General features: G+C 63.8%; 84 protein-coding genes and 1 pseudogene (1 of these 85 cut by a window edge). 48 read left to right on the top strand and 37 right to left on the bottom strand.

Annotation, left to right across the window (positions count from 1 at the left end):
• From FHW92_RS22010 to FHW92_RS22000, 3 genes and pseudogenes are all read left to right on the top strand, one after another.
• A pseudogene (locus FHW92_RS22010) lies at positions 1-261 on the top strand (mannitol dehydrogenase family protein); the annotation flags it as partial.
• A complete protein-coding gene (locus FHW92_RS22005; protein ID WP_168605433.1) occupies positions 258-1,280 on the top strand; it encodes a sugar kinase in 1,023 nt (340 codons plus the stop codon). The pseudogene FHW92_RS22010 and the gene FHW92_RS22005, both read left to right, overlap by 4 nt.
• A gap of 29 nt (positions 1,281-1,309) precedes the next feature.
• Positions 1,310-2,764, top strand: a complete 1,455-nt coding sequence (locus FHW92_RS22000; RefSeq protein WP_168605432.1) for a carboxylesterase family protein — start codon at positions 1,310-1,312, stop codon at positions 2,762-2,764.
• Here FHW92_RS22000 and FHW92_RS21995 read toward each other — a convergent pair.
• The gene (locus tag FHW92_RS21995; RefSeq protein WP_168605431.1) at positions 2,761-3,951 is read right to left on the bottom strand and encodes an enolase C-terminal domain-like protein; all 1,191 of its coding nucleotides are present in this window, start codon (positions 3,949-3,951) and stop codon (positions 2,761-2,763) included. The genes FHW92_RS22000 and FHW92_RS21995 overlap by 4 nt on opposite strands.
• Before the next feature lie 204 nt (positions 3,952-4,155).
• Here FHW92_RS21995 and FHW92_RS21990 point away from each other — a divergent pair, with 204 nt between their 5' ends.
• A complete protein-coding gene (locus tag FHW92_RS21990) occupies positions 4,156-5,187 on the top strand; it encodes an MBL fold metallo-hydrolase (RefSeq protein ID WP_168605430.1) in 1,032 nt (343 codons plus the stop codon).
• A gap of 56 nt (positions 5,188-5,243) precedes the next feature.
• Here the strand turns inward: FHW92_RS21990 and FHW92_RS21985 are convergent, their stop codons facing one another.
• Positions 5,244-8,150 (bottom strand): TonB-dependent receptor, encoded by a 2,907-nt coding sequence (locus FHW92_RS21985; protein WP_168605429.1) that lies wholly within the window; start codon positions 8,148-8,150, stop codon positions 5,244-5,246.
• Between the two features lie 400 nt (positions 8,151-8,550).
• On the opposite strand from FHW92_RS21985, the gene kdgD reads away from it, so the two are divergent.
• Both kdgD and FHW92_RS21975 read left to right on the top strand, forming a co-directional pair.
• The gene (kdgD, locus tag FHW92_RS21980; RefSeq protein WP_168605446.1) at positions 8,551-9,465 is read left to right on the top strand and encodes a 5-dehydro-4-deoxyglucarate dehydratase; all 915 of its coding nucleotides are present in this window, start codon (positions 8,551-8,553) and stop codon (positions 9,463-9,465) included.
• Positions 9,465-10,793 (top strand): enolase C-terminal domain-like protein, encoded by a 1,329-nt coding sequence (locus tag FHW92_RS21975; protein WP_168605428.1) that lies wholly within the window; start codon positions 9,465-9,467, stop codon positions 10,791-10,793. The genes kdgD and FHW92_RS21975 overlap by 1 nt, the downstream gene beginning before the upstream one ends.
• A gap of 85 nt (positions 10,794-10,878) precedes the next feature.
• Here the strand turns inward: FHW92_RS21975 and FHW92_RS21970 are convergent, their stop codons facing one another.
• From FHW92_RS21970 to FHW92_RS21960, 3 genes are all read right to left on the bottom strand, one after another.
• Entirely contained in the window at positions 10,879-11,991 is a 1,113-nt protein-coding gene (locus tag FHW92_RS21970; protein WP_168605427.1) for a mannonate dehydratase, read from the bottom strand.
• A gap of 93 nt (positions 11,992-12,084) precedes the next feature.
• The gene (locus FHW92_RS21965) at positions 12,085-12,972 is read right to left on the bottom strand and encodes a LysR family transcriptional regulator (protein ID WP_168605426.1); all 888 of its coding nucleotides are present in this window, start codon (positions 12,970-12,972) and stop codon (positions 12,085-12,087) included.
• A gap of 49 nt (positions 12,973-13,021) precedes the next feature.
• Positions 13,022-14,290 (bottom strand): glucarate dehydratase family protein, encoded by a 1,269-nt coding sequence (locus tag FHW92_RS21960; RefSeq protein ID WP_168605425.1) that lies wholly within the window; start codon positions 14,288-14,290, stop codon positions 13,022-13,024.
• A 157-nt stretch (positions 14,291-14,447) separates the two neighbouring features.
• Between FHW92_RS21960 and FHW92_RS21955 the strand changes: the two genes are divergently transcribed.
• Entirely contained in the window at positions 14,448-15,599 is a 1,152-nt protein-coding gene (locus tag FHW92_RS21955; protein ID WP_282599815.1) for a mandelate racemase/muconate lactonizing enzyme family protein, read from the top strand.
• Positions 15,599-16,921: an MFS transporter gene (locus tag FHW92_RS21950; protein ID WP_168605423.1), complete on the top strand. Its 1,323-nt coding sequence runs from the start codon at positions 15,599-15,601 to the stop codon at positions 16,919-16,921. Before FHW92_RS21955 ends, FHW92_RS21950 begins: the two co-directional genes overlap by 1 nt.
• Before the next feature lie 51 nt (positions 16,922-16,972).
• Here FHW92_RS21950 and FHW92_RS21945 read toward each other — a convergent pair whose 3' ends face one another.
• Positions 16,973-18,010, bottom strand: coding sequence for an MBL fold metallo-hydrolase (locus FHW92_RS21945; RefSeq protein WP_168605422.1), 1,038 nt, complete (start codon positions 18,008-18,010; stop codon positions 16,973-16,975).
• A gap of 264 nt (positions 18,011-18,274) precedes the next feature.
• On the opposite strand from FHW92_RS21945, the gene FHW92_RS21940 reads away from it, so the two are divergent.
• Positions 18,275-19,024 (top strand): dienelactone hydrolase family protein, encoded by a 750-nt coding sequence (locus FHW92_RS21940; protein WP_168605421.1) that lies wholly within the window; start codon positions 18,275-18,277, stop codon positions 19,022-19,024.
• Between the two features lie 36 nt (positions 19,025-19,060).
• Here the strand turns inward: FHW92_RS21940 and FHW92_RS21935 are convergent, their stop codons facing one another.
• From FHW92_RS21935 to FHW92_RS21925, 3 genes are read right to left on the bottom strand one after another with little or no spacing between them, the layout of a single operon-like run.
• Positions 19,061-20,407 (bottom strand): TolC family protein, encoded by a 1,347-nt coding sequence (locus FHW92_RS21935; protein ID WP_168605420.1) that lies wholly within the window; start codon positions 20,405-20,407, stop codon positions 19,061-19,063.
• Positions 20,400-23,534 (bottom strand): multidrug efflux RND transporter permease subunit, encoded by a 3,135-nt coding sequence (locus FHW92_RS21930; RefSeq protein ID WP_210428644.1) that lies wholly within the window; start codon positions 23,532-23,534, stop codon positions 20,400-20,402. Before FHW92_RS21930 ends, FHW92_RS21935 begins: the two co-directional genes overlap by 8 nt.
• Positions 23,535-23,547: 13 nt before the next feature.
• On the bottom strand, positions 23,548-24,672 hold the full coding sequence (locus FHW92_RS21925; RefSeq protein WP_168605419.1) for an efflux RND transporter periplasmic adaptor subunit: 1,125 nt from the start codon (positions 24,670-24,672) through the stop codon (positions 23,548-23,550).
• 102 nt (positions 24,673-24,774) lie between these two features.
• Here FHW92_RS21925 and FHW92_RS21920 point away from each other — a divergent pair, with 102 nt between their 5' ends.
• The 7 genes from FHW92_RS21920 to FHW92_RS21890 all read left to right on the top strand — a co-directional run bounded on the left by FHW92_RS21920 (position 24,775) and on the right by FHW92_RS21890 (position 33,451).
• Positions 24,775-25,452: a response regulator gene (locus FHW92_RS21920; RefSeq protein ID WP_168605418.1), complete on the top strand. Its 678-nt coding sequence runs from the start codon at positions 24,775-24,777 to the stop codon at positions 25,450-25,452.
• Complete coding sequence (locus FHW92_RS21915; protein ID WP_168605417.1) at positions 25,449-26,507, top strand: ATP-binding protein; 1,059 nt, start codon at positions 25,449-25,451, stop codon at positions 26,505-26,507. Before FHW92_RS21920 ends, FHW92_RS21915 begins: the two co-directional genes overlap by 4 nt.
• Before the next feature lie 116 nt (positions 26,508-26,623).
• Entirely contained in the window at positions 26,624-27,220 is a 597-nt protein-coding gene (locus tag FHW92_RS21910; RefSeq protein WP_349237734.1) for a sigma-70 family RNA polymerase sigma factor, read from the top strand.
• The gene (locus FHW92_RS21905; protein ID WP_168605416.1) at positions 27,217-28,164 is read left to right on the top strand and encodes a FecR domain-containing protein; all 948 of its coding nucleotides are present in this window, start codon (positions 27,217-27,219) and stop codon (positions 28,162-28,164) included. The genes FHW92_RS21910 and FHW92_RS21905 overlap by 4 nt, the downstream gene beginning before the upstream one ends.
• A 103-nt stretch (positions 28,165-28,267) precedes the next feature.
• Positions 28,268-31,306: a TonB-dependent receptor gene (locus tag FHW92_RS21900; RefSeq protein ID WP_168605415.1), complete on the top strand. Its 3,039-nt coding sequence runs from the start codon at positions 28,268-28,270 to the stop codon at positions 31,304-31,306.
• A gap of 115 nt (positions 31,307-31,421) precedes the next feature.
• Entirely contained in the window at positions 31,422-32,354 is a 933-nt protein-coding gene (locus FHW92_RS21895) for an alpha/beta hydrolase (protein WP_246870351.1), read from the top strand.
• Positions 32,355-32,365: 11 nt separating this feature from the next.
• A complete protein-coding gene (locus tag FHW92_RS21890; protein WP_168605413.1) occupies positions 32,366-33,451 on the top strand; it encodes a pectinesterase family protein in 1,086 nt (361 codons plus the stop codon).
• Here FHW92_RS21890 and FHW92_RS21885 read toward each other — a convergent pair.
• Positions 33,438-35,183 (bottom strand): tannase/feruloyl esterase family alpha/beta hydrolase, encoded by a 1,746-nt coding sequence (locus FHW92_RS21885; RefSeq protein WP_168605412.1) that lies wholly within the window; start codon positions 35,181-35,183, stop codon positions 33,438-33,440. The two genes, FHW92_RS21890 and FHW92_RS21885, sit on opposite strands and share 14 nt — an antisense overlap.
• Positions 35,184-35,300: 117 nt before the next feature.
• Here FHW92_RS21885 and FHW92_RS21880 point away from each other — a divergent pair, with 117 nt between their 5' ends.
• Positions 35,301-35,717 (top strand): MarR family transcriptional regulator, encoded by a 417-nt coding sequence (locus FHW92_RS21880; RefSeq protein ID WP_168605411.1) that lies wholly within the window; start codon positions 35,301-35,303, stop codon positions 35,715-35,717.
• Between the two features lie 42 nt (positions 35,718-35,759).
• Here FHW92_RS21880 and FHW92_RS21875 read toward each other — a convergent pair whose 3' ends face one another.
• Entirely contained in the window at positions 35,760-37,994 is a 2,235-nt protein-coding gene (locus FHW92_RS21875) for a TonB-dependent receptor (RefSeq protein WP_168605410.1), read from the bottom strand.
• Between the two features lie 193 nt (positions 37,995-38,187).
• Between FHW92_RS21875 and FHW92_RS21870 the strand changes: the two genes are divergently transcribed.
• The 7 genes from FHW92_RS21870 (at position 38,188) to FHW92_RS21840 (ending at position 47,652) form a co-directional block, all read left to right on the top strand.
• The gene (locus FHW92_RS21870) at positions 38,188-39,105 is read left to right on the top strand and encodes a LysR family transcriptional regulator (protein WP_168605409.1); all 918 of its coding nucleotides are present in this window, start codon (positions 38,188-38,190) and stop codon (positions 39,103-39,105) included.
• A gap of 73 nt (positions 39,106-39,178) precedes the next feature.
• A complete protein-coding gene (locus tag FHW92_RS21865) occupies positions 39,179-40,450 on the top strand; it encodes a citrate:proton symporter (RefSeq protein ID WP_168605408.1) in 1,272 nt (423 codons plus the stop codon).
• Positions 40,447-41,784, top strand: coding sequence for an acyclic terpene utilization AtuA family protein (locus FHW92_RS21860; RefSeq protein ID WP_210428643.1), 1,338 nt, complete (start codon positions 40,447-40,449; stop codon positions 41,782-41,784). The genes FHW92_RS21865 and FHW92_RS21860 overlap by 4 nt, the downstream gene beginning before the upstream one ends.
• Before the next feature lies 1 nt (position 41,785).
• Positions 41,786-42,100, top strand: coding sequence for a hypothetical protein (locus FHW92_RS21855; protein WP_168605406.1), 315 nt, complete (start codon positions 41,786-41,788; stop codon positions 42,098-42,100).
• Positions 42,101-42,104: 4 nt separating this feature from the next.
• Positions 42,105-44,108: an alpha/beta hydrolase domain-containing protein gene (locus FHW92_RS21850; RefSeq protein WP_168605405.1), complete on the top strand. Its 2,004-nt coding sequence runs from the start codon at positions 42,105-42,107 to the stop codon at positions 44,106-44,108.
• A gap of 295 nt (positions 44,109-44,403) precedes the next feature.
• Positions 44,404-47,139 (top strand): TonB-dependent receptor, encoded by a 2,736-nt coding sequence (locus FHW92_RS21845; protein WP_168605404.1) that lies wholly within the window; start codon positions 44,404-44,406, stop codon positions 47,137-47,139.
• A 108-nt stretch (positions 47,140-47,247) separates the two neighbouring features.
• Positions 47,248-47,652: a heme-binding protein gene (locus tag FHW92_RS21840; RefSeq protein ID WP_168605403.1), complete on the top strand. Its 405-nt coding sequence runs from the start codon at positions 47,248-47,250 to the stop codon at positions 47,650-47,652.
• 20 nt (positions 47,653-47,672) lie between these two features.
• On the opposite strand, the gene FHW92_RS21835 is transcribed toward FHW92_RS21840, so the two are convergent.
• On the bottom strand, positions 47,673-48,548 hold the full coding sequence (locus tag FHW92_RS21835; RefSeq protein ID WP_168605402.1) for an ADP-polyphosphate phosphotransferase: 876 nt from the start codon (positions 48,546-48,548) through the stop codon (positions 47,673-47,675).
• Positions 48,549-48,615: 67 nt separating this feature from the next.
• Positions 48,616-52,119: a bifunctional proline dehydrogenase/L-glutamate gamma-semialdehyde dehydrogenase PutA gene (gene putA, locus FHW92_RS21830; RefSeq protein WP_168605401.1), complete on the bottom strand. Its 3,504-nt coding sequence runs from the start codon at positions 52,117-52,119 to the stop codon at positions 48,616-48,618.
• A gap of 135 nt (positions 52,120-52,254) precedes the next feature.
• Between putA and FHW92_RS21825 the strand changes: the two genes are divergently transcribed.
• Positions 52,255-52,713: an Lrp/AsnC ligand binding domain-containing protein gene (locus FHW92_RS21825; protein ID WP_168605400.1), complete on the top strand. Its 459-nt coding sequence runs from the start codon at positions 52,255-52,257 to the stop codon at positions 52,711-52,713.
• 29 nt (positions 52,714-52,742) lie between these two features.
• On the opposite strand, the gene mgtA is transcribed toward FHW92_RS21825, so the two are convergent.
• Both mgtA and FHW92_RS21815 read right to left on the bottom strand, forming a co-directional pair.
• Entirely contained in the window at positions 52,743-55,301 is a 2,559-nt protein-coding gene (gene mgtA, locus FHW92_RS21820) for a magnesium-translocating P-type ATPase (RefSeq protein ID WP_168605399.1), read from the bottom strand.
• Between the two features lie 77 nt (positions 55,302-55,378).
• The gene (locus FHW92_RS21815) at positions 55,379-55,885 is read right to left on the bottom strand and encodes an SRPBCC family protein (protein WP_168605398.1); all 507 of its coding nucleotides are present in this window, start codon (positions 55,883-55,885) and stop codon (positions 55,379-55,381) included.
• A gap of 161 nt (positions 55,886-56,046) precedes the next feature.
• On the opposite strand from FHW92_RS21815, the gene chrA reads away from it, so the two are divergent.
• Positions 56,047-57,351, top strand: a complete 1,305-nt coding sequence (gene chrA, locus FHW92_RS21810; protein ID WP_168605397.1) for a chromate efflux transporter — start codon at positions 56,047-56,049, stop codon at positions 57,349-57,351.
• A gap of 13 nt (positions 57,352-57,364) precedes the next feature.
• A complete protein-coding gene (locus FHW92_RS21805; protein WP_246870350.1) occupies positions 57,365-58,075 on the top strand; it encodes a Fe-Mn family superoxide dismutase in 711 nt (236 codons plus the stop codon).
• A 29-nt stretch (positions 58,076-58,104) separates the two neighbouring features.
• On the opposite strand, the gene FHW92_RS21800 is transcribed toward FHW92_RS21805, so the two are convergent.
• Complete coding sequence (locus tag FHW92_RS21800) at positions 58,105-59,238, bottom strand: hypothetical protein (RefSeq protein WP_246870349.1); 1,134 nt, start codon at positions 59,236-59,238, stop codon at positions 58,105-58,107.
• A 177-nt stretch (positions 59,239-59,415) separates the two neighbouring features.
• Between FHW92_RS21800 and FHW92_RS21795 the strand changes: the two genes are divergently transcribed.
• Complete coding sequence (locus FHW92_RS21795) at positions 59,416-62,334, top strand: TonB-dependent receptor (protein ID WP_349237733.1); 2,919 nt, start codon at positions 59,416-59,418, stop codon at positions 62,332-62,334.
• Positions 62,335-62,379: 45 nt separating this feature from the next.
• Here FHW92_RS21795 and FHW92_RS21790 read toward each other — a convergent pair whose 3' ends face one another.
• The 7 genes from FHW92_RS21790 to FHW92_RS21760 all read right to left on the bottom strand — a co-directional run bounded on the left by FHW92_RS21790 (position 62,380) and on the right by FHW92_RS21760 (position 69,608).
• Positions 62,380-63,573: a multidrug effflux MFS transporter gene (locus tag FHW92_RS21790; protein WP_168605394.1), complete on the bottom strand. Its 1,194-nt coding sequence runs from the start codon at positions 63,571-63,573 to the stop codon at positions 62,380-62,382.
• A 90-nt stretch (positions 63,574-63,663) separates the two neighbouring features.
• Positions 63,664-64,638 carry a TIM barrel protein gene (locus FHW92_RS21785; RefSeq protein WP_168605393.1) on the bottom strand — a complete coding sequence of 325 codons (975 nt, stop codon included), beginning with the start codon at positions 64,636-64,638 and terminating at the stop codon, positions 63,664-63,666.
• A 27-nt stretch (positions 64,639-64,665) separates the two neighbouring features.
• Positions 64,666-65,577 carry a D-ribose ABC transporter substrate-binding protein gene (locus tag FHW92_RS21780; protein ID WP_168605392.1) on the bottom strand — a complete coding sequence of 304 codons (912 nt, stop codon included), beginning with the start codon at positions 65,575-65,577 and terminating at the stop codon, positions 64,666-64,668.
• Between the two features lie 35 nt (positions 65,578-65,612).
• Positions 65,613-66,464: a DeoR/GlpR family DNA-binding transcription regulator gene (locus FHW92_RS21775; protein WP_168605391.1), complete on the bottom strand. Its 852-nt coding sequence runs from the start codon at positions 66,462-66,464 to the stop codon at positions 65,613-65,615.
• Positions 66,465-66,469: 5 nt separating this feature from the next.
• The gene (locus FHW92_RS21770) at positions 66,470-67,447 is read right to left on the bottom strand and encodes a ribose ABC transporter permease (RefSeq protein WP_210428642.1); all 978 of its coding nucleotides are present in this window, start codon (positions 67,445-67,447) and stop codon (positions 66,470-66,472) included.
• 59 nt (positions 67,448-67,506) lie between these two features.
• Complete coding sequence (locus FHW92_RS21765; protein WP_168605389.1) at positions 67,507-69,009, bottom strand: sugar ABC transporter ATP-binding protein; 1,503 nt, start codon at positions 69,007-69,009, stop codon at positions 67,507-67,509.
• Entirely contained in the window at positions 69,009-69,608 is a 600-nt protein-coding gene (locus FHW92_RS21760; protein WP_168605388.1) for a DUF2291 family protein, read from the bottom strand. The genes FHW92_RS21765 and FHW92_RS21760 overlap by 1 nt, the downstream gene beginning before the upstream one ends.
• Positions 69,609-69,784: 176 nt before the next feature.
• On the opposite strand from FHW92_RS21760, the gene FHW92_RS21755 reads away from it, so the two are divergent.
• The 4 genes from FHW92_RS21755 to FHW92_RS21740 all read left to right on the top strand — a co-directional run bounded on the left by FHW92_RS21755 (position 69,785) and on the right by FHW92_RS21740 (position 74,967).
• A complete protein-coding gene (locus tag FHW92_RS21755) occupies positions 69,785-70,633 on the top strand; it encodes a transketolase (protein WP_168605387.1) in 849 nt (282 codons plus the stop codon).
• The gene (locus tag FHW92_RS21750) at positions 70,630-71,583 is read left to right on the top strand and encodes a transketolase C-terminal domain-containing protein (RefSeq protein WP_168605386.1); all 954 of its coding nucleotides are present in this window, start codon (positions 70,630-70,632) and stop codon (positions 71,581-71,583) included. The genes FHW92_RS21755 and FHW92_RS21750 overlap by 4 nt, the downstream gene beginning before the upstream one ends.
• 7 nt (positions 71,584-71,590) lie before the next feature.
• The gene (locus FHW92_RS26280) at positions 71,591-73,039 is read left to right on the top strand and encodes an FGGY family carbohydrate kinase (protein ID WP_168605385.1); all 1,449 of its coding nucleotides are present in this window, start codon (positions 71,591-71,593) and stop codon (positions 73,037-73,039) included.
• A gap of 311 nt (positions 73,040-73,350) precedes the next feature.
• Complete coding sequence (locus FHW92_RS21740) at positions 73,351-74,967, top strand: DUF1593 domain-containing protein (protein WP_210428641.1); 1,617 nt, start codon at positions 73,351-73,353, stop codon at positions 74,965-74,967.
• A gap of 74 nt (positions 74,968-75,041) precedes the next feature.
• On the opposite strand, the gene FHW92_RS21735 is transcribed toward FHW92_RS21740, so the two are convergent.
• Positions 75,042-76,637, bottom strand: a complete 1,596-nt coding sequence (locus tag FHW92_RS21735; RefSeq protein WP_168605384.1) for a carboxylesterase/lipase family protein — start codon at positions 76,635-76,637, stop codon at positions 75,042-75,044.
• A 195-nt stretch (positions 76,638-76,832) separates the two neighbouring features.
• Between FHW92_RS21735 and FHW92_RS21730 the strand changes: the two genes are divergently transcribed.
• On the top strand, positions 76,833-79,466 hold the full coding sequence (locus tag FHW92_RS21730) for a TonB-dependent receptor (protein ID WP_168605383.1): 2,634 nt from the start codon (positions 76,833-76,835) through the stop codon (positions 79,464-79,466).
• Between the two features lie 48 nt (positions 79,467-79,514).
• On the opposite strand, the gene FHW92_RS21725 is transcribed toward FHW92_RS21730, so the two are convergent.
• The 4 genes from FHW92_RS21725 to FHW92_RS21710 all read right to left on the bottom strand — a co-directional run bounded on the left by FHW92_RS21725 (position 79,515) and on the right by FHW92_RS21710 (position 83,753).
• Complete coding sequence (locus FHW92_RS21725) at positions 79,515-80,783, bottom strand: serine hydrolase (protein ID WP_168605382.1); 1,269 nt, start codon at positions 80,781-80,783, stop codon at positions 79,515-79,517.
• A 74-nt stretch (positions 80,784-80,857) separates the two neighbouring features.
• Positions 80,858-81,982 (bottom strand): LuxR family transcriptional regulator, encoded by a 1,125-nt coding sequence (locus FHW92_RS21720; protein ID WP_168605381.1) that lies wholly within the window; start codon positions 81,980-81,982, stop codon positions 80,858-80,860.
• A gap of 89 nt (positions 81,983-82,071) precedes the next feature.
• On the bottom strand, positions 82,072-82,764 hold the full coding sequence (locus FHW92_RS21715) for a hypothetical protein (RefSeq protein ID WP_349237732.1): 693 nt from the start codon (positions 82,762-82,764) through the stop codon (positions 82,072-82,074).
• Entirely contained in the window at positions 82,761-83,753 is a 993-nt protein-coding gene (locus tag FHW92_RS21710; protein ID WP_168605380.1) for a sterol desaturase family protein, read from the bottom strand. Before FHW92_RS21710 ends, FHW92_RS21715 begins: the two co-directional genes overlap by 4 nt.
• Positions 83,754-83,928: 175 nt before the next feature.
• Between FHW92_RS21710 and FHW92_RS21705 the strand changes: the two genes are divergently transcribed.
• From FHW92_RS21705 to FHW92_RS21695, 3 genes are all read left to right on the top strand, one after another.
• Positions 83,929-85,494 carry a sulfotransferase gene (locus FHW92_RS21705; protein WP_168605379.1) on the top strand — a complete coding sequence of 522 codons (1,566 nt, stop codon included), beginning with the start codon at positions 83,929-83,931 and terminating at the stop codon, positions 85,492-85,494.
• A gap of 21 nt (positions 85,495-85,515) precedes the next feature.
• Positions 85,516-85,911 carry a hypothetical protein gene (locus tag FHW92_RS21700; RefSeq protein WP_246870348.1) on the top strand — a complete coding sequence of 132 codons (396 nt, stop codon included), beginning with the start codon at positions 85,516-85,518 and terminating at the stop codon, positions 85,909-85,911.
• Between the two features lie 86 nt (positions 85,912-85,997).
• Positions 85,998-86,339 carry a UrcA family protein gene (locus FHW92_RS21695; RefSeq protein WP_349237731.1) on the top strand — a complete coding sequence of 114 codons (342 nt, stop codon included), beginning with the start codon at positions 85,998-86,000 and terminating at the stop codon, positions 86,337-86,339.
• Positions 86,340-86,369: 30 nt separating this feature from the next.
• Here FHW92_RS21695 and FHW92_RS21690 read toward each other — a convergent pair whose 3' ends face one another.
• From FHW92_RS21690 to FHW92_RS21650, 9 genes are read right to left on the bottom strand one after another with little or no spacing between them, the layout of a single operon-like run.
• Positions 86,370-87,281, bottom strand: a complete 912-nt coding sequence (locus FHW92_RS21690; protein ID WP_168605377.1) for a YncE family protein — start codon at positions 87,279-87,281, stop codon at positions 86,370-86,372.
• Between the two features lie 12 nt (positions 87,282-87,293).
• A complete protein-coding gene (gene atzF / locus FHW92_RS21685; protein ID WP_168605376.1) occupies positions 87,294-89,054 on the bottom strand; it encodes an allophanate hydrolase in 1,761 nt (586 codons plus the stop codon).
• Positions 89,051-92,647 (bottom strand): urea carboxylase, encoded by a 3,597-nt coding sequence (gene uca, locus FHW92_RS21680; RefSeq protein ID WP_168605375.1) that lies wholly within the window; start codon positions 92,645-92,647, stop codon positions 89,051-89,053. The genes atzF and uca overlap by 4 nt, the downstream gene beginning before the upstream one ends.
• The gene (locus FHW92_RS21675; RefSeq protein WP_168605374.1) at positions 92,644-93,279 is read right to left on the bottom strand and encodes an urea amidolyase associated protein UAAP2; all 636 of its coding nucleotides are present in this window, start codon (positions 93,277-93,279) and stop codon (positions 92,644-92,646) included. Before FHW92_RS21675 ends, uca begins: the two co-directional genes overlap by 4 nt.
• 16 nt (positions 93,280-93,295) lie before the next feature.
• Complete coding sequence (locus FHW92_RS21670; protein ID WP_168605373.1) at positions 93,296-94,132, bottom strand: urea amidolyase associated protein UAAP1; 837 nt, start codon at positions 94,130-94,132, stop codon at positions 93,296-93,298.
• A complete protein-coding gene (locus FHW92_RS21665; protein WP_246870347.1) occupies positions 94,129-94,611 on the bottom strand; it encodes a CopG family ribbon-helix-helix protein in 483 nt (160 codons plus the stop codon). Before FHW92_RS21665 ends, FHW92_RS21670 begins: the two co-directional genes overlap by 4 nt.
• Positions 94,608-95,369, bottom strand: a complete 762-nt coding sequence (locus FHW92_RS21660) for an ATP-binding cassette domain-containing protein (RefSeq protein ID WP_168605371.1) — start codon at positions 95,367-95,369, stop codon at positions 94,608-94,610. The genes FHW92_RS21665 and FHW92_RS21660 overlap by 4 nt, the downstream gene beginning before the upstream one ends.
• The gene (locus FHW92_RS21655; RefSeq protein ID WP_168605370.1) at positions 95,366-96,181 is read right to left on the bottom strand and encodes an ABC transporter permease; all 816 of its coding nucleotides are present in this window, start codon (positions 96,179-96,181) and stop codon (positions 95,366-95,368) included. The genes FHW92_RS21660 and FHW92_RS21655 overlap by 4 nt, the downstream gene beginning before the upstream one ends.
• A 20-nt stretch (positions 96,182-96,201) precedes the next feature.
• Positions 96,202-97,287, bottom strand: a complete 1,086-nt coding sequence (locus FHW92_RS21650) for a putative urea ABC transporter substrate-binding protein (protein ID WP_168605369.1) — start codon at positions 97,285-97,287, stop codon at positions 96,202-96,204.
• 94 nt (positions 97,288-97,381) lie between these two features.
• Between FHW92_RS21650 and FHW92_RS21645 the strand changes: the two genes are divergently transcribed.
• From FHW92_RS21645 to FHW92_RS21590, 12 genes are all read left to right on the top strand, one after another.
• Positions 97,382-97,753, top strand: a complete 372-nt coding sequence (locus FHW92_RS21645) for a hypothetical protein (RefSeq protein ID WP_210428640.1) — start codon at positions 97,382-97,384, stop codon at positions 97,751-97,753.
• A gap of 96 nt (positions 97,754-97,849) precedes the next feature.
• Positions 97,850-100,273: a TonB-dependent receptor gene (locus FHW92_RS21640; RefSeq protein WP_310015414.1), complete on the top strand. Its 2,424-nt coding sequence runs from the start codon at positions 97,850-97,852 to the stop codon at positions 100,271-100,273.
• A gap of 66 nt (positions 100,274-100,339) precedes the next feature.
• Positions 100,340-101,209, top strand: coding sequence for a sterol desaturase family protein (locus FHW92_RS21635; protein ID WP_168605367.1), 870 nt, complete (start codon positions 100,340-100,342; stop codon positions 101,207-101,209).
• 5 nt (positions 101,210-101,214) lie between these two features.
• Positions 101,215-102,096 (top strand): MBL fold metallo-hydrolase, encoded by an 882-nt coding sequence (locus tag FHW92_RS21630; RefSeq protein ID WP_246870355.1) that lies wholly within the window; start codon positions 101,215-101,217, stop codon positions 102,094-102,096.
• A 102-nt stretch (positions 102,097-102,198) separates the two neighbouring features.
• Positions 102,199-103,359: an acyl-CoA dehydrogenase family protein gene (locus tag FHW92_RS21625; protein WP_168605365.1), complete on the top strand. Its 1,161-nt coding sequence runs from the start codon at positions 102,199-102,201 to the stop codon at positions 103,357-103,359.
• On the top strand, positions 103,356-104,948 hold the full coding sequence (locus FHW92_RS21620) for a carboxyl transferase domain-containing protein (RefSeq protein WP_168605364.1): 1,593 nt from the start codon (positions 103,356-103,358) through the stop codon (positions 104,946-104,948). The genes FHW92_RS21625 and FHW92_RS21620 overlap by 4 nt, the downstream gene beginning before the upstream one ends.
• 4 nt (positions 104,949-104,952) lie before the next feature.
• Positions 104,953-106,803 (top strand): biotin carboxylase N-terminal domain-containing protein, encoded by a 1,851-nt coding sequence (locus tag FHW92_RS21615; protein WP_168605363.1) that lies wholly within the window; start codon positions 104,953-104,955, stop codon positions 106,801-106,803.
• Complete coding sequence (locus FHW92_RS21610) at positions 106,800-107,252, top strand: MaoC family dehydratase (protein ID WP_168605362.1); 453 nt, start codon at positions 106,800-106,802, stop codon at positions 107,250-107,252. The genes FHW92_RS21615 and FHW92_RS21610 overlap by 4 nt, the downstream gene beginning before the upstream one ends.
• Entirely contained in the window at positions 107,249-108,097 is an 849-nt protein-coding gene (locus FHW92_RS21605) for a CoA ester lyase (RefSeq protein ID WP_168605361.1), read from the top strand. The genes FHW92_RS21610 and FHW92_RS21605 overlap by 4 nt, the downstream gene beginning before the upstream one ends.
• Positions 108,098-108,297: 200 nt before the next feature.
• On the top strand, positions 108,298-109,527 hold the full coding sequence (locus FHW92_RS21600; RefSeq protein WP_168605360.1) for a thiamine pyrophosphate-dependent enzyme: 1,230 nt from the start codon (positions 108,298-108,300) through the stop codon (positions 109,525-109,527).
• Positions 109,528-109,540: 13 nt separating this feature from the next.
• Positions 109,541-110,545, top strand: coding sequence for an alpha-ketoacid dehydrogenase subunit beta (locus tag FHW92_RS21595; RefSeq protein ID WP_210428650.1), 1,005 nt, complete (start codon positions 109,541-109,543; stop codon positions 110,543-110,545).
• Between the two features lie 3 nt (positions 110,546-110,548).
• Positions 110,549-111,356, top strand: partial view of a dihydrolipoamide acetyltransferase family protein gene (locus FHW92_RS21590; RefSeq protein ID WP_168605358.1) — the 5' portion only. It continues 365 nt past the right edge of the window; the window shows 808 of its 1,173 coding nt (coding positions 1-808); it begins with the start codon at positions 110,549-110,551; its stop codon lies off the right edge, out of view.

Here is a 111,356-nt window from a genome sequence, read left to right as displayed (position 1 = left end):
CAGCGCTGGCTCGCCACGCTGGCCGCCAATCAGGCGCAGGGCCGATCCTGCCCCGCGATCCTCTCGGCCATCGCCGCCTGGATCAAACACCTGCGTGGCCAAAACGGCCCCGTCGATGACCCAAGGGCTGCCGAATTGAGCGAAGTGGCGCAAAACGCAGAGCCGGTCCCCGGACTCTTCGGTCCCAATGGCCTGATCGAGAGCGATTGGGTGCCCAACTCGGCGGAAGTGGCGCTGATTATGGAAGGATTGGCGCGATGACCAAGGATCGTTCTGGCCCTGTCGTCTGTTTCGGCGAGGTGATGCTGCGTTTCGCCACGCCTGCGGGCCGGGTGATTGCCGATGCGCAGTCGCTTGACCTGACCATCGGCGGGGCGGAGGCCAATGTCGGCGTCGCGCTGGTGGCGATGGGGCATCAGGCGCGGTTCGTGTCCAAGGTTCCGGCCAATGCGCTGGGCGACAAGGCCCGCGCGGCGCTGGCGGGCGCAGGCGTCGATGTCGCACATTTCGTGCGCGGGGATGGCCGCATGGGCCTGTATTTCCTAGAAGTCGGCGGTTCGCTGCGGCCCAGCGCGATCACCTATGACCGCGCCGGTTCGGCCTTTGCCACTGCGCGGCCGGAGGAGTTTGACTTCGCCGCCGCGCTTGATGGCGCCTCGCTGTTCCACATTTCTGGCATCACCGCCGCGCTTGGCCCGGGCGGCGTTGACCTCGCCCGCGCCGGGATCAGGGCGGCGCGTGCGGCAGGTGTTCCGGTCAGCTTCGATTGCAATTTCCGCGAGAAACTCTGGGGCGCGTGGGACAGCAATCCGCGCGAGATCCTGCTGGAATTGCTGGCGGACGCGACGATCATGTTCGGCAACCACCGCGATATGACGCTGCTGCTGCAAAAGCCTTTCTCCGGCGATGGTGCCGAGCGGCGGCGCGAGGCGGTCGAGGCCGCCTTTGCCACGTTCCCGAACCTTCAGGTCATGGCCAGCACAGCGCGCCATCCGATCACCCAGACCCACCACCGCCTCTCGGCCCGCGTGGACCTGCGCGAGGATCGGTATCAGACGCCGGAAATCGAGATCACCGATATCATCGACCGTGTAGGATCGGGCGATGCCTTTGCGGCGGGGGTCCTGACGGGCTGGCTGGAAGGCGGCGACGCGCAGAAAATGGCGCAGCTTGGCCTCGCCATGAACGCCCTCAAACATTCCCTCCACGGCGATTGGCTCCGCCTGCCGCGCGCCGAAGTCGACAGCTTTACCGGCAATTCCGGCGATGTCCGGCGGTAAGATAAAATCATAATCGGGACAGGATAGACATGAAGCACCGCGCACTGGCCGCCCTTGCCGCCCTTATGGCGTTCCCCATCGCTGCTCAGGCCCAGCCCCGCGCGGTGGTGGAGCAGGGGGCACTGGTGGGGCAGGCGCAGGATGGCGTCACCTCGTTCAAGGGCATTCCCTTTGCCGCCCCGCCGGTGGGGGCGCTGCGCTGGCGGGCGCCGCAGCCCGCCGGGCCGTGGCAGGGCGACCGAGATGCGGCCAATTTCGGCCATGACTGCATGCAGGTCTATCAGGCCAACCCCTTGCCCCCCGGCTCGGAACATTCCGAGGACTGCCTCTATCTCAATATCTGGCGCCCGGCGGGGGAGGCGCGCAAATTGCCTGTTTTGGTGTGGATCTATGGCGGGGGCTTTGTGAACGGCTCGGCCTCGCGCTGGATCTATGCGGGCGACAGGCTGGCGCGGCGCGGGGTGATGCTGGTCAGCTTCAATTACCGCCTCGGCCGGTTCGGCACTTTTGCCCATCCCGCGCTGACCCGCGCCGATGAGGACAAGGGGCAGTTGGGCAATTATGGCTATATGGACCAGATTGCCGCGATGCGCTGGATCCGGCGCAATATTGCGGCTTTTGGCGGCGATCCGGCAAATATCACCATCATGGGCGAGAGCGCGGGCGGCATGTCGGTGCATAATCTGCTGACCTCGCCGCAGTCGCAGGGGCTGTTTGCCCGCGCGATCATCGCCTCGGGCGGGGATGGCCATTTCATCGGCGACCCCACGCTGGCCGGGGCCGAGGCGATCGGCAAGGCTTTTGGCGAGGAGCAGGGGATCGGCGCGCAGGATGCCGATGCTCTGGCGCGGCTGCGCGCGGTTCCGGCGGACAAGGTGCTGGGCGGGATCAAGATGTCGGCGGTGATGGGGCCGGGGCCGCGCAAGTTCAGCAGCCCCTTTCCCGATGGGCGAGTGACGGTCGATCCGCTGGCGGCCTATCGCGCGGGGGCGTTCAACCGCGTGCCGGTGATGGTGGGCGCGACCAGCGGCGATATGGGCGGGCGCGAGGGGATGATGGTCAAGGGCGCGCGCGAGATGGCTGATCTGTTCGCCGCCAAGGGGTTGCCGACCTATTATTACCGCTTTTCCTATGTGGCCGATGCCGCGCCCACGCCCAAGAGCGATGGGGCGATCCATGCCGATGATCTGCCTTATTATTTCGACACGGTGGATGTGAAATATGGCGACAGGACGCGCCCTGCCGACGCCGCGATGGGCCATATTATCGCTGATTATGTTGTCAATTTCGCCAAGACCGGCGTGCCTTTCGCGCCCGGCCAAGCCCCATGGCCGGCCTATCGTGCCAAGACCCGCGTGATGATGGATTTCAGCGCGGCGGGCCGGGCCACGCCGGGGCGCGATCCATGGGCGGATGGCGCGGCGGTGGCGGAAAAGTCCGGCCCGCGCCGCCTGTTCAACGATGATGGTAGTCCGATGCGTTAAAAGGCGCGGCCTTCGCTCGATCTGGTCAAAGGTTGATAGGGCCGCTTGGCCGCCACCGCCTCGTTCAGCACCGTGCCAAGGCCGGGGCGGTCGGACAATTCGCAAAAGCCGTTGACGATTTTTGGGGTCTGCCCCTCGTGCAGGTCCAGTTCGAATTGCGAGGTGTAGTCGCGCACTTCCTGCGCATAGAAGGCGGTGGTTGAGGCGTCGAAGTGGAAATTGGCCAGCGCGCCCGCCGTTTCATGCGGTCCGTGGGGGGCGATCTGGATGCGGTTGGCCTCGCACAGGGCGGCGATTTTGCGCGCTTCGGTGATGCCGCCGCATGCCGCCAGATCGGGCTGGGCAAAGTCGATCAGATGGCGATTGAGGTAAGGCGCGAAGCCCCATTTGGTCAGCACCCGCTCGCCGGTCGCGATGGCGGTGGTGGTATGGGCGCGCAGATGCGCCCAGTCTTCGATATCGTCCATCTGGATCGGTTCTTCGACCCAGAGCAGGTTCAGATCCTCGACCCCGTGGAGATATTGCAGCGCATCGCGCGTGGTCAGCGTGCCATCCATATGCACGGCAAGCTGATGATCCGGGCCAACAATCTCGCGCCAGCGGCGGGTGGTGGCGATCATCTGGGGGATGCTGCCCTTGGGCGCCTGAACGCGGGTGGCGGTGATGCCCTGCGCCTTTTGCGCCTCATAGATGGCGGGGGTCATGTCCATCGTGCTGCCGTAAATGCGCAGGCGAGTGGCGCCAGCCCCGCCCAGCAAAGTGTAGATCGGCGCGCCCAGCGCTTGCCCCAGAATGTCCCAAAGGGCGATGTCGAGCGCGCTGATCGCGGCCGTCAGCGGCCCGCCGCGCCAGCGTGGGGTTTGATAGAGTTCGTTCCACAGGCTCTCGATCTGGGTGGGATCGCGCCCAACAAGCACACGTTCGCATTCCATGATCGCGGCGGCGGTGGCCATTTCCTTGGATGTCTGGATCGCCACGCCCAGCCCGGTAAGGCCCTGATTGGTATGGACCTTCACAAAGATCGAGCGCGGGGCGACGAGGAAAGTCTTAAGCCCCGTGATCTTCAGCCCCAACGCGCCCGCCCGCGCCCGCGTTTCGGCCATCGCCATATCGCCGAGCCCCGCCAGCGGCAGTCCCGCCAGCATGGCCGTCATGCCGCCCAGCGCGGCGCGGCGAGTGATGGGCATCGTCTCTCTCCCTCTTGTCTTTGGCCGGGACAGTAACGCGGCGGATCGCGCCATCCCATTGCTGAAACAGGATGGATCAATCCGCATATGGCATGGGATGAAAGCGGTTGCGCATTGGAGGCCGGTGCTCAGGTGGCGCAACATGCCCGCGAGGCGGGGCAGGCCCGCCCGGCAAGGGAGAGAGCGATGCGGTCGAGATTGAGAATGGCGTTATTGTCGGCGCTGGCCATGGGCGGTGCGCTGCATGCGCAATCGCGCACACCGCCTGTGGCGACCTATCCGAAGATGGCCGAATTTCCCAAGGAGAACAAGGCGCTGGCGGCGGAGTATCTGGCCCGCGCTCGCGCCGCTGCGGGCGATGACCTGTTCGGCGATTTCGTCCACCGCTGCATTGCCGATCCGCGTTTCCGCCAGCGGGTCAATGCCTTGCAGATGAACGCCTTGCTGCCCCCGGCCAAGGTCTTCGACCAGCTCTATTTCGTGGGCCAGAATGCCGAATCCGCTTGGGCGCTCGATACGGCCGAGGGCATCGTGCTGTTCGATGCGTTGGAGAATGAGGAGCAGGCCCGCGAGATCATCCTTCCGGGGCTGAAGGCGGTGGGGCTGGACCCGGCGCGGCTGCGCTATATCCTTATCACTCATGCCCATGGCGATCATTACGGCGGGGCGGAATTCCTGCGCAATGCCTATGGCGCGCAGCTGATTTCCTCAGGCCCCGATTGGGTGGCGATGGACGCGATGCGCGCGCGGGGCAAGGCCGAAGGGCCGGAAGGCGCCCCGATGCCCCCAGCCCGCATCGAGGGCAAGGACCGGACCATTGCCGATGGCGAGGCGCTGAAACTGGGCGCAACCACGCTGCATTTCTATGTCACGCCCGGCCATACGGAGGGGACGGTTTCGACGATCTTTGACGTGACCGACCATGGCAAGCGCCATGTTGCGGCCTTCTTTGGCGGGTTTGGCGCGCCGCGTGATCCGCTGCAGCGCTATCCCCATATCGCCTCGATGCGTCGCTTTGCCGATCTGGCGGCGCGGGCCGGGGCCGATGTTATGCTGGCCAATCATCCGGTGCAGGATGGCGCGTTCGAAAAGCTCGAATTGCTGCGCTATCGCCGCGCGGGAGATGCCAATCCCTTTGTGATGGGGCCCGATAAATTGGCGCGCTATTACAAGGTTCAGGAAACCTGCAGCCAGCTTGGGCTGGTGCGCGCGGGATTGGACCCGGAAAAGCCATAAGAAAAGGCCCGCCCTCCGGCCAAGGAGGGCGGGCCTTAAAATCACCTCGCCAAGGATTACATCGCGACCCGCACGCCAAGGCGGAACATGCGGCCGATCGGATCATAGAGCACCGAGCCGCCAAAGGGCGGAGCGCGGTGGTTGAACACATTGTCGACCTTGAAATAGACCTGCGCGGATTTGCCCAGCTTGTAATTGCCGCCGATGTCGAGATAGGCGGCGCCGGGGATGTCGTTGAAATTATAGGTCGGGTTCTGCACCGTCGAGGCCGGGCAATTGCTCGAACAAACAATGGCATTGGGATCGATATAGCCCGCGCTGATGATGCGCTCGGTCAGCGTCAGCGAGACCGGGCCCTTTTCCCAATTTTGCTGCAGCATGATCTTCCACTTGGGCACGCCATTGCCATTGTCGGTGTTGTTGCCCGCCAGTTGCGCGATCTGTTGCCCCGCAATGCCGGTGTTGCTGACCATCGAGATCGCATGGGTGGCCAGAGCGCGCAGTGTCAACGTGCCTGCCTTGCCCAGATTGCGGCGATAGGCGGCTTCGATGTCAAAGCCGCGCATGTTGAGCGAGGCCAGATTGAAGGGCTGTGAGATCACATAGGGATAGTCGGATGTGCCGAGAACCCCGGTAAATTTCACGTTGGAACAATAGGTTGTATTGCCATTATAGCACAGGTCGATCACCTGCTGGTTGGTCAGGGTCGAGATCGCCTGATTGAGGCGGATGTCGTAATAGTCGAAGGAGATGCTCAGCCCCGGAATGAAATCGGGGCGATAGACCGCGCCCACGTCGATGGTCTTGGCGATTTCGGGCTTGAGCGCCGGATTGCCCAGCGTGGTCGAAACCACCTGCACCGTGCCGCCGGTGGCGCGGTTGATGACCGGCTGGTTGGCGGTTTGCGGCGCGGCGAAAAGTTCGGACAGGTTGGGCGCGCGCAGATCGCGCGACACCACCCCGCGCAGCTTCAGACCCGAGAGCGGCGTATCCCATGTCGCGCCCACTTTCCACGTATTGGCATTGCCCGCCGTGCTGTAATGCGCCGCGCGGCCTGAGAGGCTGAGGTCGATCTTGCCGATCTCCTTGCTGTTGAGCAGCGGCAGGCCGATCTCAAGGAAAGCCTCGCGCACGTTGAACGCGCCCGAGCCATTGTGGTAATTGCCCGCAAACCAGTTGTTGCCCCCGGTGGAGAGCAGGGGGTCGGCCGGATAGGCGGCGGTGTTGGGCGTGTCGGCGGTCACGCCATTGCCGTAAGGATCAGAAATCGTGTTGTAATATTCATTGCGCCATTCCGCGCCCAGCGCCACCGAAACGTCGCCTGCCCAGTTGTGGAAAGGCGTGGCGTTAAAGGCGATGCTGGCCGCGTCCTCCTTGAAGGTGCTGTATTGATACGGGCCTGTGCCCCCCGTCAGCCAGGCAAAGGCGGCATCGGAAATCTTGGCGCCCGAAAAGATGTTGATCGGAATACAGCCCCCCGCCCGCGCCGTGGCCGAGGAGCAGACGATATTGCCGCTGGAATCGCGCACCGCGTTGATGGCCGCATTATAGCGCCCGTTCAGCGTCATGTTGCGGATATCGACATGCACATTGTTGGTGCCATGCTGATAATAGGCGTCGAATTTGATCGGCGTCGAACCGATATTGAACGAACCCTCGGTGCCCAGCACGAAGCGATACTGGCGGCGGACCGAATAGATCGTTTCCTTGCCCGGCATGATGGCATTGGCCGTGCCATAGGAGAAGCTGGTGATGCCCTTGGACGCGCAGAGCGCCGGGATCGTGGTCGAGGCCAGATAGGCGTTCGAACATTGCATGGTCAGATTGCCCGGCTTGCGCGGATAGGCGATCGGCGTGTTGCTGGTGCGCACCTCGGACACATTGGCCGTGGCATAGATTTCGATATTGGGCGTCAGGTCAAAACCGATGCGGCCATAGCCGACCACGCGGTTGATCGGATTGTCGATCGTGTTGGTAGTGATGTAATTGTCCTGCTGGCCGCCAACACAGGTGCCCGAGACGCAGCCGGTGCCATATTGAAAGGCATAGGGATTGCCGCTGCTGTCAAAGGCTGTGCCCGCCAGCGGGCCTGCGGTGATCAGGCCCACGCTGCCCAGCGTGGTGGTCTGGGCATTATAGGGATAGGCGTAGAATTGCGGTGAGCCCGCCGGTTGCGCGCCCAGCGCATAGGAGGTCGTGCCCGAGCGATAGGCATCGGGGCGGCCATTGGGCTGCGCCCCGCCGACCTCGCCGCCCGGCACACCGCCGTTGCGGAAATATTCGCCCGCGATTTCAATATGCATCCGGTCGCCCATCAGGCCCCAGCCTGCGGCGGCCTGTGCCAGCACGCTCTGATCGTCGCCATAGGTCGATGTGCCGCCCGATAGGTTGGCCTTATAGCCCTTGAACGTCTTGTCGGTGACGAAATTGACCACGCCCGCCACCGCGTCCGAACCCCATGAGGCCGACGCGCCGCCCGTCACCACATCGACCCGCTTGATCAGCAGTTGCGGGAACTGGCTGACGTCGGCAATGCCGGTGATATAGGCGGGCACGACGCGCTGACCGTCGAGCAGGGTCAGCGTGCGGATCGAGCCGAGGCCGCGCAGGTTGAGCGCCGAAAGGCCGTTATTGCCGAAACTGGTGCCGCCGTTCTGGCGCGTGTTGGCGGTGCCCACGCTGCCCTGAAGGGCAGGCAATTGCGCGATGGAATCGAACAGGTTGGGCTGGGCCGCCTGCTGCAATTGCTCGATGGAAACCACGGTGGTGGGCGTGGGCGCGTTGAAACCGCTGGCCGTGATGCGCGATCCGGTAACGATGATCTCGGCCGCGCCCGGCACATTGGCAGGTGCAGGCGTCGTTTGCGCATGGACCGCAACGGGCAGGATAAGCGCGGCCAGGCTGCTGCCCAAAATCAGGCGGTTGCGATTGGCAATAAGGCGCATGGTGCGGGCATTTTTCATGATGGCATCCCCCATTCACAGCACCATCCCGCCGGGCGGCATGGCGCTGACATCCTCTGGCCTGAGGCTGTTGCCCCAGGTTCTTTCCCCCACGCGCCGCATCTTTGTCTCGGCGCTATGGCTTGTGGCCCTGTTATGCCGCGCCTTTTGCCTGCGACCATTCCCGGTTGGGCATGGAACAATGCCCAACCGGCACTGATGGCCGGGCGCCCCCGCCAAATCCGCTGTTTTATATTGCAATTTGGCGCTATTCTCGCGACCGGAATGGCGGATATGCAAAGGATTGGCCAAGCGATGCCGATCCAGCATGAATTGAACCAGGAATGGATATGGACGCATCGCGCCTTCTGGTCCTAGCCCAAAGGCAAGGATCAACCAGAACACAGGATGGCGAGAGATGATGGCCCCACAGGACATGGCAAAGGTAATTGGCTCGGGGTTGCTGTCCTTTCCGGTCACGCATTTCGATGCGGACCTGCGCTTTGATGAGGCGCCCTATCGGCAACATTGCGGATGGATGCTCGAACATGACGTGGCGGCGCTGTTTGCCGCCGGGGGCACGGGCGAGTTCTTCTCGCTGACGCCTGCCGAAACGGTGCAGGTGGTGCGTGCGGCGGTGGAGGAAACGGCTGGTCGCGTTCCGGTGATTTCGGGCTGCGGCTATGGCACGGCGATTGCGGTGGAAATCGCGCAAGGGGTGGAAAAGGCCGGGGCCGACGGCATCCTGCTGTTGCCGCAATATCTGGTGGGGGCGAAACAGGAGGGTCTTGCCGCCCATATTGAGGCGGTGTGCCGTTCGACCAATCTGGGCGTGATCGTCTATAACCGTGACAATGCGGTGGTGAACGAGGATACGCTGGCCCGCCTGTGCGAACGCAACCCGAACCTTGTGGGATACAAGGATGGGGTGGGCGACATCGAATTGATGATGCGCGTTTATTGCAAGCTGGGCGACCGGCTGACCTATATCGGCGGGTTGCCCACGGCGGAGACTTTTGCGCCCGCCTATCTGGAAATGGGCGTGACGACCTATTCCTCGGCCATCTATAATTTCATGCCGGAATGGGCAGTGGCCTTTTACAAGGCCGCCCGCGCGCGCGATCATGCCAAGGTGCATCAGATGCTGCGCGATTTCGTGCTGCCCTATATTGCGCTGCGCAATCGCGGGCGGGGCTATGCGGTGTCGATCGTGAAGGCGGGGATGAATGTCATCGGTCGCCCCGCTGGCCCGGTGCGCACGCCCTTGACGGATCTTTCGGCGGCGGAACATGAAGAACTGGCCGCGCTGGTGGCCAAGGCGAAGGCAAGCATCTGATGGGTTCGGCTCCGATTATTGCTGAAATGCGCGTTGTGCCGGTGGCGGGGCATGATGCGATGCTGCTCAACCTGTCGGGCGCGCATGCGCCTTTCTTCACCCGCAACATCGTCATCCTGACCGACAGTGATGGGCGTCAGGGCCTAGGCGAAGTGCCCGGCGGCGAGGCGATCCGGGAGACGCTGGAGGATGCGCGGGGGCTGGTCGTGGGCCGCCCCCTCGGCACTCATGCCAGTGTGGTGGCTCAGGTGGGCCGCGCCTTTGCCTCGCGCGATGCGGGCGGGCGGGGTTTGCAGACCTTTGACCTGCGCACCACGATCCACGCCCAGACCGCGATCGAGGCGGCGATGCTCGACCTGCTGGGCCAGCATGTCGGCGTGGCGGTCGCGGATCTGCTCGGCACCGGGCGGCATCGCGACCGGGTGGAGATGCTGGGCTATCTCTTCTATATCGCCGACCCCAAAAAGACCGATCTGCCCTATCGTGATGAGAGCGACAGTGCGGATGAATGGGAGCGGCTGCGTAACCGCGAGGCGCTGACGCCCGAAGCCGTGGTGGCCCTGGCCCGCGCGGCGCAGGCGCGATACGGTTTCCGCGATTTCAAGCTGAAGGGCGGCGCTCTGGCGGGCGATGAGGAAGTGCTGGCGGTGCGGGCCTTGAAGGAGGCTTTCCCGCAGGCGCGCATCACGCTTGACCCCAACGGCGCGTGGAGCCTGTCCGAGGCGGTCCGCCTGATGAAGCCGCTGGGCGAAGTGCTGGCCTATGCCGAGGATCCTTGCGGGGCCGAGAATGGCTTTTCCGGGCGCGAGGTGATGGCCGAATTCCGCCGCACCACCGGACTGCCCACCGCGACGAACATGATCGCCACCGACTGGCGCCAGATGGCCCATTCGCTCTCGCTGCAATCGGTGGACATCCCGCTGGCCGACCCGCATTTCTGGACGATGGAGGGCGCGGTGCGCGTGGCGCATCTGTGCGATGCTTTCGGCCTGACATGGGGCAGCCATTCGAACAACCATTTCGACATTTCGCTGGCCATGTTCACGCATTGCGCCGCCGCCGCGCCGGGCAAGGTCACCGCCATCGACACGCATTGGATCTGGCAGGACGGCGAATGTCTGACCAAGAACCCGCCGCGCATTGAGGACGGCCATGTTGCCATCAGCGACAAGCCGGGTCTGGGGATCGAGATCGACGAGGACGCGCTGATACGCGGGCATGAACTGTATCAGCAGCATGGGCTGGGTGCGCGCAATGACGCGATGGGGATGCAATATCTAATCCCCGGCTGGACCTTTGACAACAAGCGGCCCTGTCTGGTGCGCTAAGTTTTACGCCCCAGTTTTACGCCAAAGTGCGTTGAACAGGAGGGAGCCAACCACCCGGCTCTCTCCTGTTTTTTTGGCCTGCTTTTTACCCCGAATAATGCGCCGCTGCCTGCATCAGCCCGCGAATATGGCCATAGGCAAAGGCGAAACTCTCTGCCTCGGCTTCCGGGTGGCCGGGGATGATCGGCACATGGTCGGGCATCAACATCCCGTCATAGCCCACCTCGGCATAGGTCAGCAGCGCGCGATAGAGATCGACATCGCCCTCATCGGGGAACGCCTCGCGGAAATGGCCGCGCCCGCCCACGATGTTGCGGAAATGGACGTTGAATATCTTCTTGCGGCTGCCGAAATAGCGGATCACGTCGAAAATCTGCTCGGCGGGCTTGGGCAGATTTTCGCTCACCGTGCCCTGACAGAAATTGAAGCCGTGATAGGCGCTCTCGCGGATGGTGATGAAACGCTTCATGCCCTCGACGGTGCCCAGCACGCGGTGGATGCCCTGATAGCCCTGCGGCGGGGTGCCGGGGTCATGTGGGTGACAGGCGATGCGGATCTTATACTCATTGGCCACGGGCACGACATGGTCGAGGAACCATGTGATCCGCTCCCAAAACGCATCCTCGCTGACCGCGCCCGCGCGGGTGAGGGGCTTGGCCGGGTCCAGCCTGGCCGCGTCATATTCGGAAAACACCGCATCGCCGCGCGCCTGCACCCGCCCGGTGCGGATCACGCCCAGCAGGCTCATATTATACTTGATGCAGGGCACGCCCGCTGCCGCGCAGGCGCGGATCTGGTTCTGAAACGCTTCGACCTCGCGCTCGCGCTCCGGACTGGTGGCCAGCATGATGCCGGGGTTCTTTCCCCGGTCGATATGGGACGAGGGCAGCAGCAGCGGATCGAGGATCGCAAGCGTCAACTTATGCTTCTCGGCCAGATCGCGCAGGGACTTGACCTCGTCAGCGGTGGAATAGAGCGCGCCCTCGGCCGATTTAGCCCGCGCGGCCACATGGGTCACGCCATAGCGGGCGAGGAAGGCGAAATGATCGTCGGTCGCCGGGCCGCTCTGACACCCCAGCTTCATTTTTAGCGCCGGGCGCTTGGGGGCCGCAGATTTGCGCCCCGCCGCCTGCGCCATGGGCGCGGCGCCGGCCAGCGCTCCCGCCCCGATAGTGGTCAGAAAATCACGCCTTTCCATGGCACTCTCCCATTTATGGTTTTGGGGGAGCGTAACCTGTCCAAGGCGCGTTCGGCCAATCGCGTATGGCGATCAAGCGATGCTGCCCCAGTATTAATCGGACCCGCACAATTCCATCAAGCGCGGGATCAGCGCCAGCAGTGCCGGATTATCCGCATCGCGCCGCCATGTGGCCTGCAATTCGACAATCGGCTCGCCATCCTCCAGTTCGGAAAAGACCACGCCATCGGGGTGCAGCCGCCGCGAGCTTTCCGGCACCAGCGCATAGCCATGCCCGGCCCCCACCAGCATCAGCGCGGTGTGGATCTGGGCCAGATATTGCACAAAGCGGGGTTCGGCCCGCGCGCCTGCGAAAAGGCCCGCCAGCAGATCGTGGAAATAGCGAGCCTTATCCGGCGCATAGGTGATGAAGGGCAGGCGGTCGAAATTGGCCAGACGGCGCGGGCGTTCCTCCTCCGGCACGCTGGCCGGAGAGCAGATGATGAAACGTTCGCGTAGCACTTCCTGCGAGACCATCGCGGGATGCCGCACCGGCGGGCGCAGAAAGCCCAGATCGATCCGGCCCGAGAGCAGGCTCTCGACCTGCTCGTCGCTGACCATTTCTTTCAGCACAAAGCGCACATCGGGCAGGATTTTCTGCACATTGGCGATGAAGCGCGGCAGAAAGGAATAGCCCGAGGCGGCGGTAAAGCCCAGGCTGACCAGCCCATGCCGTCCCTCGGCCGCCGCGCGCGCGGTGGCCACGGCGCTGTCGGCCAGCTGCACCACACGCCGCGCCTCGACCAGAAAGGCCGAGCCCGCCGCCGTCAGCTTCACCGTCCGGCTGGAACGGTAGAACAGCGGCACCTTCATCACCCGTTCCAGCACCTGAATATGGCGCGAGAGCGGCGGCTGGGTCATGTTGAGGCGCCCCGCCGCGCGGCCAAAATGCAGCTCCTCGGCCACGGCCACAAAGCAGCGCAACTGGATCAGTTCAAACAAGGCCTCTTCCCCCCGTCATGCGACGGGCGGGGCCGGTCGCACGACATATTCAATATCTTGGCTTTTTCCCGGTGAAAGCCTTATCATATTTCCGCATCTGGCCCAAGTCGTCACGGGTGCGGATTGTTATGCGGTTGAACAGCGCATGGGCCCGCGCCAGCCTTTGCGCGTCCAGTTCGACGCCGATGCCGGGCGTGTCGGTGATGCGCACACAGCCGCCGGTGATGGGGATCTTGCCCCCCTCGATCACCTCATCCTCTTCCTCCACCCACGGATAATGCGTGTCGCAGGCATAGGTGAGATTGCGCGTGGTCGCGGCCAGATGGGTCATCGCCATCAGGCTGATGCCCAGATGCGAATTGGAGTGCATCGAGAGGCCCAGCCCGAAGGTGTCGCACATGGCGGCCAGATGCTGCGTCGCGCGCAATCCGCCCCAGTAATGATGGTCCGACAGCACGATCTGCACCGAATTTTTCGCCACGCTTTCCTTGAAGCCCGGAAAGTCGATGACGATCATATTGGTGGCCAGCGGCAATCCTGTTTTCCGGTGCAGTTCCGCCATATCGTCATGGCCCGCCACCGGGTCCTCGTAATATTCGATCAGCGGCCCCAGCTTTTCCGCCGCCTTCAACGCCGTTTCCATCGCCCAGGCCCCATTGGGATCAATCCGCAGCGGCAGGCCGGGAAAGGCGCGGGACAGGGCCTCGATGCTGGCCACCTCGATATCGGGGGGCAGGGTGCCCGCCTTCAGCTTGATCGAGCCGAAGCCGTGGAGGTCGATCATGCGCTGCGCCTGCGCGACGATGCCTTCGGGGGTGATCGCCTCGCCCCATTGGTCGGGGGCTTCCTCCGGCTCGATATGGCGGGCATATTTGAAGAAGAGATAGGCCGAAAAGGGCACCTCTTGCCGCACCGCACCGCCCAGCAATTCATGCAAAGGCACGCCCGCCGCCTTGGCCTGAAGATCGAGCAGCGCGACCTCGAAGGCGGAAAAGCAATTGCCCAGCAGGCGCGAGGGCTGCGATCCGGGCGCCAGTTCGGCCCCGGCCTGCGCGGCGGGCAGGCGGGCCAGCGCCGAGGCGAGCCGGTCATGCAGCCCATTGAGATCATAGATCGACAGACCCACCAGATCGGACGCGGCCTCCTGCAAGGCCGCCAGCACCGGCGCATCGCCATAGCTTTCGCCAAGGCCCGCGAAACCTCCCGCCTCGACCTCGATGATCGAGCGCAGCGCATAAGGCTCGTGGATCCCGGCGGCGTTGAGCAGCGGCGGATCCCGAAAGGCAATCGGCGTCACGCGCAGCGCGGTGATCTGCATCAGGCACTCTCCATTTTGTTCTTTCCACCCGCATGGCCCCATGCGCCCCCCAAGACCAATGCGAATTTCCTATCGACCGATGCCGCCTTGGCGATTGATTGCGCATCGATCCCCCGCGATCATGGCCTGCAATAGAAAAGGCCCGGAGAGGACATCCATGCCCACCGATACGATTTCCGCCATGACGCTCAGCCTCGCCTGGGTGCCTCTGGCCACGCCGATTTCCGATGCCAAGGTGTTTACCGGCCGCCAAAAGCCGCTGACCCGCGTGGCCATGCTGCTTGCCGAGATCGAAACGGCCGAGGGCCACACCGGCCTCGGCTTTTCCTATTCCAAGCGCGCGGGCGGGCCGGGCATGTATGCCCATGCGCGCGAGGTGGCCGACAGCCTGATCGGGGAAAATCCCGCCGATACTGGCCGCCTGTGGAACAAGCTGGTTTGGGCCGGGGCGTCGGTGGGGCGTTCGGGCCTTTCGACGCAGGCGATTGCCGCCATCGACATCGCCCTGTGGGATCTGAAGGCCAAGCGCGCGGGCCTGCCCTTGGGGCGACTGCTCGGTGCATGGCGCGATGGCGTGCCCAGCTATAACACATCGGGCGGCTTCCTCTCCTCGCCTCTGCCCGAAGTGCTGGACAATGTGGAGGCCTCTATCGCTAGCGGGATCGGTGGGATCAAGATCAAGGTCGGCCATCCCGACCCCAAGGTCGATCTCACCCGCCTTGAGGCCGTGGCCAAGCAGATCGACGGGCGCGTGGCGCTGATGGTGGACGCCAATCAGCAATGGGACCGCCCCACGGCTCTGCGCATGTGCCGCGCGATGGAGCAATATGGCCTCGTCTGGATCGAGGAGCCGCTCGACGCCTATGATATCGAGGGCCACGCGGCATTGGCCGCCGCCATCGACACGCCCATTGCCTCGGGCGAGATGCTGGTGAGCGCGGCCGAGCATTTTGCGATGATCGACGCGCGCGCGGTGGATTTCATCCAGCCCGATGCGGCCCGCGTGGGCGGCATCACGCAATTCCAGCGCGTAACCGCGCGGGCCGAGCAGGCAGGCCTGATGATGGCCCCCCATTTCGCGATGGAAATCCATGTCCATGTCTCCGCCGCCTATCCGCTGGGCACATGGGTCGAACATTTCGACTGGCTCGACCCTTTGTTCAACGAGCGCCAGATCCTTGAGGGCGGCAAGATGATGCTCTCGACCCGCCCCGGCCTTGGTGTCACCCTGTCGGATCAGGCGCGGGCGTGGACCGAGGCCAGTTGCCGCATCGACGCCAAAGGCTGCACCGATAAAGTCCACGGCTGATGGAGGCGCTGCACAAGATCGGGCGCCTGCGCTGGGCGGTGCTGGGGATGCTGTTTGGCGTCACCATCATCAACTATGCGGTGCGCGCGGCGCTCTCGCTGGCGGCCCCTTCGCTGTCCAAGGATCTGGGCATTGACCCGCTGCAACTGGGCATCGTCTTTTCCGCCTTTGGCTGGTCCTATGTCATCGCGCAGGTGCCGGGGGGCTGGCTGCTCGACCGGTTTGGCGCGCCGCGGGTCTATCTCTGGGTGATCGTTGCATGGTCGATCATCACAGTGGCCCATGGCACGGTGGTCTGGCTGAGCGGCACGGCGGCGGCGACGGCGCTGTTTGCCCTGCGCTTTCTGGTGGGGCTGGCCGAAGCGCCCAGTTTCCCCGCCAATGCCCGCGTGGTGGCCAGTTGGTTTCCTGCGCGCGAACGGGGTACGGCCTCGGCGGTGTTCAATGCGGCGCAATATTTCGCCACCGTGCTGTTTGCCCCGCTGATGGGGTGGATCGTGGCCGATTTCGGCTGGCCATGGGTGTTTGTGGCGATGGGCGGGCTGGGGCTGGTGGCCTCGCTGTTCTGGCCGCGGGTGGTGCGCGATCCGCGCGACCATCCGCGCCTCCGGGCGGGCGAACTGGGCCTGTTGGTCGAGGGCGGGGCGCTGGTTGATCCGGTGGCGCAGCCTTTGGTGGACCGCGCGGCGGCCAAGGCCGAAAACCGCCGCAAGATGCGCGTTTTGCTGACCACGCCCACGCTCTGGGGCCTCTATTCGGGCCAGTTCTTCATCAATACGCTGACCTATTTCTTCATCACCTGGTTCCCGGTCTATCTGGTTCAGGAGCGCGGGCTTTCGGTAATGAAGGCCGGGCTGTTCGCCACGATGCCTGCGGTCTGCGGCTTTATCGGCGGGGTGCTGGGCGGGATCTGGTCGGACTGGCTGCTGCGGCGCGGCGTGTCGCTGACATGGGCGCGCAAGGTGCCGGTGGTGGCGGGGATGCTGGGGGCGCTGACCATCCTTGGCTGCAATTTCGTCCATTCGAACACGCTGGTGCTGCTGTTCATGAGCCTTGCCTTCTTTGGCAAGGGCGTGGGCGCGCTGGGCTGGGCGGTGGTGGCCGATGTGGCGCCGCGCGACAGTGCGGGGCTTTCGGGCGGCATTTTCAATATGTTCGGCAATATTTCCTCGATCACCACGCCGATCCTGATCGGCTGGATCCTGAAGGAAACGGGTTCCTTCGATCTCGTGCTGATGCTGGTGGCGGGCAGCGCGCTGGCCGCCGCGCTCTCCTACCTCTTCCTTGTCGGCAAGATCGAGCGGATCGGCGCGCAGGCATAAAGAAACCCCCGCTTCCGGTCCTTCGGAAGCGGGGGTTTTCTTGTGCCCGGATTATTCGGCCGCTTCGCCCATCCGGGCCAGTTGCACCCGGCTGCAGGCGCTCATAATGCCCATATAGCGCTGATATTTGTCCACGCCGTAGATGAAGGGATTGTTGCCCCCGGTGGCGCCATAGCGGATCAGCGCCTCCTTCTCGGTCGCGGCCATATGCACCGGATGGTTGGTCACCAGCACATCGACACCCGCCGCTTTGGTGATCCCCTGCCAGCGGGTCAGCGAGGCGATCTGCTGGCGCGCGGCGTCGGCGGTGCTGCCCCCGCCGGTGCCGCCCATCAGGCCCGCATTGTGGCGCACACCTTTGTCGAACACCGGAAAGACGAGCGAGAGCGTGCCCGGCGTATGGCCCGGCGTGATATAGGTCTTCATCGTGAAATCGCCCAGCGTCACGCTGTCGCCATCCTTGACCTCGATGTCATGCTTTGGCGGCACCAGCGAAGCGAATGGCCCGCCCCCGCGCGACGGGCTTTCCATCATCCCCCAATCGGTGGCCGAGGCGACAACCCGCGCGCCATAGGTGTCCTGAAGGAATTTGGCCCCGCCCCAATGGTCGCCATGGCCATGGGTGATGACGACATATTTGATGCGCTTGGGGTCCAGCCCCAGTTTTTCCATATTGGGCACTAGGATGTCGCGGGCCTCGTCCGGGCTGTTGAGCGCGTCGATGACGATGATGCCCTGCGGCGTGTCGATGGCCCATGCCGAGACTGCGTTCTGGCCGATGGCGTAGAGATTGTCGAAAACGCGCGTGGCGGGCACCAACCCGTCATGCTGGACGCCAAAGACGAGGTTCTTGTCGAGTGGGCTGATGAGACAGCGCCAGTTGAAATCGGCCTCCAGATCGGCCCCGGCCAGCTTGCGCCCCTCGGCCAGATAGCGGCCCACCGCCTCGCGGTTCTCCTTGGGATAGGCCGCCTGCGCCGGATAGGCAGCAGGGCTGGCGGGATGGGGCGGCGGCATTTGCGCCATGGCCGCGCTGCCCGCGCATAGAGCGGCGAGCAGGGCGATGGAACGGCAGGTGGTCCTCTCCACAGGTGGTCCTTTCGTTGGCCGGATGGTGCGGCGTGGGACTTGGGATCACACCTGGGTATCGCGCGGGCCGGGGCGCAACCAATGTTTTGCCCGCATGATGCGATGTGCTTTCGGTATGGAGGGGCAATGTATGGGGGCGGAGCGGCTAAATGGCCGATTCCAAAGTTCGAAAATAGACTGGCAGCAAGGCGCTGCCTTATGCCATGGGCATCCGATGAACGGGCGGCGGGGCGTCGAAATTCCCCCTTGCACAAGGACGATGACATGATCCTGCGTAGCGATGAGAAAATGGACGTGCTGGTGCCCGGCGGGGGCACGATGCGGATGCATATGTTCCGGCCCGCGATCGAAGGCCGGTTTCCCGGCGTTCTGCTGTTCTCGGAGATCTATCAGGTCACCAATCCCATTCGCAGGCTGGCGGCCATTCTGGCGGGCCATGGCTATGTCGTTGCCGTGCCTGAGGTCTATCATGAGTTCGAGCCTGCCGGCACGGTTCTCGAATATGATCCGGTCGGAACGGATCGCGGCAATGAGCTGAAATATCTCAAACCGCTTGCGGGGTACGATGCCGACGCAAAGGCCGGGATCAGCGCTCTTATCGACCATCCCGCCTGCGACGGCCGGGTGGCGAGTTTTGGCGTATGCCTTGGGGGGCATCTGGCCTATCGGGCGGCGCTCGACCCGCGTGTGTCCGCGGCGGCCTGTTTCTATCCCACTGACATCCATTCCGGCAGTCTGGGCCTTGGCCGCGCGGATGACAGTCTGGCGCGCATGGCGGATCTGAAGGCCGAGACGATGTTCGTCTGGGGGCGGCAGGATCCCCATGTCCCCTACGCGGGGCGCATGGCCATCCGTGATCGTCTGGAAGCTGTCGGCGCGACTTATGAATGGCACGAGGTCAACGCGCAGCACGCGTTCCTGCGCGACGAAGGCCCCCGTTATGATCCCGCTCTGTTTTTCCAGGGGCTTGCGTGGACCTTGGCGCTCTATCACCGGGCCTTTGCGCGAAACTGATAAGGGGCGGGCGGCGCGCACCGCCCGCCATCGCCATCAGATCGAGCCCAGCGCCCGATACAATCCGATCATTCCCAGCAAGGCGCCCGCCCGCGTGGAGAGCAGGGTCTGGCGCGCGGAATAGGCGCTGCGCTGAGCGTCGAGCAGTTCGAGGCGGCTGTCCACCCCCGCCTGATAGCGCAGTTTCGACAGGTTGACGCGCCGGTCGGCGGCATCGGCGGCGGCATCCTGCGCCTTGATCTGCGGGCCATAGGTCTGCTGGGCCGAAATGCCGTCGGCCACTTCGGCAAAGGCGGTCTGGATCGCCTTTTCATAGGTGGCCACGGCAATCCCCTGCTGCGCCTTGGCTTGGCGCAGGGTGCCCCGCAGCGAGGTGTTGGGGAACAGCGGCAAGGAGACCGCAGGCGCATAATTCCACGCCTTGTTCGCGCCCGAAAACAGCCCCGACAGGCCCGGACTTACCGCCCCCAGCGCCCCGGTCAGCGACAGGCGGGGGAAGAAGGCGGCGCGCGCTGCATTCACATCGGCTTGCGCCGCGCGCAGATTATATTCCGCCTGCATGATGTCGGGCCGCCGGGTCAGCAGGTCCGAGGGCAGGCCTGCCCCCAGATGATCGGGCATCGAGGCCAGCATCAGCCCGATCGGCGCAGGCAGATCGTCCGGCAAGGGCGCGCCCACCGCCAGAGACAGCGCATGGGCGGCCGTTTCGCGCTCGCGCTGGCGCTGGGCCAGATCGGCCTCGGCCTGCCGCACCAGCCCTTCGGCCTGCGCCAGATCGCTGCCGCTGGCTTGGCCCGCATCATGGAGCCGCCGCGTGAGATCAAGCGAGACGCGCCAGTCGGCCAGCGTCGAGGAGGTCAGTTGCCATTGCTCCTGCGCCAGCCTTTCGGCCACATAGGCCTCGGCCACCGCCCCCACTACTGTCAGCTCGCTGGCCCGTCGTCCGGCCTCGCTGGCCAGATAGCGGTCGAAGGCGGCGCGGCTCTGCGCGCGAAGGCGCCCGAACAGGTCGATCTCGAAACTGGTCAGCGCGATCTGGCCGCTGAACTGATCGTAGCGAAAGCCGCCAAAACCGCCGCCTGCGGTCTGCGCCCCGGTAAAGCTGCCCTGCGCCTCCAGCGAGGGCAATTGCGCGCCGCGCGCCACCGACAAGGCCCCGCGCGCGGCCTGAGCGTTGAGCACGGCAATCCGCAAATCGCGGTTCTCGTTCAGGGCCAGCGCGATCAGCCTCTGCAGCCGCGCATCGGCAAAGAACTCCTGCCATGTCAGCGGGGTCAATGCCTCCGTCACCGCAAAACTCGCGGCCACCGGAGCCTTGGGCAGCGGCGCTTTCTCCGCCGCACATCCACCCAAGGCCAGCGCCAACATCAGAACCTTACGCATCGGCCTGCTCCTGCTTCTTCTTCTTGCGCAAGCCGCCAAAGCCCAGACGCTCACTTATTCCCATAGCCACCACAAAGAACACCGGCACAAAGAACACCGCCAGTACCGTGCCCGAAATCATGCCGCCAAACACGCCCGTGCCGATGGCCGCCTGCGTTTCGGCGCTGGCCCCGGTGGAAAGCATCAGCGGCACCACGCCCAGCGTAAAGGCCAGCGAGGTCATCACGATGGGGCGCAGGCGGACCTTGGCCGCCGCCATCGCGCTTTCCACCAGGCCCATGCCGGAGGCGCGGTAATGGCGGGCAAATTCGACGATCAGGATCGCATTCTTGGCCGACAGGCCGATGATGGTGATCAGGCCCACCTTGAAGAACACGTCATTGGCCATGCCGCGCAAGGAGACCGCCGTCACCGCGCCGATCAGCCCCAGCGGCACCACCAGCATCACCGCCAGCGGCACGGCGAAACTGTCATACATCGCCGCCAGCACCAGAAACACCGCCAGCATCGACAAGGCCAGCAGCATCGGGGCCTGCGCGCCCGATTGCTGTTCCTGATAGGAAAGGCCGGTCCATTCGATGGCGAAACCGGGCGGCAATTGCTTGGCCAGTTGCTCCATCTCGGCCATGGCATCGCCGCTTGATACACCCGGCGCGGCCATGCCCGACAGGCGCAGCGCCGGATAACCATTGTAACGCACCAATTGCAGCGGGGTCTGCTCCCAGTCCGCCTTGACCACTTCGGACAGGGGCACCATCGAGCCGGCATTGTTGCGCAGGTTCAAACGCATCATGTCGGGCAGGTTCATGCGATAGGCCGCATCGGCCTGCACGATCACCTGCTGCATCCGCCCGGCATTGGGGTAATCGCCGACATAGGCCGAACCCATCGCCGCCGAAAGCGTATCGCTGATCCGGTTGAAGGGCACGCCCAGCGCCTCGGCCTTTTGCCGGTCGATGGACAGGTGGATGCTGGTGCCCGCAGGCAGGCCGTCGGGATAGACGCCGACCACCTTCTTGCTCTGCCCCGCAAGGCCCAGCAATTGATATTGCGCGGCCACCAGCGCCTCATGCCCGCGCCCGGCGCGATCCTCCAGCCGCATGGCAAAGCCCGAGGAATTGCCCAGCTCGTCAATCGCGGGGGGCACAAGGCTCATGATGATGCCTTCCTTGATGACGCTCATCGCGGCCATCGTGCGGGCAACCTCATCCTTGACGGTGGCCCCGCCACGCTCGCCCCAGTCTTTCAGGACGGTGAACACAATCGCCGCATTGGGCCCTGCGCCCGAGAAGCCAAAGCCCAGGATCGCCTCATTGCCCTTGGTCGAAGGGCGCGTGGCGGTATGGCGCTCCAGTACCTGCACGGCTTCGCGGGTGCGCTCGGCGGTGGCGTCGGCGGGCAATTGGAAGGCGGTCATATAATAGCCCTGATCCTCCTCGGGCATAAAGGCCGTGGGTAGGCGCCAGAAGGCAAAGCCCAGCAGCGCCACCACCACGCCCAGCGCCACCATCGCCCGCCCGCCGCGCCGGATGATGCGCGCAACCCATCCGCCATAGCCGTGGGTCATGCGCTCAAACAGGCGGTCGAACGCGGCAAAGAAGCGCGGTTTTTGGGCATGGCCCGAAATGGGCTTCAACACCGTGGCGCAAAGGGCAGGCGTCAAAGAAAGCGCCAGCACCGCCGAGATCAGGATGCTGATCGCCATCGACATGGCAAACTGGCGATAGATCACGCCCACCGAGCCGCTGGCAAAAGCCATCGGGATGAACACCGAAACCAGCACCAGAGTAATGCCGATGACGGCCCCGGTGATTTCGCTCATCGCCTTTTTGGTGGCCTCGAACGGGGAGAGCCCTTCCTCGGCCATGATGCGTTCGACATTTTCAACCACGACGATGGCATCGTCCACGATGATGCCGATGGCCAGAACCATGCCAAACATGGTCAGCACATTGAGCGAATAGCCCGAAAGCGACATGACCGCGATCGTGCCCAGCAGCGCGATGGGCGCCACCACGGCGGGCACCAACGTATAGCGCATGTTCTGCAAAAACAGATACATGACGAGGAAGACGAGCACCATCGCCTCAAGCAGCGTATGCAGCACCTTCTCGATGGAGACGCGCACGAAAGGCGCGGTGTCGAAGGGCACCGTCCATTCCATGCCGCCCGGCATCGCGCGGCCAATCTCGGCCATGCGCGCACGCACCGCGTCCGACACCTGCACCGCATTGGCGCCCGGCGCCAGTTGCACCGCCGCCGAGGCCCCCGCGCGGCCATTCTCGCGGGTGGACATCATGTAATTCTGCTGGCCGATTTCGACCCGCGCCACATCGCCCAGCGTCACGGTGCCGCCATTGGTGTTGGCTTTCAGCACGATCTGTTCGAATTCCTGTGGGCTGGTCAATTGCCCGCTGGCCGTCAGCGGCACCAGCACGCGCTGGCCCGCCACGGCCGGCTCAGCACCCAGCGTGCCGGGCGCGATCTGGATATTCTGGGCGGCAATGGCCCCCGTCACATCGGCCATGGCCAGATCATAGGCGATCAGCTTGGCCGGATCGACCCAGACCCGCATCGCCTTTTCCGCCGAGAAGCTCTGGACGCGGCCAACGCCGGGAATACGCTTCAATTCATTGACGACATTGCGCGCCAGATAATCACCCAGCGAGGCCCCGTCATAACGCCCATCGGGTGAATTGAGGCCCACCAGCAGCAGGAACCCGCTGTTGGCCACTTCGACCGCCAGACCATATTGGCGCACGGTCTGGGGCAGGCGCGGCTCGATCAGCTTCAACCGGTTCTGCACATCCACCAGCGCCAGTTCGGGGTTCGTGCCGGGCTGGAACGTGGCGGTGATCGTGGCCGAACCCGAAGTATCGGTGCTGGACTCGAAATAGAGCAGGCGTTTGGCGCCTGACAATTCGCGCTCGATCAGTTCGACCACGCCGTCATTCATCGTTTGCGGCGTGGCGCCGGGATAGGTGGCCGTGATCGTCACCGATGGCGGCGCCACCGAGGGAAAACGCGCCACCGGAACCGAGGGCAGGGCGATCAGCCCCGCCAGCGCGATGGCAATCGCCACCACCCAGGCAAAGACCGGTCTCTGAATGAAAAATTGAGGGATCATGATTGGCGCTCCCTCAGCGTGTTGCAGGCTGGCGCCAAGGCAGTGCCTTGACCGGCGCGCCGGGCAGCACGCGGTCCATGCCGACCACAACCACCTTCTCGCCCGCCTTCAGGCCCTTGAGGATGATGGTCGTGCCATCGACTACATCGCCCGCTTCGATCTGGCGCTCCTCGATGGCGCGGCCGTTCCAGACATGGATGACCGCGCGGCCCGCCGCATCATGGCCCACCGCCTGTTGCGGCACGATGATCGCATGGGGCATCCGCAGACGCGGCAGGCGCGCCCGCACGAACATGCCCGGCAAGAGCCGGTTGCCCGGATTTTCGACCAGCACGCGCACCACCGCATTGCCGGTGCCCGGATCAACCGTGACATCGGAGAACAGCAACCGGCCCTTGACCGGATGGGGCTGGCCCGAGGCGGTGATGATCTCCACCGGGGCCGCGCCCGCACCCGCGCCCTCGGCCACCGCCGCGCGCAGCGCGTCGAGCCGGGCCGCAGGCTGGCGCACGTCGACGTAAACCTTGTCGATCTGCTGCACCGTGGCCATCGGATTGGTGTCGGTGGTGGCCACCAGCGCGCCCTCGGTCACGGTGGCCGCGCCGATCTGGCCCGCGATGGGCGAGGTGACGCGGGCAAAGCCCAGATCGAGACGACGCCGGTCGAGCGCGGCGCGCGCCTGCGCCACATCGGCGGCGGCCTGATCGCGCGCCACGGTGGCGTCGTCAAAGGTCTGGCGGCTGATCGCATCGACGCCCACCAGCGGTTTCAACCGATCCGCCTGCGTTTTCGCGCGGGCATAGGTGGCCTGCGCGCGTGCGAGGGTGGCCGAGGCGCTGGCCGCATCGGCGCGGAAGGGGGCCGGGTTGATCTGGAACAGCGGCTGGCCCTGGGCCACCATCGCGCCTTCGGTGAACAGGCGGCGCTGGACGATGCCGCCCACCTGCGGGCGGATCTCGGCGGTGCGGAAGGCCACCACGCGGCCCGGCAATTCATCGGCCAGCGCGATGGGGCGATCCTGCGCAGGCGTAATCAGCACTTCGGCGGGCGGGGGCGCGGTGGGCGCACCATCGCCGCCACATGCGGCCAGCAGGAGGGTGGAAAGGGGAAGGGCAAATCGGAAGTGATCGTATCGCATGATGCCCCCATGCACCCTTAGCATTGCCCTTGTGTGGAGGTTTTGTGGAGATTGTGTGGAGGCATCTGGCCGCATACCAATGGGCAATGATACACGGAGGCCATGACAGCGCTTGCCCTGATTGCCGAAGACGATGGCGATATCGCCGACATCCTGCGCGCCTATCTGGAACGCGAGGGGTTTCGCACGGTTCATGCCGGGGACGGGCGGGTGGCGCTCGATCTGCACCGGGCGCTGCGGCCGGATATCGTGCTGCTGGATGTCGGGATGCCGCATATCGACGGCTGGGAAGTGCTGGCCCAGATCCGGCGCGAGGCCGAAACGCCGGTCATCATGATCACCGCGCTGGATCAGGATATCGACAAATTGCAGGCGCTGCGCATCGGGGCGGATGATTATGTGGTCAAACCCTTCAACCCGGTCGAGGTGGTCGCGCGGCTGCGCGCGATCCTGCGCCGTACGGGCGGCACGGGGGGCGGGGCTGTGCTGCGCGTAGGGCCTGTCGAGATCGACACCGAGAGCCATATCGCCCGTGTCGATGGCCGCGAAATCCCGCTGACGCTGACCGAATTTCGTCTGTTGGTGCATATGGCGCGCAATCCGCATCGGGTGTTTTCGCGCGGCGATCTGGTCGATGCCTGCCTGCCCGGATCCGACGCGCTGGACCGTACGGTCGACAGCCATATCAGCAAATTGCGCCGCAAGCTGGAGGAGGCCGGGGTTTCGGGTATGCCTGCCGGGGTGCGGGGGGTCGGCTATCGGCTGAGCAGCGGGGCATGAAGGTGAAATTCGACATTTCGCGCCATCTGACGCTGGCCATGGCAACGGTGGCGATTGCGACGGTGCTGTTCTCCTTCATCGTCTTTTACATCGTTTATACGATCGCGGTCTGGTGCGCGCCCAAACTGTTTCCGCCCGGTTTTTCGGCCCTGCCCAATGGCTGGGATCTGGTCATCATGGGGGTGGTGACATGCATGGGCATCGGCCTTGGCGCATGGATTGCGGCGGGCATGGCGCGATCCATCGTTGCGCCGATGCATGCAGTGGGCCGCGCCGCGCGCGCGATTGCCGATGGCGATCTTTCGGCCCGCGCCGCGCCCCAGGTCGATGCGCCGGGCGAAACGGCGATGCTGGTCGAGGATTTCAACGCCATGGCCCGACGGCTGGAAAAGGCGGCCCATGATGCGATCAGCTGGAACGCCCAGATCGCCCATGAATTGCGCACCCCGCTCACCATCCTCAAAGGGCGGCTGCAGGGCGTGTCGGACGGCGTGTTCGTGATGGATGACATGCTGCTGCGCGGACTGCTGACGCAGGTGGACGGGCTGGCGCGGCTGGTCGAGGATCTGCGCTGCGTCAGTCTGGCCGACATCGGGCGGCTGGAATTGCAGGTGGCCGAGGTGGATCTGCGCGTCGGGTTGGAGGAATGGGCCTCGATGATGGCCCCCACCGTCGAGCGGGCAGGCTTCAGCCTGAGCGTTGAAAGCGCGGCGATCCGGGCAAGGGTGGATATGGCGCGGCTGCGTCAGGCGCTGCTGGCGCTGGTCGACAACGCGCTCCATTATGCCGATCCCTGCGCCTTGCGGCTGGTCGTCCGGCATCAGGGCGGGGGCGTGGCGATCCATCTGATCGACAAGGGGCCGGGCGTGCCGCTGGACCAGCGGGCCGATCTGTTCAGCGTCTTTACCCGCGGCACGGCGGCGCGCGAGACCCATCGCACCGGATCGGGCCTTGGGCTGGCCGTGGTGCAGGCGATTGCCCAGGCGCATGGCGGGGCGGCCCAATACCGCTGGCAGGACGGGCATTCGCATTTCATCGTCACGCTGGGCGCCTGAAAAAACGCGCATCCCGACACAGGCAGGCAAAATAATTTCCCTCTGGCGCGAAGGATTTTGCGCGCCCATGTCTCCTATGCGGCCAAAGGGGAAAACCCCGGCGACAGGGGGAGGGTGTGACGCAGGGCGAGGTGATCAACGCATTGGCGCGCAGGCGCATGCTGGCCGCATGGATGGCGCGCGAGATCGTGCCGCATGAGGCCGGTATGCGGGCATGGCTGGCCCGTGCGCGGGTGTCGGCAGAGGATATTGATGAGCTTATGCAGGAAGCCTATTGCCAGATCGTTTCCCTGCCGTCGGTGGACCATATCACCGCGCCGCGCGCCTATTTCATGGCCAGTTTGCGCCACATGATGCTGCGCCGGATCAAGCGGGCGCAGGTGGTGGCGCTCGACGCGATCGGTGAGATCGAGAACTGGCGCGATGAAAGCATGGTTTCGCCCGAGGATGAGGCGGGCAGCCGGATCACATGTCAGCGGGTGATGGCGATCATCGCCGGATTGCCCGAGCGGTGCCGCCGCGTGGTGGAATTGCGCAAGATCGAAGGGTGGTCGCAAAAGGACATCGCGGCCCATCTGGGCATGAGCGAGAAGGCGGTGGAAAAGCAGGTCTGGGTGGGCGTGCGCGCCATCCGCGCCGCATGGGCCAGCGCCGAGGCGCAAAGCGCCCAGCGCATGGATCAGGCCGAGCGCGGCATGGGGGCTGGGCGATGAAACCGGCCACCGAACATGACCGCGATATGGCCGCCCGCTTTGTCGCGCGGATGGATGGCGAGAACTGGGGCGAGGCCGATGAGGCCGAGTTGCAGCTCTGGCTTGACGGCGGCGCGGGGCGCGAAGGGCTGCTGCTTCAAGTCCATGCGGCATGGGTGGCGGCAACGCCGGTGGCGCAGGAGGAAATTGTCGAGGAGGCCCCGGCAGCTCCGGCTTTCTGGCGGCGGCGCGGGTTTCTGGGGGCGATGGCGGCCTCGGTCGCGGCGGTGGTGGGGGCCGGGCGCTGGCTTGATGCGCGCAGCAGCTTTGCCACCCGCGTGGGCGAGATCCGCCGGGTGCCTCTGGCCGATGGCAGTGTGATGACGATCAATTCCGGCTCCGAACTGACCGTGCGCATGGCCAAGGGCAGCCGCGAGATCGAGATCGCCCAGGGCGAGGCGTGGTTCGATGTGGCCAAGGATGCCGCGCGCCCCTTTACCGTGGCGGCGGGCAAGGTGCGCGCCCGCGCGGTGGGCACCGCCTTTTCGGTGCGGCGGCGCGAGACGGGCGTCGAGGTGCTGGTGACCGAGGGCGTGGTGGAAAGCTGGTCCGAGGAAGACGAGAGCCTGCGCCTGCGCCTTGTTGCTGGCGAGCGTGCTTTGCTGAGCGATACGGCCGTGGTTCATCATGAGAGCGACCGAGCCTCGGCGGTGGACCGCTCTTTGGCATGGCGCAGCGGTATGATCGACCTCAACGGCACCAGTCTGAGCGAGGCGGCCGATGAGTTCAACCGGTATAACCAGCGCCAGATCATCATCGCCGATGCGGCGGTGGCCGATGAGCAGTTCGACGGCCTGTTTCGCATCAATGACCCGCAAGGTTTTGCAGAAGCGGTCAAGGCCAGTTTGAATGTGGGGATTGATGATAGCGATCCGCGCGTAATCCGCTTGGTGAAATCGAAATAATGAATGGAGAATGAATTTTTTGGCGAAGGATTTTTATTCGTCATGTCTCTTTAAGGCTGCTGACAAAAGCGAGCCATGAAGGCGGGATATTCGGGAGGGATTGATGATGCATTCCACTATGCGTGGAGTTTTTCTTGCGTCGAGCGCGATGGTTGTGCTGGCCGCGATGCCGGCCCATGCCGCGGGCCAGACGCGCCAGTTCGCCATCGAGGCGCAATCGGCCACCACGGCCATCGGCGCGCTGGGCCATCAGGGGGATGTCCAGATCATCGCCCCGCGCAAATTCACGCAAAGCGTGCGCACCAATGCCGTGCGCGGCGATATGACCGTGGACGAGGCGCTGGGCCGGATGCTTGCGGGCACCGGATTGGTGGCCCAGCAGATCGGGCCGCATTCCTACGCGATCACCGCCCGCCCCGCCGCGCCCTCGTTGCAGCCAGTGCGCGCAGTGTCGGTCCATCCGGGGCCCGCACTGATGACCGGCGAGCGCGCCGCCATGGCCGAGGCCGCACCCGTTGCAGCCGAGCCTTTGTCCGCGCCCGATGAGGCGCCCGCCGCCGACATTATCGTCAAGGGCTTTCGCCGCACGCTGATGAAGGCGCAGGATATCAAGCGCTCGGCGGTGAACCTGACGGAAAGCATCGTGGCCGAGGATATGGCCAAGATGCCCGATCTCAACCTGTCGGAATCGATCCAGCGCCTGCCGGGCGTGGCCATCACCCGCGAGGGCGGCGAGGGGCGCAACATCACCCTGCGCGGATTTTCGCCCGATTTCACCCGCACGACCCTGAACGGCATGGAGGTTCCGGCCAGCTCGGACGGGCTGGACTCGGGCGGCTTTACGCTGAACGCGGGCCGTGCCTTTGACTTCCATGTCTTTGCCTCCGAATTGTTCAACCGCATTGATGTCAACAAGACCCAGCGCGCCTCCATCGAGGAGGGGGGGATTGCCGGTACGGTCGATCTCTATTCGGCCAAGCCTTTTGACTTCAAAGGCTTTCACTTTGTCGCCAGCGGGCAGGGCGGCTATAATGCGATGACCCGCAAGGTCGATCCGCGCGTGACGGTGATGCTCTCGAACACTTTTGCCGATGACCGGATCGGGGTGCTGGTCTCGGCGGCCTATTCGCGCCGCACCGTCTATCAGGAGGGCTTTTCCAGCGTGCTCTGGACTACGCCCTATATCAATGGCGACAGTTGGGCCAACAGCAACCCCACCGTGACCGGCACGCCCGCGCCATGCGGCGCGGCCAAGGCCACCGATTGCCTCTGGGCGCCGCGCCTGCCGCGTTCGGATTTCTTTGGCAATGACCAAAAGCGCCTGGGCGTCACCGGATCGTTGCAGTTCAAGCCGACCGACCGGATGCTGATCAGCTTTGACGTGCTCTATTCACAGCTCGACAATGATCGCTACAGCTATAATTCGATGGAATGGCTGCTGACCCATGGCGCGCCCGGCAATTTCGTCGGCCAGACGCCTTTGTCCTTCACGGTCGCGCCCGATGGCAAGCAATTGGTGGCCGCATCCTTCAACGATGTGACCTCGTGGTATGAAAGCCGCCACCAGACATCGCTGTCGAAGTTCCAGCAATATGTGCTCTCGGGCGACTATCGCTTCTCCGACAAACTGAAGTTTGACGCGATGGCGGGGACTGCGCGCGATGCGGCCGATCGCACCGAATTGCGCTTCTATGCGCGCTCGTCGCCCCATTTCTATTCCTATGACTACACCGGCAACCCGGACGTGGCCAAGGTCGGCTACGGCAGCTATGATCCCAACAACACCGCCAATTATATCAATGCCCTGACGGCGGCGAACCGGCTCAACAATGTGGTGAAGGACAATTTCACCACCAAGGCCAACCTGACCTATACCGACAACAAGTTCAACGCCAAGATCGGCGTGGCCTTCAACCGCCGCATGGTGCGCTACAGCGAGGCGCAGGGCGATCTGCCCAGCTTTGCGCCTTCCTCCTATATGCAGGCGTTCCCGATTGCCCATTTCGGCGATGGCGTGGTTTCGGGCGGCCTGCCCACCTTTGCGGTGATGAATTTCGACGCCATTGCGCGCTCGGGCCTGATTTCCTCCAATTATGTCGATAATACCAGCGCTGACTGGACCGTGATCGAAAAGACCATGGGCGGCTATGGCGAAGTCAACGGCGAATTTGACATCGGTGGCATGACGCTGCGCGCCAATGCGGGCGCGCGTTATGTGCGCACCGATCTTACTTCGCGCGCGGTCCTTGCCGGGTCGCCGGTTCAGGTCGAGCGTTCCTATGGCAATTTCCTGCCGGCGGCCAATCTGGTGCTGAACATCACGCCCGATTTTCTGGCGCGCTTTTCCTATGCCCGTTCGATGACGCGGCCGGGCCTTTCCTCGCTCAATATCGCCAGCCCGACCTTTGAATATACCACGCGCACCGTGGGCAATCTGGGCAATCCGGAATTGAAGCCCTATCAATCCAATGATTTCGACGTCAATTTCGAATGGTATTTCGGCAAGGGTGGCCTGATCGCGGTGGGCGCGTTCAAGAAGGATATTGTCACCTCGCTGACCAATTCGGTGGTGACCAAGATGGTGCCGCAGGAATTCTGGGCCGCGATCTATGCCGATCCGCGCTACAGCCCCTCCTATCAGGCTGATCCGGCCAAGGTGCCCTATACGTTCGCCACAGCGGTCAACGCGCCGGGCGGCAACAGCGTCAAGGGGCTGGAAGTCACGCTCAACGTGCCTTTCACCTTCCTCAAGGGCTGGTGGTCCAGCTTTGGCATTGCCTCGAACTATACCTATGTTTCGGCGCGGGATTCGACGGGCCTTTCGCCCAATTCGTACAATTTCACCGGCTATTATGACACCGGTAAACTTGGTGTCCGTGTCTCGATCAACAAGCGTGACGATTATCTGCTCAGCCAGCCCGGTGGCAATGGCAATGTGCAGGAGCGTAAATATGGCCCGACGCAGGTGGACTTCTCGGCCTATTACAACCTCACCAAGCGGCTGAGCCTGAACGTTCAGGGCATCAATATCACCAATGAAAAAGAGCGTATCTATGATACCGGCGACGGGACACAATATCTGCCGCGGGAATTTACCAAGACCGGCGCGCAATGGTTTGTCGGGGCGCGCTATCAGTTCTGAACTTTTTGTCCGGATATGACTCCCAAATACTCCCATATCCGGGCAAGAAAGGGGGCCGCCGGCGCGCGTTGCGTCGGCGGCCCCCGCTTTCATGCGCGGCATCAGGAGAAGTCTGTTGCGTTTTGACACCGGTTTCCTATTGATTGCCAGCTTGGCCTTCAGCTTGCCCGTTCAGGCCCATGAGGTGGATGAAAGCTACAGCATCGCCCGCCGCTTTGCCCAATATGGCGCGCAATATCCCGGCATCGCTTGGCCCGCGATCCGGCCGCAGACCGGGCAGGAGATCCTGCCCGACCGCGTGTATAAAACCATGGGCGAGCGCGATCTCCTGATTGACATCTTTCGCCCTGCCCATTCGCGCGGGGTGGGCATCGTGCTGGTCCATGGCGGCGCATGGCGTTCGGGCGCGCGCAGCCATTTTCACCCCATCGCCAATCTGCTGGCCCGGCGCGGGTTTACCGTGTTCATCCCGCAATACCGCCTCTCGCCCGAGGCACCCTATCCGGCGGGCGCGCAGGATATTCACGAGGCGATGGTGTGGGCGCAGGATCATGCGCGCGACTATGGCGTCAGGCCCGACCGTATCGCGCTGGGCGGGGCCTCGTCGGGCGGGCAACTGGCCTCGCTGGTGGCTTATGGCGATGGGATGTTTGGCGCGGGCGGCCATCCTTACGCGCTGATCGACATGGACGGCGTGCTGGATTTCACCACGCCCGAGGCGCTGAAATATGAAAATGCCGCCGGGTCCGGATCATCGGCGGCCAAATGGCTCGGCGGATCCTATGAACAGGCCCCCGACCGCTGGCGCGAGGCGAGCGCGGCATCCCATGTCGGCCCGCAATCCCCGCCCACGCTCATCATCAGCAGCGGCAACCCGCGCTTTACCGCAGGCAAGGATAAGGTGCTGGCCGAACTGGCGCAGTATAAGATCCCCGCTCAATGGTACGCCTTCGCCAAGGCGCCGCATGACATCTGGTTCTTCGATCCCTTTCTGACCACCACGGCCGACAGAATCGCCGCTTTCCTGCAATCGCTGCCCCAACGCTGAAAGATCTGCCGATGCTTGCTCCGCTCCTGCTTGCCGCTGCTCTTGCCACGCCGACGCACTATGACGTGCGCCCCGCCTGCAGCGCGACCCCTGCGCCTTGCTATACACGCATCCAATCCGCCTTGGACGCCGCCGTGCGGGATAAAACAGAGCGCTGGATCACCATCCGCGTGGCGCCGGGCGATTATCACGAAAAGCCGGTGATCGCCCGGCCCCGCCTGCGCCTGGTCGGGGCGGACCGGGCCAAGACCCGCATTCATTTCGGCGCAGTGGCGCAAACGGCCAAGGATTATCACCGCAACGGCTGGGGCACGCCCGGTTCGGCCACGCTGACCATCGATGCCGACGAGGTCGAGGTGCGTGGCCTTGCCATTGAAAACACTTATGATTATCTCGCCAATGACCGTATTCCCTATGGCGATCCGGCCCGCATCGGCAATCCGCAGGCCGCCGCCGTGCTGTTCGACATTCACGCCGACCGGGTGCTGATGCGCGGCGTGGCCATGCTGGGCTATCAGGATACGGTCTTTACCAATGGCGGGCGGGCGCTGGTGCAGGACAGTCTGATCGCGGGCAATATCGACTTCATCTTCGGCAATGGCCAATTGCTGATCGAGCACAGCGAGATCCGCAGCCGCCCCCGCGCCCAGCCGCCCGGTCCCGATGGGTTCCAGTCCTTTGTCGCCGCTCCCTCGACGCCCTTGTCGCAGCCGACCGGGATTGTGTTCTATGCGTCTCATCTGACGCGCGAAAAGGGCGTGCCCGATGGCGCGGTGGCATTGGGGCGGCCATGGCATCCCACCACGCGCTTTGCCGATGGGCGCTATGCCGATCCTGCGGCGGTGGGCATGGCGCTTTATATTGATTGCACGATGGACCGACATATCCATGCCGATCGCTGGACCACGATGAACGGCACCTCGCGCGATGGCGGCATGGCCACAGTGTTCCGCCCGCAGGATTCACGCTTTGGCGAGGTCGGTTCGTCCGGCCCCGGCGCGCAAGGCAAGGGCGTGGCCATCGCATGGAAAGAGGAGCGGACCTATGCCCAGATCCGCTCGCAATTCCTGTCCGGCTGGGCGCTTACTGACAGGTGAAGGAACTGGCCTTCTCGCTGTCCCCATCCTTGCGGTGGGGCCGCGCGGGGAAGGGGCAGAGCAGGCGTTCGCGGCCCGGCCAAGGCGTGTCGGCGCCCGCCGTGGCGGTGATCGCGCCGGGCTTCACGCCCTTTTCGCGCCATGCCACCAGTTGGGAGAAAATGTCGAAGCGATCCGTTGCCGGGCCGCCGCGCCCATGGTTCATGCCCGGCACGGCATAGAATTGCACGAAGCGCCCCGCCTTGCCCTTCTCGCGCTTGTTCACCGCATCCAGCCAGCGGATCGTGTCCAGCACCGAGAAGACCGGATCGCTGACTCCGTGGAACAGGATGATCTTGCCCCCGCGCCGGGTGAAAGGCGAAAGGTCGGTGGCATCGGCATGCATGAAATCGACCGGCGCTTCCTTCAATTCGCCCCATTTGACATGGGCGGCGGCATAGGCTTCGTCGATATTCGCGTTCAAGGCATAGCGGGTGAGCGAGGTGACTTCATCGGCCACATCGAGCGGCGGCGAGCGGAAAACCGCCGAATTGGACGGCGCGCCCAGGCGCAGCAGCGCGCCATTGTTGATGGCCGAGGTATAGCCGCCCATCTTCCAGATCCGCCAGCCCTGCGTCACACCCTGCGCGGTTTTGGCCCCGATCCCGGCGTCCCATGCCCAGTCGGAATAGACCGCCTTGCCATCCTTGGTCAGCGGGCCGCCCATCACGCGGCGCATCGCGGCAATCTGCATCGGCAAGAGGCAGGCGGAGGTCTTGTCGGCCATATTGTCGCTCTTGCAGGCGATTTTCATCATTTCGGGCATGACGCGCGCCGTGGTGCAGGCGGTGAAATGCTCGATCATGCCATCCTTCGTGCCGTCCAGCGCATCGCAGGCATTCAGGATTGCGCCCTGCGCTAACAGGATATCCTCATCGCTCATCGCCTTGTTGACCAGCGGCAGGCCATCCGCGCCGATCTGGCCCATGGCCTTGGCGACAGCGCCGAACGCCTGCCCATCCCACAATTGCGCGATCGAGGCATGGGCCAGATGGAAACCGGGATAGCCGATCAGCGCGGCGTCAAATTCGCCCGGAAAGCGCTGGACCGCCATCATCGCTTCCTGTCCGCCCTTGGACCCGCCGACGAAATAGGTGAAGGCCGCCGCCCGGCCATAATAGGCGCGGATCAGCGCCTTGCCCGCGCGCGCCACCGGGCCGATATAGCCAAAGCCGTAATTGTGGCGGGCGATGGCGTCATGGCCGAAAGTCACCACGCCTTGCCGCGCGGGATCATTGTTCACCGCATTGTCATGGCCCGAATCCGAAGACACCACCGCATAGCCCTTGGGGAGCGCCGTCACGCCGGGCTGGCTGGAAAATCCGCCATTGGCATCGCCCAGAAAGCCATCCGATCCGCCGCCGCCCTGAAACACGAAGCGCCCGTTCCATTCGGTGGGCAGGCGCAGGTGGAACTTGATCGCATAGGTCTGGCCATTGGCGCCCTGCCGCTCCTGCATCTTGCCGATGATTTCGCAATGGGCGGGCATGGCGGGCGCGGGCGGCATTGGCCCATTGCCGCGTGCCTCGGCCGGGCTTGCCTCGCGCAGGGCGGCCAGGGTGATCACGCTAGAGCGGTCCGGCATGGCCGCCTTGGCCAGCGCCGCGCAATCGGCGGCCGCATGGGCCGTGCCGCTGGTGGCGGCGAACAGAATGGCCATGGCAAGAGCGTGATGGGTGGTGGGCAAATTCATGGCCGATCCTCTCTTATGCGGTGGGTAGCGTGAATTATGCAGAATAACATAGCGCATGCCAGCGCGGTTTTGTATCGAATGGTACAAAGGCGTCCGAGAGGCGCCATGGGGAGCCTGATGGACAATCCTTTAAGCAATTTTCCCGGCTATCTGCTGCGCCGAGCCTCCAAAAGCCGGATGGCCCAACTCTCGCAACATCTCGAACCTCTGGGCGTGGGCGTATCGGAGGGATCGATCCTCGTGCTGGTCGGCCGCAATCCGGGGATCTCGCAGGCCGAATGCGGGCGGATGCTCTCAATCAAGCGGCCCAACCTCAACCCGATCATCCGCCGCTTCATCGACCGCGACCTGATCATCAGCACCAAGGGTCAGGGGCGCATCCAATGCCTGAACCTGAGCGAGAGCGGCAAGGCGCTTGCCAAGCGAATCATGGCGGAATTTGAAGCGCAGGAGGCGCGCATCCATGAGGCGGTGCCCGAACATCTGCGCGATGAACTGGTGCCTCTGCTGCGCGCCCTCTGGTGGTCGGAATAACATCCCCGACAGGCCGCATGACCCGCCGGGGATAGGCCTGGATCAGAACTTCTTGGTCACGCGCACGCCATATTCGCGCGGCGCGCCATAGAGTTCGTTACGACCGCTCTGACCAGCCACATAGAATTTGTTGGCCAGATTGGTGCCGTAGATTTCACCCTTCCAGGTGCCCTTGTCCAGCGTGATGCTGCCCTGCCACAGGCCGCGCGCGTTGATGAGGTCCGTGCCGGTCTGATAGGTGGGATAGGCCCACTGCGAGCCGATATAGGCATAGCCGACGCGCGGGGTGATCGAGACGCCCTCGGGCAATTCGATGCGGTACGAGGCGGCAAGGTTCCACGTCCATTTCGGGCTGTACAGGTTCGAACCGCCGCTGGTGGTGACGCTGGTCCCGGTATAGTCGAAGCAGCGCGCCGAATTGCTGCCGTTGCACTGGGGGAAGCCGTTGGAGGCGGCGGGAACCAGCCATTTGTTGATCAGCGTAAAGCCCGAAAGGCTGCTGTCGACATAGGACAGGCCGCCGTCGATCGAGAGGGCATTGATCTTGGCCTGGAAGCTGGCCTCGAAGCCCTTGATTTCCGAATTGGCCAGATTGACCACGCCGTTCTGGCCCGACACCGGATTGGTCACGTCCATCTGGAAGTTGTTGTACTTCATATAGAACGCGCCGATCTGCGTGCGCAGGTGACGGTTGAACAGCGTCGATTTCCAGCCCGCTTCGTAATCCATCACAGTTTCGGGGGCAAAGGTGCCGGTGGGCGGATTGATGCCGCCGTTCTTGTAGCCGCGCGCGACAAAGGCATAGATCAGATTGTCGGCATCGGGCTTGTAGTTCAGCGCGATCTTCCCCGTTGCGCGGCCGTCGCTTTCATGGCCGGTCTGGGGGGCAAGGATGGTGGCGCCCACCGGCGGATCGCCGATGATCATGGCCATCGTGCTGCCCGGCGCCGCGCTGTACACCGCGTTCGAGCCGGTCACTTCAAAGCGCGAATAGCGCAGGCCCGCATCCACCGAGAGCTTGTCCGTCAACTGATAGGTCGCCTGACCAAAGGCGCCCAGCAGCAGCTTGCTGGTGTTGGGATGGGGCAGGGTTGTGAAATTGCCGGCGCTGCTGTTCCAGTTGCGCAGGTCGACCTTGTTGCGCTGGGCATAGCCGCCGATGACATATTTGAACTTGCCCGTATCGGGCGAGATGATGTTGATTTCCTGGCTGTAAACGCGCTCGCGCACATTGTTGCCGCCCGCCAGCGCGGCGCGCGTCGTCAGCGAGGTGGCGTCCGTGTCGCTGACAGCGGCCAGACGCTTGTTCTGATAGGCGGTGAGCGAGCGCAGGGTCAGGCCACCGGCAAATTCATACTTCAGCTCCAGCACCGTGGCAAAGGAACGCTCGAAGTTCGACACCGGCGTGTCGAAGCTGACGGTGAAGGGCGTGTTGGTGCGGCCCGTGACATAGGGGTTGGTGGTCGTGGAGGTGTTGATCGGCTGCAGGGCAAAACCGCCGGTCTTGCGCTGCGTGGCCTCGACCTTCACATTGGCCTGGAAACCGCCCGACTTGTAGAGCGCCTGGATGCGGCCGTCGATTTCGGCCAGACGTTCGGGCTGGTTGTTGGCCGGGCCGACGTCCTTGAACCATGCGTCATGCTGGTTGAACAGGCCCGATGCGCGCACGGCCAGCTTCTCGCCGAAGGGCAGGTTGATCGCGCCGTTCACGCCGACATTGTTGTAATTGCCGTAATTGCCCGAAATATAGCCGCTGGTTTCGCCCAGCTTGGGGCGCTGCGTGGTCAGATAGATCGCGCCGCCGGTCGAGTTGGCGCCCGAGAGCGTGCCCTGCGGGCCGCGCAGCACTTCGGCGCCGGCCATGTCATAGAACTGGCCATTCGACACGATGGGCGGCTGGAACACACCGTCGATATAGGTCGCCACGCCATTGGTCACCTGGGGCGAACCCGAGGCCAGGCCGATGCCGCGAATGTTGAACGAATCGGTCACGCCCGAACGCGAGATCGTCAGGCCGGGTGCGGCGGTCTGAAGGTCGATCGCGCGGGTGATCTTCTTGTCCACCAGCGCATCGCCCGACAGCGCGGTCACGGCGATATTGACGTTCTGGACATTTTCACGGCGGCGCTGCGCGGTGACGACGATGTCCTTGTCGGGGTTCTCGGCGCCTGAAGTTGTGGGGGCAGGGGCGTCTGCGGCAAAGGCGGGCGTTGCGGCCAGCGAGGTGGTGGCCAGCAGAGCGGAGGCGAGCCACGGGGCGACGCGGTTGATTTTCATATGTCCTCTCCAGAATCCCGGCGCGCTTTGGCGCCTCATGAATTATGTTGTATAACATTACAGTTTTCCCGCAACTGCCCGATGGTATCACTCGCTATGATAGGTGTGCGGATGTGCCTTTTGCGCCACAGTTCATTTTGGCGGGAAAGGCTGATTGATTGGCAAAGCGACATGATCGGATTAATCCATACCAATGTCACGCACCCCCAGCCTTTCCAGCCTCCGCCTCTTCCTCCAGGTCGCCCGCTCGCTCAGCTTCAGCGAGACCGCGCGCATGGCCAACCTCTCGCAGCCCGCGCTCAGCCGGACGATCAAGCTGCTGGAGGAGGATCTGGGCGTGCGCCTGTTCGACCGCAATTCGCGCAATGTCCGCCTGTCCAGCGCGGGGGCCGCCCTCCTGCCCACGGTCGAGCGCCTGACCGGGGATTTCGATCAGGCGTTCCGCGAATTGAAACAGACCTTTGAAGGGCAGAGGGGCCGCGTGGTGGTGGGCGCCTTGCCCTCGGTGGCGGCCAATCTCCTGCCCCGCGTCATCGCGCGTTTTCGCCAGAGCCATCCCCATGTCGAGATCATTCTGCGCGAGAATCTCACCTCGGGCCTGTATCAAAGCCTACAGGACCGGATGATCGACTTTGCCATCTCGATCGAGCCCAACGCCCAGGCCGAGATCGACTTTATGCCGATGCTGGAGGATGCCTGCGTGCTGGTGTGCCATGCGCGCGATGCAGGCGCGATTCCCGATCCCGCGCCATGGTCGGTCTTCCGCGACATGCCCTTCATCGGCATGGAGCCGCGCAGCAGCGTGCGCATGTTGACTGACGCCGCCTTTGCCCGCGCCGATATTGTCACGCCCGCCTTGTTCGAATGTTCGCAACTGGCAACGGTCGGCGGGCTGATCGCGGCCGGGCTGGGCATTTCGCTTCTGCCGCAATCGACGCTGCCCTTGCTGGCCAACAATCCCGATATTGCCTGGCGCGCGATGCAGCCGCCGCTGGCCTCGCGCCGGATCGGCGTGTCGCGCATGGCCGGGCGCACTCTGTCTCCGGCGGCGCAGGCCTTCCTTGATGCGATGGTTTCCTGCGATCAATGCGGAGACGTTATAGAAAGATAGAATAAGTCGAATTGTTGCATCAATACAATTGCGGCATGGTGGCGCGGCATAATTATTCAGGGGCGAGAGGATCATGCTTGAAACCGTGGCTGCGGCCACCATTCTGGGCCTGTTGGTCGCGATCCTGTCGCAACGCGTCTCGCCGCTGGTTGCGCTGATTCTGGCGCCGGTGCTAGGCGCTCTGGTCATCGGCGCAGGGGCGCATATGCCTGCCTATATGATCGCGGGCATCACGCGGATCGCGCCGGTGGCGGGCATGTTCGTGTTTGCCATCCTGTTTTTCGGCCTGCTGGGCGATGCGGGCGTTTTGAAGCCGCTGGTTTCGGGCGTGCTGCGCGCGGTGGGCAAGGACCCTAAGCGCATCACCGTGGGCACCGCCCTGCTGGCGCTGATTATCCATCTCGACGGTTCGGGGGCGGTGTGTTTCCTGATTACGATCCCGGCGTTGCGGCCTCTGTATGACGAATTGGGCATGGACCGGCGCGTGCTGGCCTGCACAGCCTCGATGGCGGCGGGGGTCAATTTCCTGCCCTGGACCGGGCCAACGATCCGCGCCGGATCGGCGCTGAAATTGCCGGTGAGTGCGATTTTCACGCCGATGATCGGGGTGCAGGTGGTGGGCCTGGCCTTCGTCTTTGCCGTCGCATGGTGGCTGGGCCTGCGGGAACAGCGCCGTCTTGGCCTGACGCCCGCGCGTGCTTCTGCCCCGGCCGATCCGGTGCCCCTGCCGCGCTTCTTCTGGATCAACAGCCTGCTGGCGCTGATCGTGGTGGGGGTGATGGTTTCGGGCAAGGTCGAGCCGGTGGTGGTCTTTATGATCGGCACGGCGCTGGTGCTGCTGCTCAATTTTCCCGCCCCCGCGCTCCAGCGTGAGCGGATCGAATCCCACGCGGGCGCCGCGCTGCAGATGGTGGGCGTGCTGATGGCGGCGGGCGTGTTCACCGGCATCATGAATGAGAGCGGGATGATCAAGGCCATCGCCAGCGCCGCAGCCGCCCATATGCCCGCCGCGCTGGGGCCGCATCTGCCCCCGGTGGTCGCGGTGCTCTCCATGCCGCTCAGCCTGATTTTCGACCCTGACAGTTTCTATTTCGGCGTCCTGCCCGTGCTGGCCGAGGTCGCGGCGCATTTCGGCCTGCCCCCGGTGCAGGTCGCGCAGGCCGCGCTCTTGGGCCAGATGACCACCGGTTTCCCGGTCAGCCCGCTTACCCCCGCCACCTTCCTTGTCGCGGGCCTGTCGGGGGTCGAACTGGCCGCGCATCAGCGCTTTGCCATTCCATGGCTGTTTGCCGCCTCGCTGGTGATGACGGCCGCCGCGCTTGTTCTGGGAGTTTTCAGCCTGTGACCCGTTCGACCTTGCGCATTGGCGCCGGCGCCGGATTTTCGGGGGATCGCATCGAACCCGCGCTCGATCTGATCGAGCATGGGGATCTTGATTACCTTGCCTTTGAATGCCTTGCCGAACGCACCATCGGTCTGGCGCAGGCCGCCCGCGCCGCCGATCCGCAGGCCGGTTTCGATCCCCTGCTGGAAACAAGGATGCGTCGCGCCCTGCCGCTGGCCGCGCCGCGCGGGGTGCGGATCGTGACGAATATGGGCGCGGCCAATACGCTGGGCGCGGCGCGCAAGGTGACGGAAATCGCCCGCGAACTGGGCCTGTCGGGCTATCGCACGGCGGCGGTGACGGGTGATGATGTGCTCGATCTGGTGCTGGCGGGCGATTATCCGCTGATCGACCGGCCCGGCACCAGCCGCGATCTGGGCGATGCCATTGTCTCGGCCAATGCCTATCTTGGCGCGCAAGGCATCGTCATGGCGTTGAGCCAAGGTGCCGATACGGTGATCACCGGGCGGGTCTGCGATCCGGCGCTGTTTCTGGGGCCGCTGGCGCATGAACTGGGCTGGTCCTTCGACGATCACGCGATGATGGGGCAGGGCACGGTGATCGGCCATCTGCTGGAATGCGCGGGGCAGGTCTGCGGTGGCTATTTCGCCGATCCGGGGGTCAAGGATGTGCCCGATCTGGCCCGCCTTGGCTTTCCCTATGCCGATGTGACCCGCGATGGCGTGGCCGTTCTGGGCAAGCTGGCCGGCAGCGGCGGACGGATCGACGCCGCCACGGTCAAGGAGCAACTGCTCTATGAGATCCTCGACCCCGCCGCCTATCTGCAGGCCGATGTCAGCGCCGATTTCCGCCATGTGCGGATCGAGCAGACCGGCCCGGACCGGGTGCGCGTATCAGGCGGCACGGGCGCGCCCGCGCCTGATAAGCTCAAAGTCTCGATCGCTTATCACGACGGCTATGTCGGCGAGGGGCAGATTTCCTATGCCGGACCCGGCGCGGCGGCGCGCGGGCGTCTGGCCATCGAGATCATCCGCGAGCGTCTGCGGATCATCGGCGCGCGGGTCGAGGAATTGCGCTGCGACCTGATCGGCATGGATGCGGTGGACCGGCGCGGGGCGGGCGGCGATCCCGCCGAGGTGCGCGTTCGCATCGCCGGGCGCGCATCCTGCGTGCAGGCCGCCACCGCCATCGGGGCCGAGGTCGAGGCGCTTTACACCAATGGCCCGATGGGCGGGGGCGGCGTGACGCGCTCGGTGCGTCAGGTTCTGGCGGTGGCCTCGACGCTGATCGCGCGCGAGCTGGTTGCGCCGCGCGTCCATCTGGAGATTGCCTGATATGGCCGGAATTCTGCGCGACATTGCCCATGTGCGCACGGGCGACAAAGGTGACATTTCGCAAATCGCCGTCTTTGCCCTGCGCGATGCGGATTATCCCCGAGTGCTGGCCGCCGTTACGCCCGATCGCGTGGCCGCGCATTTTCCGGGCCTGCGTCCCCGGTTGATCCGGCGCTATGAATTGCCCGCGCTGGCGGCGGTCAATCTGGTGCTGGAAGGGGCGCTGCAAGGCGGCGTCACCCGTTCCCTCTCGCTCGACGCGCATGGCAAGACGCTGGGCGCGCAATTGCTCGATCTTCCTCTTTTGCCGGAGTGATCCGATGATGAAGACTCTGCGTTACGCGCCTTTCGGCGCTCTGCGTTATGCGCCTTTGGGCGCTTTGCGCTACGCCCTCTTGGGCGCGACGATGTTTATGTCCCATGGTGCCGATGCGCGCCTGACCCGGATCGAGGTGGAAAAGACCGCGCCCGACAAGCCGGGCTATGAAACGATCAGCGGGCGTTTCCATGGCGAGGTCGATCCTAAAGACCCGCATAACGCGATCATCACCGATGTTGCCGCCGCCCCGCGCAATGCGCACGGCATGGTCGAATATTCGGCCACTTTCGCCATCACACGGCCTTTGGCGGGCAGCGATACGTTGTTTTATGATGTGCCCAATCGCGGCAATATCCTGCGCGATCCCGATCCGATGGGCTTTGTCCGGGTCGTCTCGGGCTGGCAGGGTGATTTGCCCGAGGATGCCGGATTGCAGACCGCCCGCGTGCCGGTGGCCAAGGGGCTTACCGGGCCGGTGTTGGCGCGCTTTGTCGATATGCCCGCCGGGGTAACGAGCCTGCCCATCACCGGCAGCATCGGCCGCCCCACGCCGCGCCCGCTGCCGGTGTCGCTGGATACGACCAAGGCGCGGCTGATGCGGCTGAAGGGCGACAGCGCGCCGCTGGAAACCATCGCGCCTGCCGACTGGACCTTTGCCGATTGCCGGACGGTGCCTTTCCCCGGCACGCCCGATCCGGCGCGGATCTGCCTACGCGGCGGGTTCGATCCCAAATTCGCCTATACACTGGCCTACGAAGGCAAGGACCCGCTGGTGCTGGGCCTCGGCTTTGCCGCGACGCGCGATCTGGTGGCCTTTCTGCGCCACGCCGACAAGGATGATGCGGGCCACCCCAATCCAGCGGGCAAGATCGCCTATGCCATCGCCAGCGGCACATCGCAGTCGGGCAATTATGTCCGCACTTTCGTCCATTTGGGCTTTAACGAGGATGAGGCGGGGCGCCGCGTGTTCGACGGGGTGAACCCCAATATTGCCGCGCGTCAGGTGCCGCTCAACCTGCGCTTTGGCGTGCCGGGCGGCGCGGCGGGCCTGTTCGAGCCGGGCAGCGAGGGGACGTTGTGGTGGACGCGTTATAATGACAAGGCGCGTGGGCGCGGCGTGTCGAGCCTGCTCGACCGTTGCCATGCCAGCGATACCTGCCCCAAGGTGGTGGAGACTTTCGGTTCGGCCGAATTCTGGGGCCTGCGCATGTCGCCCGGCCTGATCGGCACGGATGGGCGCGCCGATCTGCCCTTGCCGCCAGAAGTGCGCCGCTATTATTTCCCCAGCACGACCCATGGCGGATCGTGGAGCGGCGGCTTTCCGACGGCGGGTGATCCGACCCCGGCGGGATGCGCGCTGCCGGGCAATGCGGTCTCCTCGATGGAGAGCCTGCGCGCGGCGCAGATGATGCTGGTGGCCTGGGTGCGGGAAGGCAAGGCGCCTTTGCCGAGCCGCTATCCCACGCTGAAGGGCGGAGATCTGGTGGCGGCCACGGCCAAGGCGATGGGTTGGCCCGCTATTCCGGGCGCGCCGGTGCCCGATGGCAAGCTCAACTCGCTGCTCAACTATGATTTCGGGCCGGGGTACAAAACCCATGACACCAGCGGCGTGATCGGCAAGCAGCCCCCGCGCGTGCTGGGCGCCTTGCCGCAGCGGGTGCCGCGGGTGAACGCGGATGGCAATGAGACTTCGGGCGTTCCGGCAGTGGCCCTGCAGGTGCCGCTCGGCAGCCATCTGGGCTGGAATGTGAAGGCGCAAGGGTATGAGGCGGGCGGCGGCTGCGGCTTTGCCGGGGGCTTCATTCCCTTTGCCCGGACCAAGGCGGAAAGGCTGGCCAGGCATGATCCGCGCCTCTCGCTGGAGGAGCGCTATCACGATCACGCCGGTTTCGTGGAGGCCGTCCGCAAGGCTGTGGCACGGCAGAAAGCGGCTGGATGGTTGCTGGAGGCCGATGCGCAAAAGCTGATCGCGCAGGCGGAGGCAAGCAAGGTGCTGACCGACTGAGCCTTTTGCCGGATGGGATGGATGAGGCCATCGCGCAGAGCTTGCGCGGTGGCCTTTTTCTTAGGGTTTTGCCGGATTTGATAACCCAGACGCATCAATCAATCAGAATATTATATTTCCGTTCTTGAACCAATTTCGCCATGTTCAAACCCAGAAATTGGACAACCCCGCCGACGGGGATCAGGGACCAAGAGGCTGTCAAAAAAGGAACGGGACCGCGCTGTTTTCGGCGCGTTTGCCTGTGCCCGATTGCATTCTCGCCCCTCTCGGCGCGGTGTGCAGGGAGGGCGAAATCATGAATTCTTCGACAAGGGCGCTGTTGATGGGCGGGCTGTCAGGCCTGGCCTTGGCGGGCGCGCCCGCGATGGCGCAGACCGCGCCTGAAACCAAGCCCCAGGAAATCATTGTCACCGGCTCGTATCTGGGCAATGTGCGTCAGGAAGACCGCGCCTCGCCCATCGTGTCGGTGGACAGCAAGGCGCTGGAAAAGACCGGCGTGGCCTCGATCGGCGATCTGACGCGCTTTATCCCGCAGAATGTCGGCTCGACGGGCGGTATGCAGGATCTGCAAAAGGGCGGGGCCGACACGCGCGACACGCGTTCGGCCAACCTGCGCGGGCTGGGCTCGGGCGCAACATTGGTGCTGCTCAACGGCCGGCGCGTGACGCCGCAGGCGGGCGACGGCTATGTCAACTTGAACTCGCTGACGCCTGATATTGCCGTCAATCGGGTGGAAACGGTGCTGGATGGCGCCTCATCCACCTATGGCGCGGATGCGGTGGCGGGCGTGTTCAACCTGATCACCAACACCAAGTTTACCGGCGTCAAAATGTCGGCCCAATTCATCAGCATGGACAAGTCGCCCGCCTGGAACGTTCAGGCGATGGTCGGCCTTGGCAATGACCGCATCCACAGCGTGTTTTCGGCCAGCTATCGTTTTCAGGACAATCTGCAGAACGGCGACCGCGCGGTCACCAATTTCTTCAACGCCTCGACGACCGGCTATCCGGGCCGCTTCGTCCTTTATGGCCGCCCGCAGACCAGCACCGGTGGCAATGTCATCATCAACGGCAACAATTACACCGCGCTGTATGACGCCAATAAGGCCGCCAATGGCACGCTGACCGTGGTGGACCCCAATTGCGGCCTGTCGGGCACGTCGAGCCTCTATCTGCCCACGGCGGGCGCGACGTTTGGCCTTGGCAATTGCGCCTATTCCTATCAAGCGCAAAACCCGATCCGGCCCCAGTCGAAGAGCCTGAACATTCACAATGACACGACCTTCGAGGTCGCACCCGGCCATACTATCTATGCCGAGCTGAGCTATTACCATCAGGATTCCAGCCGTTACGGCGTGCCCTCCTATGCCCAGACGCATAATGGCGCGACCCCGCCGCTGATGCCCGCGAGCAATCCGTACAATCCCTTTGGCGTGACCATCGGCTTTCTTGGCCGCGCCATCGGCGCACAGGGCTTTGCCGGCACCTATCAATATCGCGTGATGCGCGACACCGTGGACCAGCAGCATTACGTGCTGGGCGCGCGGGGCAAGCTGTTCAACGACTGGAAATATGCGGTCTCGGCCACCTATTCGGGCAGCCACACGATCGCCCGCGACAAAGACACCGACATGAACCTGTTTCAGGCCGCGCTGAACGGTTATGGCGGGCCGAATTGCAACATCCGTTTTAACGGTGCAGGCTCTGGCGCGGTGGCCGGTGCGGGCAATTGCCTCTATTACAGCCCGTTCCAGTCGGACAATGCCAAGCAGGATCCCTCGCTGCTCTATAATCTGCAGACCGACGAGTTCTCCGATTACAAGAACGAATATTTCGTGGGCGAGGCTGTGGCCAATGGCTCGCTGGTGACGATCAACGGGCATAGCCTTGACGTGGCCGTGGGCGTTCAGGCTCGCAAGGAAAAGTCGCGCGGGATCTATTCGGATCTGCTGCTGTCGGGCTTTGGCGGTTTCATCGGCCCGGCCCGCAACTATTCCTATACGCGCAATGTCAAAAGCGCCTTTGTCGAGGCTAATTACGAGGTGATCGACGGGCTGAACGTCAATGCGGCGGCGCGTTATGAAGATTACGGCGGCTTCAACTCCACCGCGCCGAAACTGGCGGTCAACTGGCGCGTGCTGCCCCAGATCTCGCTGCGCGGTTCGCTCAGCCGGGCGTTTCAGGCTCCTGCGATTGCCAACAGCTCGAACGCTTTGATCAGTACGGGCGTGGGCAATATCACCGACCCCAAGGATGGCACTACCACGTTCCGCACCATTGCCACCTATGGCAATCCAAACCTGAAGCCCCAGACGGCGGATGTGTTCAACTTTGGCGCGACCTTCCTGCCCGTGCCCAAGATGCGCCTGTCGGTCGATTTCTGGCAGTTCAAGTATAACAACCAGATCCAGACGCAGGGCGCGCAGGCGGTGATCAGCGCCAATCCGAACTCGAGCGCGGTGATCCGCGACACGACGACGGGCTCGGCCCAGACCATCAACGTCACCAGCTTTAACGCCACCAGCGGCACCGAGACGTCGGGCATCGACGTTGCCGCGCAATATGGGTTCAATGTGGGCAAAGTGCAGGTGACGCTGCGCGATGCGGTGACCTACCTGCTCAAATATGACATCGATACGGGCAGCGTGGTCTATGACGGCATCGGCTATCGCAACGCCTTCAACCAGTCGCCCGGTTCGGCCTCGGCCGCGCCCCGCTGGCGCAGCGTGGCGGGCGCCGATTTCGCCTATGGCACGCATGATCTCTCGATCACATGGCGCTATACGTCGGGCGTGCTGGACGATTACGGGCTGAACCTTGGCGCGGCGCCCACCGACCGGATCAAGGCCTTCTCGGTGTTCGACGTGCAATATACCAAGAGCTTTGGCGCCGATGACCGCTTCAGCTTTACCGCGGGCATGATCAACGCCTTTGACACGGCCCCCGGTTTTGCCAAGTTCAACGGCTATCTGCCCTCGATCTCGGACCCCTTCGGGCGCCAGATCTATGCAAGGGTCGGTGCAAAGTTCTGATCGGATGGCGGGCGCGGGAGAACATCCCGCGCCCGTTTTCATTTCTGGCGCATCGGCCGCTCTGTGCTAAGCGCGCCGCCGCAACACCAGAAACGGATACCTCCCCCGATGAAGACCAAGCACACTCTTGAAACCGCCGATGTGAAGGCGATCCTGGCCGCCGCCGAGGCCGAAGCTCTTGCCAATGGCTGGGCGGTGTCGATTGCGGTGGTGGACGATGGCGGGCATCTGCTGGGCCAGTTGCGCCTCGACGGCGCCTCGGCCAGCACCGCCCATATGGCCCCGGCCAAGGCGGTGACCTCGATCATGGGCCGCCGCGAGAGCAAGGTTTACGAGGATCTGATCCTCAACGGCCGCGTTTCGATGCTGACGGCGCCAGCCCTGCAGGCGATGCTCGAAGGCGGCGTGCCGATTGTGGTCGATGGTGATTTCGTCGGCGCGGTGGGCGTGTCGGGCGTGAAATCGGAACAGGATGTTCAGATCGCGCGCGCCGGGGTTGCCGCGATCCTGTGATGATTGCTCCGGCCGTGGGGCTATTCCCCCTCGGCCAGCAATTGTGCGCGGATTGCCTGCAATTGTCCGCGCTGTTCCAGCGAGATTTCAGGGTATTCCGGCCGTAGCCCTTCCAGCGCATCCAGCACGATCTGCGAGACGATCAGCCGGGCGTTTTCCTTGTCATCGGCGGGCACGACATACCACGGCGCCTCCTTGGTGCTGGTTGCCTCGATGCAGGCCTCATAGGCGCGGCGATAGTCCTTCCAGAACTGGCGCTCCTCAATATCGGCCGGGGTCATTTTCCAGTTCTTGTGCGCCTCGTCAATGCGGGCCAGAAAGCGCTGGCGCTGCTCCTCCTTGGAGACATGCAGGAAGATCTTGACGATCCGCGTACCGTTGACATGCAGATGGCGTTCGAAATCGCGGATCGAGCGATAGCGGTCCTGCCAGAGCTGGGCGCCCGGCGCGCCATCGGGGCCAATTTCGTCCCTCAGGCTGTTGCGGTGGACCTTTACCACCAGAACGCTTTCGTAATAGGACCGGTTGAAGATCGCGATTTCGCCGCGCGCGGGCAATTTGCCGACTGCGCGCCACAGGAAATCATGCTCCAACTCGGTATCGCTGGGCCGTTTGAAGGCGAAGACCCCGCAGCCCTGCGGCCCCACGCCCGACATGACATGGCGGATCACGCCATCCTTGCCCGCCGCATCCATCGCTTGAAAGATGATCAGCAGCCCATGGGCATTGGCGGCATAATGGCGCTGTTGCAGGTCAGCCAGGCGGGCGACATGGTCGGCAAGAATCGCCTCGTAATCGGCCTTGGATTCATAAACCGGGCTGACATGGGTCTTGCGCTTTTTGAGGTCGACGCTTTTACCCTCGGGAATGCGATAGGTTTTCAGGGCGATTTCCATGGGCTTGGCTCTCCGGGCTGCAGGCGGCCTTTATGCGCCTGCAAAAGGCGCGGCGAAAGGGTGATCGTTACACCTGCGCCATCAGGGCCGCATTGCCCCCGGCTGCCGTGGTGTTGATCGAGACAGTCTGCTCCTCGACCAGCCAATCGGGGCGATAATGCCCTTGATCATCGCCCTGCTGGATCAGCGGGATCGGCCCCTCCATCGCCGCGATCTGCTGCATCAGGGTATTGGTGTTTGGCCCCGGCTCGATCAGCACCGCGCCATAGGGATTGATCCGGGGCAGCGCCGCTATCGCGCCTGCCGGGGCGGGGCCTTCGCCCAGCCAGAGCAGGTCAACCTGATTGCCCGCCGCGCGCGCCGCCGCCATCTGCGCCGCCATGCCCTCCTGGCTATGCGCCGCCGCCAGCACGCGCCCGCGCGGATGCAGGCGGTAAAGGTTGCGTTCGCCCACCGGGCCTGGCAGTTCGGCGGTCCCATCAGGGGGCAGATCCAGCGCGGGCCTTTCCCGTACCAGCCGCCCCAGATAGAGCTGCCCGCCCGCCTTGGGCCCCGTGCCCGACAGGCCGCGCCCGCCAAAGGGCTGCACCCCCACCACCGCGCCGATCGTGTTGCGGTTGACATAAATGTTGCCCGCCGCGATCCGGCCCGTCACCTCGGCGATGGTCTCGTCCAGCCGTGTATGCAGCCCGAAGGTGAGGCCATAGCCGGTGGCATTGATCGCCTCGACCACCGCGCCCAGATCCTCGCGGGCATAGCGCAGGACATGGAGCACCGGGCCGAACACCTCGCCGCCGATCTGGTCGATGCTTTCGATCTCGATGATGGTGGGGGCGATAAAGCTGCCATGGCCGGTTTCCTCGCCCAGCGGGGCCTGCCAGACGAGGCATTCCGATGCGCGCAGGCGCTCGATATGGGCGGCGATGGCCTCGCGGGCTTCCTCGGTGATGACCGGGCCGATGTCGGTGGAGAGGCGATCGGGATTGCCAACCCGCAATTCGCCCAAGGCCCCTTTCAGCATCGTCAACTGCCGCTCGGCAATATCCTCCTGAAGGCACAGGATGCGCAGCGCCGAGCAGCGCTGCCCCGCGCTGTCGAAGGCGGAGGACAGGACATCGCCGGTCACCTGTTCGGCCAGCGCCGATGAATCGACGATCATCGCATTCTGCCCGCCCGTTTCCGCGACCAGCACCGCAGGCGGCCCATCATGGCGCGCCAATTCGCGCTGGATAAGCTTGGCCACCTGCGTCGATCCGGTGAACAGAACGCCCGCCACATCAGGGTGGGCCGCCAGCGCCGCGCCGATTTCGCCCGCCCCGGTCAGCATTTGCAGCACCCCCATCGGCACGCCCGCCTGATGCAGGATCTGCACCGCCTGCGCGGCGATCAGCGGGGTTTCCTCGGCCGGTTTGGCCAGCACCGGGTTGCCCGCAGCCAGTGCGGCGGCGATTTGCCCGACAAAGATCGCCAGCGGAAAATTCCATGGCGAAATGCAGACTACCGGGCCGATGGGCGTATGGGCCTCGTTCAGCGTCGCCCGTGCCCGATCGGCGTAATAGCGCAGGAAATCGACCGCCTCGCGGATTTCGGCCACAGCATTACCCGCCGATTTCCCCGCCTCGCGGATGATGAGGCCCAGCAAAAGCCCGGCCTGCTCCTCCAGCAGATCGGCGGCGCGTTCCAGCATCGCGGCTCTTTGCGCAGCGGGCGTTTCGCGCCAGCCCTGCGCCGCCCGCCGCGCATTGGCAAAAGCCAACGGCACATCGCGCTCCAGCGTCAAGCTGACCCGTCCCACCAGATCGCGCCGGTCGGCCGGATTGCGCAGATCCTGCGGCGGCCGGATGACGGACAGGCCGGGGATCATCGGATCGGCCCGCCATTCCCGGCCCGCGCTGGCCTGCAAATCCCGCGAGAGGGCCGCCAGCACGCTCTCGCTGGCCAGATCGAGCCCGGCGGAATTGCGCCTTTGCCCATAGAGATGCGCGGGCAGGGCGACCGCCGGATGGGGGGAGCCAAAAGGTTCGATGGCCAACGCTTCCTGCACCGGAGCCTGCGCCAGATCCTGCGGGCTCAGGCTCTCCTCCCAAATGCGGTGGACGAAGGAGGAATTGGCGCCATTTTCCAGCAGGCGCCGCACCAGATAGGCCAGCAATGTTTCATGCGTGCCCACCGGCGCATAGATCCGGCAGGGGCGGTTCAATTTGCCCGCGCCCACGACCTCTTCATACAGCGGCTCGCCCATGCCGTGCAGGCATTGGAATTCCCAATCGCCCGGCGTGAAATCCGGTCCGGCCAGATGGTAAATCGCGGCCAAAGTCTGGGCATTATGGGTGGCGAATTGGGGGAACACCGCATCGCGCGCCTCCAGCAACCGCCGCGCGCAGGCGATATAGGAGACGTCAGTGTGGACCTTGCGGGTAAAGACCGGGAAATCGGCCAGCCCATCGACCTGCGCCTTCTTGATCTCGCTGTCCCAATAGGCGCCCTTGACCAACCGCACCATGATCCGCCTGTTGGCCGTTTGTTGAGTGCGGCGCGCCAGATCAATGATCCAGTCGATGACATGGGGGCACCGCTTGCCATAGGCCTGCACCACAAAGCCCAGCCCGTTCCATCCCGCCAGATCGGGATCGAGCGCGAGGGCTTCGAGAATGTCGAGGCTGATTTCCAGCCTCTCAGCCTCCTCGGCGTCGATGTTGAGGCCGATGTCATAATCGCGCGCCAGAATGGCCAGCGCCCGCACGCGAGGCAGGAGTTCGCCCATCACCCGATCCTGCTGCGCGCGGGCATAGCGGGGGTGGAGCGCGGAGAGCTTGATGGAAATGCCCGGCCCGGCATAGGGGCCGCGCGCCGCTGCCGCTTTGCCGATGGCGTGCAGGGCGTTTTCATAATCGCGCCAATAGCGCTCCGCATCCGCCGCCGTGGTCGCCGCCTCGCCCAGCATGTCATAGCTATAGGCAAAGCCCTGCGCCTCCAGCCTGCGGGCGCGTTTCAGGGCCTCCTCGATGGTCTCGCCGGTGACGAATTGCTCGCCCATCAATTCCATCGCCAGATCGACCCCGCGCCGGATCAGCGGCTCGCCCGCCCGCGCGATCAGCCGCGTCAGCGCCGCGCCCAGCGAACCGTCGCTGTTGGCCCCCACCAGCCGCCCGGTGACGATCAGGCCCCATGTCGCCGCATTGACGAACAATTTGCGCCCCGCGCCCAGATGGGCCTGCCATTGCCCCCGCGCGATCTTGTCGCGGATCAGCGCGTCGCGCGTGGCATTGTCGGGAATGCGCAGCAGCGCCTCGGCCAGACACATCAGCGCCACGCCCTCCTGGCTGGAAAGCGCATATTCCTTGACCAGACTTTCGACGCCCCCGCGCTGCCCCTTGGCGCGCAGGGCGGACACCAGCGCGCAGGCGGTTTGCGCAATCGCGGGTTGCATCGCCTCGGGCGCGGTCGCCGCCTCGATCAGCTTGGCGATGCAATCGGCTTCGGCCCGGCGCGTGGCATCCGTGATTGCGCGGCGCAGAGGGGAGGGCGCGGCCAGTGCGGGGGCGAAATGGGCAAAAGGAGCATCGGTCATCGGCGCATTTCCGTCATGGGGTGGACGGGGCAAGCCTATCGCATCGCGTCTAGGCGTTTCGACCAAAGGAGCCTATCATGCCATGCCAATCGGATAAAGATGGGCCATAATTTAGGCCGATAATGGAGATCCGCGATGGACAATAGCCCGATCGACCAGATCGACCGCAAAATGATTGAGGAACTGCGCATTGATGCGCGCATGACTGTGGCCGAATTGTCGCGGCGGGTGGGCCTGTCCAAGACGCCTTGCCAGATCCGGCTGAAGCGATTGGTCGATGACGGCTATATACGCGGCTTTCGCGCGGTGATCGACCCGGTTCGGCTGGGCATGGGCCATATCGCCTTTGCCGAGGTCAAATTGTCGGACACGCGCGAAAAGGCGCTTGAAGCCTTCCGCCGCGCGGTGTTGCAGGTGGAGGAGGTCGAGGAATGCCATATGTTGGCCAGCCATTTTGACTATCTGCTCAAGGTCCGCACCTCCGACATCACCGCCTATCGCGCGGTGCTGGGTGAAAAGATCTCCAGCCTGCCTCATGTGGCCAGCACGTCGACCTTTGTCGTGATGGAGACCATCGTCGATCAGATCGGCTGACAAGGCGACAGGTCCGGCCGGTCAGGGGTTCATCCGCCCCAGCGGCGGAAGAACCAGACCTTCACCATATGGGTGAGCACGCCGTAAGCCAGCAGGAAACCCGCCAGTATCGGCCAGTAGAGCGCAGGCAGCGGCTTGAATCCCAGCGTTGCCCCCAGCGGCGAGAAAGGCAGCGCCACGCCGATCGCGCAGATGATCAGCGTGGTGGCGATCAGCGCATTGCTGGCGCGGCTTTGCAGGAAGGGGATGCGCGCGGTGCGGATGATATGAATGATCAGCGTTTGCGTGAGCAGCGATTCCACGAACCAGCCGGTCTGAAACAACGCCGGATCGGCCCAAGCGTTGAAGATGAAAAGCATGGTGAAATAGGTGGCGTAATCGAAGATCGAACTCATCGGCCCGATGAAAAGCATGAAGCGCGCGATATTGCCGATTTCCCAGCGGCGCGGCGTTGCCAGATACTCCGGATCGACATTGTCGGTGGGAATGGTGGTCTGCGAAAAGTCATAGAGCAGATTGTTGGTCAGCACCTGCAAGGGCGCCATCGGCAGGAAGGGCAGGATGATCGACGCGCCCAGCACGCTGAACATATTGCCGAAATTCGAGCTGGCCCCCATGCGGATATATTTGATGATATTGGCAAAAACCCGCCGCCCCTCGGTCACGCCATCGCCCAGCACGGCAAGGCTCTTTTCCAGCAGGATGATGTCGGCCGATTCCTTGGCGATATCGACCGCCGTATCGACCGAGATGCCCACATCGGCCACCTTGAGCGCGGGCCCATCGTTGATCCCGTCGCCCAGAAAGCCCACGACATGGCCATTGGCCTGAAGCGCGGCAATGATGCGGGCCTTTTGCGTGGGCGAAACCTTGGCAAAGACCTGCGTGACCTCGGCTTGCGCGGCGAGTTCCGCATCGCTCATCGCCTCGATCTGGCGGCCCAGCAGCAATTGGCCGACGTCCAGCCCGACGTCCCGGCAGATCTTGGCCGTGACCAGATCATTGTCGCCGGTCAGCACCTTGACCGTGATGCCCGCCTTTTGCAGATCGGCAATCGCCGGGCCTGCGGTTTCCTTGGGCGGATCGAGGAAGGCGGTAAAGCCGATCAGCGTCAGATCGCGCTCGTCCTCCACTGAATATTGCCCCTCGGCCAGCGCGGGCATGGTGCGGCAGGCAATGGCCAGCACGCGGAAGCCGTCGCGGTTCAGCCCTTCGGCCACGGCATGGATCGCTTCGGCCTGCGGCCCGGCAAAGGACATCACCTCCTCGCCCTTGCGGAATTGGGTGCAGATGCCCAGCACCTCCTCGACCGCCCCCTTGCAGACCAGCAGCGCCTCGCCCTCCGGGCGGCGCACCACCACTGAAACGCGGCGGCGCACGAAATCGAACGGCAATTCGTCCAGCTTGGCATAATCGCCCGCCGAGATCGGATGCTCTTCCTGCCCCCCATGTTCGAGGATCGCCTCGTCCATCAGATTGCGTAGGCCACTCTCAAACCGGCTGTTGAGCCAGGCATAGGCCAGCACATCGCGATTATCGCGGCCTTCAACATCCAGATGGAGCTTCAGCACCACCCGGTCCTGCGTCAGCGTGCCGGTCTTGTCGGTGCAAAGCACATCCATCGCGCCGAAATTCTGGATCGCGTTCAAGCGTTTGACGATGGCCCGCTTGCGCGACATGGCAATCGCCCCGCGCGCCAGATTCATCGTCACCACCATCGGCAGCATTTCGGGCGCCAGCCCCACCGCCACCGCCACGGCAAAGAACAAAGCCTCCAGCCAGTTATGCTTGGTCACGCCATTGATGATGAACACCAAAGGCACCAGCACCGCCATGAAACGCAGCATCAGCGCGACAAACTGGTTCAGTCCGCGATCAAAACTGCTGGTGGTGTCGGCGCCGGTGATCTGTTTGGCCACTTCGCCGAAATAGGTGGCGCGGCCGGTTTTCAGGATGATCCCCTCGGCAAAACCGCTGACCACGCTCGATCCCATGAAGCACAGGTTGGGCGCATCGAAGGGGGCCGCGGCATCGGCATCGGGCGAACTGCGCTTTTCCACCGGCATCGCCTCGCCGGTCAGCGAGCTTTCGTTGACATGCAGGTCATGCGCGCTGAGCAAACGCAGATCCGCCGGGATCAGATCGCCCGCCGCCAGACGCACGATATCGCCCGGCACCAGCACTTCGAGCGGCATTTCGGCAAAATCGGGCGTGGCGCGCTTCACGCTGGCATGGACCTGCACCATGCGCTTCAGCCGCGCGGCGGCCATGCTCGAACGATGCTCCTGAACATAGCCCAGCCCCACGCTGAGCAGCACCATGATGGCAATGACAATGGCCGAGCGATAATCCGAAAGCGCCCATGACGTCACCGCCAGCCCCAGCAGCAACCCGTTGAGCGGGGTCATCAACCGGCGCAGGATCTCGCGCAGGACCGAGAGGCGGACATCATCGGCAATCCGGTTGGGGCCGATGATGTCCAGCTTCTCCTGCGCCGCCTGCTCTGTCAGCCCGCCCGACGAACTGTCGAAATGGCGATAGAGCGCCGCTTCGTCCATTCTTGCCAGATCAAGCAGCCCATCGGTCATACGCTCGGCCTTTTCGCATGTTGCGCGTGCAGCGCTACGCCAGCATCCGTTTGGCCGCAATCACTTATCGCGGTGAACTAGCGACTGGCCTCGCTCAATGTCTTCATGGTCTTGAGCGCCTCGCCAAAGCGCTGCACCCGCTTTTCACGGCGCTCCTTGATGCCCGCCTCATCGCCTGCGCCCTTGTCCAGATAAAGGATCGAATAGACGAGGCGCGAGGTCGTTTTCGACACCGGCACCACCGCCAGATTGCCGTGATAGAAGCCTTGCCCCTCGACCATGCCGTCGGGCATCGCATAAGTATAGGACAGGTCAGTCCGCCCGACGATCACCTCGATGATCCGGCCATTGTTGAGATCACGCACCGCGCCCACCTCGCCATCCTTGCCCGCAACCAAGCGGCAGGGCGTATGCAGCCATTCGCCAATATCGCAAAACTTGCCGATCCGCGCCCAGACCTGCGCGGCCGGACGGGCGACATCCTGTTCGAGATGGATGGTCTGATAGGCGGGAGCCTGCGCCATTGCCGGGCTGCCCCACGCCGCCAGACCAGCCGCCATCGCCAAAGCATATGCCTTCATCATCGATCTCTCCTGTTTGTTTTTCCGCGTCAAAGCTGTTGCGATGCGCGCACGGCGGAATTAATGCTGGGCTTATCGGGATAAAGCAACCTCCCGGTCAGGCGTCAGCCCAAGTGTTGCCTTCTCCGGCCTGCCTTTGCGGGCGGAAAGGTATTGGACGCAAGATGACGGCCTCATCTCAACATCCCGATTTCTCCGAATTGCTGCGCGTATCGGCGCGCATCGGCTGCCTCAGTTTTGGCGGGCCTGCGGGGCAAATTGCGCTGATGCACCGCGAACTGGTCGAGGAACGCGGCTGGATCACCGAGGATCAATATCTCCACGCCCTCAACTTCTGCCACCTGTTGCCGGGGCCGGAGGCGCAGCAACTGGCGATCTGGATCGGATGGAAATTGCACGGCATTCGCGGAGGGCTGGCGGCGGGGCTGCTGTTTGTCATTCCCGGCGCGCTGGTCATTCTGGCGCTCTCGATGCTCTATGGCGCGGCGGCGCATCTGGCGTGGTTTGCCGCGCTGTTTCTGGGGATCAAGGCGGCGGTGCTGGCGATTGTGGTGCAGGCCGTGCTGCGCCTTGCTGGCCGCGCTTTGGGGACGCCGTTTCGTAAACTTGCGGCGGTCTTATCCTTCGTTGCATTGTTCCTGTTCAATGCGCCCTTTCCGCTGGTGGTGATCGGGGCGGGGGCGATCGGCTGGATCGCGGCGCGCTGGCGCCCGGCGCTGCTGGGGCTGAAGGGCGAGGCGGGATCGCCCCCCGATACGCCGCGCCCCTGGGGTTACAGTGTTCGCGCGGTGCTGATCGGCGCGCTGGCATGGGCCGCGCCGATGGTGGCGGTTTTCGCGCTGTTAGGCCGCGATCATGTGCTGTGGCGGGTGGGGGTGTTTTTCTCCAAGCTGGCGGTCGTCACCTTTGGCGGGGCCTATGCGGTGCTGGCCTATATGGCGCAGCAGGCGGTTTCGGCGCAGCACTGGCTGACCGCCGCTGAAATGGCCGATGGGCTGGGGCTGGCCGAAACGACGCCGGGGCCGCTGATTATGGTCACGCAATTTGTCGGCTATCTGGCTGCGTTCCGCACGCCTGCTCCCTTCACGCCGCTGGTGGCCGGATTGCTGGGGGCGGGGTTGACGACATGGGTGACGTTTGCGCCCTGCTTCCTCTGGGTCTTTGCGCTGGCCCCGTGGATCGAGCGGCTGGAGCGCGCCCAATTGCTCAAAGGCGCGCTGGCGCTGGTGACGTCCGCAATTGTGGGCGTGATCGCCAATCTCTCGGCATGGTTCGCGCTTCAGGTGCTGTTTCATGACCTGCGCCCGGTCTGGCCCGGTTTCAGCCTGCCCGTTCCGGCCAGTTTCGATTGGCGGGCGGGTCTGATCGCTGCGCTATCGGCATGGGCGGTGATTGGGCGTAAATGGAATGTTATCCCCGTTCTGGCCGCTGCCGCCGCTGGCGGCTGGTTGCTCTCGCATATCTCGTGAAAGGAGTTTGACCATGACTGACATCTCCCGCCGTAACGCGCTGGGCAGCATTGCGCTGGGCATGGCCGCCGCCGCCGCGCCCATCGAGGCCAGCGCGCAGAGCGCGACCCCCGCGCCCGCCTTTGCCGGTGGACATCAGCCCAAACCGCTGGGCTTTGATGCGACCAAACTGACCGGCCTGTCGGAAAAGCTGATCCGGTCGCATTGGGAAAACAATTATCAGGGCTCGGTTAAAGCGCTCAACATGGTTGAGGGCCGCCTTGCCGCCGCGATGGCCGACAAGGATCTGCCCCCGGTCATCTATGGCGATCTAAAACGCGAGGAATTGCACCGTACCGGCTCGGTCATCCTGCATGAACTCTATTTCGAACAATTGGGCGGCGATGGACAGGCCAAGGGCGCGATCCGCGAGGCTCTGGCCAAAAGCCATGGCGGTTTCGAGGCTTGGGAGGCTGAATTCCGCCGCACCGCCATGGCGCTTGCCGGAGGGTCGGGCTGGTGCATTCTGGCCTGGAACCAATATACGAAATCTCTTCATAATTACTGGGCATGGGACCACACCAACGGGCCGGTGACGGGCACGCCGCTTCTGGTGCTGGACATGTATGAGCACGCCTTTGCCATCGATTATGGCGCGGCGGCGGCCAAATATGTCGATGCCTTCATGCATAATATCGACTGGGGCGTGGTGGATGCGCGCTATCGCAAAGCGGTCGGAAATTGATGTACTAAATAGTACACTTATCGTGGCGGCTAAGGAGAAACAGGTTTGGGCACGGGCAGGGTGGCGATGGCGATCCGCCCCGCCTGAAACGAGCCGAGCCACAATTCGCGCCCCATGATTGCGGCGGCGGACAGGCCGTTGAAGTGCTTGCGCGGGGTGCCATAGGCGATGGTGGCGATCCGCCCCTGCGCCAGATCGACCTCGCCCACGATCCAGCCGCGCGGACAGAGCATCGGGTCGGCCACGCCATCCACCACCTTGCGCAGGCCCCCGCAGGCCGGTTCGTCATAACGCATCCCGGCCAGCAGCAGGCGTCCGGCGGTCCAATGGATATTGTCGGGCATGAAGTCAGGGGCGACGATGCGCCGCACCGGCCCGTGCGGATCGTTCCGGTCAAACACCTCTACGGCGTGTCGGCCAAAGGCGATGGTGTAGAAATGGCGTTCGTCGGGGTCGCTTTCGATGCCATTGTTGCCGGGCAGGGCGGTGCCGGGCATCTCGTGGAAGGCCGGTTCGCCCGGGCGCCATGACCATACCGCGCCTGTGTCGCGGCCCAGCACGAAATCGGCGATGGTGGTGCCCGGCCGGGTCAGTACAGTGGCCAAAATCTGCCCGTCTGCAAAGCTGGTGACGCTGTTGCCGACCTGTCCTGTAGGCATGGGGATGCAGCCGCGCCATAGAAGTCTAGGGCGGTCTGCGGCGGCGTTGATCTCAAAGACCTCGACCGATTCCCGTCCGCCATGATTGACTACCAGCAGGCGCCAGCGATCGCGCCCGATGGCGCGCAGGTTAAGCCCGCGATCATTGAGCAACGCGGCATCGGGCGGGCCGGGGCAATGGGGATAGGCAGCGGTATCGGGGGCGATCTGATCGGGCGAACCCTTATACCAGAATTCCATGCTGCGCGCCGCCGAATCGATCAGTTTCAGCCCGGCCCCTTTGGCAAAGCCGCTGGCGATCAGCCAGCGTGTGCCGGGCAGGGCGAGTATGTCCTCGGGCCTTTCGGCGCCGCAGACATAGGCCAGTTCCTCATCCGGGGCGCAGGCGTCCGGGGCGGCCTGCGCGGCGCGGGCGGGCAGGGGGGCGCCGGTGAAAAAGACGACGCATAACAGCGCGGTGACCATGGCGAGCGCGGCATTGGGGCGTCTTAATTTTGTGGGCATCTGACCGTTCTCCAGCGCGGCGCTCGTGTGTCTTTGCGATCACATCTTTTAGGTAACGAAACGGTTAGTTTCATATTTCATTGACCTTGGCCAGAGCCTTTTCTATCCGGCCCTCAACGCTTCAAAGAGCGCGAACGGGAGGGGTGCCAGATGTCATACGCCAGAAAGAGTCTCATTGTGTCCGCCAGCCTGATCGGCCTTTCGGCGGGCTTCTGCACGCCCGCGATGGCGGCCGACGATGCGGCAAAGGCACAGGAAATCGTCGTTACCGGATCGCTCATCAAGCGGCCCAACAACACCGCCGTCAGCCCCATCGTTTCGGTGGGCGAGGCAACGATCAAGGAATCGGGCGCCGCCACGCTGCAGGACGCGCTCAATCAGGTGCCCAGCTTTACCGTGGGCGGCAATGCGGCCACCGGCGGTCAGGGCGGTGGCGGCCGCGCCTCGATCAACCTTCACGGGCTTGGGACCAACCGCAACCTCGTGCTGCTCGACGGCCACCGTCTGCCGGTGTCGGACATCAACGGCAATGTCGATGTCAACATCCTGCCCGATGCGATCATTTCCAGCGTCGATGCGATCACCGGGGGCGCCTCGGCGGTCTATGGTTCGGATGCCATGTCGGGCGTGGTCAATTTCAAGACTATCCGCAATTTCGAAGGCATCAAGGCCGACATCATGAACTCGATCAGCCAGCAGGGCGACGCGTTCAAGTTCAATGCTTCGCTGGCGCTGGGCACCAAGTTCGCCGATGATCGCGGCCATCTGATCGCCGCCTTCAGCTATGCCAAGCAGGACCCGGTTGCGAACAATTCGCGCTCCTTCTTCATGGACAAGGTGCCCTCGTCCTATATCGGCACCGGCACCTATGTGCCCAGCGCCAGCAACCAACCCAATCCGGCCGTGGTTCAGGGCATCTTTGCCGGCTATGGCGTGACCAGCCTGCCGGCGAATTATCAACTGGCCAATCTTGGCTTCAACAATGACGGCACGCTGTTCGTCCAGAACGGAGCGCAGAACTACAAGGGCGCCAACGGCACCAACGGCTATGCGCTGGTGGGCAACAATGTGCGTATGCCGGTGGGCCAGCAGGGCAATCTGCTCAACGCGCTGGACCGCAAGACTGCCTTTATCAAGGGCGATTTCGAGCTGACTCCCAGCCTGACCGCCTATGGCCAGTTCATGTTCGTCGATCTGTCGGTCAACACCAACAGCGGCGGCAGCCTGACCCAGTTCCCCACGCTGACCACCATTCCGGTTTCCAACCCCTTCATCCCGAGCGATCTGCGCACGATCCTTGCCTCGCGCGCCAATCCGACGGCCAATTTCAACTGGAACGCGCGCTATGTGGGTGTTCCATGGAAGAACTGGGACGAAAACTATCAGGTCCAGCAATATCTGGCCGGTTTGAAGGGCCAGATCGGCGGCGGCTGGAGCTTTGATGTTTACGCATCCTATGATCAGTCGATCCACAATCAGATCATGCACAATGCCGTGCTGAAAAGCCGGGTGCAGACTTTGCTGAACGCGGCCGATGGCGGCAATTCGATTTGCGCGGGCGGTTTCAATCCATTTGGCGATGCCAATGCGCGCTCGCTCTCGGCGGCCTGCCGCACCTATATCACCAAGGATACGTTCAGCCAGGAACGCCTGAGCCAGACGCAGGTTCAGGGCCAGGTCAACGGCTCGTTGTTTGATCTGGGCGCGGGCCCGGCGCAGATCGCGCTGGTGGCCGATTATCGCCGCAACACCTATTCCTTCACCCCCGACACCGACATGACGGCGCTGAGCGGATGGGCGCCGGGGGCCAATGTCGAAGGCTTTACCGCCACCATCGGCGTGCCGAAAAAGGCGATTTCGGTGAAGGAATTTGCCGCCCAGATCGACATCCCCCTGCTGGCCGACAAGCCTTGGGCGCAGGAACTGGCGGTGGGCGCGGCCGGGCGTATTTCCGATTATTCGGTCACCGGTTCGGTCAAATCCTATGAGGCCGATGCGCGCTGGCGCCCGCTGCGCAACCTGCTGGTGCGCGGTTCGTATCAGCGCGCGGTGCGTGCGCCCAACATCGGCGAACTGTTCTCGCCGCCCTCGGGCTCGCAGTTGGTCATCGGCACGCCGCCCTCTTCGCTCGGCGATCCTTGCGATGTGCGTTCGACGGCGCGCACCGGGGCCAATGGCGCGCAGGTCGCCACGCTCTGCGCCGCGCAGGGTGTGCCTTCGGCGCTGCTCTCGAGCTATCAGTTCCCCACCACCGCGACCGGCCAGACCGTGGCGGGCAATTCGGGTGTGACACCCGAAACCGCCGATACCTATAATATCGGCATCGTGCTCAACTCGCCGTTCCAGAGTGGGCCGCTCTCGGAACTTTCGCTGTCGGTCGATTATTACAACATCAACATCAAGAACGTGATTTCCTCGGTTCCGGGCCTGACCGTGCTGTCGAAATGCTACAATCTGGACGGCTCGAACCCCGGCTATGCGACCAATAACCCCTATTGCCAGTTGATTTCGCGTGACAGTTCGACCGGTCAATTGCTGACTGTTTCGACGCCTTATCTCAATCTGGGCGCGGTCAAGACCGATGGCATCGAGGCCCAGATCCATTGGGGCATGCGCGCCTCGAAGCTGGGCGCGGGCGGCAAGGTCTATATCGACACCGCGATCGGCTGGCTCCATGCCTATAAGGTGCAATTGCTGCCGGGCGCCGCTTTCCTCGATTACACCGGCGTCAGCGTCGGCGGGTCGAACCCCGGATCGGTGCCGCCGCGCGCCACGCCGGAATGGCGCGCCCTGACCACCTTCGGCATCAAGAATGACGTGTTCGGCGCGGGCCTGCGCTGGCGCTATCAGAGCGGGATGAAGGACACGAGCGCGGTGCTGACCCCTGCCAACACGCAGGTGGGCGTGGGTGTTTACCAGTTGTGGGACCTGTTCGGCTCGGTCAAGGTCAACCGGAACTTTGAACTGCGCGCGGGCGTGAACAACCTTTTCGACAAGAGCCTGCCCTATGTCGCCAGCTCGCAGAACGGCACGGATACGGCGCTTTATGACGCCATCGGGCGTTCGTTCTACATCGGCCTGAAACTGGCCATGTGATGATGAGGGCCGGGGCGTGATGCGCCCCGGCCCTGTTATTTGATCCTACCGTCGCCGGGCCAGCGCGCGCAGCGCGACCCCGGCGCAGATATAGGCGGCAAAGATCACCATGGCCATCGGCCGTGCCGTGCCGTCATGAAACGCCCCGGCAATCGCCGCGCCCAGCGCGCCGCCGCCAAATTGCATGAAGCCCACCAGCGCCGAGATCGACCCGGCCCTTTGCGGATCGCGGGCCAGCGCGCCGGCAATCGCATTGGCCTGGGTAAAACCGATCATCGCCACCATGAAAAACAGCGGGATGGTGATCCCCAGCAGCCCGCCAAACCCGGTAACCGCATCGGCTAGCAGCACGGCCGAGGCCGTCATGCTGCCCAGATTGGCCCAGCGCAGGATCGTGTCATAGCTGATCCGCGCCAGCAGGCGGCGGTTGATCCAGTTGGTGGTCACCAGCCCCAGTCCGTTGGTGGCGATCACCCAGCCATAGGTCTGCGGCGAGAGGTGAAAGCCGGTGACCAGCACATCGGGCGAAATCGCCAGATAGGTCAGCAGGCCCATGTGCGAAAAACCGGCGGTCAGCGCATAGGCCATCACCTGCGCCTCGCCCAGAATGGCGCGATAGGCGCCAAACGGGGATTCGCTGCGCGCCTGCGCGGCGGTCTGTTCCGAGCGCGTTTCGGGCAGGCCGAAGAAAGTGGCCACCGCCACGCTCGCGCCAAACAGCGTCAGTAGCCAGAAGATCAACCGCCATGTGCCAAGCAGCAGCAGCCAACTGCCGATCAGCGGGGCGATGATCGGGGCGATGCTCATCACCAGCAGGAGGAGCGAGAAGACCTGCGCGCTTTCCTGCGGGGTGAAGCGATCACGCACCGAGGCGCGCGAAACGACCAGCCCGGCGCAGCCGCCAAAGGCCTGAACAAAGCGCGCGGCGATCAGCACCGGGATAGTGGGCGCCAGTGCCGCGCAGGCCCCCGCGCCGACATAAAGCACCAGCCCGCCCAGCAAGGGCATCCGCCGCCCGATCCGGTCGGACAGCGGCCCATGCACCAATTGCCCGAAACACAGGCCCGCAAAGAAGGAGGCCACCGTCAGCGAGGCCTGCGCCGCATTGCCCCCCAGATCGCGCGCCATCACCGGCAACGCGGGCAGATACATGTCGATGGAAAGCGGGGCAAAGGCGCTGAGGCCAGCCAGCACCAGCAGCAGGCCAAAGGGAATATGCACAGGTTTGGCCGCGGTCATGACGTTCTTTCGTAAAAGCAATGCAGGCGGGGCCATCACCCCGCCTGCATCCTTGCCACAGGCCTGCCGTGTTTAACAGCGTCGTGGGCTTTAGAAGCCGAACAGCGCCTGTCGGGCGATCTTCTGCGCGCCCATCGCATCCTGACGGCTTTGCGCGGCGGCAAGCGCGTCCCAATCGAGGCGGTCGAGCGAGGCGTCGATATGTTTGAGGAAATCGATGGCCATATCGGCCGCCTCGACGCAATCCTCGCGGAAGGGGAACTGGTCGAGTTGCCAAACGCCTTCCCAGTTGTTCTTGCGCAAAGTGTAGAAGAATTCGAACAATTCGATGGGGTGGACCGTGCCCGCCACCATGTCGTCGTCCCAGGCGCGCAGATTGTCATTCACGTCCATGCCGAACAGGCGGCCATGGTCGATAGCCAATTGCGCCGAATCCGCCGGGCTTTCCCCGCCAAACAACGCATGGCCGAAATCGAGCAGCACGCCCACATTGGGCACGCCCATCGCCTCGATCCCCAGCAGCGTACGCGCCATCGAGCCATAGCTCATATGCACGCGCGGCTCGCGCGGCTTGTATTCGATGACGAATTTAAGGTCCGGGTTCTGGCTGGCCAGTTCGCAGATGCCCTCGATGGAATGGCGCCACAATTGCTTGTGATCGACCTGAAACGGATAATCCCAGCCGTCCTGACCCGGCCAGAGCTTGACATAGGAGGCGCCAAAGCGACGCACCAGATTGGCCGCATCATTGCACACTTCATTGGCACGGCGGCGGATGCCTGCGTCGGGGTTCGTAAAGGCGCCCTTGGAAAATTCGCGGTTATAGATTTCCGGCGTGATGCCGATCACCGACAGGTTGTTGCGCTTGAGTGCCACTTCGACTTCATCGACCGAGACATCCGCGCTCCACGGCGCATTGATGTCCACCACCGAGAGATCGCGCACTTGTCCTGCCAGATCGATCATCTCGATCAGCGACTTGGCCGGGCCATAGCCATCGGTGGCATAGCGGTCGACATAGGTGGCAAAGTGCCAGATACCGGCACCGAAGGTCAGCTTGCTCATCAGGATTCCCCGTTTGGATGGAATGGGTTATTTCAGCGCGAAATTGCTGAGCTGCGCGGCATTGGCGCGCGTGATCAGCAGGCAGTCCATAATCAGCTTTTCAGCCTGTCCGGTCTTGCCCTCGCGCAGATATTTGTCGGCCAGTTCGACCGCAAATTGCGCCTGACGCCATGCCGGCTGCAGCACCGTGGCTGCCGCCTTGCCGTCGGAAATCGCATCGCGCACATCGTTCGAGCCATCAAAGCCCACCACCGCGACATCGCCGCGCCCCGCGCCCTGCAAGGCGGCGATCGCGCCCATGGCCATCGTGTCATTGCCCGCGATCACGCCCTTGATTTCCGGGTGCGCCTGAAGGATCGACTGGACCTTGGTAAAGGCCTCGGACTGGCTCCAGTTGGCGCTTTGCCGCGCGGTCATGCGCAGGTCGGGATATTGGTCCAGCACCTCGTGAAAGCCCTTGGAGCGGATCGCGGCATTGGTGTCCGATTCCTTGCCGACCAGTTCGACATAGGGGCCTTTCTCGCCCATCGCCTGCGCAAAAGCCTGCGCGCCCAGCATCGCGCCCTGATAATTGTTCGAAACGATCTGCGCCGTGGCGATGCCGCGCGCGGCAATCTCGCGGTCGATCAGGAACACCGGGATGCCGACATTGCGGGCCTTCTGCACCGCTGCCACGCTGGATTGCGCGCCCGCATTGTCCAGAATGATGGCCGAGGCGTTGCGGGCAATGGCGGTGTCGATCAATTCGCTCTGCTTGAACGCATCATCGCCATGGGAAAATTTCAGCGTCTGATAACCCAGTTCGCGCGCCTTGGCCTCGGCCCCTGCGGCCTCCTGGCCAAAGAAGGGATTGTCGAGCGAGGGGGTGATGATGACCATCAGCCGGGCCTGTTTGGCATCATGCCCACATGCGCCCAGAGCGGCAAGCGCCAGCGCCATCAGCCCAATCCGTAACCCACCCGCTCGCAACCGTTTCATGCAATAATGACCTCTATACCCATGCGTTCAAAGCGGGCCTTGTCGTTGTCCGAAATGCCGCTGTCGGTGATCAGGGCGTGGATCATCGTGACCGGCCCGACCGATGAAAACGAACGCCGCCCGATTTTCGTGGAATCGACCAGCAGATAGACCTTTTCCGCGCTGGCGATCATCGCCCGCTTGATCGGCAGATCGCCCAGCGAGGGGATCGAGATGCCTTCCTCGACCGAAACGGCGGCGGCGGCCAAAAACAGGCGGCGCACGAACAGTCCGGCAAAGAACTCCGCCGATCCCTCGCCGCTGACCGAGAGGGTGGGGGCCTTGAACTGGCCGCCGGGCATATGCACGGTGATCGAGGGCTGGGCGCCCAGCATCAGCGCGATGTTCAACCCATTGGTGATGACCGTCAGATCGCGCCGCTCCAGCAGATGGGCGGCCACCTGCGTCGTGGTCGAGCCGGAATCGAGTGTGATCGTCTCGCCATCCTCGATCAGCGCCGCCGCCGCCGCGCCGATGCGGCTTTTCGCGTCCATATTCTCGTGATGCTGCAAAGCCATGGATCGGACCTGCTGTTGCACGGATTTCAGGAAAGCGCCGCCATGGACGCGCTCGACATGACCGTCGGCCTCAAGCCGTTCGAGATCCTGCCGAATGGTCACTTCCGACACGCCAAAGGCTTTGGACAATTCGCGCACGCGGGCGCTGCCTTCTTCGCGGATCCATTCCATGATTTCGGCGCGGCGGCCTTCGGCAAAGCGGGCCGTGCCGCCTTCGGACCGGCGCAGCGCCCCGCGCGGTTCGTCCTGATGGCCGCCTGCCTTCTTCGCCGCGCCTTTTTCGTTCGCCATAATCGTCAACCCAGCCTTTCCTGCAGACGGTCAAGAACCACCGCCGTCACAATGACGCCGCCTTTGATAACCATCTGCCAGAATTCGCTGATCCCCACCATGACCATTCCGTCGCCCAGCACGCCGATGACACAGGCGCCGATCAGCGTGCCGACAATCGTGCCGCGCCCGCCTGTCAGCGAGGCCCCGCCGAGCACCACGGCGGCAATGCCGTTGAGTTCGAAACTCTCGCCCGAGGCCGGATGGGCGGCAACCAGATCCGAGGCGATCAGCACGCCCACCAGCGCCGCCATGGCCCCGGAAATCGCATAGACCGCATATTTTACCTGATCGACCCGCACGCCCGAGAGCAGGGCGGCGCGCTCGCTGCCGCCCACGGCATAGACGCGGCGGCCAAAGGTGGTGGAGCCCGCCACAAAGGCCGCCCCCGCCGCAATCACCGCCAGCAGCCAAACCGGCGCCGGAATACCCAGCAACAGCCCCGCGCCGATCCGCGAAAAGCCCTCATTGCCCAGCGCCGGATTGCCGATCAGATTGGGAAAGGTCTCGCCATTCGACATCAGCATGGCCGCGCCGCGTGCCATATAGAGCGTGCCCAGCGTGGCGATAAAAGGCGCGACCTGAAACCGGTTGATGAGCAACCCGTTGAACAGCCCGATCCCTACGCCCACAAGCAGGACCAGCCCCACCACCGCCGGGACCGAGGGATAGACCACCACGCCCAGCGCCGTCAGCGGCAGGCCGTTGATGATCAACGCCCCCGCCACCATCCCGGCCAGCCCCGCAATCGACCCCACCGAAAGGTCGATGCCCCCGGTCAGGATCACGAAGGACATGCCGATCGCCAGAATGGCCACGATGGCAATATGTTTGAGCATGATCAGCGCATTGGCCACGGTCAGGAAATTGGGCGCCAGCACCGCGAAGATCGCCACCACCAGCACCAGCGCCAGCACCGTGCGGAATTTCAGCAGCAGGGTCATCGCATAATCCGAGCTAACTGCCTGACCTGCGCCGTTCATTGTCAATATCTTACCTTCTGTCATGCTGCTGCTGCCGCATTGGCGGCGCGGATCAGGCGCGCCTCGGTCGCCTCGGCCACCGGAATGTCGAGGGTGATGCGCCCCTTGGCGATGACGATGATCCTTTCGGCCACGGCCAGCGCTTCGAGCACATCGGAGGTGGAAAAGACCACGGCCAGCCCGTCGGCGGCCAGTTGGCGGATCGTGGCGAAAACTTCGCTGCGCGCGCCCACGTCAATGCCGCGCGTGGGTTCGTCCAGCAGCAGCGCTGCAGGGCCGGGCATCAGCGCCCGCCCGATCAGCGCCTTTTGCTGATTGCCGCCCGACAGCGCGGTGATCGCCGTGCGGGCCGAGGCGGTTTTTACCCCCAGCCGGGCGATCATCCGCCCCACCGCGCCCTGCTCGCTGGCGGCCCGGATCACGCCCTTTTTCGCAAAGCTGGCCAGATCGCTGACCGCCATGTTGCGGCCCACGTCCAGATTGGCGAACAGGCCCTGCGCCTTGCGATCCTCGGAAACGAAAAGCAAGCCGCGCTTGACCCTTTGCGCAATCGAAAGCCGGGTGATGTCCTCGCCTTTCAGCGTGATCGTGCCATCGCTTGCCGCGCGGGCGCCAAAGGCGACCTCCATCAATTCAGTGCGCCCAGAGCCCAGCAGCCCGTAAAGTGCGACAATGCCGCCCGCGCGCGCCTCCATCGAAATGTCGTGCAGCGCCGCCGAAGTCCGGTCGCGCCGGCGCGAAACGCCCGAAATCGCCAGAACCGTCTCGCCTTCCTCCGGCGCGGGGTCATTGGCGCGCTCCAGCCGCCCTTCCTCGCCCAGCATTGTCTCGATGATCCAGCCGACCGAGGCATCGGCCGCCTCGCTGCGCGCCACGATCCGTCCATCGCGCATCACCGTGATACTGTCACCCACGCGCAGCAATTCCTCCAGCCGGTGCGATATATAGACAATGCCCACGCCCGACCGTTTCAAATCGCCGATGACCTCGAAGAGCACCTCGACCTCGGCCTCGCTGAGCGCGGAGGTGGGTTCATCAAGGATCAGCACCCGGCATTCCTCGGCCAGCGCCTTGGCGATCTCGACGATCTGCTGCTCGCCGATGCTGAGCGTGGCCACGCGGCGGTCGGGGTCGATGTTTTGGCGCAAACGGGCCAGCAAGGCGCGCGCCTTTTGCCTTTCGCCGGAACGGTCGAGCAGGCCCTTTCGCGAGCCGAGCAGAAAGATGTTTTCCGCCACGCTGAGGTTGGGGCAGAGGTTCAATTCCTGATGCACCATGCCGATGCCGCGCGCCGCCGCATCGCGCGCGCCGTTCAGCCGCACCGCCTCGCCATCGACATGGACCTCGCCCTCGCTGGGCGTTTCGATGCCCGCCAGAATGCGCATCAGCGTCGATTTGCCCGCGCCATTCTCGCCGATCAACACGCTGACGCGGCCAGCCTCAACGGCAAAATCCACGCCATGCAGCGCGGTGACCCCGCCGTAGCGCTTTTTCACGCCGGAGGCCCGCATCAGCTCGGCCATCACGCGCCCGCCACGATGCGCACCGGCATCACCTGCCACACGCCATCTTCGGAACGCTGGCCCGCGCCCAGGAATTCCACCTTCATCCCCGGCTTCAATTGCTCGGCCACCGGGCGGACCTGCGCCATGGCACGCGCATTCAGGCCCCGCGATACGGCGGCATAGGCCAGTTGATCGGGCATATCGTTAAAGGCAAAAAACGGCTGACTGTCGCGCAGAGCGGTGGAAACGATCACCGGCCCCAGCATCAACTGGACCTCGCCCACGCCCGCGACATTGACCAGCACCGAACCCTGACGCGAGGCGCGGTCGATGGCGGCGATGATGCCTTCACCGCGAACGGCATGAGCGGCATTGTCATGCGGCGCCTGCACCAGAAGGATGGCCGATTTTTCCATTCCCGGCATCACGCGCGCATTCCATGCCTCCTTCACCGCCGCGTCGGCATCAAAGGCGCCGCTCTCGCGCATGTGGATCTGGCGCGCCTCCTCAAGGCTCAGCACTTTGCAGCCCGAAAGCGCAAGGCTGCCGGACAAGGCGGTCAGCGCGACTAACGCAAGCCGCCTGCCGCGCCGGGGCGCAAACTTATTGAAGGCCACGAAAATCCTCTCCTTGCGCTGATCGCAAATGTCTTGCCCCTTGCCTAACCGGATTGCGCTTCGCCTTCAAGAGGGTTGCGGAAGAAAAGAAAGAAAAAGAAAGAAGTCAAAAGTTGTGGGATTGCCCTTTGCCTTCGCTTGATATAGTCGGACCAGCGACAAGGAGAATTTTGCGAATGCCCGAATCTCGCCCCCGTCGCGGCCAAACTCTTGCCGAACGTGCCGCTTTTGTCCGTGAACAGGCCCGCTGGATACGCAAACGCGCGCTTCGCATAGTGTTTGAGGCGCGTCAGGGGCACCCCGGCGGCGACCTTTCGGCCACGGATGTGCTGGCTGCGCTTTATTTCGATGCGATGCGCTATGATCCGGCTGATCCGCGCTGGCAGGCACGCGACCGTTTCATCCTCTCCAAGGGCCATGCCACGGGCGCGCTTTACAGCACGCTGGCGCTGGCGGGCTTCTTTCCGCAGGAAGAGCTGACCACCTATATGCAGCCCCTCTCGCGGCTGAACGGGCATCCCAATCGCAACAAGATTCCGGGTGTTGAAACCAACACCGGCCCGTTGGGCCATGGGATGCCGGTGGCGGTGGGCATCGCCATTGCGGCGCAGATCGACAAGGCGGATTATCGCACCTTCATCATCACCGGCGATGGCGAATTGCAGGAAGGCAGCAATTGGGAAGCCGCGATGACCGCAGGCCACCGCAAATTGGCGAGCCTGACGCTGATCGTTGACCGCAACCGTCTGCAACAAGGCGCCGGGACTGAGGACACGGTGGGCCTCGACCCGCTGGACGACAAATTCCGCGCCTTTGGCTGGGATGTGGTCGAGGTGGACGGGCATGATATCGAGGCGCTTTTGCCGCTGCTCGACGGATCGACGCCGCATGACAGGCCGCTCTGCATCATCGCCAATACGGTGAAGGGCAAAGGCATTTCATTCATGGAAAACAAGGCGAGTTGGCACCATGGCGTGCCCAATGCCGAACAATACGAACAGGCGATGAAGGAACTGGACGCATGAGCAGCCCCGCAACCCAGAAATCCGGGCTGTTCGATTGCCGCGATGCCTATGTCAAAACGCTCGAAGCGCTGGGCGCGGCGGATGAACGCATCGTCGCCGTGGTCAATGACAGCGTGGGGTCGAGCAAGCTGGGCGGTTTTCGTGACAAATTCCCCGAGCGTCTGATCAATGTCGGCATCGCCGAACAGAATATGGTCGGCGTGGGCGCAGGGCTGGCCAATGGCGGCAAAGTGGCCTTTGTCAGCGGGGCTTCGTGCTTCCTGACCGGGCGTTCGCTTGAACAGGTGAAGGCGGATGTGGCCTATTCGCAAGCCAATGTGAAACTTTGCGGCATTTCGAGCGGCGTTGCCTATGGCGAACTCGGCCCCACGCATCACTCGATCGAGGATGTGGCATGGCTGCGCACGATGGGCGACATTACCGTCCTCGTCCCCGCCGACCCTTGGGAAACCGAGCAATGCATCCGCGCCGCCGCCGAAATGGACGGCCCGGTGTTCATCCGCATCAGCCGCATGGGTGTGCCCGCTCTGCCGCGTGCCGCGGACGCCAGCTTCACCATCGGCAAGGCCGACATCTTGCGCGAGGGCGGGGACGGCGCCATTCTGGCCAATGGCACAATGGTGTGCCGCGCGCTGGAGGCGGCCGAAACTTTGGCCGTCGAAGGCATTTCCGCGCGGGTGGTCAATATGTGTTCGATGTCGCCGATTGACGAGGACGCCATTCTGGCCGCCGCGCAGACCGGCGCGATTGTCACCGTCGAGGAGCATAGTGTACGCGGCGGTCTGGGCAGCGCGGTGGCCGAGATTGTGTCGCAGAACGCGCCCTGCCGGATGAAAATCCTTGGTTTTGCGGGTTTCCAGCCGACAGGGTCTGCCGAATTCCTGATGGAGCATTCCGGCCTGACCGCCACCAATATCGCGGCCAGCCTGCGCGGCTTGCTGGGGCGGTAAGCGGCTCGTGACGCGACCGGCGATCCTCGCTCTCGATTCCGGGACGACCAACACCAAGGCCATGCTGATCGCGCTCGACGGGGAAATCCTGTCGAGCGGGTCGGTGGCCAATGCCGTTTCCCACCCGCAACCGGGCTGGGCCGAGCAATCGGGCGAGGCCATTCTGGCCAGCGCCGATGCGGCCATTCGTCATGCCATCGCGAGGGCGCCCGATGCCGATATCCGCGCCATCGGCATTTCGAACCAGCGCGAATCCGCTCTGATCTGGGATGCGCAGACGGGAGCGGCGCTTGGCCCCTGCATCCTGTGGCAATGCCGCCGCACCGCGCCCTTCTGCGCCGCCCTGCGTGATGCGGGGCATGGCGAAAGAGTTGAGCAACTGAGCGGCCTTGGCCTCGACCCGCTGTTTTCGGCCGGCAAATGGCGATGGCTGATCGACCATGTCGATGGCGGCGCAGATCTGCGCGGCGGGACGGTCGATAGCTGGCTCTTGTGGCATATGACCGGCGGGGCCGTCCATGCGACCGACGCCAGCAATGCCTCGCGCACGCAATTGCTCAATCTGGACGATGGCGATTGGGATGAGGAGTTGCTGGGCCTGTTTGGCGTGCCGCGTGCGATCCTTCCCCGCGTGATGGCGTCCGATGCGCTGTTTGGCCATACGGCGGGCGGGTTTGGCGGCTTGCCCGAGGGCGTGGCGATCCATGCGATGATGGGCGATTCCCATGCCGCTCTGTTCGGCCATGCGATCGCCGCGCGCGGGCGGGTCAAGGTGACGCTGGGCACGGGTTCCTCGCTGATGTGCCCCACCGGCGCGCGGGCGCGTTCGGCCCATGGCCTGTCGGGCACGATTGCATGGCGGCGCGGCGGCGAGACGGTCTATGCGCTCGAAGGCAATATCACCGTTTCAGGCCATTCGGCGGCTTTTGGTGCGCAATTGCTGGGCCTTGGCGGGGCGCAGGAGCTGGCCGATCTGGCCGCGACGGTTCGGGATAGCGATGGGGTCTATGTCGTCCCCGCGCTGGCCGGATTAGGCGCGCCGCATTGGCAGGAGGACGCGCGCGGGATCATCTGCGGCCTCTCGCTCGGCTCGCGCCCGGCCCATGTCGCCTATGCCGTGCTGGAGGGCATCGCGCATCAGATCTGCGATCTGGTGGTCGCCATCGAGGCCGATCTGGGCGAGGATTTGCAGGCGATCTGCGTCGATGGCACGGCTGCGCGCAACGATCATCTGTTGCAGATGCTGGCCGACCTGTCGGCGCGCGCGGTCGAGCGGCCCTCGCAAACCGACCTGAGCGCGCTGGGCGCGGCCATGATGGCAGCGGCGGGTGCGGGGCTGCCCTTGTCCGACACGCTGATCGCCAGGGAGCACCATTTTGCCCCCACCATGGCCGGGGATGCGCGGGTTGCGTTGCGCGAGGGCTGGCGCAAGGCAGTGGCGCGGGCCTGTCTCTGACGGTCAGGGCGGGTCCAAATCTCCTGCCATAGAGATGTCATGAGGGATTCTCCGTCATGAGTGTCCGGTTATTTGCAAATTGCCCTTCCTTTCATTTCAGAAATTTTTGACCTGGCTTCTGCTTTGCAGCCTGTTTGGACGGAGTTAGGTTAGCTCACTATGTTTCATTTCAATAAATTTCGATATCACAGATCGATGAATGAAGCACAAACCCAAAGTATGCGCCAATTATTCAGAAAAATTGACTTTTCTGTGCCTTGAAGTAAGCTGCTTGCATCCGAAAAACGAAAAAAACGAAAGAGAGGCGGAGTGTGAGCATCGGTAAAGGCAGGGCGGCGACCATCGCCCGATTCACGAGCGTGTGGCTGATGGGTGCGACGGTAATCCTGACGCCCCATATGGCACAGGCAGCGGGCAAAAAGGCGCCCCCGCTCTATCTGGAAACGCCCGAGGGGCAAAAACCGCGCGTGGTCATCACCGCCGATCCCGAGTTGGACGACAACAATTCGCTGATCCGCTATTTGCTCTACAGCACTGATTATCGCACCGAAGGGCTGGTCTATGCCAGCAGCCAGTTCCACTGGACCGGCGATGGCAAGGGCACGAAACTGTCGGTGCCGGGGCGCGAATATACGCGCATTCCCAATAATCCCTGCCCCTGCACCTCGTGGCGCTGGTCGCCCGATGAGAGGTTTATCGACGATGCGGTGGCCGCCTATGCCAAGGCCTATTCCAATCTGAAGGTTCACAACAAGGACTATCCGGCGCCGGAATTGCTAAAGTCAAAGATCCGCTGGGGCAATGTTCAATTCGATGGCGAGATGGACAAGGATACGCCCGGCTCCGATCTCATCAAGAAATTGCTGCTCGATGATGAAGAAGCGCCGATCTATTTGCACGCTTGGGGCGGGGGCAGCACGATTGCGCGCGCGCTCAAATCGATCGAGGATCAGTATAAGGGCACCAAACAATGGGCGGCAATCCGCGCCAAGGTGGTCCGCAAGGCGATCCTGCATTTTTCGGGCGATCAGGACGACACTTATGTCAAATATATCAAGCCCAATTGGTCCGATTTGCGCTACCGCCAACTGGGCGGTGGGCTGATGCTGGGCTATAATGCGCAGACGTCGGTCAGCCTGGATGACGCGGCCTATTTCACCGCCGAATGGATGGAAAAGAACATCACCAGCCGTGGCCCGCTGGGCGCGCGCGAGCGCGTCTGGGGCGATGGGAAGCAGATGGTGAAGGGTGATATTTTTGATTTCTTTGGCTTCTCCGGCAAGACGGCCGACGAGCTGCGCAAGGAAGGCTATATTGTCTGGACCCCGCTGCGCGGCAAGGGCGAATTTCTGGGCGAGGGGGATACTGATACTTTCCTCAATCTGGTGAATAACGGTTTGCGCGGCTATCGCGGCAACAGTTTCGGCGGTTGGGGTGGTTATGCGAAGGCCGATCCCACCCATGGCGGCTTTGGTTCGGCCGATTTTGCCGCGATGATGGCCAGCGCGCAACGCGCAGAGCGCAAGCGGGCGCCGACCCATCCCTTCCTTGCTGCGGCCCAGCGCGATTGGGCCGCACGCTTCAAATGGGCGGTTACGCCGACCTATGCCGGGGCCAATCATAATCCCAGCGTCACCGTGGTGGGAGCGCATCAGATTGTGGCGAAACCAGGCCAAGTGCTGAAATTCTCGACAAAATCCAGCGATCCCGATGGCAACAAAATCGCCTTCAAATGGTGGAACTGGAAAGAGGCGGGAACCTATAAAGGCGATCTGGCCGTGACCGCCGAGGCGGACGGGCGCGCCAGCCTGACCGTTCCGGCCGATGCGAAGCCGGGCGACACGTTCCAGATCATCGTCGAGGCCAGCGATGTCCGACCCGAGCCGCTCTCTCATTATGACAAGATTTTGATTTCCATCGCCAAATAAGCCGCAAAAGAAGATGCCAGGCCGATCAGGGCCTGGCATCTCATCATGGGGGCGCCTTGCCAGGAGAGGAGACTTTACGCCGACATGAATTTGCGAATGTCGCCGTGGGGATCGCTTTCGACCCGGCTTTCCAGATTGAAGATCATCGTCTGGCGCCGCGCCAGATCATAAGGCGGCCATGCGGGAATCGCAGCGGTCTGCGGATTGCCGGTCTTGGCAAAGGCGACCCATGCCGGATGCATCTGCGCCGACATGCGCACCGGTTCCGGACCATTGCCGACGAAATCGCGGATATTGTCATAGGTGCCGAAAACATAGGACAATTCAGTCGCATGGCCCGCCTTTAACCGCCCGCCCAGCGTCGGCAATTCGCGGTCCATCCGATACATCCAGACCGGCGCGCCCTGCCGCGATTTGCGCTCGGCCAGCGTGACCGAGTTGATCCAGAACATCCGCGCGCCATTGAGCGCGACGATCAGATCGCCCGGCGAATATCCCGGATGGGCCGCGCGCAGCGCCGAAGCAAGCCCGGCGGCATTCTTGGGATAGGCCTTGCGCACGGCCGCCTCGAAATCGGCATCGGTTGCGGTGGCCAGCGTCTTGTCGCCCAGCGCGAACATCGTGCCCTCATCCTTGTTTGTGCCGATAATCAAAGGGATATTGGCCGCCATCGCCGCCGCTTCGGGTGCAAAGGGGCCGCGCGGCAATTCCTTGCCATCGACGCTGGGGTTGAAGCCGCCCATCAGAAAGCCGCCCGCATCGCTCTTGGCCACGGCATCGATCGCGGCCTGCTGCGATTGAAAGATCTTCTGCGTGTCGACCGCCGCCAGCCCGGCCACATCGCCCGCCTTGACCCCCAGCGCATCGGTCAGCGCCCCACCCAAGCCTTGCGCATATTTGCGGGGCGTTGCGTCCAATCCGGCGCCGCTCTGGATAATCGCCTTGTGATACAGGTCCTTGGCTGATGGCATGCCCAGCAAAAGCGAGACTTTCATTCCGCCGCCGCTTTCGCCGAAGATCGTGACATTATCCGGATCGCCGCCAAACAGCGCGATATTGGCGCGCACCCATTGCAGCGCCGCGACAATATCGAGCATCCCGGCCAACCCCGAGGAGGCGTAATCCGGCCCCCAGCTTTCAGGAAGCTGCGTATAGCCAAAGACGTTGAGGCGATGGTTGAGCGAGACCAGCACGATGCCGTCGCGCGCGAAATGGTCGCCCCAATAGGTCGGCCGCCCCGCCGCCCCGCTCGAAAATCCGCCGCCATGCAGCCAGACCATCACCGGTTTCCTGCCGGTCAGCGCGGGGGTCCAGACATTGAGGAACAGGCAGTCCTCGCTGTGTTGTTCGTCAAAAGGCATGTCATTTTGCCCATCGCTCTGGATCGCGGCGGCGCCGAATTGCGTGGCATCGGCCACTTGCGTCCATTTCTGCACCGGCTGGGGCGGGCGAAAGCGCAGCGCTCCGACCGGCGGCGCGGCATAGCGCATGCCCTTGAACGCCTGAACCCCGCCCCATTCGAAACGCCCGCGCACGGGGCCGTTGCTGGTCTGCACGATGTCGGTGGCCGCGCCCACATTGCCCGCATAGGCGCGCGTGGCCACCAAAGCGCCGGTGGCGGTCACCGATCCAAGCAAGGCGCGCCGCGTCATCCCGGAATTGACTTTCATACATGCTCTCCGCTGTTCAAAATTATCATTCTTTCGCTTTACGCCGTAAATACGAAAATTATCGAAAGTCGTCAATTGTCAAACGCAGGGCCGTCTGTTAGGGACTGCGCATGCGTCCGATAGAGCGCACATAATGTTCCGCCGCCATTGAGCATAAAAACAGAGCGGATGGGTTGAAAATAGAGGGGATTTCTGATGAAAAAAATCGAAGCCAAGCGTAAAATAATGGGCTCGGTTAGCGCGCTGACCCTGATTCTGGCCGGTTCGGAGGCGGCTCTGGCACAAACGGGTGCGCAAGCGGCGGATAAGCAGGCCGATAGCGCAACCACCAAGAACGCCGAAATCATCGTGACCGGCACACTGCTGCGCGGCATCGCGCCGGTGGGCACCAATGTGCTCAGCGTGGGTCAGGCCGATGTGGTGGCGATCGGGGCCAAGACCTCGAACGACCTGCTGGCCAATATTCCCCAGATCAGCAATTTCAACGCCATCCCCACCGGCACGGCCGGTTTCGGCCAGCCTATCGTGCAGACCAACCTGCGCGGCCTTGGCGCCTCGGGCGGCACGACGACGCTGACGCTCATCAACGGCCACCGCGTGGTGGGTCAGGGCATCCTGCAGACCTATGTCGATCCCCAGATCATCCCCCCCGGCCTCATTGAGCGCGTGGAAGTTATCCCCGACGGCGGCTCGTCGATCTATGGTTCCGATGCGATCGGTGGCGTCATCAACTTTATCACGCGCAAGCGTATGAACGGGGTTGAGGCGACCGCACGCTACGGCTTTGCCGATGGCTATAACACGGCCGACGCTAATGTAACGGCGGGCAAGGACTGGGGCAGCGGATCGCTGATGCTGTCCTATGCCTATGCCTGGCACAACAATATTCAGGGTTACGAGCGCAGCTACGTCACCCAGAATTTCAACGGCTTTGGCGGCGCGGACAATCGCAGCATGGCCTGTACGCCGGGCAATGTCCGCATCGGCAGCACCTATTACCCGATGCCCGGCACGACGGCGGGCGCCCCCAACAAGTGCAGCACCACCGATTACGCCGACATCTATCCGCGCGAAACGCGCCACTCGGTCTATGCCGTGCTGGACCAGCAACTGACCGACCACTTGAAGGCCAATATCACCGCCTATTATTCGCGCCGTGATACGGTAAACATGGAAGCCACCCTCTCGGGCAGCGGCACGATCACCAACGCCAATCCCTATTTCCGCCAGATTGGCACGGAAACCAGCCAGACGGTCTTCTTCAATTTCGAACCCGTTTTCGGCAAGGGCGTGGCCAGCCCTTCGCGCTTTGATTCATGGGGCATCACCCCCACGTTCGAGGCCGATCTTGGCCATGGCTGGCATTTGCGCGGAATGGCCAATTACGGCCACAGCTATAACAACACGATCCAGAACGCCGCCAATGCGGGCAATATCGTCGCCGCTCTGGCCGGGACGACTACGGCCACCGCGCTTAACCCCTATAATCTGAGCGCGACCGATGCCGGCGTGCTGGCCTCGATCCGCGATTACAGCAACAATTCGGTGGCTAAACAGGATCTGGCCGAAACGCGCCTTGTGGCCGATGGCAGCCTGTTCAATCTGCCGGGCGGCGATGTGCGCTTGGCCGTGGGCGGGGAATTTCATTACGAAAAGATCGCGGCCAATATCCGCTTTGGTTCTTCGGCGGCGCCTTTCCGCAATGCTTCGGCTGCCGCGCGTCAGGTTGCCTCGGTCTTTGGCGAAGTCTTCGTTCCCATCGTGGGCAGCGCCAACGCGGTGCCGGGCATTGCCGCGCTCGATCTGACGGGCTCGGTGCGTTATGACAGCTATGACGATGTGGGCGGCACGACCAACCCCAAGATCGGCTTCAACTACAAGCCGGTCGGCTGGGTCACGGTGCGCGGCAATTACGGGACCTCGTTCCACGCGCCCAGCCTTGCCGATACGGTGGGTTCGGTGGACTCGCGCATTTCGTTCACCACGGCCATCGGTTATGCGGGCGGGCGGCCGATCATCTGGATTTCGGGCGGCAACCCTAACCTGAAGCCGGAAAAGGCGCGCACATGGTCGCTGGGCGCGGATATCAAGCCGCCGGTGCTGCCGGGCCTGACCCTGAGCGGGACCTATTACAACATCGACTTCTCCGACATCATCAGCGTGAACTCGGGCGGTTTCGGCAGCGCGGCCTGGTATAATGATCCGCTCAACGCGCCCTTCTTCATCACCAATCCCACCCAAGCTCAGGTCACCAGCTTTTCGGGCGGGGTCAAGCCGGACAACTTCCCCTCGCTGGGCTTCCTTTATGCCAATTACGGCACGCCCTATGCGATCCTCGACCTGCGCCGCTATAACCGTGGTCGGTTGAAGCAGGACGGCATCGACTTCAACGCCCAGTATCAGCGCCCGACCAGCTTCGGCTCGATCTCGCTCAGCTTTGGCGGCACCTATACGCTGCATCGCCGGTCCAGTCCGTCGAGCAATGGCGTCTATACCGAATTGCTGGACAATGGCGTGGGTCGTTTCAACTTTACCGCAGCGGCGGGCGCCACCGTCGGACCGGTCACGGGCCGGGTCCAGTTGACGCATAGCGGCGGCTATCCGATCATGTTCGACGCCACGCAGACCATGGTCAAGTCCTTCGACACGGTGAACATGTATTGGGGGCTGGACCTGAACAAGATCGGGCTGAAGCAATCGGCGATGCTGACGCTCAACGTCGACAATCTGTTTGACCAGAACCCGCCCTATCGCACCTCGGGCAGCGGCTATGCCAATGGCTCGACGCTGGGCCGCACGATCACGCTGGGGATCCGCACCAAGTTCTGATGAAAAGGGAATGCCGCAACCGCCATCGCGCGGTTGCGGCATCGCTCTTTATTGGCCGTTCCACTGCGTCAAAGTGCGGAAATAGGCCAGCGTATCCTCCAGCGCGTCATTCCCCTTGGCCGACCCCATTTCGGGAAAGAAGCTGAGCTTCACAATGACCGTGCGCGTGGCCGGGTGAACATAGATGAACTGCCCCTGCAGCCCCAGCGCGGTATAGGCCCCGGTGTCATCCAGCCGCCAGATCTGAAAACCATAGCCCGCCCGCGCCATCGGATTGGTCACTGAGGGCGGCGGAGGCGGCGCGGCGGGATCGGCATTGTTGGTCATGGTGGTGGCCTGTTCGACCCATGCGGCGGGCACGATCTGGCGCCCGTTGAACCGCCCCTTGTCCAGCATCATCGCGCCAAAGCGGGCAAAATCGCGCAAAGTGGCATTATAACCCATGCCGTTGAGTTCGCGCCCCACGCCCGGTCCGCCATCGGCAATCCAGAAGCCATGCGCCTGCGCTCCCATCGGTTGCCACAGATATTGCGCCATGAAATCGGCCAGCGGCCGCTTGGTCGCGCGCTCCAGCACCCAGCCCAGCACCGAAGTGTCGAGCGTGGAATAGTTGAAACGGCTGCCGGGCGCGAATTTGCGCTTCAGGCGCGGGGCCATGTCGGCAAAGCGTTCCTTGTTGGCGACGATAGCGTTCAGAAAGATCTGCGCAGCGACACTGGGCGTCGCGCCGAAATCATAGCGCTCCTCATAATCCACGCCCGAGCGCATCTGGAGCAATTGCCGGATCGTCACGCCGTCATAGCCCGAGCCTTTCAGTTCAGGGACATAGGCGACCGCCGGATCGTCGATCGAGCGGATCGCGCCTTGGCCCACCGCAATGCCCACCAGCATCGAGGTGAAGGTCTTGGCCATGGAAAAGGAGATGAAATGCGTGTCCGCATCGGTGTTGTTGCGATAGCTTTCATGCAGCACCTTGCCGTCGCGCATCACCAGCAGGGCCGAAGTATAGGTCAGATCCTCCCACGCATCCTCGCTCATCACCTTGCCGCGAATGGTGGCGGGCGGCAGGGCGGTATCGGTGCGGGCGAGCGGGGCGACCGGCCCGGAACGCGTCACCACGCGGGTCTGGAACAGCTGATCCATATTATGGAAGGTCAGCATATTCTCGGGCGCTTCGAGCATATGCATCCGCGCGGCGGCCAACGCAGGCGGCACCGATCCATCGGGCAACACATGGGGCGGGGCGGTTTGCGCCCAAAGCGATGGCGCGGCCATGGCCAGCATGAGCGCAAGAGACAGGCGGATCGGAGAAACCATGGGTCGACCTTTGCAAAAGTGATGCTGCTGGATGGGGCATTCGCCCGACCGGTGCATCCCCCGTTTGGTATATCCTATATCATAAAGCGCCCCCTTGCGCCCGCCACGGATCCGCCGATGCGGCGCACCAGTTCGGATTGGCGCCCCGCGCCCGTCTTGGCCAGCACGCGTTTGAGATGCAGCCGCGCGGTGCCTTCGGCAATGCCGCGCGCGGCGGCAAATTCGCTGACGCTGCCCCCGGCGGCAAGGCAGGAGGCCAGCGCAGCCTCGGTGAGGGTGATGCCAAAGAGCATCGCGAGATCTTCGGGTGCATAATGCACCGCGTCTTCGGGGCGGGCGATGGTCAGCAGCAGCAGATCGCGCGGCGGGCCGGAGCGCCCCGGCATGGGCGCAAAGGGACTGGCGCGCAGGTGCAGCGCGGGTTGGTCTATGCCGCCCATCGCCATGACGCCGCGATCCGCGCGCCCCTCGATCAGCGCGGTCAGGCCTTCGTGATCTGCGCGATCCACCGCAGCCAGATGCCCATGGCGCAGACGCAGCCTGTCCCCTTGCGCCAGCATTGTCCGCGCGGGCGCATTGCACCAATGCAGGCGCAGATCGCGGTCGCAGGCCAGCATCGCCGTGCCGGTCGCATCATGGGCCTGCGCCAGCCATTCGGCCTTGGCCTCGGCCGCGCTCATCCGCATCCACAGCCTTGCGGCCTGCTGCATATGGGGCGCCATCCGCGTCAGCATGGCCTCTTCGCGGGGATCCATATCGCGCCGGTCATCGGCATTGCGGTGAAAGATCAGTGTGAAGCGATGGTCCTTGTCCAGCCTGTGGCTCATCCAGAAGGCCGGCCCCAGTCCGCAGCGCGCCAGCCCGTCGGACAATTGGCGGCGGTCCTGCGAGGAATAGGCAAGGCTGCGCGCGTCGCTCAGGATCTCCATTTCGGGCATGGGCCCGATGGGACGGCTGAAGCGCGGGTTGGCGGGGGTGTTGGCCCAGGAATCATGCAGGCGGCCATGGCGCTCGGAATGGCTGTCGCGCGTGCCCCAGACCGGCAAGGCCCGGCCGCCCCGCGCGGCGACCAGCAATTGCGCGGCCACGCATTCAACCTGAAAATCGCGGCGCAACAGATCCATCAGCGCGACCCAGCGCCCCGGTTCCTCGATCGCGCCATAGAGCGCGCCGATCCATTGATCGCTGATTGCCGCCATGATTGCGCTCCCCCGCCTTTAACCCATCTGGAGCGCAGGATATCCTATCGCGCCCGAACGGCAAGCGGGGCCTTTGCGGCGTCGCCGGTCTAAGTCCCCGCCACAGCCTTGCGGAACAGGGATCGGACCAGTCGATCCTCCAGCACCCGCCCGATCAGATAGAGCGCCACGAAGATTCCGGCAAAGACATAGGCCGGGGTGGGCGAGGGCTTCTTGCTCTTGGGGCCTTCCTCGTCGCCGTCATCGCCGTCGGGCTTGTCCGGGGCAGGCGCGCCCAGCGCCTTGTCGATGGGGTTCATCGGCGAGACGGCCTCTTTTGCGGCGGGCTTGGGCTTGGGCTTGGCCTTTGCAGGCGGGCCGGCGGTGTGGGCGGGGCCGTGAGCGGCGGGTTTCTGAAAGTCGTTGATGGTGATGATCGCCTGCGCAAAGCCGAGAAACAGCAGCGGCGCGAGGAAGCAGTAGAGCAAAGCGCGGCTGATCAGATCATAGCGCAGCACCGAATTTTCCACCCTCAGCACGCCGCTGTCGAACACTGACATCTTGTCCTGCGCCGCCGCGTCCTTTTTGCGGAAGGTCAGCGTGTCCTGATAGCGGTCATAGCTGGTGCCGGTCTGGCGGAAAAGCGGGGCCAGAAGGTCAAAGGCCTCCTCGCCCGATTGCTCCGCGGGCAGGGCGACTTCGCCGCGAATATGCCAGATCCAGTCGATGTAACGCAGCATGGAGGGCTTTTCCTGCGCCGATCCGGCGTAATCATGATGGTGCGCAGCGACAGTTCCACTCATTCGGCAGGCTCCGTCATGGGCGCCGGGGCGCTGCGGCCGTATTTTTCCTTCATCGTCTTCCAACCCTCTGTGAAGGGATAGGTCATCTGTTCGCGGATCGACATGCGGCGCCCGCCTTCCAGCCCCAGCAATTCGGCCTCGCCATCGACGCAGGTGCCGAACATGCGGTCGATGAAAATATAGGAACCGGCGTAATTGCTGCGCGTGGCCTCGAAATCCTGCGAATGGTGCAGGCTGTGATGCTCGGTCGTGTTGAACAGGAAGCGCCACCAGCGGGGCGAATTGAAGCGGACATTGATGTGCTGATACGTGCCGATAGCCAGTCCAAAGGCCCCCGCCATCAGCGCCGCGCGCGGCAGGAAATCGAAAAAGCCGCCCACGCCCAGCCCGATCAGGAACAGTTCCACCGGATTGCCGACCGCGCCTTTGTTGATATTGAGCTGGGTGATGTAATGATGCACCGAATGGGGCAGCCAGAGCGGATACCAATTGTGCATCCCCCGGTGCATCCAATATTGCCCGAAATCGAAGATGAACGAGATCAGGAAGGCCTGTACCAGCAGCGGCAGGCCGGTGAACCAGGTGGCCTTGTCCCAATGCATCGCGTGCTGGATCGCCTTGATCATCACGCCGCTGCCGATGAAACTGTTCATGATGCGGATCAGCGTATAGCCGAGGCCGACATAGAACAGGTCGGTGGCCAGCTCTTTCCACGTCAGACGCCAACTGGCGAAACGCGGATTGACCCATTCAAGCGCCAGCAGCAACACCTTGAAACCAATGCCTATATAGATCGCGGTCGAGGCCTTGGCGATGGAATTGGGCGCATAGAACCAGAAGGCCAGCATCGCAAAGAGCATGGTCGGCTGAAACCAGGTGAAGATGAATTGTTTGATCGGACCGCCCTCGACGCGGGGAATGTTTTCCCAGCCGATGGTGACGGGCGCTTCGGCCCCAATGATCCGCTTGCCTACGAGAACGCCGTTCATCTTGTCTCTACCCGAGTCCAGCCTGCAGGAGGGTAAAGTGCCTGAAATTCTGGACAGGCGTCATACGTCATCGGGCGTATAAGCCATGATAAAGAATCGCGCACGCGCGCGCTGGAGTTTCTCGCGGCCCGGGCCTAGGCTTGCCGTCACAGGGATCGCGGCAAGGAACGGGCGAATGGATCAGGGCGCGGCGGCGCGACAGGCTTTGCGGCGGGGCGACTGGGCAATGGCGCAGCGGCTGGCGGCGGGGTTGATGGTGCGCTCGCCCGCCGAGGGTCAGTTCGTGCTGGGCGTGGCGGCGGCCTCGACAGGGCGGGCGGTTGAGGCGCTGGCCTATTTCCAGCAGGCCGTGATGGGCGAACCCCCAGAGGCATCACGGGGCGGCGAATATCGCGCCCAGCTCGCCCGTATGCTCAGCCTGTTGCGCCGCGATGGCGAGGCCGCACAGGTTCTGCGCGAGGCCGAACAGAACCTGCCACAGGATGCCCTCAGCCTCGATACGCTGGGCTGCGTCTATGCGCGGCTGGGGCGGCATGAGGCGGCCTTGCCCCATTTTCTGGCCGCCGTTGCGCGCGAGCCTGACAATCGCGAATATCGCTATAATCAGGCCGTGACGCTCAATTTCCTGGGCCGGGTGGATGAAGCGGAGGCGGCGCTGGAGGCTTTGATCGCGCTGGCTCCCGATGATGCCCGCGCGCATCACCTGCTGGCCTCGCTGCGCAAGCAAAGCGTGGGGCGCAACCATATCCCGCGATTGGAAACCGCCTATGCCGGGGCGAAACCGGGGCGTGACCGGCTGCTGACCGGCTATGCGCTGGCCAAGGAACTAGAGGATATCGGCGAGGAGGCGCGCGGCTTTGCGACGCTTTGCGCGGTCAATGCCGCGCACAGGCGCGATCTGCCCTACGACCCCGCGCATGACACCGCCAATTTTCAGGCCATGCAGGACGGATGGCCCGCCATGGCCGAGCCGAGAGACGCGCCGCCCGATGCGCCCGTTTTCATCATCGGCATGCCGCGCACGGGCACGACTCTGGTCGACCGCATCCTGTCCTCGCATCCCGATCTGGAAAGCGCGGGCGAATTGCAGGCGATGCCGCTGGCGGTGAAGGCCATGGCGGGCACGGGCGGGCGCAATGTGCTGGACCCGGAAACGGCGCTGGCGGCGGCGCGGGGGGATATGGCGGCGCTGGGGCGCGATTATCTGCGGCGGGCGGGGCATCATCTGCGCGGCGATGCGCCTCGTTTCATCGACAAATTTCCCGGCAATTTCCATTACGCGGGTTTCATCGCGCGGGCCTTGCCCAAGGCGCGCATCGTCTGTCTGCGGCGCCATCCGATGGATACGGTGCTGGCCAATTTCCGCAATTTGTTCGCCATTTCCTCGCGTTACTATGACTACAGCTATGACCTGCTGGACATCGCCGCCTATTATGCGGGCTTTGATCGGCTGATGGCTTTCTGGCGTCATGTGCTGCCGGGGCGCGTGATGGAACTGGCCTATGAGGATCTGGTGAGCGATCAGGAGGGGCAGACCCGCGCCCTGCTGGCCCATTGCGGGCTGGAATGGGATGCGCGATGCCTGTCTTTTCAGGACAATGCCGCCCCGGTTGCCACACCCAGCGCGGCGCAGGTGCGCAGGCCCATGTATCGCGACTCGGTGGCGCGCTGGCGGCGGCATGAAGAGGCGCTGGCCCCGGTGCGCGCCTATTTTGAAAGCTTGGGGATCGCGGTGGACTGATCGGCCTACGCCATATCGCGCATGTTTGGGGCAGGCGATGGGGCGCATTATGGCACGATGGATCTTGCGTTTCGCCTTGGTGTGATGGTGCTGGCCGCCGGTTTGGGGTCGGGGGCCATGGCCGCGCCTGCCGCCACCACGCATCTGGTGACATGCGGGGATCAGACCTGCCTGATGGTCAACGGATATCGCCAACAGCGCGAGGAAGCCGTGGCGATCAACGGGCATCGCGTGGCGGTCGAAGGCGGGCGGAACTGGCGCCTGCGCCTGCCTGTCGCCACCTTGCGCGCATGGTCTGCGCCCTATGCCCGCAGTCTTGCCATTGCCACGGGCGAGAGCGCCGAGCGCGAGGTCAGCCTGCCCATCGGCCTGTTGGGCCATACCGATCTGGCCGCACTGGAGGTGCGCGTCCGTTAATCGCTTTGTTGTCAAACCCTGCCAATGCGCCTATGAATTTAGGACGGTCGCCAAAAGAGCGGCCCCAAAAAATTGCGCAGGAGTGGATGATGAAGATTGTATTCGCGGCTCTGGCCGCCGTCTCGCTTGCCGCCGGGGCTTCGGCGGCGCAGGCCGGGACCCCCGGCGAAAACCCCTTGGCCAGAGACAGCGCGGTGCTGCACCTCAACGGTCTGGACCTTGCCACTGTGGCCGGGCAGCAGCGTCTGGCGATCCGGCTGGATCAGGCGGCAGCAGCCGTTTGCGGCGACCGGCTTGCCGGTGTGCATCTGGCGCTTGAGGAACAGTCTCGCGCCTGCCGCGCCGGGGTCGTGGCCGATGTCCGCGCCCAGATCGAGCGCCGACAGGCCGCCGCTGCCAGCCCGGTCAAGCTGGCCTCGGCCCGATAAGGGGTGGGGTGGAGCCTGCGCTCCACCCGCTTATTGCCCGATCTTGGCCGGATCGGCCCAGAAAGACAGCGTGTGCTTGTCATGCGCGGTGGTCCACACGCCTATCGGCGCATAACGCAGGCCCCCGCTGCCCGCCAGCGGCCCGACGCGGGCGCGGATGACCAGCGTCTTGGGATCAATCACCACAAAGGTCTGATCCTCGGTGCTGCGCAGCCAGACCTTGCCGCCGCCGGTGTCGATATCGCCATATTTCAGCACCTCGCCCACTTTGACTCGCCCTGACACCTCGCCGGTGGCCGGATCGATGCGTGCCACCGTGCCGTCGCCCTGTTCCTGAACCCACACCCCGCCTTCGCCTGCGGCAAGGAAGCCGGGCTGTTTGCCCAGCGGCGTGGTTTTCGTCACGCTGTTGGTGGCCGGATCAATGCGCTGGATCAGATTGCCCTTGGCGCTGACCGCCCAAAGCGCGTTGAAGCCGAAGGCAAGGTAATAGGCGCCCGGCTCGGTGGGGATGGTGGCGATGACCTTGTTTGTTTTGGCGTCGATCCGCTTGATCTCGCCCTTGGCATCGCTGGCCACCCAGATCGAGCCGGCGCCCGCCGCCACGTTCAACTCGCCCTCCTTGCCATTGGCAAGGCCGGTGGGGATGCTGGCAATCACCTTGGCCTTGTGCAGGCTGACGCGCTTGACCACGCCTTCCTTGCAATCGGCAAACCACAGCGAACCATGGGCGATGCTCATCCCACCGCAGGGGCGCGGACTGGGCACTTCGGCCAGCTTCTTTTGCGCGGACCAATGTTCGACCCGGCCCCGGTTGGTGGTCCACACGGTCGCGCCATCCACCGCGATGAAATCGGCAAAACCGGGGACGGGGATGACCTTCTCCACCGGCTCGGCCAGAGCGGGCGTGGCGATCAGGGCGGCAAGCAGCAAAGCTTTCATGAGCGTCTCCCCTCAGGCGCGCGAGGCGATATAGGCGCGCCAGCCACCCAGATCGGTGATGTCGGTGGCCCCCACAATCGCGCGCGGTTCGGCCACGAAACCCTTGACGCTGCTGCCATCGGCCAGCGTCACCGTGCCGATGGCCAGCGGCGCGGGGACCTCGACCACGAAACTGCCAAACTCGGCCACGCCCAGTTCATAGACCTCAACCTTGATCGGCGCGCCTTCTTCGGCATGGATCAGTGCGGGCTTGGGCGGCACGCTGTCGGCCATGGCATAGAGCCGGTAATTGGGCGCGGTTTCAAAGGCTCCGACGAAGGCGGCATCGCGGCTGGTCAATTGCCAGTGGAGCGGCATATCCTTGAGATGGGCGCCGACAACGGCCAGTTTCACGGTCTGCATTTTCGCCTCCAGATCGAGGGGTGGAATGGGGGGAAGAGCGGCGGCATCGAGATAGGCATCGGCCACATCCAGCAGCGCCCGATCGCAATCGGCGGGCCCGATCAGCGTGATGCCAAAGCCTGTGCCATTGTGGCGTGCGCCCGCCGGAACCGCCAGAGCGGCCATATCCAGCAGGTTCACGAAATTGGTATAGGCGCCAAGGTTGCTGTTGAGCGCGATGGGCGCGGCGGCCAATTCGGCCACGCGATAGGTTGTCCCGGTGGTGGGAAAGGCGAGAATGTCGACCTCTTCCCACATCTGATCGGCATGGCGTTTCAGCGCGGCGAGGCGATAGATCCCCTGCCACAGCTCCACCGCGCCGATGTTGAGGCCCGGTTCGACCACGGCGCGCACGGTGGGGTCGATGGCATCGGGATTGTCGGCCAGCAGGCCCGCGATGGCGGCGCTGCGCTCGGCCACCCATGGGCCGCCATAGAGCAATTGCGCGGCCTCCTGCAGCGGGGCCATGTCGATCTCGACGATCCGGCCCTGTGCGGAAAGTGCTTCGAGCGCGCGATCGTAGAGATACTCGCTCTTCGCATCGCCAAAAAACAGTCGTTGGTCGCGGCGCGGAACCCCGATGGTCCGCGCCGCGCGGGGGCGGTCGGCCAAGGGTTTGGAATAGGGATCACTGGCATCGAAACCGGCGACCACCCCGTCCACCAGCCGGGCATCCGCCGTATCATCGGTAAAGACCGTGATGCAATCCAAGGTGCGGCAGGCCGGGACAAGGCCCGAAGTGCTCCACCGCCCCTTGGTGGGCTTAAAGCCGATCAGATGGTTGAAGGCGGCGGGCACCCGGCCGGACCCTGCCGTATCCGTACCCAGCGCAAAGGCCACCAACCCGGCCGCCACCGCCACCGAGGAACCCGAACTCGACCCCCCGCTGACATAGGCCAGATTATAGGCGTTGCGGGGGATGCCATAGGGGCTGCGGGTGCCGACAAGGCCGGTGGCGAATTGGTCGAGGTTGGTCTTGCCGATGCAGATCGCGCCCGCCGCCAGCAGGCGTTCGACCACCGGGGCCGAAGCGGCGGGTCGGTAGGCAAAGGCCGGGCAGGCGGCGGTGGTTTCAAACCCCGCCACATCGATATTGTCCTTTACCGCAAAGGGCACGCCGGCAAGGGGCAGATCCTCGCCCGCCGCCAGGCGCGCGTCGATGGCGGCGGCGGCGGCCAACAGCGTTTCGGGCGATGCCCGGCTGATCCAGATCTGCGGCTGGATGGCGTCATAGGCGGCGAGGCGGGCGAGCACCTCGCGCGCCACCTCCACCGCGCTGGTTTGCCCGCTGCGGATGGCGGCGGCGATCTTGGTGGCGGATTGACGGTTCATGCGTGCCTCCGCAGCGCCAGCATCGGCGCGCCCGGTTGCAGGGATTGCTTTTCGGCCATGTAGAGCGCGGCGATCGTGCCGCTGCCCGGACTTTCGATCGGGCATTCCATCTTCATGGTTTCGAGGACCGCGATGGTTTCGCCCGCGCTGACCTCATCGCCTGCTGCCACCAGCAGTTTCCATACGCTGCCGCCAAAGGGCGCCTCAATTAGCTCGCTGCCTTCTGGCAGGGTGATGTCGGCGGTTTGGGGGGCGTCCTCCTCGTTCAGGCTGGAAACCCGATCGAACTCGCCCTTGCGCTGCCAATCCTCGCGTTCCTCGGCAAAGGCGGCCTCGCGCCTTGCCTCGAATTCGGCGATGCCTTGCGCATTGTCGGCAAGGAAAGCGCGGTAATCGGCGAGGCGGAATTGCGAGGGCTCGACACGGATCGCACGCCGCCCGGATGGAAAATCGCGCCGCCATTCGGCCAGTTCTTCCGCGCTGACGGGATAGAAGCGGATCTGGTCGAAGAAGCGCAGCAGCCAGGGCTTGTTCTCGATGAAATCCTGCGTCTGGCGATAGGTGTTCCACACCTGAATGGTGCGGCCAAAGAGCTGGTATCCGCCCGGCCCCTCCATGCCATAGATGCACATATAGGCCCCGCCGATGCCCACGACATTGGGCGGCGTCCATGTGCGCGCAGGGTTATATTTTGTGGTGACAAGGCGGTGGCGCGGATCGACGGGCGTTGCCACCGGAGCGCCGAGATAAACATCGCCAAGGCCCATCACCAGATAATTGGCTTCGAAGATCAGGTTCTCGACAGCGGCGGCATCGGGCAGGCCGTTGACGCGGCGGATGAATTCGATGTTGTCCGGACACCATGGCGCATCGTCACGCACCGCGCCCATGTATTTCTCGATGGTCTCGATGGTCGCCGGATCGCGCCAACTGAGCGGGAGATGGACGATGCGGCTGGGAATCGTGAAATCGGCCAGATCGCCCAGCCTCTCCTCAGCCTCGATCAGCAGGGAAAGGGCCGATTTCTGGTCGATCACCGCGCCGTCGAAATGCAGTTGCAGCGAGCGGATGCCGGGCACGATGTCGATGATGCCGGGGGCGTTCATCCGCTCCAGCTCTGTCATCAGCGCATGGACGCGGATGCGCAATTCGATGTCCAGCGTGATCGGGCCATATTCGACGAGGATGTTGCGGTCGCCCTGCTGGCGATAGGTGGTGCGGGGGCGGCCTGATGCTGCCGGTGTCTCGGCCAGAAGAGGTGAGAGCGCCTCGATGGCGCGGGCGGGGGTATTGGCCATGGCCGTGCCGGTGGAGAGCAAGGCCTGCTGCGCGGCGTCGGCCTTGGCGGCGTCCTCAATGCTGACCGGCACGAAGCGCAAAGTGTCGCCCGCCGCCAGTTGGCCGATCTTCCACCTGTCCGCCGCGATCACCACGAAGGGACAGACGAAACCGCCCAGCGAGGGACCGTCCGGGCCAAGGATGATCGGCATGTCGCCGGTGAAATCCACCGCGCCGATGGCATAGGGATTATCGTGGATGTTTGAGGGGTGCAGCCCCGCCTCGCCGCCGTCCTTGCGCGCCCATTGCGGTTTGGGGCCGACAAGGCGCACGCCGGTGCGGTTGCTGTTGTAATGGACCTGCCATGAGGCGGCGATGATGGTGTCAATGTCGGAGGGCGTGAAGAAATCGGGCGCGCCATGCGGGCCATAGAGGACGCGGATCGCCCATTCCCCCGGCAATTCGGGCGGCGCGGCGGAGGGCAGGGGTGCTGACATGGGTTCATCGCCAAGGTGGATCGTATCGCCCGCCATCAATCGGCGCGCGGCATGGCCGCCAAATTGGCCCAGTTCAAAAGTGCTGCGGCTGCCCAGATAGGGCGCGAGGTCAAAGCCGCCCGCAAACAGGATATAGCCGCGCATCCCGCCGCCGCGCGCGCGGCCCATGGCGAGGGTCTGGCCTGCGGCGACCGCGATGGGTTGGCCGCGCTCGATGGGGGCGCCATCCAGCGCGGCGCCGAAATCCGCGCCCATCAGGCAGATCGTGGCGGGTGCGGTAAAGCTGAGCGTCGGGCCGGTGTTGGTGACTTCCAGCCCCGCCGTGCCCTCGGCATTGCCGATCAGGCGATTGCCCAGACGGAAGCTTTGATCATCCATCGGGCCGGAGGGGGGCACGCCCACCGCCCACAGCTTTTGCCGTCCCGGCCAGTCCTGCACGGTAGTAGCCGTGCCGCCGGAGATCACGCGGATCGCGCGGGGGCGGAAATCGACCTGATCGAGCGCGCGGGTGGATACCTCGCCGCTGGTGAAGGCGGGCAGGCGCACCACATCGCGCAGCCAGCGCAGGTTCGTTTCGATCCCATCGACGCGGGTGGCGGCCAGCGCGGTCTGCATCGCGGCCACGGCCTCCGCGCGCGTGGGCGCATGGACGATCAGTTTCGCCAGCATCGGGTCATACCAGACGCTGACCTCGGTGCCCGCCATGACCCATGTTTCGGCACGGATATTGTCGGGGAAGGTGACGGCGGTCAGCGTGCCCGAGGTGGGGCGATAATCGAGGCCGGGGTCTTCGGCATAGAGGCGGACCTGAATGGAATGGCCCTTGGGTTCGGGCGTGGGCGCGTCGAGGAAGCTGTAATCGCCGCTTGCGCCCCGGATCATCCATTCGACCAGATCGATGCCCATCACCTCCTCGGTGACGCCATGTTCGACCTGAAGGCGGGTGTTCATTTCTAGGAAGAAGAAGCTCTGGCGGTCGGCATCATAGAGGAATTCGACCGTGCCCGCCGAGCGGTAATTCGCCGCCTGACCAAGGCGGATGGCCGAGGCGATGAGGTCGGCGCGGACATGGGCGGGCAGCAGGGGGGCGGGGGCTTCCTCCAGCACTTTTTGGTTGCGGCGTTGCAAGGAGCAGTCGCGCTCACCCAGCGCCATGATGCGGCCCTGCCCATCGCCGAAGATCTGGACCTCGATATGGCGGGCGCGGCGGATATAGCTTTCGAGGAACACCCCGGCATCGCCGAAATTGCTCATGCCAAGGCGGGCCACGGCGGCAAAGCCTTCGCGCACGTCCTCGTCATTCTCGCAAATGCGCATGCCGATGCCGCCGCCGCCCGCCGTGGCTTTGAGCATGACTGGATAGCCGATCTGCGCTGCGGCTGTCAGAGCCTGCGCTTCATCGGTCAGCAGGTCCGAGCCGGGGGCCAGCGGCACATCATGCGCGGCGGCCAGCGCGCGGGCGCTGTGTTTGAGGCCAAAGCTGCGGATATTGTCGGGCGTGGGGCCGATAAAGACAATGTCTGCCGCCGCACATGCCTGCGCAAATTCGGTGCTTTCGGCCAGAAAGCCGTAGCCGGGGTGGATCGCCCCCGCGCCGGATTTCTGCGCCGCCGCGATGATCGCGGGGATGTTGAGATAGCTTTCGGAGGCCCTGCCTTCACCGATGCAGATGGCTTCGTCAGCCTGCGCCACATGGAGCGAAGCCTCGTCAGCCTGCGAATAGACCGCAACCGAGCGCAGGCCCATTTTGCGCAAAGTGCGGATGATACGGGTGGCGATCGCCCCGCGATTGGCGATCAGGACGGTGTCAAAGCTCATGCCGATACAATCATCCGAACGGGGGTGGGGTTAAAGGCGTTGCAGGGATTGTTGATCTGGGGGCAGTTTGAAACGACCACGATCACATCCATCTCCGCGCGCAGATCGACCGTCAGGCCGGGCGCGGAAATGCCGTCGACAATGCCCAGCGAGCCATCGGCTTCGACCGGAACGTTCATGAAGAAGTTGATGTTCGAGACGATATCGCGCTTGCCGCGCCCTTGGGTCAGATTGGCCTCAAGAAAATTTTCGACGCAGGCATGTTGCGATTTGGTGTGGTGGCCATAGCGCAAAGTATTGGATTCGCACGAGCATGCTCCACCGATCGTGTCGTGATATTCGACCGAGGTGGCAGCAATCGTCATCATCGCGCGGCCTTCGTTGGAACGCAGCACCGTGCCCTGATGCAGGAACAGATTGCCCTGTGCACTGACGGTATCCTGCATGCTGTAGCGCTCGGCGTCGTCCTCGGCGCTGTAGAGCAGGAAATCAACCGCCTGATTGCCTTCCAGATCGACAATGCGCAGGGTCTGGCCCGCGCGGATTGTGTGGAGCCAAGGCGCGCGGGCCGGGACGATGGCGTCATGGAGGATGGCGCCGGTAAGGCCAGCGGTGTGGGGATCTTGCGTCATGGTGCCTGTTCCTCGCTCAGCGACGGCAATAATCTTCGACGTTTTCAAAGGCGCGCAGGCCTTCGGGCGTCGCATTGCGGATGGGGTCCTCGGGCGGGGTGATCGGCCCGCGCCATGCGCTGGCGCGCAGGGGCGTGACCGAATATTCCGGGCGCGGGTCGAGGACATGGGGGCAGTTGGCGATGACCACAATCACCTCCATTTCCGCGCGCAGCACCACACTGCGGCCCGGCGCAAAGGGGCCGATGATAGGGGTGATCGTGCCGTCCTCTTCGATATGCGTGCCCTTGAACAGGTTGACGCAGGGGTGGACATCGCGGCGCGACAGACCATGCTTGGCCGCCCCCAGCAGGAAGCGGTCGCGCCCATTGGGGTGGGGGCCGCTGTTCGCCCCGTTGCCGTATTTGGCGGCATTGGTGGCCGCGTTCGATGTCCCGGCAAAGCAGTCATGCGTGCCCGCCTCATCACCCTCGATGCTCATCAGTACCCGGCCCATGTCGGAGAGCAGCAACTTGCCCTCGCCAAGATAGGCGTTCCACTGGACCTTGACCGTATCGGCCACGTTCAGCCGTTCGCTGGGCATTTGCGCGTTAAAGATCATCAGGCTGGCGCAGGCATCGCCCTGCGTGTCGATCAGGCGCAGGCGGGCGCCGCGCGGCAAATGGCGTGTGGCATAGCCGCCCGGCGCGATGGTTTCCTCCCAGAGGTGATCCTGCGGCGTGACGCCTGCGGGCAGGTCATCGGCATGCGGGGGCAGGATCGGCATGGATTCGACCACGGTGCCCGCCATGGCGCGGGCATGGTCGCGGGCGGCCAGAGGATTGGCCAGAGTGTTTGCGGGAATGTCTGTCATGCTGCCGCTCCCTTGCGTTGGGCTTGGTCGGATGCTGCGCCATCGGCATGAAGCGGGGGCAGCAGGGCGGTGGTGGTGACCAGTTCGAGCTGATGCACGCCGCGCACCCGGCGCAGCGCATCGCACAGATCCTTGAGGCGCACGGCAGGGCCTTGCACCAGCAGGACTTCAAGCGACTGGTCCTGTTCGAGAAAGACGTGTTGCGAGGAGATGACCTCGGTCAGGTAATCGGCCTGAGTCTGGGCCAGTTGGTGGCGCACCCGGCCCCGGTCGCCGCGATAGACCAGTGTGATGGTCCCTGCCAGCATCTCGTCGGGGCGAGTCAGGCTCTCATGCTTGGCCAGAGCGTGGCGGATCAGTTCGGCGATAAGCTGCGAGCGCGAGGGGAGTTCGCGCTCCTCGACCATCATGTCGAGCTTGCGCGAGAGTTCGGCGGGCAGGCTCATGCTGAGTCTGGCAAGGGTTGAGGGAGGGTTCATGCTTCCATCTCCTCGCGGTGGCCCGTTTCTTCTTCGCGCGGGCGAAGCGGCAGGTCATAGACCGCCGTGGCGCCAAAGCGGTGGGGAGCGTGGGGGTCGTGGCGGCGTTTATCCAGCGCCAGCACGCGGGTGCCGAGCGAGAAGGCCTCGCGGATATCATGGGTGACCATGATGATGGTCAGGCCAAATTCGCGCCACAATTGCGTGATGAGGCCGTGCATATCCGCGCGAATGCCGGGGTCGAGCGCGCCGAAGGGTTCATCCAGCAACAGGATGCGCGGGCGCTTGATGAGAGCCTGCGCAATGGCCAGACGCTGCTGCATCCCGCCCGACATTTGCGCAGGGTAAATGTGCAGATTGTCGCCAAGGCCCACGGCCTCCAGCATAGCGGTGGCCTCTGCGCGCGCTTTGGCGCGGGCCGCGCCGAACAGGCGGGCGAGCAGCGGCGAGCCTGCGCATTCCAGCCCGAACATCGTGTTTTGCAGGACCGTCAGATGCGGAAAGACCGAATAGCGCTGAAACACCACGCCGCGATCCGGCCCGCATTCAGGCGCCAGCGGCGCGCCGTCCAGCATGATCGTACCCCGCGTCGGGCTTTCCTGCCCCAGGATCACGCGCAGCAGGCTGCTCTTGCCCGCGCCCGAGGGGCCGATGATCGAAACGAAGGAGCCTGCGGCAATGTCCAGATCGACCTTTTCCAGAACGATCTTGTCGCCATATTCGACCCACAGGTCGCGCAAGGAGAGGAGCGTGCTCAATGGTTGGCTCCTTGTGCCCAGGGAAAGCAGCGGCGCAAGCCCCACGTCAGCGCGACATCCATCGCAATGGCCAGCAGCGCGATCCACGCCACATAGGGGATGATCACATCCATCGAGAGATAGCGCCGCACGAGGAAGATGCGGTAGCCAAGGCCGACATCCGAGGCGATGGCTTCCGACGAGATCAGAAACACCCAGGCCGGACCCAGCGCCAGACGCACCGCCTGAAACAGGCGCGGCAGGGCTTGGGGCAGGGCGACACGGATCAGGATCTGCCAGCTTCCCGCGCCCAACGTCTGGGCCTTGATGACCTGTTCGCGCGGCAGGGCGGCAACGTGCCCGGCAATATCGCGCAGCATCACCGGCGCGATGCCGATGGCGATCAGCGCCACCTTGGCCGTTTCGCCAAGGCCCAGCGCGATGAACAGGATCGGCAAGAGGGCAATCGGCGGGATCACCGCAATCGCCGTGACCAAAGGCCCCAGCACCGCGCGCACCGGCGGCAAAGCCCCCAGCAGCAGCCCCAGCACCAGCGCCACCAGCGTGGCAATCCCCAGTCCCAGACCCAACCGTTGCAGGCTGGCCAGCGTATCGGCCCAGAAGAGATACTGGCCCGAAAGCATGTCGCGCTCAAAGATCAGCGAGGACATTGCCTGTGCCATCCCGGAGGGCAGCGGCAGGATCTTGTCCGAAGGATTCTCCGCGTGGCGCCCGGCGGCGGCGAAAATATAGAGCAAAACCAGCAGCAGGATGGGAGCCGCGCCCCATAACAGCCTGTCGCTGCGCGAAATCTGACGGTTTACCCAGCGCATCGCGCGATCTCCCGCAGGGCTTAGAGTTTGCCGTCGGCGGCCATCGCCATATAGCTGGGGTCGAAGCGCAGCGTGACATGGGCCGGATCGCCCAGCACCTTGCCGCCCGGGAAGGACATGCCCACCGCATCGGCGCTGGCCGCGCCCTTGAACAGGCCCTTGGAGAAGCTGAAATCGCGCACGCGGGTCATGGTGGTGATCAGCGCGGGATCGGTCGTGGCTGCCACCGCCGCCTTGGGCTGGTCGTAGAGATAGGTCGTGGTGAGCTGGTTGTCGAAGACCTCAGGCGTAGAACCGGCCAGCTTGGCCATGGCCGCGCGCGCCGCTTTCCCTTGCGCATCCTGACGCTTCATCAGCGCAACCGTCTCATACCAGATCCCCGTCAACGCCTTGCCCAGATTGGGGTTGGCCTTGAGCGTGGCCGTGTCCACCACCAGCAGGTCAAGGATTTCGCCCGGAATATCGGCCGAGGTGAACACCGCCTTCACGCCGGGCTGGGCCTTCATCACCGCCAATTGCGGGTTCCATGTCACGGCGGCGGTGGCCTGCGGGCTGCCGAAAGTGCCCACGATATCGGCATCGGACGTGTTGATGGTTTTAACATCGCTCATCGCCATACCATGTTCGCCCAGCGCGCGCGCCAGCAGGTAATGCGAGACGGACAGTTCGACCAGATAGACCGAACGGCCCTTGATCGCGGCAATATTGTCCGCGCCTTTCAAAAGAACGCCGTCATTGCCGTTCGAATAATCGCCCACGATGATCGCGCTGGTATCCTTGCCGCCCGCGGCCGGAATGGTCAGCGCGTCCATATTGGCCACGGTCACGCCGTCGAATTTGCCCGCCGTGTACTGGTTGACCGATTCGACATAGTCATTGACCTGGGTGATATTGATCTTGATGCCGTATTTGTCTGCCCATTTCTTCACGATCCCGGCCTGCTGGGCATAGGGCCATGGCATCCATCCGGCATAGATCGACCAGCCGATGTTGAATTCTTTGCGCGCCTCGGGCGCCTTGGCCGCAGGTGAGCAGGAGGAGAGCAGCATGGTGCCCGCAAGCAGGGCGCCTGCCATGGCGGCGGCTTTTCCGGTCTTCCTGAACATGGCTTGCTTCCCCTTTGCGTTGCAGCAATTTCGCAGTCGAGAGGGAGGCTAGCGCATTATTACCAAACCCCATGTTCGTAATAATGCGCAGAGGGTGCAGGGCGAAAAGAGGGTAAACCCTGCGGGTCTCAAGGCGGGGCGAACAGGGCCAAAGCGGGCAGAAATGCTGGATTTGGCGCGATTCGGACCGACGGCGGACAGGGATAACAGGTGTTGCGATTCGGCCATAGTGGCGCGGCGGACCATCTGGAAAACAGCAGGCGGCGCCGGGGTTCAAAAAGCGGCGTCGGGTTGGGAAATCGCGGATTTCCGCAGTGCGGCAAGAAGCGATTTCATACTGAAACACCGCAGAAATATTACGCTTGACGGCTTAAGTAATATCCATAGCGTTATGAGAATGTCGGCAATGATGTTGCAACGCGGAAAAGCGCATCACCGACAGGCCAAGTTTGCATCGAATACTTGAGGGCAGGCCACAAGGTGGTCGCGTTGTCGTCGCCTTGTCGGGCGGCGAGGGAGAAATGCGTCCGATTGATCGGCATTTGACACAACAGGAGGCAAAGTGACCAGGAAATCGACCCGCAGAACATTGCTCGGCGCCACCATTCTGATGGGCGCCATGGCTCCGGTCTTGGCCTCTCCGGCCTTTGCCGAGGATGCTGATGCGCCGGGCAATGGCGGCGATATCGTGGTCACGGCCACGCGTCGCCAGACCACCTTGCAGGACGCGCCGATCAACATCAGCGCGCTGGGCTCTGATCAGCTGGCCAAGGCGCGGATCGACGATGTGAAGGCGCTGGCCTCCTTCACGCCGGGCATCACGGTCAATGACACCGGCCCCAAATCGACCGGCAACATCGTGATGCGCGGCATTTCATCCTCTGATTCCAGCGCCACGGGGTCGAATTACGAAACGGCCGTGGGTGTCTATCTGGGCGAGGTCCCGCTCTATCTCGATTTCAAACTGATCGACATTTCCCGCGTCGAAGTGCTGCAGGGGCCGCAGGGCACGCTCTATGGGCTTGGCACGCTGGCGGGCGCGGTGCGCTATATGCCCAACCGGCCCACGACGGACAAATTCACCGTGGACCTCCACGCGCGCGGCTTTGCCCAGTCGCACAGTTCCGATTTCGGCGCCAATGTCGACGGCACGGTCAATATCCCCATTCTGGCCGATCATATCGCGTTGCGCTCGACGGTGGGCTATTATGACAATCCCGGCTTCATCAACTACAACCATCTGCTGAAAAACCCCGGCGTTTCCGACCCCCAGCCCGTGCGCGGGACCACGGCGGCGCAGGGCGGCTTTGGCAATTCCACCGATTACGTGAACAATTTCACCTTCCGCAAAGGAGTGAATTACGAGCGCACCTTTACCACCCGCAACCAGTTGCTGCTGGAGGCCAGCCCGGCGGCCAAGCTCTATCTGACCTATGCGCATCAGATCACCAAGACGCTGGGGCGGCAGGCGACCGGCGCGGGCGTTCTGGGCACGGACAAGTATGAAGGCCCGTGGCGCTATCTGGAGCCGACCACGCGCAAGGCCGATCTCTATGCCGCCGAATTCAATTTCAACCTAGGCTTTGCCCAGGTGGTGGCGACGGGCGCCTACACCAACCAGAACCTGAAAACCCATGCCGACAACACCGACCTGCTGCTCGACCTGAATTACGGTTATGAGGCGTTTCCTTCCTTCTCGTCCTATAATGACACCAACGAGGATTATCGCCAGTTCAACGGCGAATTGCGGCTGGTTTCATCCCATGGCGGGCCGATCAGCTGGGTGATCGGCGGATTTTACAACAACTTGCGAAATTATCGGAACTATCAGGAGCATACGCCCGGTTTCGCCAATTTCGCCGGGGTCTATCGCCCGGACGATCTGGAATATATCTCCTTCGTCAACACGCGGACCAAGGAAAAGGCGGTTTACGGCGAGGCGACCGCGCATCTGACGGACGCATGGCAGGTGACGGGGGGCTTGCGCTATTTCAAATATGACGCCTTTGCCACCGGCGGCACCGATACGCCGCTGTTCGGCGGGGGCCTGACGCGCACGCCCTATCCGCTGATCCAGTTCGACCCCAGCCGCATCCGTTCGGGCAACACCAGCGCCGATGGCGTGGTGTGGAAGGCCAACACATCCTATAAATTCAGCAAGGACCTGCTGGTCTATGCCACCTACAGCACCGGCTATCGCACGGGCAATGTGAACCGCGTGGCGCCCTGCACCTTCTCGCCGGGCAATGTGCCGCCGGGCCAGAATGTCTGCGCCTATCCCAATGAATTGCTGTATAAACCCGACAAGACCAACAATGCCGAAATCGGCATCCGCGCCTCGATGCTGGATCGGCGGCTGCAATTCACGCTGTCGGCCTATCATATCGACTGGAAGAATATTCAGGTCGATACACAGACGGTCAACGGTGCGGTGGGCGTGACGGTCAATGCCAAGGATGCGGTTTCGCAGGGCTTTGATCTTTCCGGCCAATTCCGCATCACCCCGCGTCTGGTGTTCAACGGCACCTATTCCTATACCGACGCCCATCTGACGCAGGACGCCGACAATGTGGTCGTCAGCCAAGGTGTGGCCTACCCGGTCTTTGCGGGCGACCGCCTGCCCGGATCGACCAAACATTCGGGCAGCGCGCAGCTTACCTATACCTATCCTCTGGGCGAGGGACGCAGCATCGAGGCCAATTGGGCCGCCGTGTTCAAGGGCAATGTCTATTCCCGCATCGGCCTGCGCGGCAATGGTGAGGTGATCCCCAGCTATGTCACGCATCGCGCGGCGGTCACCTATCATGCGCCCGCCTTTGATGTGGCGCTGTTTGCCGACAATATCTTCGACAAATATGCGATCACCTCGATCAGCAATGATGTAAGTTCGTACAACCAGACCCGCACCGGCGTTGTGGAGCGCTATTACGCGCAAGGCGTGCTGACCCCGCGCAAGGTGGGCGTGGACCTGCGCTTCCATTACTGAATTTGCCTTGCCGGGCCATCGTCTTGGCCCGGCATCTCTGGACCATTGGATCAGGGTTTGCCTGTCATGAAACAGCATCTCGTCAATCTTCTGCCGCCCGCCACGCTGGTTGCCATTGTCTGCTTCTGGATGTTTGGTCCGGCCGCGTGGCTGGCCAACGAATATACGCTGGTCTGGGTGACTTCGGTCACCACCGCTTTCGTGCTGGGGCTGGAATTCCTGTTCGAGCGGCATCCGGGCTGGCGGATGGACTGGCGCGAATTTGCCACCGACCTGTTCTATGTCATTCTGGGCGCAACGGTCATCACATGGGTGACCAATGTGGCGGCCGAAGAACCGCTGATGGCGGCCAAGAAGGCGCTGGGCATCGCCACGCCTTGGGCCGGGCGCCTGCCCTTTCTGGTGCAGGTCGTCTCGGTCATGGCGATCATCGAATTCGGCCAGTACTGGATGCACCGGCTGATGCATAATTCGACGCCCTTCTGGCTGACCCATGCGCCGCATCATCATATTACCCAATTGAACGCGATGAAGGGATCGGTGGGCAACCCCATCGAACTGTTCCTTATCAGTCTGAGCGTGCTGGCCTTTTTCGACTTCTCGCCCACGGCCAAATTCTGCGCGATTTCGGTCAATGCGGCGATTGCCATCTATGCTCATGCCAATGTGGCCGCCAATCCGCCCTTCTTCTATGCCTTCTTCTTCACCACGATTCGCAACCATAGCCTGCATCATTCGGTCCCCTATGAGGACACGCGCTGTAATTACGGCAATTCGCTGATCATCTGGGACCGCGTGTTCGGCACTTTCCGCGAGGGCGAGGCCAGCGTGGTCGGGCAGGATGACCGCAAGCGCCTGTCGATCTGGGAGCAGACGGTGTTCCCCTTCGTGCCGCTGATCCAGGCCTATAAAGCGCGCAAGGGGCAGGCGTCTTGAGACCGCTGGGCTGGGCGCTGGCGCTGGCCGGATTGATCGTCACACCGGCGCTGGCCGCGCCGCATCTGTTCAAGGAGCGCTGGATCGACGGCACGCAGGATGCCGAACCGGTGGCGCAGGTGCAGGCGCTGGATGGCGACACCTATGTCATCCGGCAATCGGTCAAGACCAATTTCGAGGCGCCCTTTCTTTATCTGATTTTTGGCCATGATCGCGCCCTGCTGGTCGATACCGGCGCGCAGGGGGGCGTGATCCGCCCGGTGGTGGACCGTGTGATCCAGGGCTGGCTGGCCGCGCATCACCGCCGGGCGATTCCCCTTGTTGTGGCCCACAGCCACAGCCATGGCGACCATATCGCCGGTGACGCCGCCTTTCGCGATCGGCCCGATACCGTGGTGGTGGGCACGGCGCCTGCCGATGTTGCCGCCTTCTTTGGGATTGCCAAATGGCCCGATGGCATCGGCCGCCTTGATCTGGGCGGGCGCATCATCAGCGTGATCCCGACGCCTGGCCATCAAAAGGCGGCGGCCATGTATTACGATCCGCGCCTTGCGATCCTGCTCTCGGGGGATACGCTTTATCCGGGGCGGCTCTATGTGCCCGTCAATTTCATGGACGAGGCGCGGGCCAGCGTGGACCGCGTGGTGAAATTTGCCGCCACGCATCGGGTCCGCGCCTTGCTGGGCGCGCATATCGAGATGACGCAAACGCCGGGCCGCGATTATGGCCATGAGGCCTCGAGCCATCCTGATGAGCATGTGCTGGAAATGCCGGTGTCGCAATTGCGTGAGCTGCAGGCCGGTTTCAAGGCCAAGCTGGATGTGCCGGACACACGCGCGGTGCATGACCATTTCATCATCGTGCCGGTTCCATCAAGAGATCAATGATTCCCGCAATAATCCATCGCTTTTGCCCCTGAAATAGAAATCGCAAACAACCGGAACGGTGATAGACTCCGCGTAAAGATATAAACGCAGGAGAGGCCCGTGATGGCCGATTTCGATTTCGCACTGGGCGAGAATGCCCAGATGATCCGGGATACGACGGCGCGTTTTGCCGCCGCCCGCATCGCCCCGCTGGCGACGCGGATTGATGCACAGGACTGGTTCCCGCGCGAGGAATTATGGCCCGCGATGGGCGAACTGGGCCTGCATGGCATCACGGTGGCGCCGGAATGGGGCGGGCTGGGGCTGGGCTATCTCGAACATGTGCTGGCCTGCGAAGAGGTCAGCCGCGCCTCGGCCTCGATCGGGCTGAGCTATGGCGCGCATTCGAACCTGTGCGTCAACCAGATCGCGCGATGGGGCAATGAGGATCATAAGGCGCGCTATCTGCCCCGCCTGATCTCGGGCGAGCATGTCGGCGCTCTGGCCATGTCCGAGGCGGGCGCGGGGTCGGATGTGGTCTCGATGAAGCTTCGCGCGCGCGAAACGGATCGCGGTTTCGTGCTGGACGGCACGAAATTCTGGATCACCAATGCCGCCTATGCCGACACGCTGGTGGTTTATGCCAAGACGGGAGAGGCGATCACCGCCTTCCTGATCGAAAAGACCATGCCGGGTTTTTCTATCGGGCAAAAGATCGACAAGATGGGCATGCGCGGCTCGCCCACCGCCGAGCTGGTCTTCGACGGCTGCGAGGTCCCGCGCGAGAATGTGCTGGGGCCGCTGCATGGCGGGGTCAAGGTGCTGATGAGCGGGCTGGATTATGAGCGCGCGGTGCTGGCCGGGATCCAGCTTGGCATCATGCAGGCCTGCCTTGATGTGGTCCTGCCCTATGTGCGGACGCGCCAGCAATTCGGCCAGCCCATCGGCGCCTTTCAACTGATGCAGGCCAAGGTGGCGGACATGTTTGTCGCGCTCAATTCCGCGCGGGCCTATGTCTATGCCGTCGCGCGGGCGTGCGATGCGGGACGCACCACGCGGCATGATGCGGCGGGCGCGATCCTGCTGGCCAGCGAGAATGCGGTGCGCGTGGCCTTGGATGCGGTGCAGGCGCTGGGCGGTGCGGGCTATACCAAAGACTGGCCGGTCGAGCGTTTTCTGCGCGATGCCAAATTGCTCGATATTGGCGCGGGGACGAACGAGATCCGGCGGATGCTGATCGGGCGTGAATTGATCGGCCAGGAAATGATCGGACGCGGCCGATGATTCTGGAAAGCGGGATCACAAGCGAGAGCGAGACTTTCCGTGCCAATGAGGCGCATAATCGCGCTCTGGCCGAAAAATTGCGCGCCGATGTCGCAGCGGCGGCGCTGGGCGGGGGAGAGGCGGCGCGGCAACGCCATGTCGGGCGCGACAAATTGCTCCCCCGCGAAAGGATCGACCGCCTGCTCGATCCGGGCAGCCCGTTTCTGGAAATCGGGCAATTGGCGGCCCATGGCCTCTATGGCGGCGAAGTGGCAGGCGCCGGGATTGTGGCCGGGATCGGGCGCGTGGCCGGGCGTCAGGTGATGATCGCGGCCAATGACGCTACGGTCAAGGGCGGCACCTATTTCCCGATGACGGTCAAAAAACACCTGCGCGCGCAGGAGATCGCCGCCGAAAACCACCTGCCCTGCATCTATCTGGTCGACAGCGGCGGGGCCAATCTGCCGCATCAGGCCGAGGTCTTTCCTGACCGCGATCATTTCGGCCGCATCTTCTACAATCAGGCCCAGATGTCGGCGCGCGGCATTCCCCAGATCGCCTGTGTGATGGGCAGTTGCACGGCGGGCGGTGCCTATGTTCCGGCCATGTCGGATGAAAGCGTGATCGTGCGCGGGCAAGGGACCATCTTCCTTGCCGGGCCGCCGCTGGTGCAGGCAGCAACCGGCGAGATCATCAGCGCTGAGGAGCTGGGCGGGGGCGATCTGCATGGGCGCAAATCGGGCGTGGTCGATCATGTGGCGGACAATGACGATCACGCGATCACCATCCTGCGCGATATTGTCGGCACGCTCGCGCCCCAGCATCAGGCGCCGGTGAATCTCCAGCCGTCGATGCCGCCGCGTTACGATCCGGCCGAACTCTATGGCATCATCCCGCAGGATGTCCGCGCGCCCTATGATGTGCGTGAGGTGATCGCACGGCTAGTCGATGACAGCGCGTTGCACGAATTCAAACCGCTTTACGGCACAACCTTGGTCTGCGGCTTTGCCCATATTCACGGTATGCCGGTGGCGATCTTGGCCAATAATGGCGTCTTGTTCAGCGAGAGCGCGATCAAGGGCGCGCATTTCATCGAACTGGCGTGCCAGCGGCGCATCCCCTTGCTCTTCCTACAAAATATCAGCGGTTTTATGGTCGGCGGCAAATATGAGGCCGAGGGCATCGCCCGCCACGGCGCCAAACTCGTCACGGCTGTGGCCACGGCCAGCGTGCCCAAGATCACCGTGCTGATCGGGGGCAGTTTCGGAGCGGGCAATTACGGCATGTGCGGGCGCGCCTATGGGCCGCGTTTCCTGTTCACCTGGCCCAATGCGCGCATCTCGGTGATGGGTGGCGAACAGGCCGCCAGCGTGCTGGCCACCGTCCACCGCGACGCGGCGACATGGACGGCGGAAGAGGCGGAAGATTTCAAGGCTCCTATCCGCGCCAAATACGAGGAGGAGGGCAGCCCATGGTATGCCACCGCGCGATTGTGGGACGATGGAATGATCGACCCGGCCCAGACCCGCGATGTGTTGGGCCTCGCTCTGGCCGCCGCGCTGAATGCGCCGATCCCGGATCGCGCGCAATTCGGCCTGTTTCGGATGTGAGGGTATGATCGCCTCGCTCTTGATCGCCAATCGCGGCGAAATCGCCTGCCGCATCATCCGCACCGCGCGGCGGATGGGTATCCGCACCCTCGCGGTCCATTCCGATGCCGATGCGGGTGCGCTGCATGTTGCCATGGCCGACCGGGCGGTGGGGATCGGCCCTGCGCCCGCGCGCGAGAGCTATTTGCGCGGGGATAGGATCATCGCCGCCGCGCTGGAAACCGGGGCGGAGGCGATCCATCCCGGCTATGGCTTCCTGTCGGAAAACGCCGAATTCGCGCAGGCAGTCATGGATGCGGGCCTGATCTGGGTCGGGCCCGATCCGGCCAGCATTACCGCCATGGGTCTGAAAGACGCTGCCAAGGCGCGCATGGCGGCGGCTGGCGTGCCGGTCACGCCGGGCTATCTGGGGCAGGATCAGGATGACGGCCATCTGGCGCGCGAGGCCGCGAAGATCACCTATCCGGTGCTGATCAAGGCCGTGGCGGGCGGCGGCGGCAAGGGGATGCGGCTGGTGGTCGGTCCTGCCGAATTTGCCGATGCGCTGGCCTCATGCAGGCGCGAGGCGATGGCTGCTTTCGGCAATGACCGCGTGCTGATTGAGAAATTCATCACCCGTCCGCGCCATATCGAGGTGCAGGTGTTTGGCGACCGCCATGGCAACATCGTCCACCTGTTCGAGCGCGACTGCTCGCTGCAACGCCGCCATCAGAAGGTGATCGAGGAGGCCCCGGCGCCGGGCATGGATGAAGCCACGCGGACGGCGGTGTGCCGCGCGGCCGTCGATGCGGCCCGCGCGGTCGATTATGTCGGCGCGGGCACGGTCGAATTCATTGCCGACGCCGGCGAGGGCCTGCGCGCCGACCGTATCTGGTTCATGGAAATGAACACGCGGCTTCAGGTCGAACATCCCGTTACCGAGGCGATCACCGGGGTCGATCTGGTCGAATGGCAATTGCGTGTGGCATCGGGTGAGGCGCTGCCCAAGCGGCAGGAGGATCTGTCGATCAAAGGATCGGCGATGGAAGCGCGGCTCTATGCCGAGGATCCGGCGCGGGGGTTTTTGCCCTCGATCGGGCGGCTTGATGCCTTTGATCCGGGCGATGGGGTCCGGGTCGATACGGGCGTGGCGCAAGGGGGGCAGATAACGCCCTATTACGATCCCATGATCGCCAAGCTGATCGCCCATGGCGCCACGCGGGACGAGGCGCGGCGCAAGCTGGCAGGCGCATTGGACCGCGCGGTGGTCTGGCCCTTGCGGACCAATGCGGGCTTTCTGGTCAAAGCGCTGAACCACCCTGATTTCGCCGGAGGGCATATGGATACCGGCCTGATTGCGCGGACGGGCGATGCGCTGATGCCTGATCCTTTGCCCGGTGCGGCGGCCTTGAACAGGGCGGCGGCGGATCTGGGCGGGGCGGGGGCCTTGGCGGGTTTCCGGCTGAATGGCGCGCGGCAGGGGCGTGGGCGGGTGATGGTCGATGGGCAGGCGGTCGAGGTTGATGTGGCCCCGCGCGAGGGAGCGATCTGCCGCGCCCCGCTCGGGCGCGTTGTGCTGAGCGAACATGGGCAGAGCTGGGAGGTCAGGCCCTATCGCGCCGCCGCGACCGGTGCGGCGGCGGCGGGCGACGGGGCGGTTTTGGCCCCCATGCCGGGCACGATCATCGCCATCCATGTCACCCCCGGCCAGAAGGTGAGCAAGGGGCAGAAGCTGGTGACGCTGGAAGCGATGAAGATGGAGCATGGCCTGACCGCGCCCTTTGACGGGGTGGTCGAGGAAATGCCCTTTGCGCAAGGGGCGCAGGTGCGCGAGGGGATGCTGTTGGTGCGTATAACCGCAGGAGAGGCTGCATGAGCGGCCGCTATTTCGAGGAATGGGAGGTGGGCGACCGCATCGACCATCCGATCCGCCGCACCGTGACCGAGACCGACAATCTGCTGTTTTCGGCCCTGACGCATAATCCCCAGCCATTGCATATTGACGCCGAGGCCGCGCGGGCCAGCGAATTTGGCCAGATCCTCGTCAACGGCACTTTCACCTTTGCGCTGATGATCGGCCTGACAGTGGGGGAGACAACGCTGGGCACGCTGGTGGCCAATCTGGGCTATGACCGGGTGGTGATGCCCAAACCGGTCTTTCTGGGCGATACGATGCGGGCCTGCACCGAGGTGGTGGAATGGCGCGAGAGCCGGTCGCGGCCCCATGCCGGGCTGGTGACGTTCCGCCATGAATTGTGGAACCAGCGTGACGAGATGGTCTGCCAATGTTTGCGCGCCGCGCTGTTGCATAAAAGACCGGCGTGAGGCTGCGCTCGCTGCTCTTTGTGCCGGGGGACCGGCCCGAACGTTTCGCCAAGGCGGCGCAGAGCGGGGCCGATGCGATCATCCTTGATCTGGAGGATTCCGTCGCGCCCGCCGCCAAACCCAGGGCGCGCGAGGCGGTGGCGGATTATCTGAGCGCCCCGGCCGATGTCGCCCGTTTTGTGCGGATCAACCCCATGGACAGTCCTTATCTGGAGGCTGATCTGGCCGCCGCCCATGGCGCGGATGGGCTTGTCCTGCCCAAGGCGTTGGGGGCCGCGACTGTCCGCTCGTTGGCGGCTCTCGCGCCGGGGGTGCCGATCCTGCCCATCGCCACCGAGACGCCGCAGGCCGTCTTTGGCCTTGGCACCTATGGCGAGGTGGCCGAGCATCTGTGCGGCCTGACATGGGGGGCGGAGGATCTGCCCGCCGCCATCGGCGCGATGGGCAGCAGGCGGCCCGACGGCTCCTATACGGCCCCCTTTGAAATGGTGAGGTCGATGGCTTTGTTTGGCGCCCATGCCGCCGGGGTGGCCGCCATCGAGACGGTCTATCCCGCGATCCGCGACCTTGATGGGCTGGCGGCCTATGCGGCGCGGGGGGCCTTTGATGGCTTTACCGGGATGATGGCGCTGCACCCCGATCAGGTGCCGATCATCAACGCCGCCTTTACCCCCAGCGCGCAGCAGGTCGAACAGGCACGCGCGATTGTCGCCGCCTTTGCGCAGGCGCCCGGCGCGGGGGTACTGATTCTCGACGGCAAAATGATCGACGCACCACATCTGGCGCAGGCGCGTAATATTATTGCGCGAGCGGAAGGGGCCGCTTTGCCGACAGGGCGCGATTGAGGCCCGTTTTGCCTGTTTCGGACACCCCGTTGACAGGCGTTTGGAATAGGCATCTGATCCCTCTCCAAGCCCTGAAAAAGGAGGAATTTGCCTCGATCTCGCCGTCGCTACAGACCGGCGAAACGTTTCCGGAAAGAAGCTGAAATTCCCGAAAGGCCGCAGGAAAAGCGCGCCACGGGACAACAGGCCAAGGAGAGGACATGGATAATCAACCCCGGCTCACCCTGCATATCCCCGAGCCCCCGGCCCGCCCCGGCGACCACCCCGATTTTGGCGGAATGAAGCTGCCCAAGGCCGGCGAAACCGCGCGGCCCGATGTCGATGCCGCCGAGCCGACCATGCGCGACATGCCCTTTGGCATGATCCGCGTGCTGGATGATGGCCATCATGCGGTCGGTCCGTGGGACCCGCATCTGGATGTCGATATCCTGCATCGGGGCCTGCGTGCGATGATGCTGACGCGCGCCTTTGATGACCGCCTGTTTCGCGCCCATCGCCAGGGCAAGACCAGCTTTTACATGAAATCCACCGGCGAGGAGGCGATTGCCGTGGCGCAGTCGCTGATGCTGGGCGCGCGTGACATGTGCTTTCCCACCTATCGCGTGGTGGGCTGGCTGATGGCGCGGAACTATCCGCTGCTCGATCTGGTCAACCAGATCTTTTCCAATGCGGGCGATCCGTTGCGCGGGCGGCAATTGCCGATCCTTTATTCGGCCCGTGATTACGGCTTCTATTCGATCTCGGGCAATCTGGGCAGCCGGTTTGGCCATGCGGTGGGCTGGGCGATGGCCTCGGCCTATAAGGGCGATGATCGGATCGCACTGGCCTATGTGGGCGAAGGCACCACGGCGGAGGGCGGTTTCCACGAGGCGATCACCTTTGCCAGCGTCTATCGCGCGCCGGTGATCCTGTGCGTGACCAACAACCAATGGGCGATCTCCAGCTTTTCCGGCATCGCGGGGGCCAATGAAACCACCTTTGCGGCCAAGGCGTTGGCCTATGGCATTCCGGGGCTGCGGGTGGACGGCAATGATTTTCTGGCGGTCTGGGCGGCGACGCAATGGGCGGCGGAGCGGGCAAGGCTCAATCTCGGGGCGACCCTGATCGAATTGTTCACCTATCGCGCTTCGGGTCATTCCACCGCCGATGATCCGGCCAAATACCGCCCCGCCGACGAGGCGCTGCAATGGCCGCTGGGCGATCCGATAGAGCGGCTCAAAGGCCATCTGATCGCTCTGGGCGAGTGGGACGATGAGCGCCATGCGGCCCTGCAATCCGCGCTGGAGGATGAAGTGCGCGCCGCCGTTCGCGCGGGCGAAGCCATCGGCACGCTGGGCAAATCCAAGCCCGAACTGGCCTCGATGTTCGAGGATGTGTTCAAGCAGCCGGACTGGCGCGTGATCGAACAGCGCCGCGAAATGGGGGTCTGACGCCATGCCGGTGATGAACATGGTTCAGGCGCTCAACAATGCGCTGGACGAAAAACTGGGCGGGGATCCCAATGTGCTGATCTTTGGCGAGGATGTCGGCTATTTCGGCGGGGTGTTCCGCGTGACCGACGGGCTTCAGGCCAAACATGGGCTGACGCGCTGTTTCGACACGCCCATTGCCGAAGGCGGCATTATCGCCACGGCCATCGGCATGGGGGCCTATGGCTTGCGCCCGGTGGTGGAAATCCAGTTTGCCGATTACATCCTGCCCGCCTTTGACCAGTTGGTCAGCGAGGCGGCGCGGCTGCGCTATCGCTCGAATGGCGAGTTCTGGGCGCCGCTGACGGTGCGCACACCCTATGGCGGCGGCATTTTCGGCGGCCAGACGCATAGCCAGAGCCCGGAGGCGATTTTTACCCATGTGGTGGGGCTAAAAACGGTGGTGCCCTCCAATCCCTATGACGCCAAGGGCCTGCTGATCGCGGCGATCGAGGATGATGATCCGGTCATCATTCTCGAACCCAAGCGGATCTATAACGGTCCCTTTGACGGGCATCACGACCGGCCGCTCAAGACATGGGCGGGGCATCCCAAGGCGGAGGTTCCCGAGGGGCTCTACCGCGTGCCTCTGGGCAAGGCGGCGGTGGTGCGCGAGGGGCGCGACATTACCGTGCTGGCCTATGGCACGATGGTCCATGTCGCGCTGGCGGGCATTGAGGAGGCCGGGGTGGATGCCGAACTGCTCGATCTTCGTTCGCTGGTGCCGCTCGATATCGAGGCCATCGTGGCCTCGGTGCGCAAGACCGGGCGCTGCGTAATCCTGCATGAGGCTTCGCGCTTTGGCGGTTTCGGCGGCGAATTGTCGGCGCTGGTTCAGGAGCGCTGCTTTGACCATCTGAAAGCCCCCATCGAGCGCGTGGCCGGTTGGGACACGCCCTATCCGCACGCTTTTGAATGGGATTATTTTCCCGGCCCCGCGCGCCTTGTGGCCGCGCTGCGCCGCGCGATGGAGTATTGATCCATGAGCCTTTATCAATTCCGCCTGCCCGATATTGGCGAGGGCATTGCCGAGGCCGAAATCGCGGTCTGGCATGTCAAACCGGGCGATCATGTGGCTGAGGACCAATGTCTGGTCGATGTGATGACCGACAAGGCGACGGTGGATATGACCTCGCCGGTCGAGGGCAAGGTTCTGGCCATCCATGGCGCGGCGGGCGAGATGCGGCCGGTGGGCGCCGTTCTGGTCGAGATCGAGGTGGCGGGCGAGGCCGAAGCGGCGGCGGAGGTGGCGTCTGAACCGGCGCCCGAGGCCGAACCGACACCCCCGCCGACCTCCGAGCCTGACATCAACGCCCCTCTGGCCGCTCCTGCCACGCGTCATCGTGCGCGTGAATTGGGCATTGTGCTGGAATCGGTCGTGGGGACCGGGCCGGGCGGGCGTATCACGCTTGAGGATCTGGAGGCCCATGCCCACAGGGCCGAGCAGCCGCGCCCCGCCCCGCGTGAGGGGGCAACCGACATCCCCATCACCGGCCTGCGCCGCAAGATCGCCGAGAGGATGGAGCAGGCCCATCAGCGCATTCCCCAGATCACCTATGTCGAGGAATGCGACCTGACCGAGCTGGAGGCGCTGCGCGGCGAAATCAACAAGGAGGGGCGAGGCAGGCTGACCCTGCTGCCCTTCTTCATCCGCGCGCTGGTCCGCGCCTTGCCTGATTTCCCCCGGATCAACGCGCATTATGACGATGAAAAGGGGGTGCTGCGGCAATATGCCGGGGTGCATGTGGGCGTCGCGGTCCAGACGCCCGGCGGTCTGATGGTGCCGGTCA

This window comes from Novosphingobium sp. SG707 (assembly GCF_012275515.1).
Taxonomy (GTDB): domain Bacteria; phylum Pseudomonadota; class Alphaproteobacteria; order Sphingomonadales; family Sphingomonadaceae; genus Novosphingobium.
Note: the sequence above shows the minus strand (reverse complement) of the source record. Positions and strands in the feature narration are given on the sequence as shown.

Bases quoted from the DNA above. Each gene is read 5' to 3' on its own strand.
- FHW92_RS21770 (WP_210428642.1), bottom strand. From the start codon at position 67,447: ATGACCCTGCTGCTGAAATTCCGCACGGTGCTGGCGCTGGTGCTGGTG.
- FHW92_RS21835 (WP_168605402.1), bottom strand. From the start codon at position 48,548: ATGGAAATCGCCCTGAAAACCTATCGCATTCCCGAGGGTAAAAGCGTC.
- FHW92_RS21785 (WP_168605393.1), bottom strand. From the start codon at position 64,638: ATGAGCAAGCTGACCTTCGGTGCCGGTATCTGGCACTTTGCCACCTAT.
- FHW92_RS21650 (WP_168605369.1), bottom strand. From the start codon at position 97,287: ATGTTCAGGAAGACCGGAAAAGCCGCCGCCATGGCAGGCGCCCTGCTT.
- FHW92_RS21735 (WP_168605384.1), bottom strand. From the start codon at position 76,637: ATGAAAGTCAATTCCGGGATGACGCGGCGCGCCTTGCTTGGATCGGTG.
- FHW92_RS21665 (WP_246870347.1), bottom strand. From the start codon at position 94,611: ATGAACCCTCCCTCAACCCTTGCCAGACTCAGCATGAGCCTGCCCGCC.
- FHW92_RS21975 (WP_168605428.1), top strand. From the start codon at position 9,465: ATGGGTTCGGCTCCGATTATTGCTGAAATGCGCGTTGTGCCGGTGGCG.
- FHW92_RS21755 (WP_168605387.1), top strand. From the start codon at position 69,785: ATGCCCGAATCTCGCCCCCGTCGCGGCCAAACTCTTGCCGAACGTGCC.
- FHW92_RS21850 (WP_168605405.1), top strand. From the start codon at position 42,105: ATGATGAAGACTCTGCGTTACGCGCCTTTCGGCGCTCTGCGTTATGCG.
- FHW92_RS21900 (WP_168605415.1), top strand. From the start codon at position 28,268: ATGATGCATTCCACTATGCGTGGAGTTTTTCTTGCGTCGAGCGCGATG.
- FHW92_RS21960 (WP_168605425.1), bottom strand. From the start codon at position 14,290: ATGCAGATCACCGCGCTGCGCGTGACGCCGATTGCCTTTCGGGATCCG.
- FHW92_RS21955 (WP_282599815.1), top strand. From the start codon at position 14,448: ATGCCCACCGATACGATTTCCGCCATGACGCTCAGCCTCGCCTGGGTG.
- FHW92_RS21930 (WP_210428644.1), bottom strand. From the start codon at position 23,534: ATGATCCCTCAATTTTTCATTCAGAGACCGGTCTTTGCCTGGGTGGTG.
- FHW92_RS21920 (WP_168605418.1), top strand. From the start codon at position 24,775: ATGACAGCGCTTGCCCTGATTGCCGAAGACGATGGCGATATCGCCGAC.
- FHW92_RS21765 (WP_168605389.1), bottom strand. From the start codon at position 69,009: ATGGCCGAGCTGATGCGGGCCTCCGGCGTGAAAAAGCGCTACGGCGGG.
- FHW92_RS21705 (WP_168605379.1), top strand. From the start codon at position 83,929: ATGGATCAGGGCGCGGCGGCGCGACAGGCTTTGCGGCGGGGCGACTGG.
- FHW92_RS21620 (WP_168605364.1), top strand. From the start codon at position 103,356: ATGATTCTGGAAAGCGGGATCACAAGCGAGAGCGAGACTTTCCGTGCC.
- FHW92_RS21675 (WP_168605374.1), bottom strand. From the start codon at position 93,279: ATGACGCAAGATCCCCACACCGCTGGCCTTACCGGCGCCATCCTCCAT.
- FHW92_RS21635 (WP_168605367.1), top strand. From the start codon at position 100,340: ATGAAACAGCATCTCGTCAATCTTCTGCCGCCCGCCACGCTGGTTGCC.
- FHW92_RS21935 (WP_168605420.1), bottom strand. From the start codon at position 20,407: ATGCGTAAGGTTCTGATGTTGGCGCTGGCCTTGGGTGGATGTGCGGCG.
- FHW92_RS21875 (WP_168605410.1), bottom strand. From the start codon at position 37,994: ATGAAAATCAACCGCGTCGCCCCGTGGCTCGCCTCCGCTCTGCTGGCC.
- FHW92_RS21775 (WP_168605391.1), bottom strand. From the start codon at position 66,464: ATGGCGAACGAAAAAGGCGCGGCGAAGAAGGCAGGCGGCCATCAGGAC.
- FHW92_RS21805 (WP_246870350.1), top strand. From the start codon at position 57,365: ATGACTGACATCTCCCGCCGTAACGCGCTGGGCAGCATTGCGCTGGGC.
- FHW92_RS21615 (WP_168605363.1), top strand. From the start codon at position 104,953: ATGATCGCCTCGCTCTTGATCGCCAATCGCGGCGAAATCGCCTGCCGC.
- chrA (WP_168605397.1), top strand. From the start codon at position 56,047: ATGACGGCCTCATCTCAACATCCCGATTTCTCCGAATTGCTGCGCGTA.
- FHW92_RS22000 (WP_168605432.1), top strand. From the start codon at position 1,310: ATGAAGCACCGCGCACTGGCCGCCCTTGCCGCCCTTATGGCGTTCCCC.
- FHW92_RS21970 (WP_168605427.1), bottom strand. From the start codon at position 11,991: ATGGAAAGGCGTGATTTTCTGACCACTATCGGGGCGGGAGCGCTGGCC.
- FHW92_RS21870 (WP_168605409.1), top strand. From the start codon at position 38,188: ATGTCACGCACCCCCAGCCTTTCCAGCCTCCGCCTCTTCCTCCAGGTC.
- FHW92_RS21625 (WP_168605365.1), top strand. From the start codon at position 102,199: ATGGCCGATTTCGATTTCGCACTGGGCGAGAATGCCCAGATGATCCGG.
- FHW92_RS21985 (WP_168605429.1), bottom strand. From the start codon at position 8,150: ATGAAAAATGCCCGCACCATGCGCCTTATTGCCAATCGCAACCGCCTG.
- mgtA (WP_168605399.1), bottom strand. From the start codon at position 55,301: ATGACCGATGGGCTGCTTGATCTGGCAAGAATGGACGAAGCGGCGCTC.
- FHW92_RS21990 (WP_168605430.1), top strand. From the start codon at position 4,156: ATGGCGTTATTGTCGGCGCTGGCCATGGGCGGTGCGCTGCATGCGCAA.
- FHW92_RS21715 (WP_349237732.1), bottom strand. From the start codon at position 82,764: ATGAGTGGAACTGTCGCTGCGCACCATCATGATTACGCCGGATCGGCG.
- FHW92_RS21995 (WP_168605431.1), bottom strand. From the start codon at position 3,951: ATGCCCATCACTCGCCGCGCCGCGCTGGGCGGCATGACGGCCATGCTG.
- FHW92_RS21600 (WP_168605360.1), top strand. From the start codon at position 108,298: ATGGATAATCAACCCCGGCTCACCCTGCATATCCCCGAGCCCCCGGCC.
- FHW92_RS21780 (WP_168605392.1), bottom strand. From the start codon at position 65,577: ATGGCGCTGGCGCTTGCCGCTCTGGGCGCATGTGGGCATGATGCCAAA.
- FHW92_RS21750 (WP_168605386.1), top strand. From the start codon at position 70,630: ATGAGCAGCCCCGCAACCCAGAAATCCGGGCTGTTCGATTGCCGCGAT.
- uca (WP_168605375.1), bottom strand. From the start codon at position 92,647: ATGAGCTTTGACACCGTCCTGATCGCCAATCGCGGGGCGATCGCCACC.
- FHW92_RS21595 (WP_210428650.1), top strand. From the start codon at position 109,541: ATGAACATGGTTCAGGCGCTCAACAATGCGCTGGACGAAAAACTGGGC.
- FHW92_RS21840 (WP_168605403.1), top strand. From the start codon at position 47,248: ATGAAGACCAAGCACACTCTTGAAACCGCCGATGTGAAGGCGATCCTG.
- FHW92_RS21825 (WP_168605400.1), top strand. From the start codon at position 52,255: ATGGACAATAGCCCGATCGACCAGATCGACCGCAAAATGATTGAGGAA.
- FHW92_RS21720 (WP_168605381.1), bottom strand. From the start codon at position 81,982: ATGGCGGCAATCAGCGATCAATGGATCGGCGCGCTCTATGGCGCGATC.
- FHW92_RS21940 (WP_168605421.1), top strand. From the start codon at position 18,275: ATGATCCTGCGTAGCGATGAGAAAATGGACGTGCTGGTGCCCGGCGGG.
- FHW92_RS21855 (WP_168605406.1), top strand. From the start codon at position 41,786: ATGGCCGGAATTCTGCGCGACATTGCCCATGTGCGCACGGGCGACAAA.
- FHW92_RS21880 (WP_168605411.1), top strand. From the start codon at position 35,301: ATGGACAATCCTTTAAGCAATTTTCCCGGCTATCTGCTGCGCCGAGCC.
- FHW92_RS21690 (WP_168605377.1), bottom strand. From the start codon at position 87,281: ATGAAAGCTTTGCTGCTTGCCGCCCTGATCGCCACGCCCGCTCTGGCC.
- FHW92_RS21915 (WP_168605417.1), top strand. From the start codon at position 25,449: ATGAAGGTGAAATTCGACATTTCGCGCCATCTGACGCTGGCCATGGCA.
- FHW92_RS21700 (WP_246870348.1), top strand. From the start codon at position 85,516: ATGTTTGGGGCAGGCGATGGGGCGCATTATGGCACGATGGATCTTGCG.
- FHW92_RS21845 (WP_168605404.1), top strand. From the start codon at position 44,404: ATGAATTCTTCGACAAGGGCGCTGTTGATGGGCGGGCTGTCAGGCCTG.
- kdgD (WP_168605446.1), top strand. From the start codon at position 8,551: ATGGCCCCACAGGACATGGCAAAGGTAATTGGCTCGGGGTTGCTGTCC.
- FHW92_RS21950 (WP_168605423.1), top strand. From the start codon at position 15,599: ATGGAGGCGCTGCACAAGATCGGGCGCCTGCGCTGGGCGGTGCTGGGG.
- FHW92_RS21670 (WP_168605373.1), bottom strand. From the start codon at position 94,132: ATGACAGACATTCCCGCAAACACTCTGGCCAATCCTCTGGCCGCCCGC.
- FHW92_RS21655 (WP_168605370.1), bottom strand. From the start codon at position 96,181: ATGCGCTGGGTAAACCGTCAGATTTCGCGCAGCGACAGGCTGTTATGG.
- FHW92_RS21890 (WP_168605413.1), top strand. From the start codon at position 32,366: ATGCTTGCTCCGCTCCTGCTTGCCGCTGCTCTTGCCACGCCGACGCAC.
- FHW92_RS21790 (WP_168605394.1), bottom strand. From the start codon at position 63,573: ATGACCGCGGCCAAACCTGTGCATATTCCCTTTGGCCTGCTGCTGGTG.
- FHW92_RS21730 (WP_168605383.1), top strand. From the start codon at position 76,833: ATGAAAAAAATCGAAGCCAAGCGTAAAATAATGGGCTCGGTTAGCGCG.
- FHW92_RS21905 (WP_168605416.1), top strand. From the start codon at position 27,217: ATGAAACCGGCCACCGAACATGACCGCGATATGGCCGCCCGCTTTGTC.
- FHW92_RS21725 (WP_168605382.1), bottom strand. From the start codon at position 80,783: ATGGTTTCTCCGATCCGCCTGTCTCTTGCGCTCATGCTGGCCATGGCC.
- FHW92_RS21610 (WP_168605362.1), top strand. From the start codon at position 106,800: ATGAGCGGCCGCTATTTCGAGGAATGGGAGGTGGGCGACCGCATCGAC.
- FHW92_RS21885 (WP_168605412.1), bottom strand. From the start codon at position 35,183: ATGAATTTGCCCACCACCCATCACGCTCTTGCCATGGCCATTCTGTTC.
- FHW92_RS21865 (WP_168605408.1), top strand. From the start codon at position 39,179: ATGCTTGAAACCGTGGCTGCGGCCACCATTCTGGGCCTGTTGGTCGCG.
- FHW92_RS21925 (WP_168605419.1), bottom strand. From the start codon at position 24,672: ATGCGATACGATCACTTCCGATTTGCCCTTCCCCTTTCCACCCTCCTG.
- FHW92_RS21800 (WP_246870349.1), bottom strand. From the start codon at position 59,238: ATGCCCACAAAATTAAGACGCCCCAATGCCGCGCTCGCCATGGTCACC.
- FHW92_RS21695 (WP_349237731.1), top strand. From the start codon at position 85,998: ATGATGAAGATTGTATTCGCGGCTCTGGCCGCCGTCTCGCTTGCCGCC.
- putA (WP_168605401.1), bottom strand. From the start codon at position 52,119: ATGACCGATGCTCCTTTTGCCCATTTCGCCCCCGCACTGGCCGCGCCC.
- FHW92_RS22005 (WP_168605433.1), top strand. From the start codon at position 258: ATGACCAAGGATCGTTCTGGCCCTGTCGTCTGTTTCGGCGAGGTGATG.
- FHW92_RS21815 (WP_168605398.1), bottom strand. From the start codon at position 55,885: ATGATGAAGGCATATGCTTTGGCGATGGCGGCTGGTCTGGCGGCGTGG.
- atzF (WP_168605376.1), bottom strand. From the start codon at position 89,054: ATGAACCGTCAATCCGCCACCAAGATCGCCGCCGCCATCCGCAGCGGG.
- FHW92_RS21710 (WP_168605380.1), bottom strand. From the start codon at position 83,753: ATGAACGGCGTTCTCGTAGGCAAGCGGATCATTGGGGCCGAAGCGCCC.